The organism is Bradyrhizobium shewense (assembly GCF_900094605.1).
Taxonomy (GTDB): domain Bacteria; phylum Pseudomonadota; class Alphaproteobacteria; order Rhizobiales; family Xanthobacteraceae; genus Bradyrhizobium; species Bradyrhizobium shewense.
The window spans coordinates 1-106419 of sequence record NZ_FMAI01000025.1; the positions used below are offsets into that span (position 1 = coordinate 1).

Genomic DNA, 106419 nt, shown 5'->3' on the forward strand with positions numbered 1-106419 from the left:
CGCACGCGGTTACGGACTCACAGGGACTACCCGCCCTGCCCGCACCTCTCATGCCGACGCTGCCGCGTCCACCGCAAGCCCGGCTCGCGACAGTGACGACACATGATCGCCCCTCTTGGATGAGCCGGGATGCGCAAGACATACGCCGAAACCGAATTTCGGTAAAGTGGAATATTTTCGGCGACGAGGATTGACAGACGGCGACACAGGCTCGGTCGCGTAGCCCGGATGGAGCGCCAGCGTAATCCGGGACAGTGCAAAATGCCGGGCAAGCGGCCCGGATTACGCATTCGCTCCATCCGGGCTACGAGCGCCGCTCAGGCCGACATCGCTCGGTTGCGTCCGAACGGGTCGACCACACGCACGATCTCACAGATCGCGACGAGGCCGGCGAGCCAGACCGCGCTGGTCAGTCCAATGCGCGTCACGATCGCGGCGGTGAAGGCGCCCTCGCCGCCGAGGAGCGGCGTCGCGGCGAGCAGCGCGAGCTCGTAAATGCCGTAGGCGGCGATGAGCGTGATCGCCAGCGCCAGCGGCGTGCGGCCCTGCGGCAGCAGGCCGAGCACCACCGACGAGGCCGCGGTCGCCAGAAGCGCGGCCGCGCCGATCACGAAGCCCCAGGCAATGGTGCTGGCGTCAACGGGATAATGCAGCACGCCGAAACCGATGGTCTGGTTGACGAGCCAGGCACCGGTGACGACGAGCAGCGCCGGACGCTGCGGCACCATCGCCGCGGCAATGACGGCGAAGGCCGCGAACGGCGTGGCGCACGCGAACGCAAAACTTGCGAGCGCGCATGAGGCCGTCAGCAGCGCAAAGCAGAACATCGGCGCAAGGCGCGGCGCGACCGGGTGAAGCCGGAAGCGATCGTCGCCAGACGGCAGGATGCTGAGAGCCATGGGTAAATCTCCTTCTTTCGAATTCTAGTCCATTTAGGGGCGCGTGACGAAAATCAGAACGTTGCGCCGGCCTTGAGCAGATAGGTGCGGCCGGGCAGCGGATAGGCGCTGAAGCGGCCGTCCGTGAAGGTGCTCGCGATGGCATAGTCGTAGTAGAGCGCGTTCAGCACGTTGTTGACGCTGAGGGACCAGAAGTAGCGCTCAACCTGGCCGCTGAGCTTGAGATCGATCGTGCCGTTGGCGGGGATCGGCTTCTGGGTGCCCGCCTGGTCGTTGTCCATGCGACGCTCGCTCCAGAAGCGCGCGGTGGCATCGAGCACCACGTAATTCTGCCAGATGTTCCAGGTGACGCCCGCACTCGCCGTGTAGCGCGAGACCAGCGGCACGTCGTTGCCGGCCCAGATGCCTTCGCGGAAGACCGCGCTTGTATAGGCCACGCCGGAGCGCAGCAGCAGGGCGTCGTTGACGCGATAGGATAGACTGGTCTCAGAGCCGTAGCGGCGGGTCGGATCAAGATTGGTGTTGTAGAACAGGACCGGATTGAAATGGACCTCGTTGGTGAGATCCATCAGATAGACACTGCTCTGCAGCTGCAACCCGCCGCCCTTGATGCGAACACCGCCCTCAATGTCCTGCGAGGTCTGGGTCCTGAGCTGGAACGTTTGCGGGATCGCAGCGAAGGTAAAGGGATCGAACGAAGGCCCTGAGGACAGGCGCTCGTCGACATCAGGCGTGCGGAACGCGCGCGCAACGCGGCCGAACAGCGAGACCTGGTCGTTGAGGCGATGCTCGGCGCCGAGATGCAGCGCATATTGGGTCTCGTTGCTCGTCAGCGGCAGCGCGCCGATGTCGGCGTTGAACGGAGCTGCCGGGTCGAAATTGTCGCGTGCCGCAAGCCTGACGTACTGCACACGCGCGCCGTAGGAGATGTCCGTCGTGGGCGCGATTCCGAATGTGTGCTGGAAATAACCCGCAACCGTCTGCTGCCTGAGGTCGTAATTGTGCCATGGGGAGAGCCCCTGCCCGGCGCCGCGGTTCTGCTCAAATCTCGCATCGTAATAGTCGATGCCGGTCAGGAGCTGCGACGGCATGCCGAGCAGCAGGCTCTTCACGCTGAGCCGCGGCGTGATCGACCATGTCGTCAGATGGGAACCGACATAGGTCGACGTGAAGAACGCCGGAACCGGCGTCGGGGTGGAGAAGAAAGCACTCTGCTGCTTCTTGTCGCGCACGCCGCCGTCGACGATGAGATCGACGCCGTTGACCAGGGTCTTGGTGAAACCCGCAGTCGCGCCAAAACCCTGCTGGTTGGCGTAGTTGAAGGGCGTGCTGGTCCCTCGCCGGTTGGCCCTGAGCTCGTCGAGGCCGATGGAGGGATCGACGGTGCGGCCGCCCGGCAGTCGCAGCTCCTGATTGTCGCCAGTGACGGTGAGAAAAGCGGTCAGGCCGGGCGTGGTGTAATTGAGATTGCCGACGCCATTCTGCTGGGAATAGCGGTTGTTGTCGCGATAGCCATCGGTCCTGACCGTATTGCCGTAGAACGAGGTCGACCACGGACCGGAATTGAGCGAGGTCGACACGTTGCCGAGCCTGGTGTTGAACGAGCCGAAGCCAGCCTCGATGCGCGCGGTCACGGGCGGTCCGCCAACGCCATTTTTGGTAACGATGTTGATCACACCGCCGACCGCGTTGTCGCCGTAGAGCACCGCGCCGGAATTGCCCCGCGTGATCTCAATGCGTTCGATCGAATTGAGCGGGATGGTGGAGAGGTCCACCTGCGCCATGTCGATGTCGTTCAACCGCCGGCCGTTGACCAGCACCAGCGTGTTGGCGGTGGCAAAGGCGCCGAAGCCACGCAGGTCCACGCTGGTCTTGGCGCCGATCTGGCCGCCATAGAGCGTCGTGATCTGGGCCCCCGGCGTCTGCGTCGCGATGATCTCAGCAAGCGTCTGCGATGGCGAATGCGCGATATCCTCGGCCGTGATAACGGTCGTGGCGGCCCCGACGATGCCGCCGCTGCCGGCGGCAGCCTTACCGCCGGAGCCGGATGAGCCGGCGCCATTGCCTGCCGGCGCGTCATTCGTCCTCACCCGCTGCCGCGTCGCCTCGCCGTCACCGATCGCCCTGGCGCGCGTGCGGTTCTGATCGTCGGGCCTGGTCACTACGATCGGCGGCAATTGCTCGGCAAGCGCCTGCTGGGCGAAGGCGGAGGACAGATCGAGCGAATGGAGGGAAACGGATGCGAGCAGGCCGGCGCTGAGGCGCCTGGCAGCAGGGACAAGACGGGACACAATTGTAACCTCGGTATGACGTCAGTGGCACGTCACAGCGAACGAGGTTTCACGGCAGAGCGATGGATGCTCCGGTGAAGCTAATGTCTGTACTCCCCGACCGACATCTTCGCGTGTGACCACGGCTGACGGCAGGTCTCCTGGCTCGCGGGTCGTGACCTTTCGTCGCCTTCCCAGGACCGAGATTCCCAGTGGCATGAGACGAAAGATTCACCGCTTACAGTTGCGGGGGCAGCCGTGGCGTTGAGACAAATCCCTGCGTTGGGACAATCCCGCACCACATTCCCTTTTGATCTCCGTGAGGAGAACCGTCGCCGATCATTTACGAGCCGTTGGCCGCGGGAGTCAATCGACCGGTGCATGCCGGGCGCTCAGGTCCGCCCTCGCACCCGTTGCGCCTGGGCCCAGGCGACAGCGACGTCGCGCGGCGGAACATCGACGCGCTTGATCGGGGTCAATTCGCCGGAGGCCGAGACGATGGCGGTCTCCTCGCGGCGACAGCGCGTGCAGACAAAGCGCACCTCGTGCGGAGACGCCGACCAGCTCGACCGCTTCACATTGGCCGCCATCGGCCAGGCATCACAATGCGAGCACGACACCAGAAATCGACCGGGATCGAGCATACCCATTTCCATCGGACTCCACGTCCTGCCCACTTGCTTCAATGATTAACCCAAGTGAATCGTTCCGGTGTCCCAGCACCGCCGCTGGGTGCGCTGCGAGAAAGCGGTGGCCTCAGCGCGCGCCCCTGAGGGTGCAGGAGGTGGTGCAGGTTACCGTGGTGCCGCGATCGCATGATTTGCAGGCACTGACGCACTGGTTCATGTCGCGGGGATTGTAGCTGTAGTTCCGCATCGGGCAGGTCGGCGTCGAGCCGGTGATATCCTGCTCCTGGTCGCAGGCCGCCGTCATGAGCGCGAATAGGATCACGGCAACGAGGCGCATGTGATTGCCCTGTCAAACATGGCAAATGACACTCGCGAGGTGCGCTGCATTGCAGCGAACCCCGGCCTTTCCACCACGAGCGATCGCTCGCGAGGTCAAGGATGCGCGCCAAACCTTAAGAACGGATTGCAGCCGGCGTCAGGCAGCAGCCTTGGTCGCGATCGCCTGCCGCATGTCCACCGCCAGCTGACGGTACTGTTCCGAGAGTTTCAGATAGAACTCGCGCTTGGTGCTGTCGGTGGCGAGCTTGGCGATCAGCTCGCATTCGGCGGTGAGCGTCTCGAACCGTTCCAGCCTGTCCTGAAGTTCCGTCATCGGCGTGTCCCCGTCAAACGCCTCAAGGACATCCAACCTAAGCCCGGGAAATAGGTCACGGCGAACATCGTTATCGAGTAGAAACGTTTTTTCCGGACAGGGCGGGCTGGGTCAACAAAAACGGCTATTTCTGCTCCAGCCGCCAGGCACCGTCCCACCCCTCTTCCGGCGGCTTGGCCTCGAATTGCGCGATGCGGCCGAGCATCGTGCGCGAGGGGCCGTCACCGGGGACGGCTTCGAGCGCGGCGTTGAAGGCGGCGCGCGCCTCGTCGAAGCGGCGGGCCCGATAGGCAGCGAGCGCTTCGGCATAATGCGCGCGCAGGCTGTCCTGCGCGCCGGTGAGTGCGCCCGCCCGCGCCATCACCTCGAAGATCGGCTGCGGCGCGCTCTGGCCGGCGACCGCCAGATGATCGATCTCGCGCAGCTCGAGCCGCGCTCCGATCGCGTCAGCAGTTGCCTGCGAGATCAGGATGCGGGTGCCGTAGACCTTGTTGACGGCCTCCAACCGCGAGGCCAGGTTCACGGCGTCGCCCATCACGGTGAAGCTCATCATCAGCTCGGAGCCGATGCTGCCGGTCAGGACCTCGCCGGTGGCGATGCCGATCCGCAGGTCACACGGCGCCGGCATGGCGCGGATGCCGAGCAGGTCGGGCAGCTGCTTCTGCAGCGCGGGCACCTGGTCGACCATCTCGGTTGCGGCGATGCCGGCCAGGAGCGCCTGCTCGTCCTCCTCGATGAAGGGCGGGCCCCAATAGGACATGATGGCGTCGCCGATATATTTGTCGATGATGCCGCGATTGCCCCTGATCGGTCCGGACATCACCGTGAAATAGTGGTTCATCACCCTGACGAGGCCGCGCGGGGTCATGCCCTCGCTCATCGAGGTGAAGCCGCTCATGTCGCAGAACATGATGGTCATGACCCGGCGCTCGCCGTCGATCGCGACTTCGGGCCGGTCGATCAGCCCCTGCACCACCTTGGGATCGATGTAGCGGCCAAAGGTCTCGCGGATGCGCTCGTTGTGCCTGAGCTGCTCGGTCATGCGGTTGAAGGCCGCGGCGAGCTCGCCGATCTCGTCCTGCGTGGAGACGGTGATGGTCTTGTCGAAGCGGCCGGCCTCGACTTCGCGGGTGCCGGCGAGCAGCAGCCGCACCGGGCGCGTGATGCCGCTGGACACCAGGAGCGCAAAGGCAAAGCCGACGATCGCCGCGAGCACAGTCACAATGGCGGAGATGACGATCGCCTGATGCTGACGGCCGATCACTGTCCTTGTCGAGGCAAAGACCTGCTTCAACATGTCCGCGCGGATGGTGTCGATCCTCTGATTGAACTGATCGCGCAGTGTATCGAGATGCTCCAGCGTGCCACGCACCTCGGTCATCTGCTTGTCATCGACCTGCTTGAGCAGCTTGGCATGATCCTCATTCATTGCCTGCCGAAGTTCGGTGAGCGCGGTTTCGATGCGCGTCTCGATCCGCGCCAGCCCGGCATTGTCGGACGGCGTTCTGGAATCGTCGATGATCGCGTTGATGAGCGTGCGTGCGGCCTCCGCCTCGTCGTCGATCTTGCGATCGGCCTCCTCAAACTCTCGCAAGCGCGCCGCGTAGGCTTCCTCCTCCGACGGCGCCTGCATTTTCATCATCACCATTCGCCGCAGCGCCACCGACCGCTCCAGCGAGCGAATGTTGGCACGCGCCAGATGTCCATAGGCCGGGATGTAGCGGTTGGTCAGCTCGTCGAGGAGGATTCCGACCTGGCTCGACATCACCATCGACAGGATCGAGGTGACCAGCATCAGGACGATCAATCCGAGGGCGATACCGACGATCTTGCGCCTGATCGACTGGTTGAAAATCGGCATAGAAGGACAAAAGCCAAAGGGACGGAGCGAGGGAACTCCATACACCGGATCTGGCTGCGGGAACACGCGCAATCTGGGCTTGTGACGCCCAGAACCAAGCCAAGCCGTCGCGCGGGCCCGGATCGTTAACAAAGGTTAACCGAACTGACCTTTGCTCCCGAGCCGAAGTTCCCTCGTCACATCCGTATTTTGCCGCATTGTTGCGACAGCGTGGGGAATGCGAAACGATGCCGTAGCATCGTTTTCGATGTCGTTGATTCTCAAGCCGCATGTCGTCGCGGACCTTGGTTTGTAGTGGTTCGCAGGGGGACCATGGGATGAACCAGTGCCTACGCTCGCTCGCGTGTCTCGTTGCCGTGGCCGCAATGGCCCTCCTTCCCACCGAGCTGGCGGCCAAAAGCAGCCACAAATCGTCCGCACCGAAAAAATCGCATGAGGCGAAAGCCGGCAAGCAACGTCATGCGGTGGCCAAGTCCCGTCACGGCAGGCATGCCGAGGCCAAGCGCAAGTCGAAGAAGACCGGCGACGAGCCGTCAGAGAAGCCGGCCGCCCCGCCCCTCACCGGCGACCTCGCCGCGCTGAAGGATGCGATCGACCTCGCGCGCAAGGGCAAGACGGATGATGCGAGCGCGGCGCGCGACCGCATCACTGATCCCGCCGGACAGAAGCTCGCCGACTGGTTCATGCTGCGCCATTCCGAGAGCACCGCCAATTTCAAGCGTTATGCCGCCTTCCTTGCCGCCAATCCGGGTTGGCCGAGCAGCGCCCTGCTCCGCCGCCGCGCCGAGGCGCGGCTGTGGCAGGAGAAGGCCGACGCGGCCACCGTGCACAAATTCACCATGGACCGCCCGACCAGCGCCAAGGGCAAGTTCGCCCTCGCCCGCGTGCTGCTCACTGAAGGCGACGCCGACAGGGCTGCCCGCCTCGTGCGCGAGGCCTGGCGCACCGACGAATTGTCCGAGCGCAGCGAGGAGGATTCCTACGAGGCGTTCCGCGATCTGCTCAACTCCGAGGATCATCGCGCCCGCATGGACAAGCGGCTCGGCGCCAAGGACTATGCCGGTGCGCGGCGCGCGGCAAAACGGCTCGGCGAGGATGCGCTGGCGATCGTCAAGGCCTGCGCCGCCGTCACCGGCAAGGCCAGCAAGGCCAACTATTATCTCGAGGACGTACCGACTGAAGCGCGCCGCGATCTCGGCTATGTGCTGTGCCGCGCCCAATGGCACCTCCAGAAGGACCGCATCGACGATGCCGCCGAGGTGATCCTGGCCGCCGCGCCCGACACCATGGCCGCGCAGGACACCGACGCCTGGTGGCGCGAGCGTCGCCTGCTCGCGCGCAAGCTGCTCGACCAGGGCAAGTTCAAAACGGCGTATGATGTGGTGCGCACGGCCGCGGTGCCCGAGAAGGAAGTCTACCGCGTCGACTATCATTTCATGTGCGGCTGGATCGCGCTGCGCTTCCTGAGCGATCCCCAGGCGGCCATGGTGCACTTCGCCGCCATCGACGCAGGCTCGGCCAATCCGATCGCGCTGTCGCGTGCCCATTACTGGCGCGGCCGTGCCGCCGAGGCGATGGGCGCGACGGCCGATGCGCGCATGAGCTACCGGGCGGCCGCGCGCTATCCGACCGCCTATTACGGCCAGCTTGCGCGCGCAAAGCTCGGCCTCGATCGCATCGAGCTGCGACCGCCCTCGCCCGTGCTGGCCGCGCTCGACACTCCGCCCGCAGACGAGCGCGTGCGCGCCGCCGACATGCTATACGGCATCGGCGAGCGCGACACGGTGTTTTATTACGCCGAGGATTACGCCAAGGAGAGCACCGACGTCGCGGCCCTCGAGGGCCTCGGCGAACTCGCCGGACAACACCGCGACGCGCGCGTGATGCTTGAGGTCGGCAAGTCGGCGCTGGCGCGCGGACTCGCGCTCGACCATTACGCTTTTCCGACCATCGGCATCCCCGAGCACCAGCAGGTCGCGCCCGCGATCGAGACCAGCGTGATCTATTCGGTGGCGCGCACCGAAAGCTCGTTCGACCAGCGCGACAAGTCGCCGGCCAATGCGGTCGGGCTGATGCAGGTGACACCTGAAGCCGGCCGCGACACCGCCAAGCGCTTCGGCCTGACTTACGACTGGGACAAGATGGTCTCCGATCCCGTCTACAACACGCAAATGGGCGCGGCCGAGCTCAGCGCGCTGCTGTCGGAATATCGCGGCAACCAGATCATGACCTTTGCCGGCTACAATGCCGGCCGCGGCCGCGTGCGCGAATGGGTGCAGGCCCGCGGCGACCCCAGGGATCCCAAGGTCGATCCGGTCGACTGGGTCGAGCGCATCCCGCTGTCGGAGACGCGCAACTACGTCCAGCGCGTGATCGAGAACGTGCTGGTGTACCGCGCCAGGTTCGAGGGCAGCAGCATGGTCGCCGGCAAGTCCGACCAGCGCGTCACGACGCAGGAAGTGAGCGCGGCACCAACGGGATCGGCCGCAGCCCCCTCACCCTAGCCTCGCCACCGCCGGGGCTGGACGCGGCGCGGGCTGGACGCGGGACTGCGGCCGACTGTTCTGCGCGGCCGTCATCGAGTTAGCCGTCACCTCCTTCCATGGTCAGAAGGTCGTACTCGCGCAGATATGCCTCGGCCAATGAGCGCGACAGCGCGCCCATCTGAATCATCCAGGCCCAGCTCGAGATCGCCGTCAGCACCGCGATCGCCTCGAACGGGATGCGGGGCCACAGCATGTCCATGGCCGTCTGCTGACGGTAGCAACCGTAGTCGCAATACCGCTCTTGCTTGGACACATGCCGGACGTAACTCGCACCCAGCGGCCGCGCGCATGCGCTGCAGACGCCGCCGTGGCAGGGATGTTCCCGATTGACGAGCATGAATCTCAATGCCGTGTCCTCTCCTGCCGAATGCGTCCTGCCAGCCTGACGGCTCAAGATGCCGCGCGCGTACGTCCCTCGATCAACGGCGCGGCCTCGTGATGAAGCGCGTAGCAATCGTAGCCGCAGTAGCGCAGCAGCGTCCTGGCATCGCGCAGATAGCCACCATCGATCTCCTCGCAGCACCAAAGGCACGACGTCTTGCGGAACGGGGTTCTGCCGTTCACCAATATGAATCTCACGTGGCACCTCCCAACGCGAAACAGTAGACCAAGTCGACCAGAGAGGCGGACGGCGGTGGCGCGCAGATATGGTTGCGGCCGTCGGGATTGTCTCTGTTCCGCTCGACCTTCTGGGACGGGATCAGGATGTATTTGCCGTCTTCCCGGCGCCGCGCGTAGATCCTGCCGTCGACGTAGCGAATCTCGGTCGGGTAGCAATCGGCATTGTTGCAGCAGCTCAGAACCGGATTGTCCGGCATGTGCCAGCTCGAATAGAACTTCTCGTGCAGCAGTTGATCCTGAGCCGGATGGTGACGATGTGAACCATCCTGTCCGACTTCGTCGGCCTCCACGCCCGTCACCAGCGGAAGCGGCAGCGCGATCGCCAACAGGAGCTTGCAGGTACGGTTCAACGCAGCCTCCCGACGAAGAAATTGCCTGAGGTGGCAGACGCGGCGGCTGGTCCTCAGGCCGCCTGATATCGGAACAACCAGCGGCGGTCGCGCTCGCGGCGCGCCCTGAACCGGTCGAGACATTTCCTCGAGCAGAGCGGCGTCCGCCAGGAATAGTATCGGATCAGGCCAAACTTCGCCGCGCAGACAGCACAGCCTTTGGTCTCAGGACGGCGCTCGGAGTAGTCGGGGCTATCGCACATCATCCTCTCCTCTTGACCTCTTAGGGGTCCCGGCTTCCTTGTGCGCAAGCACGGGTCGCCACGGTCGTCACGGAAAATGCGGCTTCTCAATCGTGACCGCCAATTCATCCGGCAAGTCAGGGGGCGGATGCAGAGCCTGGCTCGTTGGGGGCAACACCGCCGAGCCTTCAGCAATTTGTGCTCCGCAATCGTCTCCTCTTGATTGGCTGCAAAACTAGGCCGACTGCAACGCATCGCTCAATTGTACGGAGGTAAATGCACGCTAGAACTAGGGTTGTGCGAGCTATACGTAGGTTTGGCCGTAGTTTTGCGGACCTCTGCCCGCCTGCGCAACGACACGGCGCAACGCGCGCAAGCTGCACGGCAACCGGGAGTTTTGCCGAGAATCCGACTTTGGTCGGGGGCAATTGCCCCTGTTCTGGCAAAGTGCTCTACTCGCCTTGACGCTAGCGCGCCGGGACGCTTGCGATGATGCCTGGCCAAATCACGAAAATCGGGACTTCGGCCGCACAATTCCTGCTCGGCGGCCTTGCGGCGCTTCGATCATTCGGCAACGGCGAGAAGGACCGGTCCGCGGTCGCTGACGCCTCGCGGCAGAACACCGATCTGCGTGACGCCATGAAGCAATGGCGCGAGGTGTTCGAGCACAATCCGGTCATGTACTTCATGGTCGATCCGTCCGGAACGGTGCTCAACGTGAATACGTTTGGCGCCGCACAACTGGGCTACACGACGGCCGAGCTGATCGGCCAATCCGTGCTGAACGTCTTCTTCGAGGAAGACCACGACTTCGTTCGTCAATGCGTCGCTTTGTGCCTCACGACCGTGGACCAGTCGCATACCTGGGAGATTCGCAAGTTCCGGAAGGACGGGTCGGTGCTCTGGGTCCGCGAAAACGCCAAGGCGATGCTGCGCGGCGACGGCACGCCGATCCTGCTGGTCGCTTGCGAGAACATCACCCAGCGCAAGGAGACCGAGGATGCGCTGCGACAGAGCGAGGCCTATCTCGCCCAGGCCCAGGAATTGAGCCACACCGGCAGCTTCGGCTTGAACCTCGCCACCGGCGAGGCGGTCTGGTCGAGGGAGACCTTCCGCATCTTCCGATGCGATCCTGCGACGAAGCCGACCCTGAACTTCGCCTTTCAGCGCATCCATCCGGAAGATCGCGACATAGTCCGCAGCACCCTCGATCGGGCCTACCGGCTGGCGGAGGATTTCGATCACGAATACCGCCTGCTGATGCCCGACGGATCGATCAAATATCTCCATTCCGTGGCGCGCGCCGTGCGGCACCCATCCGGGCGCATCGAGTTCGTCGGAGCGGTGACCGATGTCACGATTGCGAAGGAAGCGGAACAGAGGCTGCGTCGCAGCGAAGCCTATCTGGCCGAAGCCCAACGCCTCAGCCAGACGAGCAGCTGGGCCTGGGACGTTCATCGTCAGGAGTTCGCCTACCGGTCGGCTGAACTGTACCGACTGTTCGGGTTTGAGCCGGACCAGACCGATCTCCCGGCCCGGGCTTTTCAGCAACGTATCCTGCCGGAGGACTTTCGGCGGATTGTCGAGGTGGAACGTGAAGCTGTCAGGCAAAAGCAGCCCTTCCAGATCGACTTCCGGATTGCGCGCCCCGACGGTTCGATCAGACGCGTCCACAGCGAGGGACATCCTGTGATCGGCCGCGACGGCGAGGTGATGGAAATCATCGGCACGCACGTGGACGTCACCGAGCAGTTCGCGGCGAAAGATGCGCTGCATAAGGCGTTCGACGAGCTCAAGACATCCGAACAGCGCTTCCGCGACTATGCCGAAACCGCATCGGATTGGTTCTGGGAGACCGGGCCGGACCACCGCATTACCAGGATATCGGAGCATGCCGAAACCTCCAGCGCGGCGCCGAAGGGCCTGATCGGCCTGACCCGCTGGGACATTCCGCCCGACGCCGAGTTCGAGCCGGAGAAATGGGAGCAGCATCGCGTGGCGCTCGATGCCCACGTTGCGTTCCGCGATCTGATCTACCGCAGCAGGGATGGTAACGGATCTCCAATCTACGTGCGAACCAGCGGCAAGCCGTTCCATGATGCGACAGGCAATTTTCTCGGCTATCGCGGCGTCAGCAGCGACGTCACGGCGGCGATCCGCGTCGAGCAGGCGGAAGAGGCGCTGCGCAAGGCGCAAGGCGAGCTCGCCCACGTCACCCGCGTCACGACGCTCGGCGAACTGACCACCTCGATCGCCCACGAAATCACACAGCCCCTTGCCGCGGTGATCTCCAATGCGGACGCTTGCATCGCTTGGCTTGACCGCGACCCCGCCGACCTGAAGGCCGCGCGCCGTTCCGCAGAATGGATTGTCGAGGACGCCAATCGGGCAAGCGAGGTGATCCGCCGGATCAGGGCGCTTGCGAAAAAGACCGAGATCGAGATGGCTCCACTCGACATCAACCAGGTCGTCAGGGAGGCAGTGGCGCTGGTTCGGCGCGAGCTGGCGATCCATGCGGTGTCGGTGCGAATGGAGTTGGCGTCCGACCTGCCCAGGATTTGCGGCGACCGGATCCAGCTTCAGCAGGTGCTGATCAACCTGGTGGTGAACGGCATCGATGCCATGCATGCCAATGTCGACCGCCCGCGCGAGTTGGCGATCCGCTCGAGCCGGACGGACGACGACCGCCTGCTCCTCACCGTGACGGACAGCGGTGTCGGCCTTGGCAAAGACGTCAAGGAACGCATCTTCACTCCCTTCTTCACGACCAAATCGGGCGGTCTGGGAATGGGACTCTCGATCTGCCGATCGATCATCGAGGCTCATGCGGGCCGGCTTTCGGCCATTCAAAATGAAGGGAGTGGTGCAACATTCCAGATCGCCCTGCCCTTGCCAAACAAGGACACGTCGTGACTGATCATGCCAAGCAGGCCCAGGCGAGCGCCGGTGATCCGATCGTCCTGATCGTCGATGATGATCCGTCGATGCGCCGTGCGCTCACCAATCTCTTTCAATCGGTCGGCCTTAAGGTCGAAGCCTTCAGTTCGGCGGCGGAAATCATGGAGGCGAAACCGCCTGCAGTCCCCAGTTGCCTCGTGCTCGACATCCGCCTGCCCGGCTTGAGTGGCCTCGACCTCCAGGCGGACCTCGCCAAAGCCAATATTCACACGCCCATTATCTTCATCACCGGTCACGGCGATATTCCCATGACCGTAAGAGCCATGAAAAGCGGTGCCGTCGATTTTCTGACCAAGCCGGTGCGCGACCAGGACATGCTGGATGCGGTGCAGGCGGCGATCGAACGCGATCGCAAGCGGCGCGATGCCGAGCAGTCGATCTCAGGCGTGAGATCCCGTTACGAGGGGCTGACGGCGCGCGAACGCGACGTCCTCGCCCTGGTTGCGTCCGGCCTGATGAACAAGCAGGTCGCCGCCGAGCTTGGATTGGCCGAAATCACCGTGAAGATCTATCGCGGCCAGATCATGCGGAAAATGGCGGCGAAGTCGTTGGCCGACCTCGTCAGAATGACCGACGCGCTCGGAATCCCGCGCAACAGGGGTCATCTGCAAACCTAAGTATGCTTTCCAATCTCGCTCCGGTGGCCCACCTTGCCTCGAGCGGCTGAATCGTGGCCGGCGGCTCCCCGTGCAGGAGCGATTATATTGTCAGCGTCTTCGATCGTTTCCGTCATTGATGATGATGCCTCCGTTCGCCTTGCGACGAACAACCTGCTGACGTCGCGCGGGTACACGGTCTACACCTTTGGTTCGGCTCACGAATTTCTCCAATCCGCCGAACTGGAGACGACCTGCTGCGTGATCACGGACGTGCAGATGGCGGTCATGAGCGGCGTCGAGCTGCTGACGCATATGCGCGGCCTCGGGCGCATCACGCCCTTCATTTTCATGACGGCTTTTCCGGACGAGGCCGTGCGCGAGCGGGCACTGAGGGCCGGCGCGATCTGCTTTCTCGCCAAGCCGTTTTCAACGCCGGCCCTGATCCAGTGCCTGGAGACCGCACTGTCGGACCCCGGCGACGCCACGATGTGAAGCGACGGCGCCCCGTCCCGCCGGGTCCCCAGACCAGGACACGCCTGCGGCCATGCGTCGTGCTCAATCCACCTTGATGTTGGCCGCCTTGATCATTGGCCACCATTTGGCGATCTCGGCCTTCTGACGGGTGCCGAGCGCTTCGGGCGTGAGCTGGTCCTTGGGCGTCATCTCCAACCCCTGGCTTTCGAGCTGCTTCTTCACCGCCGGATCGTTCAGCGCCTCCACCGCCGCAGCATTGAGTTTGGCAACGATCTCCTTTGGCGTGCCCTTCGGCACCCACATGCCCGACCACAGCGTCATGTTGAAACCCTTCAAGCCCGCCTCCTCCGCGGTCGGAATCTCAGGCGCCGAGGACAGGCGCTTGCTGTCGGTGATGGCGTAGGCGCGGATGGTGCCGGCGCGGACCTGCGCGATGGAGTTGGAGGTCTGGTCGATGATGACGTCGATCTGGCCGGCGATGAGATCGTTCAGCGCGGGCGCGGTGCCGCGATACGGCACGTATTGCAGCTTGATGCCGGAGACGCTCTCGAAATAGACGCCGGCGATGTGGCTGCCGGAGCCGGCGCCGGCGGTGCCCGCTGTCGGCGGCGACGGCCGGGACTTCAGCCATTCGATCAGCTCTTTCAACGAGGTCGCGGGCACCGCGTTCTTGCTGACGACGATCATCGGATTGCTCGGCAGCAGCACCACCGGCTCGAGGTCGGCAACGAGGTCGTATTTGAGCTTGTAGACGGCCCCGTTGGCGACGTGAGTGCCGAGATGGCCGAAGGAGATCGTGTAGCCGTCCGGCGGCGATTGCACGGCGCGGCCGACGCCGATCGACCCGCCCGCACCGGTGACGTTCTCGACCACGAGGGGCTGGCCGAGCGCAGTGCGCATCCGCTCGGCGAGCACACGCGCCATCGCATCCGACGGGCCGCCGGCCGAGAAGGGCACGATGATGGTGATGGGACGGGAGGGATAGTCATCGGCGCGCGCGGCGCCGGTCACAGCGAGAATAGCAAACAGCGCAGCCCAGACGGCTTTCGTCATTGTCTTCTCCCCAGCGATGTCGTTCTTGTTTTTGTCTCTTCCCGCGTACGGGAAGAGGGATCGTTCGTGAAGAGACGAAATGACGCGCTAGAACTGCGTGTAGTCGATCGGCTTGTGACGGTCGAGCGTGCGGGTGACCGGCGGCAGCGGATATTTCAGGCCGGTCGCGCAGTTGAACAGCATGACGCGGTCACCCTTCGAGACGCGGCCGTCGGCGAGGCTGTCCTTGTAGGCAGCGTAGGTGGCGGCGCCCTCGGGGCACAGCAGCAGCCCCTCCTCGCGCGCGACCTCGTTCAGCGCCGACGAGATCTTGTCGTCGTCGACCGCGATGGCAAAGCCCTTGCTCTCGCGCACCGCGCGCAAGATGAGGAAGTCGCCGATCGCCTGCGGCACGCGGATGCCCGAGGCGATGGTGTGGGCGTCCTCCCAGCGTGTCGCATGCTCGGTGCCGGCGTCATAGGCCCGCACCATCGGCGCGCAGCCGGAGGCCTGTACCGCGACCATGCGCGGGCGCTTCGAACCGATGAAGCCGATCTTCTCGAGCTCGTCGAAGGCCTTCCACATGCCGATCAGGCCGGTACCGCCGCCGGTCGGATAGAAGATCACATCGGGCACGTCCCAGCCGAGCTGCTCGGCGAGCTCGAGGCCCATCGTCTTCTTGCCTTCGATGCGGTACGGCTCCTTCAGCGTCGAGGTGTCGAACCAGCCGACTTTGGCCTTGCCCTCGCCGACGATCTTGCCGCAATCGTCGATATAGCCGTTGACGCGGTAGACGGTCGCGCCCTGCAGCTCGATCTCGCTGACATTCACCTCGGGCGTATCGGCCGGGCAGAAGATCGTGGTCTTGATGCCGCAGGACGTGGCGTAGGCCGCCAGCGCAGCGCCCGCGTTGCCGTTGGTCGGCATCGCCATGTGCTTGATGCCGAGCGCCTTGCCCATCGACACCGCCATCACGAGGCCGCGCGCCTTGAACGAGCCGGTCGGCAAACGGCCCTCGTCCTTGACGATGATCTCGCCGCCGCCGAACTTCTTGCCGAGCTTCGGCAGCCGGATCAGCGGCGTGGTGACCTCGCCGAGCGAGACGATGTCCTTGCATTTGCGCACCGGCAGCAGCTCGCGGTAGCGCCACATGTCACCGGGCCGCTGCGCAAGTGCGTCTTTGGTCAGCGCCTTCTTCACGCCGGCGAGGTCGTAGCGCACCAAGAGCGGCTTGCCCGCCTTGGAGAGGTTGTGGACCTGGTCGGCGGCGTAATGGTCGCCCTCCATCGCGCATTCGAGATGGGTGACGAAGGTCGGGCGTTCGATGGTGAGGTTGTCGTTGTCGTGCATGGGTTCTTCTTCCCTTTTCTTGTTCTCGTATTTCGCTATCAGACCCGTCACCCAGGTGCGCTTCATGCGGCGCATCGCGCCGGATGAAGAGCCTCGAAGGGCGACGAGCCCGGGTGCTGCATCTCGGCCGTTCATCCTTCGAGGCTCACTCGGCGGCGCGGTGCGCCGCCGAACTCGCACCTCAGGATGACGGAACTGATGGCAGCGCGCTGTGCCGCAGCCCTCGTTCCATCAAATATTCAACACCCTTCCATACGCATCCAGCACGGCTTCCTTCATCATCTCCGACAGGGTCGGATGCGGGAAGACCGTGTGCATCAGCTCTTCTTCCGTCGTCTCCAGGTTCATGGCGACGACGTAGCCCTGGATCAGCTCGGTGACTTCAGCGCCGACCATGTGGGCGCCAAGGAGCTGGCCGGTCTTCTTGTCGAAGATGACCTTGACCAGGCCCTGGTCCTCACCGAGCGCGATCGCCTTGCCGTTACCGACGAAGGGGAAGCGGCCGACGCGAATCTCCCGGCCGCTCTCCTTGGCCTTGGCTTCCGTCAAACCAACGGACGCGACCTGCGGGTTGCAATAGGTGCAGCCCGGGATCAGGTTCTTGTCCATGGGATGCGGATGCAGGCCCTTGATCGCCTCGACGCAGATCACGCCCTCATGCTCGGCCTTGTGGGCGAGCATCGGGGGCCCCGCGACGTCGCCGATGGCGTAGATGCCGGGGACGTTGGTCTTGCCGTAGCCGTCGACCACGATGATGCCGCGGTCGGTCTTCACGCCGGCTTTTTCCAGGCCGAGATTCTCGATATTGCCGACGACGCCGACGGCCGAGATCACGCGCTCGAACTCGGTGGTCACAGGCTTGCCCTTGCCGTCGTCGATGGTGGCGACGACGCTGTCGGCCTTCTTCTCGAGCTTGGTCACCTTGGTCGAGGACATGATCTTGAGGCCCTGCTTCTCCAGGCGCTTGCGCGCGAGGCCCGCGATCTCGGCGTCTTCGACGGGCAAGATCTGCGGCAGCACCTCGACCACCGTCACGTCCGAGCCCATGGTGTGGAAGAACGAGGCGAACTCGATGCCGATCGCACCGGAGCCGACCACCAGCAGCGACTTCGGCATCCGCTCCGGAACCATGGCCTCGAAGTAGGTCCAGACCAGCTTCTTGTCGGGCTCGAGCCCCGGCAGCACGCGCGGCCGCGCGCCGGTCGCGATGATGATGTGCTTGGCCTGATAGGTCCCCTCGCCCAGCGCGCCCTTCGGGCCCTCGACGTCGGACTTCTTCACGGTGACCTTGCCGGGTGCGTCGATCGATGCCGCGCCCCAGATCACGCTCACCTTGTTCTTCTTCATCAGGAAGCCGACGCCGTCGTTCAGCCGCTTGGAGACGCCGCGCGAGCGCTGCACCACGGCCTTCGGGTCGAACGAGACCTTCTCCGCCGAGAGGCCGTAGTCCTTGGCGTGCTGCATGTAGTGATAGATCTCGGCCGAGCGCAGCAGCGCCTTGGTCGGGATGCAGCCCCAGTTCAGGCAGATGCCGCCGAGATACGACTTCTCGACGATCGCGACCTTGAAGCCGAGCTGGGCGGCGCGGATGGCGGTGACATAGCCGCCGGGACCGGAGCCGATGATGATGACGTCGAAGGATGTATCGGCCATGGCGGCTCCCGTTCAACTCAAGAGGCGCCGCGGGCGCGGCGCTTGACCAGAAAAGACCTCACCAGCCATTCGAGCATCACCGCCAGGACCATGACGGCCAGAGCGATGAGCACGATGGGCTGGGCGATGTTCCGTGCCAGTTGCTCACCGGCAAAGAACGCAGAGTGCAGAAAATCGAGCCCGATCGGGTTGAGCGCGACCGCGGCTCCGAGCAGCAGCGATATCCATGGCCAGCGGGTACGGACATGCAAAATTGCGCCCTCTGCCGCCGCGTCAGACCATCATCATGACGGGGTTTTCGATCAGTTGCTTGAAGGCGCCGATCAATTCGGCCCCGAGCGCACCGTCGATGGCACGGTGGTCGCAGGACAAGGTCACGCTCATCATGTGCGCGATCTCGATCTTGCCGCCGCGCACGACGGGCCGCTCCTCGCTGGTGCCGACCGCGAGGATGGTCGCATGCGGCGGGTTGATCACGGCGGTGAAGTGGCTGATGCCGTACATGCCGAGGTTGGAGACCGCCGTGGTGCCGCCCTGGTATTCGTCGGGCTTCAATTTGCGGGAACGTGCGCGGGCGGCAAAATCCTTCATCTCGTTGGAGATGGTCGAGAGCGTCTTGGTCTCGGCCTTGCGGATGATCGGCGTGATCAGGCCGCCGGGCATCGCCACGGCGACGCCGACGTCGGAATGGTGGTGCTTGACCATGCCGCTTTCGGTCCAGCTGACGTTGCAGTTCGGAATCTTCTGCAGCGCCACCGCCATCGCCTTGATGACGAAATCGTTGACCGAGATCTTGTAGAGCGGCTTCTTCTCCTTGTCCTTCGGCGCGGCAGCGTTGATCTCCTCGCGCGCAGCGAGCAGCTTGCCGATGTCGCAGTCGATGGTCAGGTAGAAGTGCGGGACGTTCTGGATCGACGCGGTCAGGCGCTGCGCAATGGTGCGGCGCATGCCGTCATGCGGGACGATGTCGTAGGAGCCGGGCTCGAACAGCGACAGGATCTGCTTGTCCGACATGGTGGGCGCGATCGAGGGCGCACCGGACGGTGCCGCGGCAGGCGCCTTGAGGCCCTTGCCCGACTTGGCCTGCTCGACGTCGCGCGCGACCACACGGCCGTGCGGGCCGGTGCCTGTTACCATCGACACGTCGATGCCGGCGTCCTTGGCGAGACGCCGCGCCAGCGGCGAGGAGAACACGCGACCACCTTGGCCGTTGCTCTGCGCGGCCGGAGTTGGGGCCTGCGGCGCAGGTGCAGCAGCCGGCGGCGGCGCGGCTTTGGGAGCGGCAGGCGCAGCTGCGGGAGCAGGCGCGGCAGCAGGAGCCTCGGCAGCTTTCGGAGGTGCGGCCGAAGCGCTGGGCTTGGCGGCACCCGCCGCCTTCACGTCCTCGCCTTCGCCGGCGAGCACCGCGATCACGTCGTTGACCGGGACGTCCTGGGTGCCCTCAGGCACCAGGATCTTGGCGATCGTGCCCTCGTCGATGGCCTCGACCTCCATCGTCGCCTTGTCGGTTTCGATCTCGGCGATGACATCGCCGGATTTGACCTTGTCGCCTTCCTTCTTCAGCCACTTGGCGAGGTTGCCCTTCTCCATCGTCGGCGAGAGAGCGGGCATCAGGATGTTGATGGGCATGCTGACCTCAAGAAGAACTTTGCAAAAATCCGTCTCCGACAGCGGAGACGAACAGACCAGGTTTAGTTGCCGATGTCGCCCTGCCACAGGCGCTCATTGGCAGGGATGGAACGCCAATTCTTCATCATGGTGATCGAGCGGTCGTCGGCAAGATCGATCCAGGGGATGCCGAACTTGTCGAGAATGTCCTTGGATCCCTCGAAGGTGACGGACTCTCCGATCACCACGAGCTTGACCTTGAACAGCCCCAGCGCGCCGGCGCACATCGAACATGGCGAGAGCGTGGTGTACATGACGGTATCGTGAAACGAGATCGCGCCGGCTTCGCGCAGGCAGCTCATCTCGCCATGCAGGATCGGATTGTTCTCCTGCACGCGGTTGTTGTGGCCGCGGGCGATGATTTTGTTGTCGCGCGTCAGCACGGCGCCGATCGGCAGGCCGCCCTGCGCGATCGAGGCCTCCGCCTCGCGGATCGCCTCCAGCATGAAATCGAAATGATGAGCTTCGATCGCCACGGTCAGTGTCCCTTGCCGCGCGGCGTCGTGGTGCCGGTGTCCGTGGGACGCTCGATCTCGGCCTGGAACATCTCCAGGATCCGGTTCAGCGCGTCCTCTTCGGTATATTCGCTCTCGCGCGCATAGGCGCGCGCGGCGTGGCGGGCGAGATCGACGAGCAGCAAGCCCCACATGTCGGGCTCCTCGAAGGCGCGTTGGAACGCCATCGACAGCCCGCCGTCCAGCACGAATACGCGCAGGATCTCGACCGCGTCGTCGCGGGTCATGACGTCGGGCGGAAGTGGCTGCTCCTTCGGGCCCGCCATGATCTACCTGTAGCAGACGGCTTTGGCGGCCTCGACGACTTCTGCCGCCGACGGCAGCGCGAGCTTCTCCAGGTTCGCGGCATAGGGCATCGGCACGTCCTTGCCGGAGACGCGCGTCACAGGCGCGTCCAGATAATCGAAGGCATTCTCCATGATGCGCGCGGCAATCTCGGCGCCGACGCCGCTCTGGGCCCAGCCCTCTTCCACCGTGACGGCGCGCCCCGTCTTCTTGACGGAGTTGATGATGGTCTCGGTGTCCATCGGCCGCAGCGTGCGCAGATCGATCACCTCGGCCTCGATGCCCTCCTTGGCAAGCTCATCGGCCGCTTTCAGCGCATAGGTCATGCCGTTCGACCAGGAGATGATCGAGACATGGCTGCCGGAACGCACGATGCGGGCCTTGCCGATCGGGATCACGAAGTCGTCGAGCTTCGGCACCTCGCCGGTGTGGCCGTAGAGCACCTCGTTCTCGAGGAAGATCACCGGATTGGGATCGCGAATCGCGGCCTTCAGAAGCCCCTTGTAGTCGGCGGCCGAGAACGGCGCGACGACCTTCAGGCCGGGGACGTTCGAGTACCAGGCCGAATAATCCTGGCTGTGCTGGGCGGCGACGCGCGCAGCCGCGCCGTTCGGTCCGCGGAACACGATCGAGCAGCCCATCTGCCCGCCGGACATATAGAGCGTCTTGGCCGCGGAGTTGATGATCTGGTCGATCGCCTGCATGGCGAAGTTGAAGGTCATGAACTCGACGATGGGCTTGAGGCCCGTCATCGCGGCACCGACGCCGACACCGGCAAAACCGTGCTCGGTGATCGGGGTGTCGATGACGCGCTTGGCGCCGAACTCCTGGAGCAGGCCCTGCGTCACCTTGTAGGCGCCCTGATATTCGGCGACCTCTTCGCCCATCACGAAGACGTCGGCGTCGCGGCGCATCTCTTCGGCCATGGCATCGCGCAAGGCTTCGCGGATGGTCTGCGTGATCATCTCGGTGCCGGCGGGCACTTCCGGATCGGGCTCGGCGACGGCCTGCGGCGCCGGCGCCGCCTTGGGCGCGGCCGCCTCAGCCTTTGCGGCGGCAGGCGGTGCGGATTCGGCAGCCTTCTGCGCGGGTGCCGGCGTCTTGGCCAAATCAGCCGCGCTTTCGCCGTCGGCAAGGATGGTCGCGATCGGCGTGTTCACCGCGACGTCGGCGGTGCCCTCGGGGATCAGGATCTTGCCGAGCGTCCCCTCGTCGGTCGCTTCGACCTCCATGGTCGCCTTATCGGTCTCGATCTCGGCGATGACATCGCCGGACTTGATCGTCTCGCCCTCTTTCTTCAGCCATTTGGCGAGGTTGCCCTTCTCCATCGTGGGCGACAACGCGGGCATCAGCACTTGAATTGGCATAGCGACTCCAAAAGAAAGCTTGCGCGCGTTCAGCGGTAAACGTCGGTCCAGAGCTCGGCGGCATCCGGCTCGGGATCATGTTGGGCGAAATCGGCGGACGCGTTGACGATGTCGCGCACCTCGGCGTCGATCGCCTTGAGATCGGCCTCGCTGACCTTGGCAGCCAAGAGGCGGTTGCGCACCTGCTCGATCGGGTCCTGGTCGTGGCGGACCTTCTCGACCTCCTCGCGCGTGCGATATTTTGCAGGGTCGGACATCGAGTGGCCGCGATAGCGGTAGGTCTGCATCTCCAGGATGAAGGGACCCTTGCCGGCGCGGCACCAGGCGGCGGCTTCGTCGCCGGCGGCCTTGACGGCGCGGACGTCCATGCCGTCGACCTGCTTGCCGGGGATGTTGAAGGACGCACCGCGCTTGGAGAAATCCTGCTGTGCCGAGGCGCGCGAGACCGAGGTGCCCATGGCGTAGCGGTTGTTCTCGATGACGAAGATCACCGGCAGCTTCCAGAGCTCCGCCATGTTGAAGCTCTCATAGACCTGGCCCTGGTTGGCCGCGCCGTCGCCGAAATAGGTGACGCTGACATTGTCGTTGCCGCGATAGTGGTTGGCGAAGGCCAGACCCGTGCCGAGCGAGACCTGGGCGCCGACGATGCCGTGGCCGCCGTAAAAGTGCTTCTCCTTGCTGAACATGTGCATGGAGCCGCCCTTGCCCTTGGAATAGCCGCCGCGGCGACCGGTGAGCTCGGCCATGACGCCGTTGGCATCCATGCCGGTGGCAAGCATGTGGCCGTGATCGCGATAGCCGGTAATGACCTGATCGCCCTGCTTCAGGGCCATCTGCATGCCGACCACCACGGCCTCCTGGCCGATATAGAGGTGACAGAAGCCGCCGATCGCGCCCATGCCATAGAGCTGGCCGGCCTTTTCCTCGAACCGCCGGATCAGGAGCATGTCGCGGAGCGCCTTGAGCTCCTGCTCCCTCGTGAATTCCGGGGGCGAACCGCCGTCGGTCTTGTCCTGTGGAGTGCTTGCGGCGGCTTTCTTGGGTGCGGCCATGGGAATTCCGGGTCAGAGAAAACTTTCGTCCTCTCTAACCCAACTCAAACGCCCTTGGAAAGCACCGCAGCGGCATGGCACGACTTTCATTATGCCGCAGTGCAACGTGGCCGAAATATTGGAAAATCTTTGGCGCTGATCGGGCAACAAATCTACGCGCGTCACGGCTCACGCAGATTCGTGGCCGGATCAAGAACTATGGACCATGCCGATCCGGGCCTTCGGAGAGGACGGCGCCAAGATGGCGCCGCCCTCTCCGCACCTCGATCAGAAGAAGCCGAGCTTCTTCGGGCTGTAGCTGACCAGGAGATTCTTGGTCTGCTGATAATGATCGAGCATCATCTTGTGGGTCTCGCGACCGACGCCCGACTGCTTGTAGCCGCCGAACGCCGCATGGGCGGGATAGGCGTGGTAGCAGTTGGTCCAGACCCGGCCGGCCTGGATGGCCCGGCCGAAGCGGTAGCAGCGGTTGGCATCGCGGCTCCAGACGCCGGCCCCGAGGCCGTAGAGCGTATCGTTGGCGATCTCGAGCGCCTCGTCGTCGGTCTTGAAGGTCGTGACCGAGACCACGGGGCCGAAGATCTCCTCCTGGAAGATTCGCATCTTGTTGTGGCCCTCGAACACGGTCGGCTTGACGTAGAAGCCGCCGGCGAGATCGCCGCCGAGCTCGGCACGTCCGCCGCCGGCCAGCACCTTGGCCCCCTCTTGCTTGCCAATGTCGATGTAGGACAGGATTTTTGCGAGCTGCTCGCCGGATGCCTGGGCGCCGATCATGGTGGCGGCATCGCGCGGGTCGCCCTGCTTGATCGCCGCGACGCGCTTCAGAGCCCGCTCCATGAAGCGGTCATAGATGTCGGCATGGACCAGCGCGCGGCTCGGACAGGTGCAGACCTCGCCCTGGTTCAGCGCGAACATGACGAAGCCTTCGATCGCCTTGTCGAAGTAATCGTCGTCCTCGGCGGTGACGTCGTTGAAGAAGATGTTCGGCGACTTGCCACCGAGCTCCAGCGTGACCGGAATGAGATTCTGGCTGGCGTACTGCATGATCAGCCGGCCCGTCGAGGTCTCGCCGGTGAAGGCGATCTTCGCGATCCGCGGGCTGGAGGCCAGCGGCTTGCCGGCTTCCAGACCAAAGCCGTTGACGATGTTGAGGACGCCGGGCGGCAGCAGGTCGCCGATGATTTCGGCCCAGACCATGATCGAGGCCGGGGTCTGCTCGGCAGGCTTCAGCACGACGCAATTGCCGGCGGCGAGAGCGGGGGCGAGCTTCCAACAGGCCATCAGCAGCGGGAAGTTCCAGGGGATGATCTGGCCAACCACACCGAGCGGCTCGTGGAAATGATAGGCGATGGTGTCGTGGTCGATCTCGCCGATCGAGCCCTCCTGGGCCCGCACCACGCCGGCGAAGTAACGGAAGTGATCAATGGCGAGCGGGATGTCGGCGGCGCGGGTCTCGCGGATCGGCTTGCCGTTGTCCCAGGTCTCGGCAATGGCGAGACGCTCGAGATTTTCTTCCATGCGGTCGGCGATCCGGTTCAGGACCGCGGCGCGCTCGGCGACGCTGGTACGGCCCCAGGCACCCTTGGCGGCATGCGCCGCGTCGAGGGCCAGCTCGACGTCCTGCGCGTCCGAGCGCGCGATCTTGCAGACGATCTGGCCGTTCACCGGCGAGGCGTTGTCGAAATATTTGCCGGAGATCGGCGCGACGAATTTGCCGCCGATGAAATTGTCATAGCGTTCGGCGAAGGGAACTTTGGTGACGCTGAGGAATTCCACCTTGTTCATTGATCACTCCCGATGTTTGCTGTTTGCGCAATTCGTCGCGTGGTCGCGACTTGCGCAGACGATGTCGCGGGAGGTGTTTTCTGTCAGCCCCGATGGGAGCGATGGCGGCGCCGACCTGTCGCAGTTCTGCGACAGTCGTGGGTGAGGCCGGTGCAAGACGAAGCGCTCGCGGCCTCTACATCGTCATTGCGAGCGCAGCGAAGCAATCCAGAGTCCCTCCGCGGAAAGATCCTGGATTGCTTCGCTGCGCTCGCAATGACGACTGAGGAAACTGCGGCTCAGTGGTTCAGCTCGAACCGCTTGAGCTTTCTGTGCAGCGTGGCGCGGCTGACGCCGAGGGCCTTGGCGGCCGCCGAGACATTGCCGCCGGCGCGGAGCAGCGCGCGCTGCACCACCGCGCGCTGGCCGCCGGCAAGATGATCGCGCGCGGGTTCGCCGCCGAGCAGATCGGCTGCGGGCACCGGCTGCAATGCCCGGCCCGGGGCAATTCCCAACGCCGCCCGGGCGGAGCGGGTTGCGCCGATCACGAGATCGTCCGCATCGACCGCAATGAGGCCGCCGCATTGACCGTCCGCAGCTTGCGTCAAGACGATGCGGGCATGGCTGAACGCCCTGCGGAACAGATCGGCCTCGATACGCCTGGCCGCCTCGCCCGTCGCAAGCGCGATCAGGCTGGAAAACGCGTCGGTGCGATCGGCGCGGCAGGAGGAGACGTCGAGCACGCCCGCGAGTGACGCCTCATGGTCGTAGATCGGAACGGCGGTGCAGCTCAGAAGCGTGTTGCGGGTGAAGAAATGCTGGTCGCGGTCGATCGTCAGCGGACGCTGCTCGACGAGGCAGGTGCCGATGCCGTTGGTGCCTTCGTGCTCCTCGCTCCAGAGCGCACCGGTCCACAGGCCCCAGGATTGAAACGTCGCATCGTCCGCCGCCGTGCCGCGACGATCGACCGGCACGCCCTCGCCGTCGGCGAGTAGCACGCAGCAGCCGCTCGCGCCGACGGCCTGATAGAGCCGGTCCATCGCGCCTTGCGCCGCGGCCAGGAGCGGCGCGATGCGCTCGCGCGCCTCGTGCAGCTCGGCTTCGGTCAGCCGCATCGGCGAGGTGCGGCCGCCGGGATCGAGGTGATGCAATCTGGACGAACGGCGCCACGAGGCCACAAGCGCGGATCGTGCCGCCTGGCCTGACGCGATGGCGGCCTCGACGCGAGCCGCGTGATGCCGGGGCATTGACCCATTCATCACTGTTTCCTCCGGATGATAGACTAGATCGTGCCGGCGCCACCCGTTTGATCTGCGTCAACTTCGGAAGAGCGCCACAGAAGCCATGACCCCGCTGCGGCACTGCCGTCAAGGCGGCCGCCCGGTTCCGGACTTACGACCTTCGCAGGAGGAAAGGCACTGTGGTCGGATTTTGGCGGCGGCTTTCGCTGTCGGTTTCGAAAGCTGCGGAAAGCGCTAGTGCGCCGGGATCATCCGAACGAGATCGCGCGGATTGACGTAGTCGAGCTGGAAGCGCGCCCGCTCGTCCAGCATGTCGGGGTCGATCCGCTCGGACCGCAGCAGCGACACCCGCTGCTCGCTCCTGGCGCGCTCACGCTTGAGCTGGGCCAGTTCGCTGGTCAGCGCGATGATCTCCTGGTCGAGCTCCTGGCGGGCATTGAGGCCGTATTTGCCGGTATAGGCGTTGACGCCGAAATAGCCGACGATGGCGGCCGCCATCGCGTAGAGGGCAAGACCGGTCAGGATCGATTTCAGGCGCGCGCGGGAGACCATCTTGGGAAGATGAGACAGGTTGGTTAAGGGGGTGTTAATTGCCCCTGCCGCCAATCCTCATGCCTGGGCTTTGTCCCGCCTGCGCGCCCGAAGCCGCTTCGGCGCGGCGAAGGCCCGAGCATCCACGTTCTTGGTATCCGCAAAGACGTGGATGGCCGGGACGAGCCCGGCCATGACGAAGCGTGTTTCGCCTCAGCCGTGGTGCTTACCCACATGAGCGGCGAAGGCGTCGATATAGGCCTGGAGCACGGGCTTCAGCGAGTCCTTGGTGAGGTTACCTTCGGCGTCGAAGGCGTCGCCGACCGCATTCAGATAGATCTCCGGCTGCTGCATGATCGGGCCCGCAATGCCCGGCAGGATGTTCTGAAGCGTCTTTGCGGCGCTGACGCCGCCGAGCGGACCAGGCGAGTTCGAAACGATGCCGACCGGCTTGCCGTTGAACGAGCTCTTGCCGTAGGGCCGCGAGGCAACGTCGATGGCATTCTTCAGCACGCCCGGGATCGCGCGATTGTATTCGGGGGTGACGAAGATGACGCCGTCCGACTTCTGGAGCTTGTCGCGGAAGGCCAGCCAGTCCGCGGGCGGCGCGCCCTCGAGGTCCTGGTTGAAGAACGAGATGCCCGCCGGCGTGACGACCTCGAGCTTGAGCGTATCAGGCGCAAGCTTGGCCAGTGCATTGGCGATCTTCAACGAAAAGCTGTCCTTGCGCAGGCTGCCGGCGATCGTGACGATGTTGTAGGCCATGAGGTGTCCTTGAGAGCTTGAGCTGGAGTGCCGGGCGGCACTTAAGCGATCCGGATCATTTAATGCAAGTGCATGAACCGGCCCGATTTGGAAACGCTGTGTTTCGCGAAAGCAGATGGTTCTCGCCAGTAGCCCGGATGGAGCGTAGCGCAATCCGGGACCGGCGCAGCTTGGGGCAAGACCCCGGATTACGCTGCGCTCCATCCGGGCTACGATCTCAACGCAATCAGGCCGCCCAAAGGCGGCCTGACGTTTCACACAATCGAACCAACTCAGATCGTCGGATTCCACGCCGACGGGACCAGTCGGTATTTGGCGCCGTCCTTCACGACATGACCGACCGACGGGAACGTGAAGTGGAAGCCGACCACGGTCGCTTTCTCCGCCGCCGCCATGTCGTAGAACTTGTGGCGCGTCGCCTGCGCCATCCCTGCATCCATGTCGAAAATCACGTGCCAGTCGGGATTGCGCAGGAAGAATTCCGGGATGTTAGTGACGTCGGATTGGATCAGCACCTTGGCATCGCCCGATGCGACCGCGAACGAGGTGTGGCCCGGCGCGTGACCCGGAGTTGCGATCGAGGTGATGCCCGGCGCGACCTCCTTGCCCCACTCGTACTTCGTCACCTTGGACTCGAGGCCAGCGAAGATCTTCTTCACGTTGGCGAAATTGTTCTTCAGCGCCTGATTGGACTCGGCCTTGGCAGCGTTCTCCTCACTGGCCCAGAACTCCCACTCCTTGCCGGGCACCATGATCTCCGCATTCGGAAAGGCCAACGCGCCGTCGGCCAGGCGAATGCCGTTGATGTGGTCGCCATGCATATGCGACAGCAGCACAACGTCGACGTTCTTGGGGTCGACGCCAGCAGCCTGGAGGTTCTGCAATGTGCGGCCGACAGCGCCTTTGCTCGCCTCGAGATTGGCAATGCCGTTTCCCGTGTCGATCAGGACGAGCTTCGAGCCAGTATTGATGAGCTGCGGGTTGAACGGAATCGTGACCATGCCCTTCGGCATGTAAGCCGCCTCACCCGCCGCCAGCGCCTCGTCCTTCGGTATGTTGGCGACGAACTTATCCGGCATCGGGAAGGTGCGCGCACCGTCATTGATCGAGGTGCACTCGTAGCTGCCGACCTTGTAGCGATAGAAGCCCGGCGCTTGCGTGCCGGTCGGCGGCACTGAGGCATTGGCCGCGGTCGGCCCGAAGCCGGATACGGCAGCCGCACCGAGGGCAGCGGCGCCTGTGAGCAAATGACGGCGATTGAGATCAGTCATGGAGAGGTCCCCTTCTGAGCGCCCCGCGGTTTTTTCCGCGTTCAAATGGCGGCGGAATAATCTCCGGCTTCGCTCAGAAGGCAAGACCTTCCTTCGGTGACCTGCCGTCGCAGATCACGATTGTTTATTTGGGTTGATGAGGAATTTTTCGCCGGTGGCGCGTTTGGCGTACACCGCGATGTTGGCGGGATCGAGCACCTCGGTCAGCGACACCACCTTGGTGTAGTGACTGGCGAAGGTGGTCTTGAGCTCGGACGCGACGCGCTGACGCAGACGGCCGATCTCGGCCGGACCGATGTTCTGGAGGAACGGCGTCAGCAGCCAGCCGCCGACGCCCCAGGTCAAACCGAACGACCGGCTCAATTCGGTCGGACGGTTGTCGAGGCTGCCGTAAATATAGATCTGCTTGTACACGTTGGAGCCGTAGCGGCTGTATTCCTTCGCCGTCTTGTTGGCGGCAACTTCCATGGCGGTCAGAATCTGGCTCGCCAGCTTGCCGCCGCCGATCGCATCGAAGGCGATCGTGGCGCCGGTCTCGACCAGCGCATTGGTGAGATCGTCCGTGAAACCAGGCGCGCTGGAATCCACGACGTGCTTGGCGCCGATCTTGTGCAGGATGTCGGCCTGCTCCTTGCTCCTGACGATGTTGACGAGGCCGATGCCGTCCTTGATGCAGATCTTGTTGAGCATCTGGCCGAGATTGGACGCCGCTGCGGTGTGCACGAGCGCCTTGTGGCCCTCCCGCCGCATCGTCTCGGTCATGCCGAGCGCGGTCAGCGGATTGACGAACCAGGATGCGCCGTCGGCGGCCGTGGTGCCCGCCGGCAGCTCCATGACGTCGCGGACCTTCAGCACGCGGTACTGCGTGTACATCGCGCCGCCGATCATCGACACGGTCTTGCCCATCAGCGCCTTCGCAGCGTCCGACGATCCGGCCGCGATCACCGTGCCGGCGCCCTCGTTGCCCACCGGCAACGACTGATCGAGCCGGGCTCCCATCATCCGCATCGCAGCCTCCGGCATCGTCGCGGTGATGACCGGCATCTCCTTCGCGCCGGAGACCTTGGCGGCCGACATATCGGCGGGCCCGATCAGGAGGCCGAGATCGGACGGGTTGATCGGTGTCGCCTCGACGCGAACCACGACCTCATCATCGGCCGGCTCCGGGGTCGGGACATTCACGAGGGACAATTCCAGCTCGCCGCTCTTCTTCAGCAGCGAACGCAGTTGCAGTCCGGTCTTGCCGTCGCTCATGTCGATCCTCCCCTATCCGTCTTTTCTCGAGTCGAAGCGCTGGCTTATGCCAGCGCTTTCAGTACGGCCTTGCCACCGTACAGCGCCTGCTTGCCGAGCTGCTGCTCGATGCGCAGGAGCTGATTGTATTTGGCGGTGCGATCGGAACGTGCAAGGGAGCCGGTCTTGATCTGACCGCAATTGGTGGCGACCGCGAGGTCGGCGATGGTGGAATCCTCGGTCTCGCCGGAGCGGTGCGACATCACCGAGGTGTAGCCGGCCTTGTGCGCCATCTCGACGGCGGCGAGCGTCTCGGTCAGCGTACCGATCTGGTTGACCTTGATCAGGATCGAGTTGGCGCGGCCGGTCTTGATGCCGTCGGCGAGGCGCTTGACGTTGGTGACGAAGAGGTCGTCGCCGACGAGCTGGCACTTCTTGCCGATCAGATCGGTGAGCTCCTTCCAGCCGTCCATGTCGTCTTCCGACATGCCGTCTTCGATGGTCACGATGGGATAACGGCCGACGAGGTCCGCAAGGTACTTGGCCTGCTCCGAGATCGAGCGGGTCTTGCCCTCGCCTTCATAGACGTACTTGCCCCCCTTGAAGAACTCGGTCGAGGCGCAATCGAGGCCGAGCACGATGTCGGTCCCTGCCTTGAAGCCGGCCTTGCCGATCGCGTTCATCACGAATTCCAGCGCGGCGTCGGCCGACGGCAGGTTCGGGGCAAAGCCGCCCTCGTCGCCGACGTTGGTGTTGTGGCCGGCCTTCTTCAGCTCCGACTTCAGCGTGTGGAAGACCTCGGCGCCGTAGCGCAGGCCTTCGGCGAAGGAGGACGCGCCGACCGGCAGGATCATGAACTCCTGGAAGTCGATCGGGTTGTCGGCGTGCACGCCGCCATTGATGATGTTCATCATCGGCACCGGCAAGAGGCGCGCGGAGGTGCCGCCGACATACCGATAGAGCGGCATGTCGAGCGAATTCGCGGCAGCCTTGGCGCAGGCGAGCGAGACGCCGAGGATGGCGTTGGCGCCGAGCCGGCTCTTGTTCGCGGTGCCGTCGAGGTCGATCATGATCTGGTCGATCTGGGCCTGCTGCTCGGCATCGAGGCCGCTCAAGGCCTCGAAGATCTCGCCGTTGACGGCACCGACCGCCTTGCTGACACCCTTGCCGAGATAGCGGGCCTTGTCGCCGTCGCGCAGCTCCACCGCCTCATGGGCACCGGTTGAGGCGCCGGACGGCACCGCGGCGCGGCCGAGCGCGCCATCCTCCAGCACGACATCGACCTCGACGGTGGGATTGCCCCGGCTATCGAGGATTTCGCGGCCGATGATGTCAATGATGGCGGTCATGATGTGCACTTCCGTTCGTTGGAGCTGATCGGTTCGCCGCGGGTCTTACACGGGCCGCAAGCAAATGTGAACGCTTGAGGGTGGCACGTCGACTGACGCGTGAAGGCGCCGGGATTAAGGTCGAGAGCATCGGGTCTGTGCGTGCATCCTCAATCCCAAGCAGTCGGGGTAACGCCATGAATCGCCGCCAGTTTCTTGCTTCCAGCACCACCCTGTTCGTGGCGCGCCCAAGTTTTGCCCAAGAGGGCCCGTTCCGGACAAAATACTTCCCGATCAGTGCCGGCATCGGCCTGCACGATCTGACGCCCGCCCCTGACGGTTCGGTCTGGTTCACGGCGCAGGGCAAGGGCCTGCTCGGCAGGCTTGATCCCCGGGATGGCCGTTTCAAGACGGTCAGCCTCGGTCAGGGCGCGGCGCCGCATGGTGTCACCATCGGCCCCGATGGCGCGCCCTGGATCACCGAGGGCGGCCAGAACGCGATCGCCCGGGTCGATCCCGGCGATCTCAAGGTCACGCTGTTCCGCCTGCCGGAAAAGTTCGCCTCCGCCAATCTCAACACCGGTGTGTTCGACAAGGAAGGCACCTACTGGTTCACCGGCCAGTCCGGCTATTACGGCCGCCTCGCGCCTAAGTCCGGCGAAATGAATGTGTTCAAGGCGCCCAAGGGCGTCGGCCCCTATGGCATCACGGTGACGCCCAAGGGCGAGGTCTGGTACGCCTCGCTTGCCGGCAGCTATATCGCGAAGATCGACCCGGCAAGCGGCAATGCCGCCGTGGTCACGCCACCGACGCCGAACCAGGGATCGCGGCGCGTCTGGTCGGATTCGAAGAGCCGGATCTGGGTCAGCGAATGGAACAGCGGCCATGTCTCGGTGCACGATCCCGCCGATGGATCGTGGAAGAGCTGGAAGCTGCCGGGCGAGCGTCCCCGCGCCTACGCTGTCTTCGTCGACGACAAGGACAAGGTCTGGCTGACCGATTTCTCCGCCAACGCGATTGTCCGCTTCGATCCCGCCACTGAGACGTTCAACGTCTTCCCGAGCGACAGGGCCAACGCCAATGTACGCCAGCTCGACGGCCGACCGGGCGAACTCTGGGGCTGCGAGTCCGGCAACGATCGCATCGTCATGATCCAGACGATCGCGGCCGGTTGACGGCAGCGGCATTTGCGTCCATCCCGGCATCCGAAACAGGATGTGACGACGATGGCGAAGAAATCCCTCCAGCTCGGCCGCGCGGTCGAATGGCCGCACACACCGGAAGACGCCCAGCTGGACCGCGTGCCCAATCCGCAAAAGGGCACCGACTATCTGGTGCGTTTCACCGTGCCGGAATTCACTTCGCTCTGCCCGGTTACGGGCCAGCCGGATTTCGCGCATCTGATGATCGACTACGCGCCTGGTCCGTGGCTGCTGGAATCGAAATCGCTCAAACTCTACATCGCGAGCTTCCGCAACCACGGCGCCTTCCACGAGGACTGCACCGTGATGATCGGCAAGCGCATTGCGAGCGAGATCAAGCCGAAATGGCTTCGGATCGGCGGCTATTGGTATCCGCGCGGCGGCATCCCGATCGACGTGTTCTGGCAGACCGGCCGCGTGCCGAAGGGCCTGTGGGTGCCCGAGCAAGGCGTCGCGCCGTATCGCGGGCGGGGCTAGCCTCAGCGCGCGTCGGACGGTGCCCGCGCCTTGAGCAATTGAGCGCAGACGAAGCCCAGCACGACCATGATCGCTGCGCTCGCGAACAGGGTCGGCATCTTGCCGGCATGCTGGAGCCCGAAGCCATAGGCGAGCGGTCCCACGGTCTGCCCCATGAAGAAAAAGAACGAATGCAGCGACAACGCGGTGGCGCGCGCCTCGACCGAGAGCTCGCTGGCGAACACCTGCAGACAGCCATGGGCGATGTAGAAGCCCCATCCCATCACGATGAGATTCAGCGCCTGCACTTCCCAGCGCGGACCGAACGCGACGGCGACGAGTTGCGAGGCGACCAGCGTCATGCCTGCGATCATCATGCCCTTGACGCCGAGCCACGGCAGCAGACGCGACACCGTCAGCGTGTAGAACAGGCCGCCGACAGCAAAGCCCGCGATGACCATGCCGGCGATCGACAGCGAGGTCTGCCCCAGCTCGAACAGGAACGAGGCGATGTAGGGAAACAGGCCGAGCACGCAGCAGCCTTCGATGAACACCGCCGAATAGCAGACATAGGCGTTCGGATTGGTGAAGATGGTGCGATAGCCCGCTTTCAGCGCCGACAGGCTCGTCTTCGGCGGGTGCTTGACCTTGGCGCCGCGAAAGCCGGCGGCAACCGCAATCGACGCCACGATCACGAGCGCGCCGAGCACCGCGAGCACGCCGCGCCAGCCGAGGAAATCGCCTATCAGGCCGGAGGCCGAGGCACCGAGCAGATTGCCGGTCATGGCGCCGGCAAGCGTGCGGCTGATCGCGACCTGACGTTTCTCGGGCCCGACGAGATCGCTGGTCAGGCTCAGCGCCACCGGAAACACGCCGCCGGAGCCGATGCCGGCGAGGATGCGGGTCGCAAACAGAACCGAGAACGAGGACGAGAGTGCGCCCAGGATGTTGGCAAGGCCGAGCAGCGCGAGGCAGCCGATCATCAGCCGCGTCTTGCCGAACAGATCGGCGGCGGCGCCGACTATCGGCTGGATGATCGAGAAGGTGAAGGCGAACACCGCGGCAAAGCCCGCGGCGGTGGCAATGCTGACGCCGAAATCCTCGGCGACGTGCGGCAACACCGGGTCGAGTGCGCGCGCCGAAAGCGCCGCGGCGAAGCTAGCTCCTGATATGACGTAGAGGGCGGCCGGCAGGCCGTGATCGTGCGGCCGCGCCTCGCCTTGCTGCATCAGCGCGGGTTCTTTGCCAGCGCGTCGAACGCCATCAACCTGGCGATCAGCCCCTCGAACTCGCGCAGCGGCACCATGTTGGGTCCATCGGACGGCGCACTGTCGGGGTCGGGATGGGTCTCGATGAAGACGCCGGCGACGCCGACCGCCACGGCCGCGCGCGCCAGCACCGGCACGAACTCGCGCTCACCGCCCGACGAGGTCCCCTTCCCGCCCGGCTGCTGCACCGAATGGGTGGCGTCGAAGATGACGGGCGCGCCGGTGGTGCGCGCCAGGATCGGCAGCGCGCGCATGTCGGAGACCAGTGTGTTGTAGCCGAAGGAGGCGCCGCGCTCGGTGACGAGCACGTTGGGATTATCCGCGCTGGTGATCTTCGTGACGACATTTGCCATGTCCCACGGCGCGAGGAATTGCCCCTTCTTGACGTTGACGACCTTGCCGGTCGCCGCCGCCGCGAGCAGCAGATCAGTCTGCCGGCAGAGGAAAGCGGGGATCTGCAGGATGTCCACGGCTTGCGCCACCTCGGCGCATTGCGTGGCCTCGTGCACGTCGGTCAGGACAGGCAGGCCGAGCGAGGAACGGATTTCGGCGAAGATCGGCAGCGACTGCGCGAGGCCCAGCCCGCGCGCCGCCGACGCGCTGGTGCGGTTGGCCTTGTCGAACGAGGTCTTGTAGACGAGGCCGATGTTCAGCCGTGCCGCGATCTCCCTCAGCGCGGAGGCGACCTCCAGCGCATGCTGACGGCTTTCGAGCTGGCAGGGTCCTGCAATGATCGAGATCGGCAGATCGTTGCCGAATTTGACCCTGCCAATGGTGACGACCGGCGCCGCTGAATGCGAAGAGCTCAAGGCAAATCCCTCGTTTCGGCGCGACCATAGCCGCGATGAGGGTCGGATCAACCCTATTCGGGCCGGGCTGCTTGAATAACAGGGTTGCGCCGGGCCTCCCCGGCGCCTCCCTTGCAGGAGCTGCTACTTGACCGAGGAGAAGGCGGTCGGCGTCAGGATCTGGCTGACGATGTTGGCGACGATCTGGCCGTCGGCTTCGCTCTCGGTGCGCGCTTTCGTCCAGTCGGGATCGGTCACGAACTTGCCCCACTTCGTCTCGCGCTCGCCGAGCGAGTCCCAGGCGAGGAAATAGGTCAGATCCTGGTTGGATTCACCGATCACGGTCGTAAAGAACCCGGCCTGCTTGATGCCGTGCTTCTCCCAGATCTTCAGCGTTGCGGTCTCGAACCGCTTCAAGAGCGCCGGCAGCCGACCCGGCACGCAACGATAGACGCGCATTTCGTAGATCATTGGAGTTCACTCCTGCATTGTTGTTCTTGCTGGGAGCTTGTCGCAACAAAACGCGCAATCGTCAAAGGGAGAGCGTGCGCTACACCAGCCGGCTCTGCACCATCGCCGCCCGAATGAAGGACGCGAACAGCGGATGCGGCTCGAACGGCCGCGACTTCAGCTCGGGATGGAACTGGACGCCGATGAACCAGGGGTGATCCTCGTACTCGACGATTTCAGGCAGCACGCCGTCCGGAGACAAGCCTGAGAATTTCAGGCCGTGCTGCTCAAGGCGGGCCTTGTAGGCGGTGTTGACCTCGTAGCGGTGGCGGTGGCGCTCGGAAATCTCGGTTGCGCCGCCATAGACCTGCGAGACGCGGCTGCCGCGGTTGAGCGCGGCGGGGTAAGCGCCAAGCCGCATGGTGCCGCCGAGGTCGCCGGCATTCGAGCGCTTCTCGAGCTCGTTGCCGCGCAGCCATTCCGTCATCAGGCCGACCAGCGGCTCCTTGGTCGGGCCGAACTCGGTGGAGTTGGCGTCCTCGATGCCGACGAGATTTCGCGCCGCCTCGATCACCGCCATCTGCATGCCGAAGCAGATGCCGAAATACGGCACGTCGCGTTCGCGCGCGAACTGCGCCGCGCGGATCTTGCCTTCCGCACCGCGCTGACCGAATCCGCCGGGCACCAGGATGCCGTTGACGTGCTCGAGGAACGGCGCGGGATCTTCCTTCTCGAAGATCTCGCTCTCGATCCAGTCGAGGTTGACCTTGACCTTGTTGGCGATGCCGCCATGCGAGAGCGCCTCGATCAGCGACTTATACGCATCCTTCATGCCGGTATATTTGCCGACGATGGCGATGGTGACGTCGCCCTCGGGATTGCGGATGCGTTCGTTGATCTGGTGCCAGCTCTTGAGCACCGGCGGGATGCGCGATTCGATACCGAAGGCGGCGAGCACTTCGTCGTCGAGGCCCGCAGCGTGATAGGCTTCGGGCACGGCGTAGATGCTGTCGGCGTCACGCGCCTCGATCACGGCGCTTTCACGCACGTTACAGAACAGGCCCAGCTTGCGCCGCTCTTCCTTCGGAATCTCGCGGTCGGTGCGGCAGAGCAGGATGTCCGGCTGGATGCCGATCGAGCGCAGCTCCTTCACGGAGTGCTGCGTCGGCTTGGTCTTCAACTCACCAGCGCTCGGAATGTAAGGCAGGAGCGTGAGGTGGATGTAGATGGCGTGATCGCGCGGCAGCTCGTTCTTGAGCTGGCGGATCGCCTCGAAGAACGGCAGGCCCTCGATGTCGCCGACGGTGCCGCCGATCTCGACCAGCACGAAGTCGTAATCGTCATTGCCGGAGAGGACGAATTCCTTGATGGCGTTGGTGACGTGCGGAACCACCTGGATGGTCGCGCCGAGATAATCGCCGCGGCGCTCCTTGGAGATGATGTCCTGGTAGATACGTCCCGTGGTGATGTTGTCCTGCTTGGTCGCGGGACGGCCGGTGAAGCGCTCGTAGTGACCGAGATCGAGATCGGTCTCCGCGCCGTCATCGGTCACGAACACTTCGCCGTGCTGATACGGCGACATCGTTCCGGGATCGAGGTTGAGATAGGGGTCGAGCTTGCGGAGGCGGACCTTGTAGCCCCGGGCTTGCAACAGCGCACCGAGTGCCGCTGAAGCCAGACCCTTGCCGAGCGAAGAAACCACGCCGCCGGTGATGAAAATGTACCGCGCCATGGGACTTAACCTCTAATCCCTCGAATTCGATTCGCCAAAGCGATTCGTATTCCGCCCCAAAGATTTTGCGGGCCTGTGGGTGAGCCAAAACTAAGAGTGGTGACAGTGCCTTGATGGGGATTGTTGATGCAGGACGGTAGCCACCGCCCTGCATGGCCCCCCTGCTTTATTGCGAACGAGGCACCTGCGGGCCGCTCGGAGCCGGCGCCTGCTGCTGCTCGTCGGCCTTCTTCAGCGAATCCAGGATGCCGCCAGAGGTCGGCGGCGCGATCGGCGATCCGCCGGCCGGCTGGCCCTGCGACGCCGGCGTGCCGATGATCGACGACGGCGCGCGGCTGTAGCCCGCATGCCAGGACAGGAACATGCTGGTGAGGAAGAAGCCGGCGGCAAGAATCGCGGTGGTCCGCGTCAAGAGGTTCGCGGTGCCGCGGCTCGACATGAAGCCTGCGCCGCCGCCCATGCCGAGGCCGCCGCCTTCCGACTTCTGCAGCAGGACGGCGCCGATCATGACGGCGACGATCATGAGGTGGATGACGATGACAACGGTCTGCATAGTATCCTTCCGTCACAAGCGGGCGGCGCCTGACGGCGGCCGATCGCGCTTCGCGGGTTTTCCTGAAGTTGCGCGGTGTTACACGATCAGAGGGGCCATTGCCACCCCCGATCGGGTCCGGATCAGCCGCTTTGGGGTTAGCTAGGGGCACCCCTTCGCGATCGCAAGGAAATCGGCCGCCTTCAGGCTGGCGCCGCCAACCAGCGCCCCGTTGACGTTCTTGACCGCCATCAGCTCGGCCGCATTCGAGGGCTTGACCGAGCCACCATAGAGGATGCGCATCTTCGCCCCGTCGGTCTTGAACCGGGAGGTCAGGACCTCCCGGATAAACCCATGAATCTGCTCGACATCCTTGGCCGTGGGGGTGAGCCCGGTGCCGATTGCCCAGACCGGCTCATAGGCCACGATGAGATTCGCGGCCGTCGAGCCATCAGGCAGGGAGCCGGCGAGCTGCCCGCGCAGGATGTCCAGAGTCTGGCCGGCGTCGCGCTGGGCCTGAGTCTCGCCGATGCAGACAATCGCCGTCGCACCGGCGCGCCAGGCGGCCTCGGCCTTCTGCCGGATCAGGGCATCGCCCTCACCGTGGTCGGCGCGGCGCTCGGAATGGCCGACGATGATGGCCGTTGCCCCGGCATCAGCCAGCATTTCGGCGGCGATATCGCCGGTATGGGCACCGGAGGCCTTGGGGTGGCAATCCTGGGCGCCGACCCCGACTTTCTTGCCGCGCGCCTTGTCGGCGAAGGTGGCAATCAGGGTCGCAGGCGGGCAGACCAGCAGATCGGCCTTGCTGCTCACCTCGGCCGCACCGTCGAGCATGGCGTCGAACTCGGCAGCCTGGGCCTTCAGGCCGTTCATTTTCCAATTGCCGGCGATCAGGGGGTGGATGGCGTCGGTCATGTCAATTTCCAGCAAAATGAGGTTTGTGCATGCGCTAGCAGAGGACCTGCTGCAGTTCCAGAGACCAGAGGCTTTTAACCGCAGCCGCAAACGGTCGCCGGACCCGAGGTTGCGGGGGGAAAGCCACCACTTTATGATGATTGATCAATTTGGTGACGCGCTTTTGCTGAATCTGCATTAAGACGCGATCCCGTTCCCCTCCTGCTCAAACAAGTTGGACCAAATGCTTCGAGGAATGCGCAAGGCCTCATCAAACTGGCTCGGCAAGACGATTATGGCCGTGGTGATGGGCGTGTTGATCGTCAGTTTCGGCATTTGGGGCATCGCCGACATCTTCAAGGGCTTCGGGCAGTCCACGGTGGCCAAGGTGGGCAGCACCGAGATTTCGCTGAACGAGTTCCGCCAGATCTACACGGACCGCCTGCAACAGATCAGCCGCCAGTTCGGCCGTCCGCTGACGCCCGACCAGGCGCGTGCCTTCGGCCTCGACCGCCAGGTGCTGCAGCAGACGATCGCCGAAGCCGCCCTCGACGAAGAGGCGCGCCGGCTCGGGCTCGGCCAGTCCGACGACCAGATCCGCCAAGTCATCATGAACGACCCCAACTTCAAGGGCGTCGGTGGCAGCTTCGACGCGAACCGCTTCCAGGCCGTGATCCGCAATTTCGGCTATACCGAGCAGCGCTACGTCGCCGAGCAGCGCAAGGTGTCGCTGCGCCGGCAGATCACCGGCACGATCGGCGCCGGCCTCGAGCCGCCGAAGGCCATGATCGACGTGCTGACCCGCTTCCAGAACGAGCAGCGCGCCATCGAATTCGTCAGGCTCGATGCCGCCCAGGCCGGCCAGATCGACGCGCCCTCGCCCGAAGCGCTCGCCGCCTATTTCGAGGACCACAAGGTCCAGTTCCGCGCGCCCGAATACCGCAAGATCTCCTTCGTCGTGGTCTCGCCGGAAGAAATCGGCAAGTGGAGCGAGGTCTCCGACGAGGACGCCAAGAAGGTGTTCGAGCAGCGCAAGGACCGGCTCGGCACGCCTGAGAAGCGCCAGATCCAGCAGATCGTGTTTCCCAACGTGACCGACGCGCAGGCCGCACGCGAGCGCCTCGTCGGCGGAATGTCGTTCGAGGATCTCGGCAAGGAGCGCGGGCTGAGCGCCTCCGACGTCGACCTCGGCCTCGTGACCAAGTCTTCGCTCGCTGCCGCCGTCGGCGATGCCGCCTTCGCGCTTCCCGCCGGCGAGATCAGCCAGCCGATCCAGGGCGGGCTTGGCGTCGCGATCGTCAGGGTCGACAAGATCGAGCCGGGCAAAGAGGCGGACTACGCCAGCCTTGCCGGCGACATCAAGCGCGAGATCGCCACCGAGCGTGCGCGCGTCAAGGTCGCCGATCTCCGCGACAAGATGGAAGACGAGCGCGGCGGCGGCGCCAGCGTGATCGACGCGGCGCAGAAGCTCGGCCTCACCGCCGTGACCATCGACGCGGTCGATCGTTCCGGCCGCGCCCCCAACGGCCAGCCGGTCGCCAACATTCCGCAGGGCCTCGACGTGGTGTCGCAGGCCTTCAACACCGATGTCGGCGTCGACAACGACTCGATCTCGTTCAAGGGCGGCTATGTCTGGTACGACGTGCTCGCCATCACGCCGTCGCGCGACCGCAATCTGGACGAGGTCCGCGACCAGGTCGAGGCGCGCTGGCGCCAGGACCAGATCGCCACTAAGCTCAAGGCCAAGGCGACCGAGATGGTGCAGAAGCTCGAAGCAGGCGGCAAGCTCGCCGATGAAGCCGCAGCGATCGGCGCCAAGGTCGAGACAGCAACCGGCTTCAAGCGCGACGATACGCCCGCCAGCGTGCCCGCAGCCGTCGTATCGGCCGCCTTCCGCACCGCCAAGGACGGCGTCGGACAGACGCCGGTGACCGGCGGCACCGAGGTGATCGTCTTCCGCGTCACCGACATCGTCGAACCCGCGGTCGACGCCGCCTCCGACGCGGTCAAGAAGCTGAAGGAAAGCCTCGACCGTGCCCAGACCGAGGAGCAGGTTGCTTCCTACGTCAACAAGCTTGAAACCGACATCGGGACCACCATTAATCAGGCCGCCTTCGCGCAGGTGACCGGCGCGAACCAGCAGTAAGTTGAAAGCACGCGATGGACGACCTGAAATCGATCATTGGAAAAGTGGCGACCGGCGCCAGCCTGTCGCGTGAGGAAGCGGCTTCCGCCTTCGACGCCATGATGTCGGGCGAGGCCACGCCCTCGCAGATGGGCGGCCTGTTGATGGCGCTGCGGGTACGCGGCGAGACCGTGGACGAGATCACCGGCGCTGTTACGGCGATGCGCTCCAAGATGCTGAGCGTGACGGCACCGCCTGAAGCCGTCGACATCGTCGGCACCGGCGGCGACGGCTCCGGCTCGGTCAACGTCTCGACCTGCGCCTCCTTCATTGTGTCGGGCGCCGGCGTGCCGGTGGCCAAGCACGGCAACCGCGCGCTGTCGTCGCGCTCGGGCGCGGCCGACGTGCTGGCCTCGCTCGGGGTGAAGATCGACCTCAGGCCCGAACAGGTCGGCCATTGCGTGCGCGAATGTGGCATCGGCTTCATGTTCGCTCCCGCTCATCACCCGGCCATGAAGAATGTCGGCCCGACCCGGGTCGAGCTTGCGACACGCACGATCTTCAATCTGCTCGGCCCCCTGTCCAACCCGGCTGGCGTGAAGCGGCAGATGGTCGGCGTGTTCTCGCGGCAATGGGTGCAGCCGCTGGCGCAGGTGCTGAAGAACCTCGGCTCCGAATCCGCCTGGGTCGTCCACGGCTCCGACGGCCTCGACGAGATCACCCTCACCGGCCCGACCTTCGTCTCAGCGCTCCACAACGGCGAGATCCGCAATTTCGAGGTGACGCCGGAGGATGCCGGCCTGCCGCGCTGCGAGGCCGGCGCGCTCAAAGGCGGTGACGCCGACGCCAATGCAATCGCCCTGCAGAGCGTGCTCGACGGCAAGCCGAGCGCCTACCGCGACGTCGCGCTGATGAACGCCGCCGCCGCGCTGGTCGTGGCCGGACGCGCCAAGGACCTCAAGGAGGGCGTCGCGATCGGCATGAAGTCGATCGACAGCGGCGCCGCCAAAGCGAAGCTGAAGCACCTGATCGCGATCTCGAACGGCCAAGCCTGACATGTCGGACATCCTGACCAAGATCGAAGCCTATAAGCGCGAAGAGATCGCAGCCGCCAAGCGCGCCGAGCCGCTCTCGGCGGTCGAGGCGAAGGCCAAGGCGCAAGCCGCACCGCGCGGCTTCGTGCAGGCGATCAAGGCCAAGCACGCCAATGGCGACTACGCGCTGATCGCGGAGGTGAAGAAAGCGTCGCCGTCGAAGGGGCTGATCCGCGCCGATTTCGATCCGCCCGCGCTCGCGAAAGCCTATGAAGCCGGCGGCGCGGCCTGCCTGTCGGTGCTGACCGACAGGCCCTCGTTCCAGGGCCATCTCGACTTCATGGTGGCGGCGCGTGCGGCGACGGCATTGCCGGTGCTGCGCAAGGATTTCATGTTCGACACCTACCAGGTGGCCGAAGCGCGCGCGCATGGCGCCGACTGCATCCTGATCATCATGGCCGCGCTCGATGATGCCACGGCAAAAGACCTCGAAGACGCCGCGCTCGCCTACGGCATGGATGTGCTGATCGAGATCCACGACCGCGCCGAGCTCGACCGCGCGCTCAAGCTCCGCTCGCCGATGATCGGGGTCAACAACCGCAATCTTCGCACCTTCGAGACCACGCTCGCGACCAGCGAAACACTGGCGCCGCTGATCCCCGGGGATCGGCTGATGGTCGGCGAAAGCGGCATCTTCACGCCCGCCGATCTCGCCCGGCTCGAGCGCGTCGGCATGTCGACCTTCCTGGTCGGCGAAAGCCTGATGCGGCAGGCCGACGTCACCGCCGCGACGCGCACGCTGCTCGCGCGCGAGAGTGCGGTGCGCGCGACGGGCACGCGCTGACATGGCGCGCAAGCCGTCCAAGAAAGCCGTCCCCGCCCTCACCCATATCGGCACCTCCGGCGAGGCGCGGATGGTCGACGTGTCCGACAAGCCGGCGACCGAGCGGCTTGCGGTCGCGGAAGGCCGGGTCGTCATGACCAAGGCGACGCTCGATCTGATCGTATCCGGCAACGCCAAGAAAGGCGACGTGCTCGGCACGGCCCGCATCGCCGGCATCATGGCCGCCAAGCGCACCTCGGAGCTGATTCCGCTCTGCCATCCGCTGGCGCTGTCGAAAGTGACGCTCGACATCGAGCCCGACGTGAAACTGCCGGGCTGCCTCGTCCGCGCCAGCGTCAAGGTAACGGGTCCGACCGGCGTCGAGATGGAGGCCCTCACGGCCGTCTCGGTCGCCTGCCTCACCATCTACGACATGATCAAGGCGGTGGAGCGCGGCGTGCGCATCGAGGGCATCCATCTGGTCGAGAAGCTCGGCGGCAAGTCCGGCCACTACCGCGCCTGACTGCGCAATCCGCTCTATTTCGCCTCGCGCTGCCGCTCGCGATAAGCGCGCGTCTTCATCCGGTTACCGCATAGCGTCGACATGCACCACCGCCGCGTCGATGGTTTCGACCGGTCGAAGAACACCCGGCGACAATCCTCCGACGCGCACATCTTCAGCCGGTCCAGCGTTCCCACGAGGGTTGCGTCATGAAGCTCGATCGCGATGGCCGACAGGCCGGCGAGCGCATCCTCGCGCGCCGCTGACAGCGTTGCGCCACGGCCTGCGTGCGCCTCGACCCGCAACGGAAACGGCGCCAGCGCGTCATTGAGCGTGCCGAGAACGCTCTTGTTCCGGAGCCGCTCGCTCGGCTCACACTGCAGATAGGCACGCAAGGCCTCGCGTATCCTCAGCGCAGTCTCGAACATTGCAGGCGTGACATGGCCGCGCTTGGCGCCAAGGCCGCGTTCCCGCATCCAGTCCGCCAGGTCCTTCGGGCCGCCAAGCGCATCGCTCTCCGGGTGCTCCACGCCGAAATGCGTGAAGTGGCGAACATCGAGCGTGTTGGCGAAATCGTAGAGGTTCGCCAACACGTCGGGAACCTGGAATTTGCGCGACTCTTTCGACATCGGAACACCAAAGATTTGAACACCAGTAAAACAGATTTACTGGTTGACGGCAAGCGACACCTGTATCTTCTTTATACAGGTGTCGAACGATCCTTCGGGGTCGAGCGCCTCTGCAATCACCGGAATGGAGAATCGAGCCGTGGCCGACGCCCTGCACTATCTCGAACTCACCACGCTCGCGGCACGCCTCAAGGCCCGCGAAATCTCGGCGCAGGAGGTGACGCGCGCGCAACTCGACAGGATCGCCTCCGTCGACCGCGATCTCGGCAGCTACGTTCACGTGATGGCGGAAACAGCCATGGCCGAGGCGGAAGCCGCGGACGCCGACATCGCGCAGGGCAGGTATCGGGGCCCCCTGCATGGCATGCCGATTGCGCTCAAGGACCTGTTCTGGACCGAAGGCGTTCCGACGGCGGCAGGCACCACGCTTCATCGTGACTTTCGTCCCAGTGAAGACGCAACCGTCGTGCGCCGGCTCAAGAACGCGGGCGCCGTGATCCTCGGCAAGGTGCAACTCACCGAGGGCGCCTATGCCGATCACCATCCGCTGGTGAAACCGCCGAAGAATCCGTGGAATGCGAGCTACTGGCCAGGTATCTCGTCCAGCGGCTCGGCGGTCGCGACGGCTGCCGGACTTTGCTTCGGCTCGCTCGGCTCCGACACCGGCGGTTCGATCCGCTGGCCCTGCGCCGCCAACGGCCTGACCGGATTGAAGCCGAGCTGGGGCCGCGTCAGCCGCCACGGCACCTTCGAGCTTGCCGCGTCACTCGACCATGTCGGACCGATCGGCCGCAGCGCGGCCGACGCCGGTGCGCTGCTCGGCGTCATCGCCGGACACGATCCGAACGACCCGACATCGCTGATCGATCCGGTGCCCGACTATCCGGCCGCCGCCGCACAGGACGTGCGGGGCTTGCGGATCGGCGTCGATCCTGCCTGGAACAGCGACGACGTGGACGTTGCGACCCAGCGCGTGCTGGCGGACGCCATCGATGCTTTCCGCGCTCTTGGCGCCGACACCGTCAATGTCCGATTTCCCGACGTCACGCAGGCGATCGCCGACTGGACGCCGAACTGTGCGGTGGAAGCTGCGGTCGCTCATGAGGCGACCTATCCCGCCCGCAAGGATGATTATGGTCCGATCCTCGCCTCCGTGATCGAGACCGGCCGCGCTCTCTCTGCTCTCGACTATCAGAAGATCCTGCTGCGGCGGCTGGCGCTACGCGGCCAGGTGACTGCGCTGTTCGAGACCATCGACCTGCTGCTGATCCCGGTGCACCCGTTCCCGCCAGTGACGCTTGCCATGATCCAGACGCTCGGCGAACAGCCGGATCTGATCGCGAAGCTGCAGCGCTACACCTGCCCGTTCGACATGACCGGTCATCCCACCATCACGCTGCCAGGTGGTGCGTCCGCGGACGGGCTGCCGATCGCGTTCCAACTCGTCACCGCCCATCTGGACGAGGCCACGCTCGTACGCGCCGGCGCGGCCTTCCAGCGGGCCACGTCCTGGCATCGTCGCCATCCTTCCCTCACCTCGCGGAGGCAGCATTGACCATTCAACCCACGCTCGCTCAGCGAAGCATTTTCCATGGCTGGTTCGTCGTCGCGGCGGCGTTTGCCGTCATGTTCGTCGGCTTCGGCTCCGCCTACACGTTCAGCGCATTCCTCGAGCCGCTCCAGCGCGATTTCGGCGCCTCGCGCGGTTCGATCTCGCTGGTGTTTTCGATCGCGGGCTTTCTGTACTTCGCGCTCGGCCTCGTCAGCGGTCCCCTCGCCGACCGGTTTGGCTCGCGTCCGCTGGCCGTCGCCGGCATGATCCTGGTCGCGGTCGGACTTGCGGCCGCGAGCGCTGCCCGGTCCGTCGTCGAGGTCTATCTCGCCTACGGGCTTGGCGTCGGCCTCGGCGTCGGCTGCGCCTATGTTCCGGCCATCGGCGCGGTGCAACGCTGGTTCGTCAGGCGCCGCGGCTTTGCCTCCGGGCTCGCGGTGAGCGGCATCGGGCTCGGTACACTGGCGATGCCGCCGCTCGCCTCATTGCTGATCGCCTCGGTGGGCTGGCGCGGAGCCTATCTGGTGCTGGGCGCGATTGCGCTGGTGCTGGGCGGCGGGATGTCGCTGCTCATCGAGAACGATCCGAAGCACCGCGGCCTCGGACCCGATGGCGATCCGCCTCGCGATGCCGCGGGCGCCAACAACGCCGGCGGCGCATCCGTGCGCGAGGCCATCCGGTCGACGCGGTTTGTCGCCCTCTACCTATCGTGTCTGGTCTGCTCGTTCGGAGCCTTCGTCCCGTTCGTCCATCTCGTGCCCTACGCGCGCGATCACGGGGTCGCGGCGTCCTCTGCCGTGCTGCTGCTCGGCGTGATCGGGGCCGGCAGCACCGCAGGCCGCTTCTTTCTCGGCGCACTCGCCGACCGGATGGGCCGCGACCGCTCGCTGATCATGGTCCTGACCGGAATGGCGCTCGCGATGGCGATCTGGGCCATTGCCGCTGATGTCTGGACCCTCGCCGCTTTTGCCTTCGTCTACGGCGTGTTCTACGGCGGCTGGGTCGCGGTGCTGCCCTCTGTGGTCATGGACTATTTCGGCGGACGCAATGTCAGCGGAATCATCGGCATTCTCTACACCAGCGTGGCGTTCGGCACGCTGATTGGCCCGAGTGCGGCCGGCTTCGCCTACGACGTCAACCACAGCTACACGATGCCGATCCTGATCAGTGCCGCCGCGAACATCGTCGCGGCGCTGATGGTGGTGGCGATACTGGCGCGCAGCGGAACCCGCGCGATCAGCGCAGCGACGCGCTGATCGCGGTGAATTTGCTGTTGAGCTTGGAGCCCATGCCATTCACGACAGTGATGATGGCCAGCGCGATGCCGGCCGCGATCAGGCCGTACTCGATCGCGGTTGCCCCACGCTCGTCGGCAAGGAAGTTCTTCAAGGTGTTTTTCATCGTTGCGTCCTCTCTGTGTCGTCAGCAGGCATCTCGCAAATCACGTGCCAATCCCGACGCGAGGATCTACAACACGTTAGATGGTTAGGCCTTGGTTGATTGTGGCGTGGCCGGCAGGAATTGACCGGCGCCCTCGAATGCCTTCGGCAATTCCTGCCCGCTGTATCGCGCACCTCGGTTGCATTTGCGCGCGGCCGTTCACACAGCGTTAACCGCGCTTCCTAACTTCGCCTCCACACCGTTCCCGTAAACCAACGGGTGTCTTCGGGGCCAAGAATTGATCCTGACGTGTGCACGGCAATGATCCAGCATGATGACGAGATTCGGCAGTCGCCTCTTTGACCACGCCTTCGTGCGCAGCGGACCGATCCGCTGGCTGGTGGTGGGCGGCGCCCTGCTGATCGCGGCCATCGCCATTGGCTCGGTCCTGATGGCGCAGAACTTCCGCGAGCGGACGCTGCGCAACTCCAGCCGCGAGCTGGAAAACACCGTGCTGCTGCTCGCCCATCATTTCGATCAGCAATTGCAGGATTTCGCGGTCATCCAGAAGGACTTCGTCGATCACGTCCGCACGACCGGAATCAGGACCGTGGAGGACTATCGCAAGCGCCTCGCCGGCGAGGACGTCCACCGGATGTTGCGCTCGAAGATCGAAGCGCTGCCCTACATCGGCGGCGTCAACATCATCGATGCCGAAGGCAATCTGATCAATTCGTCGACGGCATGGCCGGCTCCGAAAGTGAACGTTGCCGACCGCGCCTATTTTCGCACTTTCAAATACGATCCCTATTCGCCTGATATCCTGATCGAGCCGTTGCACAGTCGCATCTCCGGCGCCTGGACCGTCCTGATCGTGCGCAGGATCGTCGGGCCGAACGGCGAGTTCCTGGGTGTTGTCGGGCGCGGCATCGAGCCCGCCAATTTCGAGAAGTTCTTCGCCTCCGTCGTGCTCGGCGAAGGCGCGACGATCTCGATGCTGCATCGGGACGGCACGCTGCTCGCCCGCTATCCCCATTCCAGCGAATTGATGGGGCGGAATTTCAAGTCCGGCACGACCGCGCAGCAGAGAGTCTTCGACCTCGATCACTTCGCCGGACGATTCATGAGCCCCGTCGACGGCGAAGACAGGCTGATCTCCTCGCGCGCCCTGCCCCACTTCCCGATCCTGATGATGGCCACCACGACGCGCGCCTCCGCCTTGACGGACTGGCGCGAGCAGATCGGCATCCTGATCTCGGTGGCCGCCTCTTCCGCGCTCGCCATCGCAGGCGTGCTGATCGCGGTCGTGCGCAAGCTTCTGGAGCAGCACCGCCTCTCGCGGGAACGGCTGACGCTGGAAAAGCAGCGGCTCGATCGCGCCGTCAACAACATGACGCAGGGCCTCTTGCTGTTCGACGCCGAGCAGCGGCTGGTGGTCTGCAATCAGCGCTATCTCGAAATGTACGGACTGTCGGCCGAGATCGTGAAGCCCGGCTCGAGCTTCCACGACATCATCGCCCATCGCAAGGCGACCGGCTCGTTCACGGGCGACATCGACGACTATGTCGTGCGCGTGCTGAAGGGCGTCCATACGCGCAATTCCATGGTGGTCGACACCTCCGACGGCCGCTCGATCCACATCCTCAACGAGCCGCTCACGGACGGCGGCTGGGTGGCGACCCATGAGGACATCACCGAGCGCCGCCGGATCGAGGAGCGCATCACCCACCTCGCCCATTACGACGCGCTGACCGACCTGCCCAACCGCACCATGTTCCACGAGCATCTGCGCGAAGAGCTGGCCGCAGTCGGCAACGACGAACAGATCGCGGTGCATTACATCGACATCGACGAGTTCAAGGGCGTCAACGACGCGCTCGGCCATCTCGTCGGCGACGAGCTGTTGAAATCGATTGCCGCAAGCCTGCGCCGCTGTGCCGGCCCGGCGGATTTCGTGGCGCGGCTCGGCGGCGACGAATTCGCGATCATCCAGAGCGCGGTGGCGTCGCTCGACCAGGTCAACGAGCTCGTCGCACGGGTCTTTACCGCCATCCGCGCGCCGTTCGACTGCATGGGCCACCATCTCACCACCGACGCCAGCATCGGCATTGCGCTCGCGCCGGAACACGGCACGGCGCTCGACCAGGTCCTCAAGAACGCGGACATGGCGATGTACGCCGCCAAGTCCGCCGGGCGCCGCACCTATCGCTTCTTCGAGCCGGAGATGGATGCCAAGGTCCGCGAGCGCCGGCAGCTCGAGGGCGACCTGCGCCACGCCATCGCCCAAGGGGGGCGCGATGGCGGCCTCGAGGTCTATTACCAACCCTGCCTCAGCCTGAAGGATGATCGCATCACCGGCTGCGAGGCATTGGTGCGCTGGCGTCATCCCGCGCGCGGCATGGTCTCGCCGGCGGAGTTCATCCCGATCGCCGAAGATACCGGCCTGATCAACGAGATCGGCGAATGGGTGCTGGCGACCGCCTGCCGGGACGCTGCGAACTGGCCCGACGACATCCGCCTCGCCGTCAACGTCTCGCCGGTGCAGTTCAAGAGCGGCACGCTGGCGCTGAAGATCATGGCGGCGCTCGCTGCTTCCAACCTGCCGGCGAGCCGGCTCGAGCTCGAGATCACCGAGGCGGTGCTGATCCGCGACGACGACACGGCGCTGGCGATCCTGCACCAGCTCCGCGCCATCGGCGTGCGCATCGCGCTCGACGATTTCGGCACCGGCTACTCGTCGCTGAGCTATTTGCACCGCTTCCCGTTCGACAAGATCAAGATCGACCGCTGCTTCGTCGACGACATCGGCGGCCCCGACGGCTCGGCCAGCATCGTCCAGGCCGTCGTCAATCTGGCGGCCGCGCGCCGCATGACCACCACGGCCGAGGGCGTCGAGACGGAGGAGCAGCAGCGTCTGCTCCGCGCGCTCGGCTGCTCCGAGATGCAGGGCTATCTGTTCAGCGCCGCGAAGCCCGCCGACAAGGTGCAGGAGCTGTTCGCGCTGCATCGCAGCCGGCTCGCCCAGCGCGGCGGCGCGAAAGCCCGCCGCCGCGAGGCGAGTTAGGCTCGCCGCCCTCACCTCGGACTTGACGATCACGGGCGCCCAAAGTATCTACGCACCCGTAGCTCCGTGTCAGACGGCGCTGCCGTAGGCGTTACCGTCATCCAACGCGTCCTTTGTCGAGAGGATCCCAGCAGGGAGTTCTCGATTCACAAGACGCCACGGTATGCCATTTCCCCTGCTTGCGGACCCCATTCAAGACGTTGATTCACCGCGGCCCATCGGCGCCGCGATGGGGCTGTCTTGTCGGATTGTTCGTCGTCGGGAGTCCAGGAGTTGCCGTGGCCTTCACCTCAGTCGAAAGGCAGCAACATGAAAATGACTGGCAACACGATCCTCGTCACTGGCGGCACCAGCGGCATCGGCCGCGCGCTCGCTGAAGCCTTCCACGACCGCGACAACCGCGTCATCGTCACCGGAAGACGGCAGGCCCTGCTCGATCGGATCACGGCCGAACGTCCCGGCCTGATCGGCCTACCGCTCGACCTTGACGATCCCTCGGCATTGCCACGCTTGTCGGCCGAGGTGCGTTCGAGTTTCCCCGAGCTCAACGTGGTGATCGCCAATGCCGGCATCTCGCGTCCGGAGGACATGAGCGCGGATTGGAATGTTCTGGACGCACAAGCCATCGTCGAGACCAACATCATGGGCGTGCTGCGCGTGACGGCAGCATGTCTGCCGTTGCTGAAGAGGCAATCCAACGCGACCATCATCGCGACCAGCTCGAACCTCGCCTTCGTGCCGCGTGCCGACTTCCCGACCTACTGCGCCAGCAAGGCGTTCCTGCATTCCTGGCTGCAGTCGCTGCGGCATCAGCTCCGCAAGATCCCGGTCGAGGTGCTGGAGCTTGCGCCGCCCTATGTGCAGACCGAGCTCACCGGCACGCAGCAGGCGAGCGATGCACGCGCCATGCCGCTTGCTGCCTATGTCGCGGAAGTCATGCAATTGCTCGAGCTGCGGGTGCATCCCCGCGATGAAGTGCTGGTCGAACGCGACCGCGCACGGCGATGGGCCGAGCGCGACGGCCGCTACGAGGCGACCTTTGCCGCCCTGAACCCGAGCTGAGGCGAGGCCCAAAACAGAATCGCCCGGGAGTGGACATCCACTCCCGGGCGATCGATGTCTGGGGAACGTAAGATCTAGTTCGGCACCGCGGCCTTCGACGCGGGCTTTGCGGCCACCGCATTGGCGGTGACGCCGTGCAGGAAGTCGAAGGCCGCATGCAGGGCCTTGTCGTCCTCCTCCTTCGGCGGAACATAGGACTGCGATCCGGTCTGCTCGCCACCCTCGCCGGCTGAGAGATGCCCGCGCATCTGGGACTCCGCCATGGTGTCCATCCGGCCCTTCAGCTCCGGCGGCACGTCCTGCAGGATCTCGATGTCGGGGGCGATGCCCTGGGCCTGGATCGAGCGGCCGGACGGCGTGTAGTAGCGCGCGGTGGTCAGCGCCAGCGCGCCATTGCCGGCACCGAGCGGAATGACCGTCTGCACCGAACCCTTGCCGAACGAGCGCGTGCCGATGATGGTCGCACGCTTGTGATCGTGCAGCGCGCCGGCCACGATCTCGGAAGCCGAGGCCGAGCCGCCATTGACCAGGACCACCAGCGGCTTGCCCCTGGTGAGGTCGCCGCCATGCGCGGTGAAGCGCTGGGTCTCTTCCGGACTGCGGCCGCGGGTCGAGACGACCTCGCCGCGCTGGAGGAAGGCGCTCGACACCGAGACGGCCTGGTCGAGCAGACCGCCCGGATTGTTGCGCAGGTCCATCACGTAGCCGGTGAGCTTCTCCTGCGGCACCTGCTTGGAGATCGCGGCGATCGCCTTCTTCAGGCCGTCGGTGGTCTGCTCATTGAACGAGGTGACGCGGATATAGCCGATGTCGCCGTTCTCGACGTGGAAGCGCACCGGGCGCACATGGATGATCTCGCGCGTGATCGCGACGTCGAGCGGCGCGTCCGCGCCCTTGCGCACGATGGTGAGCTTGGTCTTGGTATCGACCGGGCCCTTCATCTTGTTGACGGCCTGCTCGAGCGTCATGCCCTGCACGGCCTCTCCGTCGATCTTGCTGATGAGGTCGCCGGACATCAGGCCGGCCTTCGAGGCGGGGGTATCGTCGATCGGGGAAACGACCTTGACGAGACCGTCTTCCATCGTGACCTCGATGCCGAGGCCGCCGAACTCGCCGGAGGTGGTCTCCTGCATCTCGGTCCAGGCCTTCGCGTTCATGTAGCGCGAATGCGGATCGAGCGAGGTCACCATGCCCGTGATCGCGCCTTCGATCATCTTGGCGTTGTCGGGTTTCTCGACATAGCTCGCCTTGACGCGCTCGAACACCGTGCCGAACAGGTTGAGCTGGGAATAGGCATCGTCCGCGCTCGCTGCCGCCCGTGCCGCCCATACACCACCGTGCGGGCTGGCGACCAGAAGGGTGAGACACGCTCCGGTGAGCGCGCCCAGAGGGAACAGCAGGGTTTTCCGCATGGGTGGGCTTGCCTTTTTGCTTGGCGGTTCGCTTGAGCTTGCCTGGGCTCGTCTCTCGAGACTTGGGAAGCAGACTTGGGACGCGCCATGCAATTGGCGATCCAGTCCACTTCTCACAATACCATTCTGGTTTCTTCAAGGCCGGGACGCACCGCCGACCGGTACACCGCAAAAATCGCTTCGTTCGGGCCTAAACTTTTGGCAACGTTGCAGGACTGGCCCGCCCCAAGGGGGAATCGGTGCGACCATCCACGCCGCGCAGCCATGCCATTTTAGGATGGTTTTGGAGCGCTGGACGGGTTAGGCGATGACACAAGGCTTCAAATTCTCGGGAGGATAACAATGAACGAAGCACCCCGGATCCGGCCGGAACGGAACGTCGAGCTCGGCGCCAGCAACGAGCCGTTCCAGAACCTGCACGAATTCATTCGGAAAGCACGGGCCAACCTCAACCAGAACGCCTGGGACTACATCGTCGGCGCCGCCGAGACCGAAACCACGATGCGCCGCAACCGCATGGCGCTGGACGAGATCGCCTTCCGCCCACGCGTGCTGCGCGACGTCCGAAAGGTTGACGGCTCGGTTCAGCAGTTCGGCCGCAAGATGCGCCTGCCGGTGGTACTCGCCCCCGTCGGCGCGCTCGAGATCTTCGATCCGGATGGCGCGGCGAGCGTCGCGCGCGCTGCCGGCACCTTCGGTGCGGCGCACATGCTGAGCTCGGTGTCCGAGCCCGGCCTGGAGCAGACCGCCGAAGCCGCGCCGGATGCGCTGCGGCTCTATCAGCTCTATGTCCGCGGCGACGACGCCTTTGTCGCCGATGTCGTCAGCCGGGCCGAGAAGAGCGCCTATGCCGGCTTCTGCCTGACCGTCGACACTGCCCATTACAGCCGTCGTGAGCGTGACATCGCCAAACGCTACGTCCGTGAGAGCCGCCTGCGTGCCACCGGGGGCGATTTCCAGAAGGGCCTGGAGTGGCGGACCGTGAAGATGATCAAGGACAAGTTCAGGATTCCGCTGATCCTGAAGGGCATCGCCACCGCCGAGGACGCCCAGATCGCGGTCGATCACGGTGTCGAATGGATCTACGTCTCCAACCATGGCGGCCGCCAGCTCGACCACGGCCGCGGCGCCATGCATGTGCTGCCCGAGATCGTCGAGGCCGTGAAGGGCCGCGCCAAGATCATGGTCGACGGCGGCATCTGTCGCGGCACCGACATCGTCAAGGCGATCGCGGCGGGCGCGGACATGGTCGGGATCGGCCGGCTGCAATGCTGGGCGCTGGCGGCGGCCGGCGAGGCCGGCGTCGCGCGGATGCTGGAGCTGCTGGAGGACGAGGTGCTGCGCTGCCTCGGCCTTTTGGGCGCCACGTCATTTGCCGAGGTCGACAAATCCTGCCTGCATCCGGCGACCGCCACCAACGCGCCGAGCGTGTTCAGCGCATTCCCGCTGTTCGACCATGATCCCTATCGATACTGAGTGAAAGGATGCAGGTGACATCGCTCTCTCCCGGCAGCGCGGATGCGCTGCTGTTCGATCTCGGGCGCGTGGTGCTCGACATCGACTTCTCCAAGGCGATCGCCTGCTGGGCGGGCCATGCCGGCTGCCAGCCCGAGGCCATCGTCGCGCGCTATGTGCGTGACGAGGCCTACCGGCTGCACGAGGTCGGCAAGATCAGCGACGAGGATTATTTCGCCTCGCTGCGTGCATCGCTCGGCATCGGCATTTCGGACGCGCAATTCCTGGAAGGCTGGAACGCGATCTTCGCCGGCGAGATGCCTGATATCGCCGAGCTGCTGCCGCGCGCGGCGAAACAGATGCCGCTCTACGCCTTCTCCAACACCAACCGGCCGCATGTCGACTATTTCTCGAAGGAATACGGCGAACTGCTCGGCCATTTCCGCGCGCTGTATCTGTCGTCAAGCATCGGCCTGCGCAAACCGGACGCGGAAGCCTTCGACCATGTCGTCGCCGCGATCGGCGTGCCGGCAGGGCGCATCGTGTTCTTCGACGATCTCGCCGAGAACATCGAGGGCGCGCGGTCGCGCGGGCTGACGGCGGTGCATGTGACGTCGCCGCGCGACGTCGGGAACGCCTTGAAGGCATTGGGCATCTGACGATCTCCGCTCAGCGGGAGGCGCCAACGTCGGGCAGTCTTCCGGAACCAATTTTGCCCAAAATGAGGAACCAGAGCGCTTTGTGCATTTTTGTACGGAGTTCCGGGAACGGAATGGCCCCTTCCGGACTCTTGAGTCCGTTGGGACTTCTACACCGGACTTATGGACGTGCTGGGCAAAACCTATCTCACCAAGCAAGCCTCTCTCCTGCTTGAATTCGCAAGAACCACCTCGGATTCGGACCTTTCCGCCAAGCTGATCAGCAAGGCCGCCGACCTGAAATCCCAGGCCGATCCGCTGCCCGACAAGGATCAAGGCCCGAAGGCTCCCGACGTCGCGCTGGACGACGGGCCGGACCGGCCGAGCGGGAGTTGAGCGATGCTGGCCGTGGCACTCGTCATTCTCGTCCTCGCCATGGCCACCCTCCTGCCGATCGGTCTCGCTCTCTGGATCATGCCACGCCAGGCCTGAGCCCGCTTTCCGTACTGCCGGAAGCGGCAGGATAAATCGTGCCCGCTCCGCATTTTTGCCTCTGCTCCCGCGCTCGGCTAGAAGACTGTCGGAACATTTCGTCCGAACGTGCCGAGCAGGAGTTTCGCCGTGGCCTTGATGCCGGTTTCCGACGCCCTTGCTGCGGTGCTGGCGGGTGCAGCGCCGCTGCCTGCAGAGATGGTTTCACTCGACGAAGCGCACCATCGCGTGCTCGCCCATGACGTCGCTGCGCGGCGCACCCAACCGCCCCAGGCGATGTCGGCGATGGACGGCTATGCCGTGCGCGCGGCCGATGCGGCAACAATCGATTCAAGGCTGACGATGATCGGTGAGGTCGCAGCGGGCCGTCCGTTCACGGGAAGGGTCGGCGCCGGCGAAGCCGTGCGGATCTTCACCGGCGGCGTCGTTCCCGACGGCGCGGACGCAGTCGTGATCCAGGAGGACACGATCGCCGAGGGCAAGCAAATAACGATCAAGGAAGCCGCGATCGTGGGTCGGCACATCCGCCCCGCCGGGGTCGATTTCCGCGAGGGCGACGTCCTCCTGCGCAAGGGAACCCGTCTGACGGAGCGCGATCTCGCCGTCGCCGCTGGAATGAATCACCCGCATCTCGCCGTCTGCCGCCGCCCGAAGGTCGCGATCCTCGCCACCGGCGATGAACTGGTGATGCCGGGCTCAACGCCCGGGCACGGCCAGATCGTCTATTCCAACGGCTACGCCCTGCACGCGCTCGCCCGCAGCGAGGGCGCCGAGACCATCGACCTCGGTGTCGCCGCCGATACGCTGGAGGCCACCACCGCCGGCATCCGCCGCGCGCGCGAAAGCGGCGCCGACGTCCTGGTCACGACCGGGGGCGCATCGGTCGGCGACCACGATCTGGTCCAGCAGGCGCTGAAGGACGAAGGCATCGCGATGGCGTTCTGGAAGATCGCGATGCGGCCCGGCAAGCCGATGATGCACGGACGCTTAGGGACGATGGGCGTCATCGGCCTGCCCGGCAACCCCGTGTCGTCCTACGTCTGCGCCTTCCTGTTCATGGTGCCGCTGATTCGCGCGCTGTCGGGCCGTTCGGTGATTCATCACCGTCGCGAGCGCGCCGTGCTGGGCCGCGATCTCGGCGCCAATGACCAGCGCGAGGATTATCTGCGCGCGCGCCTGGAGCTGCGCGACGACGGCACGCTCGTCGCCCTTCCCGTCAGCCATCAGGACTCCTCTCTGCTTGCGAATCTTGCTGCAGCACAGGTACTTCTCGTGCGCGCACCGTTTGCGCCGAAGGCCGAGGCCGGCAGCCCTTGCGAGGTGCTGCGGCTCCCCGTCTGACCTGCGCGGCCACACGCATTCCGCGCGCTTCGTTCTGTTCACGCTAAATTAAGCAGTTGCGGAACATGTATCGAACATATAGTGTCCGTTCATGATTTGTTTCGAGGATGTAGCGGCTTATCGCTGAATTCATCGTCTCGGAATCGAACGACATCAACCGGGGGACTTTGGTCGAGATGTTAACGCGCAAACAATACGAGCTTCTGCGGTTCATCAGCGAACGCTTGAAGGAAAGCGGCGTGCCGCCGTCCTTCGACGAGATGAAGGATGCACTCGACCTGCGCTCGAAGTCAGGCATCCACCGCCTGATCACCGCGCTCGAAGAGCGCGGCTTCATCCGCCGCCTGCCCAACCGCGCCCGGGCCATCGAAGTGATCAAGCTGCCGGAGCTCCAGGCTGCCGCCGGCAACCGACGCGGCTTCACGCCAAGCGTCATCGAGGGCAATCTCGGCAAGGTGCGCGCGAGCTCCAGCCCGTCCGCAGACGAGGGCGAGCGACCCGTTGCGGTGCCGGTGATGGGCCGCATCGCGGCCGGCACCCCGATCGAGGCATTGCAGACCCGCAGCCACACCATCAGCGTGCCGCCCGACATGCTCGGCTCCGGCGAGCATTACGCGCTCGAAGTGCGCGGCGATTCCATGGTCGAGGCCGGCATCCTCGACGGCGACATGGCGTTGATCCAGCGCAACGAGAGCGCCGATACCGGCGACATCGTGGTGGCGCTGATCGACGACGAGGAAGCCACGCTCAAGCGCTTCCGCCGCCGCGGCGCCTCGATCGCGCTGGAGCCTGCCAATGCCGCTTACGAGGTGCGCATCCTGCCGCCGAACCGCGTGAAGATTCAGGGCAAGCTGATCGGGCTTTACCGCAAGTACTGATACCGGAAGTAGTCAGCGCCTGGCGCGCGCCTTCGATCGGCATCGCCGATCAGAGATTGGAGCGGATGATGGTCCGCTCCGGCTGGATAGTCTTTCTGGTACTGCACAGATTGTCCGGCCCCTCCTCCTTTCGCGAACATCCTCGGCAGGCCGCGCGAAGCAACATCGCTTCGCGGCCTTTCGAGTTCGAGGGGGACAGCCCAAATGCGGCAGATCGTTTGAGCGCAGCCGCAGCGACGCTGGTTGCATCATCATGTCGGCCAGGACACGGCCGTGATCTAGAAAATCCGCAACGACCGCGATGCAGCGCGTACACAGCCGAGCTCACGATACTCGGGCTGGCTGGTTTCGCCGGTCGTTGACGCGCGCCTGCCAAATGCACGGAAGCCGACTTTGTTCCTATCGAATTCGGAAAAGATGGAAAAGATAATGTGATCGGGGCTCGCGGATCCCAGCCGTAGATTTGCCTACAACCAAGCAGACCGTCACGTGCTTCCACTCTGGTAGGGGCCTGCGCCTCCGAAAGAGGTGCGGGTCGCTATCTCTGCATTGAGGAGCACCCGATGTGTGACTACAGCCTGCATGCCGTCGCGACGCGCCCCGCAGAAGTCGGCGAGACGATCGTCACGACAACATTCCGCGGCACCTCGACGCGCGGCTTCGCCTCCGAAGCCGATCTCTCCGTCGCGGTCTGCCTGCTGCCGGGAACGGAGCTCGCTTTCGCCGACAACGTCCGTTACGACAACCGCTGGATCTGGACGCGCACCGTCAACTCCCGCGTCGGCAAGTTCGGCAAGATCGATCCGCACATTCCCGATCGCCATCATGATGCGATTGAATTCCCGGACGGCAAATCCGTGCTGGTGACGCAGCTCGTCGAAGGCCAGCGCGCAACCGTGCTGCAACTGCCCGTGACCCAGCCGATCGGCGAGCGCGAGCACAAGCCACAGATCATCGCCGACAGTCGCCCGACGGTCACGCGACTGCCGATCGGCTGACGCCCCGGCCGACAGGTCGAGGGCCAGGATTGAAATGCCGTCGCCGGCCGAGGCCGGCGAGCCCGGTGGGTTTTTGTTTCACGACATTCGAGCGGCGAACCTCGTCGCCGCACGAAGTTTGGGCCGTCCTGCCTGAATTTTGAACCTCCGCTCCGCAGCCAAATGACCGATGCTGTCGTGATCTGAGGCGGCGGACACGCTCGATGAAAACCTTCATTCGCGTCGTTGAACTCTGGGTGCCTGACCGGACGCGCATGCGGCTGGAATTCGGCGGCGGCCTCTACGATGAAGGGCTGTCCGCGTTCAAGGCCGTCAGCGAAGAGCTGCACTTCGGATATGACGAGGGGCTTCCAGGCAAGGCCTGGGCCTGCGGCCATCCCGTCATCCTCACGAAATTCGCCAACTCCTATTTCAAGCGGACTGATCAGGCCGTCGCGGCCGGCCTCACTTGCGGCGTGGCGGTGCCGGTGTTCGCGGGCGAATTCCTGCAAGCGGTGATGGTGCTGTTCTGCGGCGACGACGAGGCGCATGTCGGCGCGATCGAACTCTGGCGCAACGATCCTGATCTCTCCCACGAGATGGGCCTCGTCGACGGCTATTACGGCGCAGCTGACATGTTCGAATTCAACTCCCGCCACACCAGATTTCCTCGCGGCTTCGGACTGCCCGGACGCACCTGGAAGGCTGGCCTGCCGCTGATCATCAAGGACCTGCACGACGCCAAGAGCTTCCTGCGCTGGGAGGACGCAGCCAAGGTCGGGATCAATCTCGGCGTCGGCGTGCCCTACCGAACCGGCACCGACCAGACCTGGGTCCTGACATTCCTCTCCGCGCAGGCAACGCCGATTGCGCGACGCTTCGAGATCTGGGTCCCTAACGAGGCCCGTTCGGCGCTGGTCTTTCGCGCCGGCGATTGCAGCGCGCACACCGACCTTGACGCGCTCTATGCGACCAGATTCATCGCCCGAGGACAAGGCAGCATCGGCGGCGCCTGGGCCACCGGCATGCCGGCGCTCAACGACGATCTCACCCACGACGGCTCGGTCGCCGGCTCGGACGCCTGCGCAGCGGGGTTGAGGCGGATGGTGGCCCTGCCAGTCATCGGCAACGCAAGGCTCGAGGCCGTGCTGGCCTGGTATCTGTAATCGATCGCGTCAATCGTCGGCCTGCAAGTCGGTCTCCGATGGCGTTGCGTCGCGGCTGCGGGGAGCCGCCTTCGGCGCAAGGCTGCCGTCGAAATCACCTTCGCCGGCACCGGCCGGTAACCACGGGCGGTTCGTGCCTCTTGTCCTCACCGCCTGAACCGAAAAGCCGTCGCCACGCTGGGTCAATGCCAGCGCGCCCTGGCGAGCGAGCCGCGGCCGATCCACCACCATCGCCGCACAATCGGGCGGCGCGGGCCGTGACGTCACCACCAGCGCGGCCCGGCTGCAATCGTCCGCCAATGCGTCGATGCGCGAAGCCAGCGCGACCAGCCGTCCGTCGGCGAGCGGCGTCACGCAGCCGGACTCGTCGCACGATATGCCGCTCGCCAGCGCGCTACTGCCGGCATCGCGCGGATCGGCGTCGGCGGCCAACCACTCCTTGAGCAGGAAATTGTCCTTGCCCGCCCTGATCAGATGCAAACGCCCGTCTCCGCCGCGCACCGCGACGCTCGCGCCGTCCCCTGCGATTAGGATATCGGGCTGCCGCACCGACAGCCCCCAGCCGATGGAAACGAGCAGCACCATGGCACCGCACCAGCGCAAGGGCGTGCGCAACAGGCTCATCACGATGATCCCCAGGCTCGCGGCGATCAGCGGCGCGATGCCAAAAGCCGGGATGCGGCCGACCGCGCCCGGCAATGCCGCCACCCAGCGCGAGACCGCGACCATCCAGTCGATCCCGATCCCCATCAGCCACCAGAACATGCCGTCGAGCCCGAACGGCGCCGCGAGCAGGCCCAGCAGCCCCGCCGGCATCACCAGCGCAGAGACCACCGGCATCGCGCCGAGATTGGCGAGCACGCCGTAGGGCGTGACGCGGTGGAAGTGGAAGGCGGCGTAGGGCGTGGTCGCAAGCCCGGCGATCAGCGAGGCCAGGAACAGCATCGCGATCTCGCGGCCGCCCCACATCGCGACGCGCGCGGTCGCCGAATGATCGGGTGAGGCAAACAGGTTCGGCATGCCGATCTGTACCAGCGCGACGAGACCCAGCGTCGCGGCAAAGGACATCTGGAAACTCGGATGCACAAGCGCTTCCGGCGCGACCGCGAGCACGATCAGCGCCGCCACCGCGAGCGTACGGAAGGTGATGGCGCGGCGATCGACCATCACGGCGATCAGCACCACCGCCGTCATGAAGAACGAACGTTGCGTCGCGACCTCCGCGCCAGACAAGAGCAGATAGAACGCTGCCGCCACCAGCGCCGCGGCCGCCGACCAATTCTTGATGGCAAAGCCGGCCGCCAGTCCCGGGATCAAGGCCAGCAGTGCGCGCACCGCGAAGAAGACGACGCCCGCGACCACCGCCATGTGATAGCCGGAGATCGACAACACGTGCCCGAGCCCCGAGATGAACATCGCGTCGTTCACGGGCGTGGAAATCGCATCGCGCCGTCCGGTGAGCAGCGCTGTCGCGATCGCGCGGTTGTCCCCCTCGAGCGTGGCGCGGATGCGGGCGTCGATCGCATCGCGCAGGCCCTGCATGAAGGCGGCGTAACGCAGCCGCAGGCCGCCGGCATCGGGCGGGATTGAAGCCGTGATCGCGCCCATCACGAAGCCGGAGGCGCCGATGCCCTGGAAGAACATGTCGCGCGAGAAATCGTAGCTGCCCGGGCGCACCGGCGAGAGCGGCGGCATCAGCCGCGCCTTCAATTGAACGAAGCTGCCGACCTCGGGCGCAGTGCCCTTGCGCACCGACAGGCGGACGCGTTCCAGCTTGACCTCGCTGCGCTGCGCCTCCATCGCGGTGACGCGCAGCACGAAACGATCGGTGCGCTCGCGGATATCGCGGGCCTCGACGAAGCCCGACAGCGACACCGAATAGAGCGGCTTGGCCAGCACGGGGTGGGCGATGCGCGCCGTCTTCCAGGTCGCCACGGCAAAGCCGGAAGCGACCGCCGCAATCATGATCGAAGGCGCTAACAGCCGGCTCCGCCGCAACAGGATCGCGCCGAGCAGGAGTACGGCCGCCGTTGCCGCGACGACCCATAACACCGGCTCGTGATCAGCAGCGAAGTAGAGCGCGATGCCGCCGCCAAAGGCCACCGGCACCCACGGCAGCAGGCGCCCGGGGCCGGCCTCGGCACGGGCCCATTCGCCTAGCGTTTCGACGATTACGGGCCAGATGCCAAAGCCCGCGGGGGCAAAGCCGCCGGCCGGGCTAGCGCGGCCGACCGGCCACGTCCCGGCAACTCCCTGGGACCGCACTGGCCGGCCCGGCTCCGCCATGTCCCTGCACCTTACGCGACGCGACTGGCACTGAGGCTACCGGAACGTGCGACCGCGCGAATAGCGGTACAGATCAGGAACGCGAGCAGGCGCCCCCTACTTTTCCTCTTCCATGGTCACGGCGACCGAGGCCTTGGCAGACAGCCGCACCTTGTTGCCTTCGACGTCGGCAACGAGGCCCTTGTCGATGAAATGATGGTGGCCCTTGTGGCTGCCCTCGCCGCTGTCCTTCTTGGTCAGCTTGATGCGGTTGCCTTCGACGCGATCGACCGTGCCGATATGGACGCCGTCGGCGCCGATGACTTCCATATGCTCTGCGATGTTCTGCATGGTGGGTTCCTTTTCCGGCCCCCTCACAACGCCTGAGACGCCTTTCCGTTCGCTGATTACGAGACGTCGCGGACAATTCGAGTCCTTGCGATCTCTGTCGCAAAAGCGCCCCGTGTCAGATCGATTGAGCCGAAAGTCTCATAAGTTGGCAGCCCGTGGTGGGATTACACTACGGTTCCCCGCCTCCCCGACAGACGGGCAGGCCAGTGGTGGCTCGCGGCTCTAAGGCCGCCGGAGCTCTTCTCAGGTGGCGCCAAACGCGCCTGAGGTCAGACGTTGCCGACGCAACTCTTTGAATTGGCGCCTGCAACGCCGCGCATCACGCTCTCCGCGAGAAGATCGACGCTGAATCAAGCGAGGAGACGTTTTGAAACCATAGGAGGCACACATGCAGGTACCGAGCGATTTTCGCCGCGTGATCATCGCTGCGTCGGTAGGAAACATCATCGAATGGTATGATTTCTATATCTTTGGCAGCCTGGCCGCAGTTCTATCGGTCAAGTTCTTTGAGCAGTCCCACCCCATCGCCGCCCTGCTCAGCACGATCGCGCTGTTCACGGCAGGATTTCTGATCCGTCCGGTGGGAGCATTCCTGTTCGGATGGATGGGTGACCGGGTCGGCCGCAAATATACGTTTCTCGTCACGCTCACCGGAATGGGACTGGGCACGGGAGCGATCGGATTGATCCCAACCTACCAGTCGATCGGGCTGACGGCTGCGATCCTTCTCTTCGGCTTGCGCATGATCCAGGGGCTGTGCCTGGGCGGCGAATATGGTGGCGCCATCACCTATGTTGCCGAGCATGTGCCTGACGACAAGCGCGGCTACTACACCGGCTGGCTACAGACCTCTCCGACTCTCGGGATCGTGGTATCGCTGGCAGTCATCATCCTGACCCGAACCTATGCCGGCAATCAGGCCTTCGATGAATGGGCGTGGCGCATTCCGTTCCTGGTGTCCTTCCTGCTGGTGGCCATCGCGATCTATATTCGCCTCCAGCTCCAGGAGACGCCGATCTTCCAGGAGATCAAGGCCCGCGGACAGATGACGAGGAATCCGTGGAAGGAGGCCTTCCTCAGTTCGAACGTCAAATACATCGGGATCGCCATTGTGGTCCTGATCGGACAGGGCGTGGTCTGGTACAGTGGTCAATTCTGGGCGCTATACTTTCTGCAGCAGGTCTCCAAGGTGGACCCGCTGACCTCGGCCTACATCGTGGGAGCAGCATTGCTCATTGCAACGCCGAGCCTGATCTTCTTTGGCTGGCTGTCGGATCAGATCGGCCGCAAGCCGGTGATCCTCGGAGGCATGCTGCTCGCCGCGATCACGTACTATCCGCTGTATCTGTGGCTGGGATCGGTCACGCAGCCCGGAAACATCAACTATCCGACCGCTATCTTCATCATCTTCATCCTCGTTTGCTACGTCGGGATGGTGTACGGGCCGGTCGGCGCATTTCTGGCAGAATTCTTCCCCGCCAGGATCAGGTACACGTCGGTCTCCGTGCCGTACCACATCGGCAACGGCTGGGGTGGCGGATTGGTGCCGTTCATCACCTCGGCGGCATTCGCCGCGACCGGCAGCATCGGCTACGCACTGATCTACCCGATCGTGGTCCCCGCGGTGTGCTTCGTGCTCGCTGTCTTCCTGATGCCGGAGACGCGCAAGATCAGCATCTGGCAACCGATCGAGCCCAGAGCCGCATTGTGATGGCTTGTGATGGGATGACCTGGTGCAGGACCGCGAGGCCCTGCACCGCACATTTCCTTCGGAATGCCGGAGCCAAATCCCCCCTCTCCGACCGTCAGTGGATAGAGGTCGGCGAAGTTCGGCTAACCGCTCTTGTCAGCCGGCTGGATGATGCCAGCGATCGTGCCACCAGGCGGTGAAGTCACGATCGGTCATCAGTTCCCAGCCGCCGAGCAAGATCACCAATATGCCCGACAATACGCTGCTCACCGTGGCTGATGCTGACTCATAGCCAATGGTCCAAGGCGCCAGCACAAGAGCCAGACCCAGCAGCATTTCTCCCCACTCTTCCAGATATGACGGGATGACAAACGCTTCTACGGCAAAGAGCACGACGCCGAGCCCGAGCGCGATGGTGATCCAGACAGCCGCCCCGGACAAGCCAAGGACGAAGGACGACAGGACCAGCCATACGCCGACCAACAGGCTGGCAGCATCTTGCCAATGTTGGATGCGCATAATGCTCACCTCCCCTCTTCCAATTAGATGGGGCGCACCGATGAAAATGCATCCATCCAACCTGCGTTATGTTGCCGCTGCGCTGATCCGGGGCGCCCATCCTGACACGTATGTCGCTGGAAAGGGCCCCAGCAACCGCCTTGCGTCAGGACGCAGGACGTTCCGCTGCCGCTAGATCAGCGATATCCGCGACGAGGCGTGGTGATTGACGATCTTCCAACCGCCGTCTTCGCGGATGATCACCCAGCTCATCTTGACGATGAGATCGTCCCGCTCGCCCGCGAGATCGAACGAGATTGTCGCGGCCATGTTGATCAGATCAGGGCCGGCCTGCGCTGCGTTCACGTCGGAGAACACGGCACTCGGCTTGCGCCAGCGCGGCAGGCCGTTGAAATAATCGGCGACGCCGTCCCTGCCCCGATAGAGTTTTGGGTTGGAGCCGAAGAAGAACGCGCTTTTCGAATAGAGCGACGACAGCGCGGCCGCATCGAGCGTCGCGAAGCCGGCGCACCATTTCGCGATGATGGCGGAAACGATGGCGTCGGCCTCTTTGCTCATGTGCGCCTCAACCTTTCGCGACTTCCTTCGCGAAAGTGTCGCGCAGGCCGATGGTGCGCGAGAACACCGGCTTGCCGGGCGTCGAGTCCTTGTCGCGCACGAAATAGCCCTGGCGCTCGAACTGCATCGGCTCGGTCGCATTGCTCTCCGCCACCGATGCCTCGATCCGCGCGTCCGCGAGGATCTCCAGCGACTGCGGATTGAGATCGGCCGCGAAGTTCGAGGCGTCCGGGCTCGGATTGGCGAACAACTGGTTGTAGATGCGGATCTCCGCGGGCACCGAATTCGCCGCGGGCAGCCAGTGCATGGTCGCCTTGACCTTGCGGCCGTCGGGCGCGTTGCCGCCCTTGGTCGCGGGATCGTAAGTGCAGCGCAGCTCCACCACCTCGCCGGCGTCGTTTTTGATCACGCCGGTGCATTTGACGAAATAGGCGTAGCGCAGCCGCACCTCGTTGCCCGGCGACAGGCGGAAGAACTTCTTCGGCGGGCTCTCCATGAAGTCGTCCTGCTCGATATAGAGCTCGCGGCCGAACGTGATTTTCCGCGTGCCCGCCGAGGGATCGTCCGGGTGGTTGATCGCCTCGAGCTCCTCGGTCTGCCCTTCCGGATAGTTCTCGATCACGACCTTGAGCGGGCGCAGCACGCCCATGCGCCGCTGCGACGTGCGGTTGAGCTCCTCGCGGATGCAGAACTCGAGCATGCCGACGTCGACCACGCTATTGGCCTTGGCGACGCCGATGCGCTTGATGAATTCGCGCAAGGCGGCTGGCGGCACGCCGCGGCGGCGCATCCCCGCCATGGTCGGCATCCGCGGATCGTCCCAGCCGGCGACATGGCCGTCGCGGACGAGCTGAGTCAGCACGCGCTTGGACAGCAGCGTATAGGTGATATTGAGCCGCGCCATTTCGTACTGATGCGGCCGCGAGGGTACCGGCAGCTTCTCGATGAACCAGTCGTAGAGCGGCCGGTGGTCCTCGAACTCCAGCGTGCAGATCGAATGCGTGATGCCTTCAATGGCGTCCGACTGGCCGTGGGCGTAATCGTAGCTCGGATAGATGTGCCACTTGGTGCCGGTGCGCGGATGGTGCGCATGCAGGATACGGTACAGCACGGGGTCGCGCAGATTGATGTTGCCCGCGGCCATGTCGATCTTGGCTCGCAGCACCCGCGTGCCGTTCGGGAATTCACCGGCCTTCATGCGGCGGAACAGGTCCAGGTTTTCGTCCACACTGCGGTCGCGGAACGGCGAGTGCTTGCCGGGCTCGGTCAGCGTGCCGCGCGAGAGGCGGATCTCCTCCTGGGTCTGGTCGTCGACATAGGCGAGGCCGTCGCGGATCAGCTGCTCCGCCCATTCGTACAGGCGGTCGAAATAGTCCGAGGCAAAGAACAGGTTCTTGCCCCAGTCGAAGCCGAGCCAGCGCACATCGGCCTGGATGGAATCGATATATTCCTGCTCTTCCTTGACCGGATTGGTGTCGTCGAAACGCAGATGGCAGCGGCCCGGAAACTCCTGGGCGATGCCGAAATTGAGCGCGATCGACTTGGCATGGCCGATATGCAGATAGCCGTTCGGCTCCGGCGGGAACCGGGTCACGATCTCCCTGTATTTGCCCTGGTCGAGGTCGGCCTGGATGATGTCACGAATGAAATCGCGCGCAACCTCAGCTGCCACCGGTTCTGTCATTACGAAAATCCTGTCGAGAAATCAGCGGTTCTTCTGCCAAATTCGGAAGGCTGAGCCAAGAGCTTAAGCAAGGCCTTGAGCGGGGCCCGGCAGGTCCGCCGACAGGCTTTGTTTATGTCCCGTTCCTGCTATACACCACCGCCTCCAAAGCATAGGCCCTGCCAAGAATGACCGATTCCGTCGTCACACGCTTCGCTCCCTCGCCGACCGGCTTCCTCCATATCGGGGGCGCCCGCACCGCGCTGTTCAATTGGCTGTACGCGAAGAAGCACGGTGGCAAGATGCTGCTCCGGATCGAGGACACCGACCGGGAGCGTTCCACGGAGGCTGCGATCGGCGCCATTCTCGACGGCCTGAAATGGCTGGAGCTCGGCTGGGACGGCGAGGTCATCTACCAGTTCAGCCGCGCCGCGCGCCACCGCGAAGTCGCCGAGCAGCTGCTCGCCGTCGGCAAGGCCTATCGCTGCTACGCGACCGCCGAGGAACTGACCGTCATGCGCGAGAAGGCGCGCGCGGAAGGGCGCACCCGCCTCTATGACGGGATGTGGCGCGATCGCGATGCCGCGACGGCCCCGTCCGACGTCAAGCCGACGATCCGGCTGCGCGCGCCGCAGACCGGCGAGACCGTGATCGAGGACCAGGTCCAGGGCCGCGTGGTCTGGCAGAACGAGAACCTCGACGACCTCGTGCTTTTGCGCGGCGATGGCAACCCGACCTACATGCTCGCTGTGGTGGTCGACGACCACGACATGGGCGTGACCCATGTGATCCGCGGCGACGATCATCTGATCAACGCCGCGCGCCAGAAGCAGATCTACGATGCGATGGGATGGGCTCTGCCGAGCATGTCCCACATCCCCCTGATCCACGGCCCGGACGGCTCGAAGCTCTCCAAGCGCCATGGCGCGCTCGGCGTCGATGCCTACCGCGCCATGGGATATTTGCCGGCCGCGCTACGCAATTACCTCGTCCGGCTCGGCTGGAGCCATGGCGACCAGGAGATCTTCTCGACCGAGGAGATGATCGCGGCGTTCGACCTCGCCAGCGTCGGCCGTGCCGCCGCCCGCTTCGATTTCGCCAAGCTGGAAAACCTCAACGGCCACTACATCCGCCACGCCGACGATCAATCACTCGTGAAGATGTTCGAGGACGTGCTCGACCATCTCGTGCCCGCACGCGACGAGCTCAAGGCCAAGTTAAACGACACCACGCGCGCCCAGCTTCTCAAGGCCATGCCGGCCCTGAAGGAGCGCGCCAAGACGCTGATCGAGCTGATCGACAGCGCTTATTTCATCTTCGCCGACCGGCCGCTGGAGCTCGATCCCAAGGCACAAGCGCTGCTGACGCCAGAGAACCGCAAGCTGATCGGCCAGCTTCATTCCGCGCTGGAGAAAGTCGAGACGTGGAGCGGCGCGACCACTGAAGCTGCGCTGCGCACTTTTGCCGAGGAAAATAGTCTCAAGCTCGGCGCGGTCGCCCAACCCTTGCGGGCCGCGCTGACCGGGCGGACGACATCGCCTGGTATATTTGAGGTTTTGGACGTCCTGGGACGCCAGGAAAGCCTCGGCCGGCTTAAAGATCAGTCTACGACGTAAGTCGAGCATGCGTGCGGTGATCTTGCAGCGCACACAGCAATAATATACCCATCTCCCCCGTACCTTCTGGAACATCCGGCCTGCCCCGTCATCTCGCAAAGGGGGCCTCCGGCTCCGGCCCGTTTCACCATACATCGGGGACCTCTGATGGACGCAAAACCGAGCAATAAGACCGCTACGCTGACGGTCGGAAACAAGAACTACGATCTCCCGATCCACAGCGGCAGCGTCGGGCCTGATGTCATCGATATCGGCAAGCTCTACGGCCAGTCCGGCCTGTTCACCTACGATCCCGGCTTCACCTCCACAGCGAGCTGCCAGTCCAAGATCACCTATATCGACGGCGACGCGGGCGTGCTGGAATACCGCGGCTACCCGATCGAGCAGCTCGCCGAGAACGGCGATTTCCTCGAGACCTGCTATCTCCTGCTGTTCGGGGATCTGCCGACCGCCGCGCAGAAGAAGGATTTCGACGACCGCGTGACCCATCACACGATGGTGCACGAGCAGATGGCCCGTTTCTTCCAGGGCTTCCGCCGCGACGCCCATCCGATGGCGATCATGGTGGCTGCGGTCGGCGCGCTCGCCGCGTTTTATCACGACTCCACCGACATCAACGATCCGAAGCAGCGCATGATCGCTTCCATGCGCATGATCGCCAAGATCCCGACCCTGGCGGCGATGGCCTACAAGTACACGATCGGCCAGCCCTTCGTGTACCCGAAGAACTCGCTCAAGTTCGCCGAGAACTTCCTGCACATGTGCTTCGCCGTGCCGTGCGAGGACTACAAGATCAACCCGGTGCTCGCTGACGCGCTGGACAAGATCTTCATCCTGCACGCCGACCACGAGCAGAACGCCTCGACCTCGACGGTGCGCATCGCCGGCTCGTCCGGCGCCAACCCGTTCGCCTGCATCGCCGCCGGCATCGCCTGCCTGTGGGGTCCGGCGCATGGCGGCGCCAACGAAGCCGCCCTCGCGATGCTCGCCGAGATCGGCTCCGTGGACAAGATTCCCGAATTCATCGCCAAGGTGAAGGACAAGAACTCCGAAGTCCGCCTGATGGGCTTCGGTCATCGCGTCTACAAGAACTACGATCCGCGCGCCAAGATCATGCAGAAGATGTGTCACGCCGTGCTCAAGGAGACCGGCCATGGCGACGATCCGATGCTGAAGGTGGCGCTCGAGCTCGAGAAGATCGCGCTCAGCGACCAGTACTTCATCGACCGCAAGCTCTACCCGAACGTCGACTTCTATTCGGGCATCACGCTGAAGGCGATGGGCTTCCCGGTCTCGATGTTCACCGTGCTGTTCGCGGTCGCCCGCACCGTCGGCTGGATCAGCCAGTGGAGCGAGATGATCGAGGACCCGCAGCAGAAGATCGGCCGTCCGCGCCAGCTCTACACCGGCGTCACCCGCCGCGATTACGTCGCGATCAAGGATCGCAAGTAAGCTCCAAGCCGTTACGGCTTTTGAAGCGGCGCCATCGCAAGATGGCGCCGCTTTTGTTTGCGAAACCGGGTCGAACAACTCCCATTCTTGCTGCCGCGCACAACAACAAGTCCACGCCTGCGGCCGCAAACGCCTTGACAGTCAGAGTGCTCCGCGCGCAAATTCTTACACTAAGTAAGAATGACGACAGGGATGGAAATGCCGGAGCAGCCGAGAAGTCGGCGGCAGACGCGCGCTGCCATTTTGACTCACCTGCTTCAGTCGGGCGGCTCGTTTCGTCCGCCACTGGCCAAGGCCGTGCGCCTGTCGGAAGCGAGCCTGTCGCGCATCCTGCTTGACCTGAAGGCCGAAGGCCTGATCGAGGAAGTGCGGCGCCCTGCCCCTTACGTCGGCGGCCCGACCGGCCTCGTGTCGCTCGATGGCGCGGTCGCCCTCGCAGCCTTCGAGCTGACTGCTCAGCACCTCAGCGTCGGCGTCGGCGGCCTGTCGGGTGAGCTCAACTACACCGAGCGTGTGCCGCTGCCGAAGACGCCGACGGTCGAGACCGTCGGCCGGGCGTTTCGCGAAGCGATGACATTGTTGCGCGACTGGACGCGGCGCCGCCGCGTCGTCCTTTCGCAAGTCGGCGTCTCCATTCCGGGCCTCGGCCGGCTCAGCGCCGCGGGCAACCCCATCATTCCCTGTGACGTCGGGCGCATCAGCGACATGCTCGGCGAGATGTTCGCCGACGTGCCCGTCGAGTTCACCAATTCGGTCGTGGCGCACGCCACATTCCATCGCTGTCGCACCGAAAACTATCCATTCAATGACACGCACCTGTTCGTCTTTGTCAGCCATGGCGTTGCCGGCGCCTGGATGGATGATCCCGTCGAGACCGACGCGCTCCAGCCGATCGAGCTCGGTCACATGGTGTTTGGCGAAGGCGGGCCACGCTGTCGCTGCGGCCACCTCGGCTGCGTCGAGGCCTATACGTCGCTTCCGGCGCTGGCCGAGCTTCTCGGCGTGCCCGAGCCGGAGTTGCTCCAGCTTGGCAGCGATTGGGTCAGCGCGATCCCGATCTCCTCGCGCGTGCGTCAGGAGCTGCGGCATCGCCTGTATCGCCTCGGGCTCGCGATCGGCAACACGCTGAACGTCAAGCCCTGTCACGGCGTCGCCATCTCCGGCTGGCCTTCGCTCCTTGCGGAAGGCGATCGGAAAGCGCTGGTCGACGGCGTCGATGCCTGCCTGCTCGGCGGCCGCAAGCATGCGCAGGTGTCGCTGGCTTTCGTGCCGCCGTCGAACGGCAATGATCCCAGGGCCGCGCTGGCCTTCGCCGCGTTCTGCCTCGCCTGTCGCGGCGGCATGCCGGCCGCGTCGACGGAGGCCGCCTGAGATGGCCTGAAGCTGCGCGGCTCGCGCGCAAGAGAGTTCACACCGGGAGGAACTGCCATGCCGATCACGACAACAAGGCGCCGTCTGCTCGCTGGATCTGCTGCCGCGCTCGCACTGCCCGCCTTTGCCCGCGCGCAAGGCGCGGTCAAGCCGCGCCTGACCGCGATCTCACAATGGTCTGCGGGCAGCGATGGGGCGGCCATCACCGCGCTCGGCAAGAAGTTCGAGGAGAAAGGCGGTGTCTGGCAGCACTCGCCGGTCCCTGGGTTCACCACCGAGATGATGAACAAGCTGCGCGCTCAGATCATGGCCGGCGATCCACCGGCCTGCTCGCAGCTCAAGGGTCCCGAGATTGCGGCCTGGTCGAAGATTGCCCCGACCGTCGATCTCGACGCCGTCGTCGCTGCCGCCGGTTACGAAAAGGTGGTCGCGCCAGACCTGGCGAAACTGCACAAGCCGGGCGGCAAATGGATCGCACTGCCGTTGCAGATCTACAGCACCAACATGCTGTTCTTGTCCAAGCGCGCGATGGACAAGGCCAAGGCCGACAAGGTCCCCGTCACATGGGCTGACTTCAACGACCTCGCCGACAAGATGAAAGCGGGCGGCGTCCCCTATCCCGTCGCCAACGGCGGCACCCGCCCCGACGACGGGCAAAAATTCGAGGCTGCCTTGGCCGGCATCAGTCCCCTCGCATACCGCGCAGCCATCATGAAGCTCGAGAAGAAGGCCCTGGAGGGTCCTGAGATCAAGGCTGCGTTCGCGCAGGTGCGCAAGATCGCCGACTGGATGGACCCCAATGTCGGCGCCCAGCACTTCTCGACCAATTTGAAGCGCTTCGTCGACGGCGACATGGGCATGATGATCATGGGCGGCTGGGCGCAGGGCGTGTTGCGCAATGCCGGCTTCAAGTTCGAGGACTTCATAATTGCGCCAGGCCCCAGCGACAATAGCAAGCCGGTGTTCCTGTTGAACGCGGATGCCTTCATCTTCTGGCAGCGCAAGGAGCCCGATCTGCAGGCCGGCCAGACGCTGATGGCCCAGCTCGTCATGGATCCGGCGATCCAGACCATGTATTCGCAGATCACGGGATCGATCCCCGTGCGTACCGACGTCGATCTGTCCGGCGAAGGCTGGTCGGACGGTCAGCGGCGGACCGCGGCAGCCCTGAAGGACGCCATCGCCAGCAACCAGGCGGTCCTGAGCCTCGCGCACAACATGGCGCAGGAAAACGGCATGACCGCCGCGATGATCGACGTGATCACAGAGTACGTGAAGAACAAGACGATCAAGCCCGAGCAAGCGGCCACCCGCCTCGCCGAGGCCGTCGAGGGCGCACGTTGAGCAATGCCGCCGCGATAAGACCGGGCCGGCCGGCGCTTCCTGAATGGGTGCGCCGGCTGCCCGAATATCTGATGATCTGGGTGCCGCTGCTGCTGTCCGCCGCGCACCTCGTCTCGTTCTCGCTGTGGACGATCTGGATCTCGTTCACACCATCGACGCTGATCCCCGTCTCGGGCTGGGTAGGGCTGCGCAACTACTCGGCGGTCGCGGCATCGCGGAATTGGCAGATCGCCTTCGACAATCTGCTGTTGTTCGGCAGCGCTTTCGTGCTGCTGAGTTTGGTGACCGGCCTCGCCCTTGCGATCCTGCTTGACCAGCGCATCCGCGGCGAGAACGTGCTGCGGTCCGTCTTCCTCTACCCCCTTGCGGTGTCGTTCGTGGTCACCGGCACGGTCTGGAGTTGGCTGCTCAATCCTGGCCTCGGAATCCAGAAGCTCGTCCACGATCTCGGCTGGACCTCCTTCAAGTTCGACTGGCTGATCGATCGCGACATGGCGATCTGGACCATCGTGATCGCCGCGATCTGGCAATCCTCGGGCTTCGCCATGGCGCTGTTCCTTGCCGGCCTCCGCTCCGTCGACACCGACATCATCAAGGCCGCGCAGATCGACGGCGCGGGACCGATCCGAATCTACCGGCGCATCATTCTGCCGTCGCTTTGGCCGATCACCATCACCGTCGTCGTGATCCAGTTGCAGTTCGCGATTTCGACGTTCGACCTCGTGCGCGCGCTGACCAATGGAGGACCGGGAATCGCGACCCAGCTGCCGGCACTCGTCGTCTACGACCTGATGTTCCAGCGCAGCCTGCTCGGCCGGGGCGCGGCGGCGGCGGTGCTCATGTTGCTCATTCTTCTCGCGGTGCTGCTGCCGTATGCGGCGTGGCGATATGTTCAGCGACGGCGGGCCGCCCATGCGTGAGCGAACCTTCGCACCAAGCCGGATCTTGATCTACCTCATCGTCCTGCTGATCGCTGCGGCATGGCTCGCGCCATTGGCTGTTGTCGTGCTGAACTCGCTCCGCAGCAACGAGGAGATCGCGCAGGGCTCGATGATCGGCTGGCCGCAGCACTGGGCCTGGAGCAACTACGTGGCTGCCTGGAGCGGCTTCTGCGTTGCCGAGACCTGCGCCGGCATCCGGCCGTACATGCTGAACTCCGCCCTCGTCACGATTCCTGCGACGATCTTCTCGACCCTGCTCGGTGCCGTCGCCGGCTACGCCGTATCGCTCTGGCGTTTTCGCGGCGACACCTGGATCTACGGCATCGTGACCCTCGGCCTCTTCCTGCCCCAGCAGATGCGCCTGCTTCCCTGGACCATCGTGCTGCGCGACATCGGTCTCATCAACACGCTGGCGGGCCTCGTGCTGATTCACACCATCCAGGGACTCTCCTTCACCACGCTGTTCTGCCGCAACTATTATGTCGCCATTCCCCATGAATTGATCAGGGCCGCGCGCATCGACGGCGCCGGTTTCTTCCGCATCTTCTGGCGCATCATCCTGCCGCTCTCGCCACCGATCCTGATCGTCACGGTGATCTGGCAATTCACGCATATCTGGAACGAGTTCCTCTACGGCGTGACATTCACGAGCGGCCAGCAGCAACCTGTCACCGCCGCTCTCATCGCGCTGTCCGCTGCAGTCGCAGACATCCCGCAGCACGGCGTGCAGAGCGCCGCGGTGATCATCGCGGCGCTCCCGACGCTGTTGATCTATCTCCTCGGTGGCAAATACTTCGTCCGCGGCCTGACTGCCGGGGCCGTGAAATGATGGAGTTGTCATGGCAGCACTGAGCATTCGAACCCTGTCGAAGCGCTACGCCAATCTGGAGGTGCTGAAGGGCGTGGATCTCGACATCGAAAGCGGCGAGTTCACGGTGCTGGTCGGGCCATCCGGCTGCGGCAAGTCCACGCTGCTCAACATCGTCGCCGGGCTCGATCATCCGAGCGCAGGGACCGTGGAAATTGGCGGACGCGTGGTCAATGACGTCCCACCCAAGGACCGCGACATCGCCATGGTGTTCCAGTCCTATGCGCTCTACCCGTCGATGACGGTACGCCAGAACATCACCTTCGGCATGGAATGCCGTCACGTACCCAAAGCGGAGCAAGACGCTGCGGTCGCGAATGTCGCGAAACTGCTCCAGATCGAGGCCCTGCTCGGCCGCAAGCCGTCGCAGCTCTCCGGCGGCCAGCGCCAGCGCGTGGCGATGGGCCGTGCGCTGGTGCGCGATCCCCTGCTCTTCCTGTTCGACGAGCCGCTGTCCAATCTCGACGCAAAACTGCGCGTCGAGATGCGGATGGAGATCAAGCGGCTGCACCAGCGCATCGGCGCGACCATCATCTATGTCACCCACGATCAGATCGAGGCGATGACGATGGCGACGCGGATCGCCGTGATGCATCGCGGCGTGGTGCAGCAGTTTGCCGATCCTGACACCGTGTACCGCTATCCCGCCAATCTGTTCGTCGCACGCTTCATGGGCTCCCCGCCGATGAACACCATGCCGGCGCGGCTCGAGGCCGACGCCGGCGGTCCCGTGGTCGTGATCGGCGCGGGTCGGCCGGACGAAGTTCGCCTCCGCCTGCAGGGATACGATGCCGCGGCACCCTATCTTGGCCGCGAGGTGGTGTTCGGGATCAGGCCGGAATGCATCGCGGAGGGCAACCGCGTGTTCTCCGGCGATGCCCCCATCGTCGTCCACGCGCCGGTGGAGATGGTCGAGCCCACCGGCGCCGAAACCATCGTGCTGCTGCGGCTCGGCGGCGAGTCCGCGCTGGCGCGCATCACGCCGGATATCCGTCCCCCGCCGGGGACGGCAGCCCCCTTCGCGCTCGACACGCGCCGCATCTGCCTGTTCGACCCCGAGACGGAGCGACTGATCGCATGACAAAGACGAGCTATGCCGGACTTGCGAACCGCGTCGTCCTGATCACCGGCGGCGCCAGCGGCATCGGGGCCGCCTTCGTGCGCGCCTTCGCGGCCCAGGGAGCGCGCGTTGCGTTCCTCGATGTGGATGAAGAAGCCGGCGGGACGCTGGTCGCGAAGGTGAGCGCTGCGTCCGAAACCGCGCCCTTGTTCGTGCCCTGCGACCTCCTGGACATCGAGGCCTTGCGCGCGGCCATGGCACAGGTGCAGCGATCGCTCGGTGATGCCGCAGTGCTCGTCAACAATGCCGCCAATGATCAACGCCAGTTGCTGGCCGAGGTGACGCCAGCAGAGTTCGATTGGATGATCGGCGTCAATCTCAAGCACGTCATCTTTGCTGCGCAAGCGGTGGTGCCGCAGATGCAGGCGCGCGGCGGCGGCTCGATCATCAACATGTCGTCGATCGCCTGGATGCGCGGTGCACCGGCGCTGCCGGTCTACGCCGGGGCAAAGGCGGCGATCGTCGGTTTCACCAACTCGCTGGCCCGGCTGGTCGGCCCCGACCGCATCCGCGTCAACGCGATTGCGCCGGGCATGGTGATCACCGAACGTCAACGCCGGCTGTGGTATCCGGACGAGCAGGTCATCACCGAAATGCGCTCGCGCCAAGCCGTTCCGGATGCAGTGACGCCCGAGGACATCGCCAACATGGCGCTATTCCTCGCCTCCGACGAAAGCCAGCGCATCACCAGCCAGTGTTTTCGCGTCGATGGCGGCTTAGCCTAATCCCATAGTGCCGTAGGGTGGGCAAAGCGAAGCGTGCCCACCGTCTCTCCGCGACCGAGCAAGACATGGTGGACACGCTTTCGCTTTGCCCACCCTACGAGACCTCCGTTACCGCCTGCCCTTGCGCATCGTTGCCAGCACGATGTCGGCGGCGAGCACGCTTGGCGATTTGTTGCCGGTCGACATGATCTGATCGAGCTGGGCAAAGGCCTCGACCTGCTGCTTGCGCAGCGGCGAATCCGTCAGCACCTCGGCGAGTGCCGGCGCCAGTTTCTCCGGCGTGCACTCCTCCTGCAGGTACTCCGGAATGACATCCTTGCCGATCACGAGATTGGCGAGGATCACCGAGGAGACGCGGATCGCGCGGCGCAGGATGAAGGCCTCGATCGCACCGACGCGATAGGCCGTCACCATTGGAATACCCGACAGTGCGAGCTCCAGCGTCACCGTACCGGATTTGGCCAGCGCCGCACGAGCGATCCGGAACACGGCGCGCTTCTCGTTTTCGCCGGTCACGACCCTTGGCTTGACCGGCCAGCTCGCGATGCCTTCGCGGATGGTGGCCTCGAGATGCGGCATGGTCGGCAGTATCAGTTCGAAGGCGTGGCCTTCCGCCTGCAAGCGGCTGAGCACCCCGCCAAACACGTCGAGATGGTGCCTGACCTCGCTGCGGCGGCTGCCGGGCAGCACCAAAAGCACCGGTGGCTCGCCGTCGCGACGTGCCTGCTCCTCCGCGTTCGGCCGCAGCGAGGGCAATTGCTCGATGAGGGGATGGCCGACATAGCTGCATGGCGGTCCGCCGAGCTTGCGGTATTCCTCGGGCTCGAACGGCAGCAGACCGAGCACATGGTCGACATAACCGAGCATGGTCCGCGCCCGCCCCGGCCGCCACGCCCAGAGCTGCGGCGAGACGTAATCGACGACCGGGATCGCCGGATTCTTCGCGCGCACGCGGCGGGCGACGCGATGGGTGAAGTCGGGGCTGTCGATGATGACGAGCGCGTCCGGCGCGGCCTCGGCCACGGCGTCGCCCGTCTCGCGGATCAGCCGCAGGATTTTCGGCAATTGCTGCACCACCGCGGCAAATCCGACGATCGACAGCTCCTCGATCGGAAACAGCGATTCGAGCCCCTCGCGCGCCATGGTACGGCCGCCGACGCCGACGAACTGCACGCCGTCGCCGAGGCGCTGGCGCAGCACCTTCATCAAGGCGCTGCCGAGCCGGTCGCCGGATTCCTCCGTGGCGATCAGGAAAATCTTGCGTTTGGGATCGCGCGACTGCATCACGCCGGCAGACCGATGACGAAGAGATATTTGGCGTCCGCGAGGCCGATCATCGCCTGCGGCTCGGCGGCGATGGTGTTGCCGGCGATGACAGCGAGGCCCGCAAGGCCGGCCGCCGCGACGCCCTCGATGGTACGCGGGCCGATCGTCGGCAGGTCGAAGCGCAGATCCTGGCCGCTCTTCGGCGCCTTCACCAGAACGCCGCGGCCGGCGGCCGCGCGAATGCGTCCCTCCTCGCGCAGCCGCGCGACGCGCGCGAGCAGCGCGTCGGTGCCCTCGATGTCCTCGACCGCCACCACATGGCCGTCGATGACCACCGCAGCCTGGCCGATGTCGAACGGGCCGAGTGCGGTCAGCACCGCGCGGCCGCGCGCGATGTCAGTCTTGCTGGTGTCGCTGGGCCAGGCGCGACTGATGCAGCCCTCGGGCATCAGGAGATCGGGTGCGAGGTCCTTGATGCCGACCATGCGAAAGCCGTCCTGCTCGAGGATGCGGCCGACGCCGGACAAGAGATGATCGTCGCCACCGCGAAAGGCGCGGATGACATTGCCGAGCAGACGCATCGTCTTGACGTCGAACCGGATCTCCGAGAGCGAGGGCCGTACCAAGGTGCCGATGAAGATCAGGTCGCGGCAACCCTCCTCGCGGAACAGCCGCATTGCGCGACCGAGCTGGCCGACAGAGATCCAGCGATGGCGGAATTTCTCCACCCGCGCGGGATCGCAGGCCCCGCGCAGCGGAAACAGCACCGGCGTGATGCCGCGGGCGGCAAGCGAGTCGGCGACCGCAAACGGCATCGCACCGCCGCCGGCGACGATGCCGACCGGCGATGAGATGTCCGACGCCGCCAATGTCATGTCCGCGGCCATCCCGAAATCACTTCGCAATGGCGGGAAGACAGAGCGGGCGCTTGCCCTTGCCGATGAAGTCGAGGATTTCGGCGATCGCCGGATCTTCGCCCGCAAGCGGCCTGGACGCCTCTAACCGCTCGGCGAATGTGCCTGGGCCATGGAAGAGCTTTTGGTAGAACCCGCGCACCGTCGCCAGTCGCCGCTTGTTGAATTTGCGCCGCTTCATGCCGATCAGGTTGAGGCCTTCCAGCGCCGCATATTGGCCGTTGACCAACCCGAACGGGATGATGTCGTCGCGCACGCCGCACACGCCGCCAACCATGACCTGCGGCCCGATGCGGGTAAACTGGTGCACTGCGGACAGACCACCGATGAAGACGAAGTCGCCGATTTCGCAATGACCGCCGAGCGTCGCCGAGGTCGCGAAGATCACGTCGTTGCCGACATGGCAGTCATGGCCGACGTGGCTGCAATTCATGAAGTAGCCGCGATCGCCGACCGTGGTGATGCCACCGCCGGCGACCGTGCCGGCGTTCATCGTCACGGACTCCCGGATGGTGCAGCCAGATCCGATCTGGAGCTTCGTCAGCTCGCCCCGGTAGCTGAGCGACTGCGGTGGCGTGCCCAGCGAGGCAAAAGGATAGATGACGCAATCGTCGCCGATGGTCGTCTGCGCGGTGATGTGCACATGCCCGATCAGCTTGCAGTTCGCGCCGATCACGACATTCGGGCCGATGATGCAATAGGGGCCGATCTCGGTGCCCTCGCCGATCACGGCGCCGTCCGCGACCCGAGCGGTGGGATCAATCTTGCTCATCAAGCAATGTTACTCGTCAAGAAGGTCTGGTTATGCGTTGAAGTCGCTCAGTTTTCCGGTGGTTAGCGCGACTATGCCCGATCTGTCCAGTGACGTATCATCTCGGCCTGTTTCAAGTACCGGATGAGGCGGTCGTCCCGGCTCCTCAACAACTTCATGCGGAGCTTCAGCTTTCATGGTCAGGGCCCTGGCACTTCTGCTCGCACAGCTCGCGGCCGCACCGATCGTGTCCGAAGCGGTCGAGACCGGCGAACGCCACCCTATCGACCTCGCGACATTCGAATGCCGCGACATCAGCCGCAGCACGGTGCTTCAGCGTGTCTGTTACGACCGCGCGCAGCGCGACCTCGTCGTCGCGACTGGCGGCAGCTATGCGCGCTATTGCGGCGTCGCGGCCGAGACCGCCGACCGTCTCCTGGGCGCGCCGTCCATGGGCCAGTTCTTCAGCCAGAACATCAAGCGCGAGGCCCGCGGCGGCCGCTACGATTGCGGCGCGTAAAGAACCCGCCCAGCGCGACCCGAGTGCCGCTCAGTCCGTCAGCATGGCGCCGACGTCGGCTTCCGCAACCACCTGCCCGTTGACCTTGGCGTCGCCGTGAAACCACCACATGGCCTTGCGACGGCCGACCGAGCGCATGTGATACTCGATGGTATCGCCCGGCAGCACGGGCTTGCGGAATTTGCACTTGTCGATGGTGAGGAAATAGACCGCCCGCGGCTTCTCGGTGCCTTCGACCGACTTGATGCCGATCACGCCCGCGGTCTGCGCCATCGCTTCGATCATCATGACGCCGGGATAGACCGGTCGCTCCGGGAAATGCCCCTGGAAGGCCGGCTCGTTGAAGGTGACGTTCTTGATGCCGATGCCGCTATAGTCGGCGCGGATGTTGATCACGCGGTCGATCAGCAGCATCGGAAAGCGGTGCGGCAGCGTCTGGAGGATGGCATTGATGTCCACCAGCTCGAACTTAACAGGTGATTCCTCCGTCATTCCCGTCCCTCGTCCTTCGGATCAGCCCTGCTGTCGCGTACCAGGCGCTCCACCGCGATAATTTCCTTGAACCACTGCTTGGTCGGTTTGGCAAAGAAGCCACCCCAGCGTCCGCCCGGCGGGATGTCGTCCTTGACGCCGCTCATTGCGGTCACCTGGGCACCATCCCCGATCTTGAGGTGGTTGTTGATGCCAACCTTCGCTCCGAGTGCCACGTTGTCGCCGATCGTCAGGCTGCCGGCGAGCCCGATCTGGGCAGCCAGCAGGCAGTGCCGGCCGATCGTGACATTGTGACCGATCTGGACCTGATTGTCGATTTTCGTACCCTCGCCGATCACGGTGTCGCGCAAGCTGCCGCGGTCGATCGTGGTCCCGGCGCCGACCTCGACGTCGTTCTGGATCAGCACTCGCCCGGTCTGGGGCACCTTCAGATGGCCCTCGGGGCCGAAGAAGATGAAGCCGTAGCCGTCCTGGCCGATCGAGCAGCCGGGATGGATCAGCACGTTGTTGCCGATCAGGGCGCACTGGATCGCGGTGCGCGCGCCGACATTGCAATCCCGACCGATCTTGACGCCGGGCCCGATCACCGCCCCGACGCCGACCACCGTGCCGCTGCCGATCTCGACATCCGGGCCGATCACGGCCAGGGGATCGACGATCACGCCGTCCTCGAGCCGGGCCGAGGGATCGATGATCGCCGACGGCGCGATGCCCTCATTGCCGACCCAGGATTGGGGCCTCAGCGCTTCGCCGTGCCATTCCCGCGCGATCCTGACGAAGGCCCGGAACGGCTGCGCCACCCGCAGCACGGCCACGTGCGCGGGCACCTGGGGCTCGAAGCGCGGGCTCACCAGGCAAGCGCCGGCCTTGGTCGCCTTGAGTTCGTCGGCGTATTTGAGGTTGTCGAAGAACGCCAGATGCATCGGGCCCGCTTCGTCAAGCGAAGCAAGGCCCGTGATGATGTGGCCGCCCCTGGCGGGATCGACCAGCTGCGCCTTGGTCAGCGTGGCAATGTCAGCCAACGTTGAGGCAGGCGGCTTTGTGAAGAAGGTCGGCTGCGCCATTCCACCCCGTCGCGGTCCGGCTTCGGCATGAAGCGGTCGAGCCGCATCATGCTCCATCTCTTGGATCGGCACGATCCCTTTCGGAAACCAGTTCCAGTGATCCGGATCGTGCCGTGCTGATCGAATTAGAACGTGGTGCCGCCGCCGAACCGGAACTCCTGCGTGCGATCGTACTTGCCCTTGCTGAGCGGCACGGCGTAGTCGAAGCGCAGCGGACCGAACGGTGACTGCCAGATCAGACCGACACCAACCGACGAGCGGATCACCTTGCTGTCGTCATAGACGAGGCCGGTACAGGTTCCCGCGGTCGGCGGATTGATGGTCGACGGGATACAGCCCGAATTGCCCGGCGTCGTCAGTTCGTTGGTCACCGACCACGTCGTCGGTCCCTTGTAGTCATACAGGCCGCCGGCATCGGCATAGACCGCGCCCTTCAGACCCACTTCCTTCGGCAGGAACCAGAACGGCATCTGCAGTTCGAGCGAAGCGCCCCAGTATTTGGTGCCACCAAGCGCGTCCTGTGTACCGAAGGGGTTCAAATCGCGCGGGCCGATGCCATTCGGGGCGAAGCCGCGGACGAGGTTCGAGCCCATCTGGAAGTGATCCAGCATGCGCAGATCGTTGCCGATCTTGTTCAGCATGCCGCTCTGCAAGCGGACCAGACCGACGATGTCAGACACCAGCGGAGTGTAGTACTTCGCATCGATGACCGACTTCAGGTAGGAGACGTCGCCGCCGACGCCGGCGAAATCCTGACGGAAGTCGACGAGCAGACCGTCGGACGGGTTCTTGTTGTTGTCCAGCGTGTTGTAGGTCAGCGAGTAGCCGAGCGCCGAGGTCAGAGTCTTGCCGTTGGCGAGCTCCTTGCGCACCGGCAGCGAAGCTTCGCCGTCGCTGTAGCAGCCGAGACCGTTGGTCGAGGTCAGATCCGGAACGCCGCCATTGGCATTGACGAAGGCCGGGCTCGGGTTGAACGCCGAGGTGCCCAGATTGTTGTTACAGTTCGCCAGATAGTACGGCAGCGAGATTTCCTGCTGATAGACCGAGTAGCGCAGCTGGAGCGCCAGATCTTCACGCAAGGAGAAGCCGAGGCGCGGCGAGAAGCCGAGCGTCTTGGTGCCGTAGGAGATGTAGCTGTTGGACAGCTGCTGGCGCTGATAGAGGTCGAGGCCGAGCGCGACGCGGTAGTCGAGCAGATACGGCTCGACGAACGACAGCGAGTAGCCGCGTGCGTATTGGCCATAGGTCACCGACGCCTTGGCGAACAGACCGCGGCCAAGCAGGTTGCGCTCGGAGATCGAGACTTCGGCCAGCGCGCCGTCGGTGGTGGAGTAACCGCCCGAGATCGAGAAGTCGCCGGTTGATTTCTCTTCCATGTCGACGATCAGGACCACGCGATCGCTCGACGAGCCGGGCTCCGTCGTGATCTTCACGCTCTTGAAGTAGTCGAGATTCTTCAGGCGCCGCTCGGCACGGTCGACCAGGGCGCGGTTGTAGGCGTCGCCCTCGGAGATGTCGAACTCGCGGCGGATCACGTAATCGCGGGTCCGCGTGTTGCCGCGCAAGTTGATGCGCTCGATATAGGTGCGCGGACCTTCGTCGATGTTGAACACCACGGAGACGGTGTGCGCCTCGAAATTGCGGTCGCCGCCGGGCCGGACCACGGCGAAGGCGTAGCCGCGGCGCGAGGCCTCGATCTGCATCTCCTCGACCGACTTCTCGACCGATTCGACGTTGTAGAGCGAGCCCACATTGACGCGCGAATAAGCGCGCATCGACGAGGGATCGAAGTTCGGAATGCTGGAGCGGAAGTCGAGCGCGCCGACCCGGTACTGCGATCCTTCCTCGATCTTGAAGGTGACGTTGAAGCCCTTCTTCTCCGGATCGTATTCGGTGAGCGCGGCCACCACCTGGACGTCGGCGAAGCCGTTCTTGAGATAGAAGCGGCGGATCAGGTCGCGGTCGGCTTCGACGCGGTCGGGATCATAGATGTCACCGCTGGCCAGGAAGCTCAGCAGGTTCGATTCGCGGGTCTTGATGACGTCCCTGAGGCGATAGGACGAGAATGCGACATTGCCGACGAACTCGATCGACTTGACGCCGGTCTTGGCGCCCTCCTCGATCGTAAAGATGAGGTCGACGCGGTTGTTCGGCTGCTCGATGACCTCGGGCGTGACGCGCACGTCATAGCGGCCGGACCGGCGATAGATTTCAGCGATTCGTAGCGTGTCGGACTGCACCATGGCGCGGGAGAAGGTGCCGCGCGCCTTGGACTGGACTTCAGTGGTGAGCTGCTCGTCCTTAATCTTCTTGTTGCCCTCGAAGGCGATCCGGCCGATCACCGGGTTTTCCACCACGGAGACGACGATCTGGCCGCCGCCGCCGCGGTTGATTCTCACGTCCTGGAACAGGCCGGTCTCGATCAAGGCCTTGAGGCCGTCGTCGATGGCGCCTTGATCCAGGCGCCCGCCCGGACCCGGCTTGAAATAGGAGCGGATCGTCTCCACCTCGACCCGGCGATTTCCTTCGACGGAAATCGACTGCACGGTCTGAGCGAGCGCAGACGAAGACACAAAAACAGCCCCGACCGGGGCAATCACCGGCGCGCCGAACATGATCAGGGTTGCGAGCAAGCCCCCCCGGAGTCGCAGTCCAAACTTCATCGCGCAACGCGCCCTTATCATTCCGAGCCAGACCCAACCCCAACGCCGGTCTGGAAGATTCCCCAAGTTCAGGCCGCTTGTAGCCAATTTCACCGACGCCGCAAACGGCCGAAAGCGCCGTGATTTCAATTTCATTCCAAGACGTTGCTCATCAGCAACGCCACAAAAAAGCCTCCATCAAGATGCCGCCATCCGCAGGATGTCGTTATAGGTCGCAAACACCATCAACATCAGCACCAAACCGAGCCCGATTCGGAACCCCATCTCCTGAGTCCGCTCGGACAGGGGCCGGCCGCGGACGACCTCCGCCGCATAGAACATCAGGTGGCCGCCATCGAGCAGCGGGATCGGGAACAGGTTCAGCAGGCCGATCGACACCGACAGCACCGCGCAGAGATTGATCACGAACTGGAACCCGGCGCTGGCCGCCTGCCCGGACATCTTCGCGATGCCCAGAACGCCGCTGACCTCGTTCGGATTGCCGTTTCCGACGAACAGCGAGCCCAGGAACTTGAAGGTGCTGGTGATGATGAACCAGACCTGCTCGACCCCGATCTTGAGCGCCTCGCCGACGCCCACCGGGGCGGTCGAGGCCTCGCCGGCCTGAGATTTATGCTCGACGCCGAGCACGCCGAGACGGTGGCTGTTGCCGAACGGATCCTTGCGCTCGAGCAGGGCCGGCGTTGCGGTCAGCGAGACGATGGCGCCGTCCCGCTTCACCTGGAAGGCAAGGGCCGAACCCGCATTCATCGCAACGATTCGCTGCATGTCGGCAAAGCTCTCGATCGGCTTGCCGTCGATCTGGACGACGACGTCCCCGATCTTGAAGCCGGCCGCAGCTGCGGCGCCATCGGCAACGACGCCATCGACGCGCGCGATCGTGCTCGGCTTGCCGTAATACAGCGCCATGCCCGCGAAGATCAGCGCGCCCAGGATGAAATTGGCAATGGGTCCGGCCGCGACGATGGCGGCGCGCGGGCCGACCTTCTTGTGGTGGAAGCTGCCGGCGCGCTCCTCGGTCGTCATGGCCGCGAGCGTCTGGGCCGAGGGGGTCGAGGCCTCGCTCTCGTCGCCGAAGAACTTGACGTAGCCGCCGAGCGGGATGGCCGAGATCTTCCAGCGGGTGCCGTGGCGGTCATTGAAACCGACCAGCTCAGGTCCGAAACCGAGCGAGAAGGTCAACACCCGAACGCCCGCCCAGCGCGCGACCAGGAAATGGCCGAGTTCGTGGAAGAACACGACGATCGTCAGGACGAACAAGAAGGGAACCGCGTAGCCGAGGAGCCCATGGCTCAACGTATTGAAACTATGGACAAAAAAGTCGATCATCGAATTCCCTCATCCAGCGCCGCAAGGCCCTGGCCCCGAACCATCTAGGATGCCTTTAAGGCAATTTGAGGCAATAGGGCGGCAGCTCTATTTCGAGCAACATGGTCAACAGAGATCGCATCATCGGCGGACGTCAGGGGCGCCTGGTTCCCGCCGCGGATCCAGTCGTCCAATGTTGCCTCCACCAGCCGGGCAATCGCGCCGAACCGGATCTTGCCGGCAATGAAGGCGGCGACCGCGACCTCATTGGCCGCGTTGTAGACGGTGGTCGCCCCCTTCCCGGTCCGGAGCGAATCGAAAGCCAGCCGTAATCCGGGGAAGCGCTCGAAGTCCGGTGCCTCGAAGGTCAGCTGGCCGATCTTGGCGAGGTCCAGCTTGGCCGCCGGCCCCTTGATCCGGTCGGGCCAGCCGAGGCAATGCGCGATGGGGGTGCGCATGTCGGGCGCGCCGAGCTGGGCCATCACCGAACGGTCGGAGAACTCGACCATGCCGTGGATGATCGACTGCGGATGCACGAGGACGTCGATCTCGTCAGGCGACAGGGCGAACAGATAGGACGCCTCGATCACCTCGAGGCCCTTGTTCATCATCGACGCCGAATCGATCGTGATCTTCTGGCCCATGCTCCAGTTCGGGTGCTTCAGGGCCTGCTCGAGCGTGGCCTGCTCGATGTCGGCCGGCTTCCAGGTGCGGAACGGGCCGCCCGACGCGGTGATGATGACGCGGACGAGTTCGTCCCGATTGCCCGAGGCGAGCGCCTGAAACAGCGCATTGTGCTCGGAATCGGCCGGCAGGATGCAGGCGCCGGCCTTGGCCGCACGCTGCATGAAGAAATCGCCGGCGCAGACCAGACATTCCTTGTTGGCCAACGCCACATGCGCGCCGCGATCGACCGCCGCCAGCGCCGGCTTCAATCCGGCAGCGCCGCTCACGGCCGCCATCACCCAATCGGCCGGACGCGCGCCGGCTTCGATCACCGCGCTTTCGCCGGCGCCGCATTCGGTGCTGGTCCCGGCCAACGCGGCCTTGAGCTCGGCGAGCTTGGAGGTGTCGGCGATCGCGACGAAGCGCGCGGAAAATTCCTTCGCGAGCTTTGCCAGCGCTTCGACATTGCCGTTCGCCGTCAACGCCTCGACGCGGTAGCGCTCGGGCGAAGCGCGCAGCAGATCCATCGTGCTGTCGCCGATCGAGCCGGTGGCGCCGAGAACCGTGACGCTGCGGACGCTGGACGCCGCAGCCTTGTTATTACGCAATGGGACCGCGCTCATATCCTCACCAAACCATAAGACCGCTTCCGGCGCTATGCACACCATGGCGGAGAAAGCCGATAATCCATGCCGCCAGGATGGCGGCGACAAAACCGTCCAGGCGGTCCATAAGCCCGCCATGGCCGGGAATTAAGTGACTGGAATCCTTGACACCGAAGCGCCGCTTCACCGCGGATTCGAACAGATCGCCCAGTGCCGACACCACCGAAAGGATGGCACTGACCAGCAGCAATGGTCCCATCTTTCCGAACCCGCAAGCCGCAAAGCCCACCGCAACCAGAAGGCTTGCGACGAAGCCGCCCAACGCCCCGGACCAGGTCTTTTTCGGGCTCACGCGCGGCCAGAGCTTCGGCCCGCCGATGCTGCGGCCGGCAAAATAACCGCCGATATCGGTCGCCCACACCACCAGCAGCACGAACATCAGCGCGGAGAAGCCGTTGACGAGATCCTTCCGCACCAGGATCGAGGCCAGCAACGCTGCCGCTGCATAAGCGAATCCCGTCGCAGCCCAGATGAACTTGCCGCGCGCGATCAGCGTCACGATCGCGCCGCCGACGAGGCCGACGATGACGGAGGTCTTGAGCCCTCCAAAAGCAACCGCGGCCCCCATCATCGCGATGACGATCGTCCCAGCCCCGGTCAGCGCCGCCGAGCCCGCGCCGACGACCGTCAGCCATTCCGCGAACAGCCCGATCGACACCAGGGTGACGAGCAGCGCCCACAACCAGCCACCGGCATAAGCGACCGCGATGGTCAGCGGCGCCAGCACCAGCGCTGCGAGGACCCGCATCACCAGATTGTTCGGGGCAGGCTTGGCGCCCGCCGGTGCGGCGTCTTGTTCGCTCACGAGGCGGTTTTCGCGACCAGGCCGCCGAAACGGCGCTCGCGCCTGGCGAATTCGGCGATCGCGCTTTCCAGCGCCGCCTTGTCGAAATCGGGCCAGTGGATCGGCACGAACACGAGCTCGCTATAGGCGGCCTGCCACATCAGGAAGTTGGACAGGCGCTGCTCGCCGCTGGTGCGGATGATGAGATCGGGATCGGGAATGTCGGGCGCATCGAGATGCGCTCCCAGCGTCTCGGCGTCGATCGTATCGGAATCGCGCTTACCTTCCGCGACCTCGCGCGCGAGCTTCTGCGCCGCCTTCGCGATCTCCTGCCGCGAGCCGTAATTGAAGGCGACGACGAGCGTGAGGCGCGTGTTGTCGCGCGTCAGCTCCTCGGCCTCGTTGAGCAGCGCGCAGATGTCGCCCTCGAGCCCGTCGCGCTCGCCGATGATGCGGACCTTGACCCCGTCGCGATGCAGGCTGGCGAGATCGTTGCGGATGAAGCGACGGAGCAGACCGAAGAGATCGCCGATCTCGCTCGCCGGGCGCGACCAGTTCTCCGACGAGAAGGAGAAGATGGTAAGGTAGCGGATGCCGAGCTCGTGCGAGGCGCGCACCACGCGGCGCAACGCCTCGACGCCGCGGCGATGCCCCTCCGCACGCGGCAGACCGCGCGCGGCCGCCCAGCGCCCATTGCCATCCATGATGATGGCGACATGCGCGGGCGCCTCGGACCGATCGGGTCCTTCCGTTGCAGGCGCGGCGGCGTTGGACATCGAAGGTGGCCTTAAACAGTGAGGATTTCTTTTTCCTTGGCGGCCAGCAGCTGGTCGATTTCGGAGATCGTACCGTCGGTCGCCTTCTGCACTTCGTCGGCGTGGCGCTTCTGGTCGTCCTCGGACATCTCGTGGTTCTTCTCGAGCTTCTTGAGCACGTCGAGGCCATCGCGGCGGACGTGGCGCGCGGCGACCTTGGCGGCTTCCGCATATTTATGCGCGACCTTCACCAGTTCCTTGCGCCGTTCCTCGTTCAGCTCGGGGATGCGCAGGCGCAGCACCTGGCCTTCGGTCGCGGGCGACAGGCCGAGGTTGGAATCGACGATCGCCTTCTCCACCGCCTTGACCATCGACTTGTCCCAGACCTGCACCGAGATCAGGCGCGGCTCCGGCACGCTGACGGTGGCGAGCTGGTTGAGCGGCATGTGGCTGCCATAGGCGTCGACCTGCACCGGATCGAGCATCGAGGCGGAGGCGCGCCCCGTCCGCAGGCCGCCGAGCTCGTGCTTGAGGGACTGGACGGCGCCCTGCATGCGACGCTTCACTTCGTTGAGGTCGAAAGTACCCGTGGACATCACGTTTCTCCTTCAAGATCCCGGCGACCGCTCCCGCGACCTTCCCTAAAGGCGCGCGACAGATGAGCGGTCAGCCGGCGACAATGGTTCCGTGGCCGACGCCACGTAGAATCGCGCCGATCGAACCCGGCTCCGCGATCGAGAATACGATGATAGGCAGAGACGTCTCGCGAGCAAGCGCGAAGGCGGTCGCATCCATCACCTTGTAGCCGCCCTCGATCGCCTGCGAATGGGTCAGCCGGTCAAACCGCGTGGCGGCCGGATCCTTCTTCGGATCGGCCGAGTAGACGCCGTCGACATTGGTGGCCTTCAGGACCACCTGGGCGCCAATCTCGGCGGCCCGCAGCACTGCGGTCGTATCTGTCGTGAAGAACGGATTTCCGGTCCCGCCGCCAAGCAGCACGATCCGGCCCTCGGCGAGATATTTGTGCGCCGCAGTACGGGTGAACAGCTCGGAAATCTCGGGCATGACGAAGGCCGACAGCGTGCGCGCCGGCGTGCCCTTGCGCTCGATCGCCGATTCCAGCGCGAGGCAGTTCATCATGGTGGCGAGCATGCCCATGGTGTCGCCGGTCGGGCGCGACACACCGCGGGCGGAGACCTCGACGCCGCGCACGATGTTGCCGCCGCCGATCACGACCGCAACCTCGGTACCGAGCTTGCGGGCCGCGATCAGATCGTCCGCAACCCGGTCGACGGTCGGCTGATCGATGCCAAAGCCTTGCTGTCCCGCGAGATATTCGCCGGACAGCTTGATCACGACGCGACGATAGACCGGATCAGACATGAGCACTTTCCTTGTCCGAGCGCCGCTTCCGGCGGCACGCCGGAAGGAACGTTCCGGCGCTTACTTCTTGCCGCTGGCCGCAGCGACCTCGGCCGCGAAGTCGCTTTCCTGCTTCTCGATTCCCTCACCGAGAGCATAGCGCACAAAGCCGGCGATCTTCAGGGCTCCGCCGACCTTGCCTTCGGCTTCCTTCAACGCCTGCGCCACCGACTTGCCGGTGTCGTGGATGAAGGCCTGCTCGAGCAAGCAGACTTCCTTGTAGTAGGTCTTGAGGCCGGACTCGACGATCTTCTCGATCACGTTCTCCGGCTTGCCCTGCTGGCGATATTTGTCGGCGAGCACGTCCTTCTCGCGCTTGACGACCGCCGGATCGAGGCCGGACGGATCGAGCGCCAGCGGATTCGCGGCGGCAATGTGCATCGCGATCTGGCGGCCGAGCGCTGCGAGCTCATCGGCCTTGCCGGGCGATTCCAACGCCACGATCACGCCCATCTTGCCGGCGCCCTCGACGACGGCACCGTGGACGTAGTTCGACACCACGCCCTGGCTCACTTCGAGCGAAGCTGCGCGGCGCAGCGTCATGTTCTCGCCGATGGTGGCGATCGCATCATTGATGGCGGCTTCGACCGTGACGTCGCCGACCTTGGCGGCCTTGATCTTCTCGACATCGGAGCCGGCGTCGAATGCGACCTGGGCGACCATCTTGACGAGGCCCTGGAACTGGCCGTTGCGCGCGACGAAGTCGGTCTCGGAGTTGACCTCGACCACGACACCCTTGGTGCCCTTGGTCAGGGCGCCGATCAGACCCTCGGCCGCAACGCGGCCCGACTTCTTGGCAGCCTTGGACAGGCCCTTCTTGCGCAGCCAATCCTGCGCCGCTTCCATGTTACCGTCGTTTTCGGTCAGCGCGGCCTTGCAGTCCATCATGCCCGCGCCGGTCGACTCGCGCAGGTCCTTGACCATCGCAGCTGTGATCGTTGCCATCGTTGAAAATCCTTTGTGCCTGCTGGTTCGCCGCGGCGTGGCATCGAAGCGCCCCGCCGCGGTCCATCTCAGGGATTCGCGTCAACTGAATGAAATGGAGGCCGGATCTTGTCCGGCCAACCCATCGCTCTCTTGACTATTCCGCTTCCGCGGTCAGCGCCTTGGCCTTGGCCACCCAGGCATCCGCGCGGCTCGGCAGACCGACTTCTTCGCCGATCTTGTGCGCGGTGTCGTGATCGAGCTCGGCGAGCTGCCAGAAGTGGAAGATGCCGAGGTCGTTGAACTTCTTCTCGATCGCACCCGACACGCCCGGGAGCTTCTTGAGGTCGTCGGCAGTGCCGCGCGGGCCGGCAAGGCCCTGGAAACCGCTCGTCGAGGCGGCGGGCAGCTCTTCGGCGACCGGGCGAACCGAGGCACCGACGTCGATGCCGGAATCGCCCTGGGCGCGCCCAATGCCGTCGATCGCGGCGCGCGCGATCAGGTCGCAATAAAGCGCGATCGCACGGCCGGCGTCGTCATTGCCCGGCACCACATAGGTGATGCCCTTCGGGTCCGAATTGGTGTCGACGATCGCGGCGACCGGGATGTTGAGCCGCTGGGCTTCCTGGATCGCGATGTCTTCCTTGTTGGTGTCGATCACGAAGATCAGGTCGGGCAGACCGCCCATGTCCTTGATGCCGCCGAGCGAGCGGTCGAGCTTATCGCGCTCGCGCTGAAGCGTCAGGCGCTCCTTCTTGGTGTAGGAGCTGGCATCGCCGCCCGCCAGCACGTCGTCGAGATGACGCAGGCGCTTGATCGAGGCCGAGATCGTCTTCCAGTTGGTCAGCGTGCCGCCGAGCCAGCGCGAATTGACGAAATACTGCGCGCAGCGCTTGGCAGCGTCCGCGACGCCGTCCTGCGCCTGGCGCTTGGTGCCGACGAACAGGATGCGGCCGCCCTTGGCGACGGTGTCGCTGACCGCCTGCAAGGCGTTGTGCAGCAACGGCACGGTCTGCGCGAGATCGACGATGTGGATGTTATTGCGGGCACCGAAAATGAACGGCGCCATTTTCGGATTCCAGCGGTGAGACTGGTGACCAAAGTGCACGCCGGCTTCGAGCAGCTGACGCATAGTGAAATCGGGTAGTGCCATCGTTCTAATTCTCCGGTTGGTTCCTCCGGAAGCGTGTGAGCAAAACGGAGCGTTGTCGCCCCGGCTGCCACCGGACGGCCTTGTGAGCCATGCTTCCGTGTGAGATGCGGCGCTGTATAGCGCCATTTCGGCCAGAAGCAAGGAAATAAGGGCCTTTCGGGGGCGGATTTCGCCCGCGAGAGGCCCCTTCCCTGAAGACCGGGCCGCTCCCTAGCGCCCCGACCAGCACTTGACTGGCACCTGACTAGCACCTGGGCTGGTTCGGCGGGCACTTCTTGGCCGCCGGCGGCGGGGGTGCGGGACGCGGCGGAGGCGCGGCCGGGCGCGGCGGCGGTGGTGGCGCAACGGCCATACGCGGCGGCGGCGGGGGTGCCGGTCGAGCCACCGGCGGCGGTGGAGCGGGCCGCGCCATGGGCGGAGGCGCCGGCCGCGCGACGGCAACCGGAGGAGCCGGGCGTGGCGGCGGAGGTGCGGCCATCCGCGGCGGCGGTGCCGTCACCCGTGGCGGGGGTGGCGGCGTGGGCCGCGCCACAGCCTGGGGCCGCGGCGGCGGTGCAGCCGGTCTGGCCGCCTGCGGCGGGGCTGCCGATGGCAGATGCTGGGGCCTGATCGGCTCACGTGCCGCCGAAGGCGGCGGCACGATCGGCCTCCCGGCCACGGCCGGAGGCGTCGCCGGGGCGCCCGCAGCGGCGGGCGGCGAGCCAGCAGGCTCACGTGTCGCGGACTTGGGGTGATCCGCAGGCCCGGTGCCGGGCGGCGTCTGTGCCACCGGCGGCTTGGGGGGCTGACCGGGCACAGCAGTCGGATTTGTCACGGTGGGCGCAGCCGTTGCCGGCGCGGCAGCCGTTGGCGCATTGGAATGGGCAGGCAGCGTTGTGCCGGGAGCAGCCGTTGTGCCGGGAGCAGCCGTGGTCGGCGCCCCCGGACGAGCCGGCGGTGTCGCACCGGGTGCGGTCGCCGTCGGCGGCACGGGCCTTCCGCCCGGCAAAGGCCCCGCCCCCGCCGGCGGCGCCGGCGGCCCGCCATGGGCACCAGGAACCGGCAGCGTGTTGGCCTGGGGCAGCCTGGTCTGCGGGGCAAGTGTTGGCGCCGTCTGTGGCGCGATGGATGGCGCCGCCGTCGGCGCGACTGCCGTCGGCGTCGCCGGAGGCGTCCCGGGCCTCGCCGTCGGCTGGATCGTCGCGCTCGGCGGCATCGGCGCCTTGCCCTGCTGGATCAGCGCGGCGCGCTGCACGACCGCCTGCGGCACGGCAGGTCCGGCCGGGTTGGCACGGCCGGCGATCGCTGGCGCCAGATTGCCCGGTCCTGCCCCTGCCCCCGCAGCGGGTGCTGGTGCAGGCGGGCGGTTGATCACGGTGTTGATCACCGTCGTATTATGGATGTTCTGGTAGATGATGTTGTTCGGCGGCGGCGCGACATAGACCGGCGGCCTGACGAACACCGGGATCGGCACGAACACCGGCTGCGGCAGCACGAACAGGCCGACCACGGGCAGCGGCGGCGGCAGCACGACGAAATCCGGCGGCGGCGGCGGCAGATAATAGACCGGCGGCGGCGGAGGCGGTGCGAAGCCGAAGTCGGGATCGCTGAAATACAGCACCGGACGGTCGACATAGACCACCTCCTCCGGCGGCGGTGGCGGCACGTCGTAGTCGATCATCGCAAAGCTCGGCGGCGGCTCGGCCGGCGCGGTGAGGATCGCGAGGCGCCGGCGCGCGTCCGCCGCGTGCGGCCCGCGCGGATAGCGGCGCAGATACGACCAATAAGCTTCCGGCGTGTCGTTCCGGAAGGTGCGCCGCCAGGTGATCGCCTCGCGGCGCGCCGCGACGATCGCCATCACGCGCTTGGCCATGGGATCGCCGGGATAGGCCGCAAGAAACTCCTCATAGGCCGGCAGCGTGTCGCGCTCGAGTGCGGCGGCATAGGCATCCCGCACGCCGAGATCGCGGATCGGCTTGCTCCGGATCGCGGCGACCTGGTCGGGCGCGGACTCCGGCGGCGGCGCGTCGGGCCCGCGCTCGAAGAACGAGAATGGTGCCGAGATCTTCTGCTCGTTCCAGGGCACTTGCGCGCCCTTAGAGGCCTCGTTGACGCGCAGGCGAACGCGGTCGAACACCTCAGGCAGCGGCAGGCCGCCGGTCCGAATCATCTCGGCCAGCGACTGGGCGTAGATGCCGTAAGGCCCCGCCTCCTCCGGCGCGACCGTGCCGGGTGCGGCGTTGAAGGCGATCAGCATGTTCGGCTCGGGCTCGACCAGCGCCAGACCGCTCGCGATCGGCTGGCCGCCCTCGATGAAGGGCTGCGCGCGAGCTGCGTCGAGCACGACGATGTTGGCCTTGAGCGGGATCGAAGCGAGCTGGCGCACATAATCGCTGATCCGCAAGGCCTCGGTCGGAACGTCGGTGTCGCGGGTGATGTTGGAATCGACCGGGATGAAATAGTTCTCGCCGGCCAGCTGCACGCCGTAGCCGCCGAGATAGATCATCGCGACCGTGCCCGGCCCCGAGGCCTGGGCCTTCTGGATGAAGTCGCGAAAACTCTTGCGCAGCGTGTCGCCGTCGAGATCGCGGGCACCGACGACGTCGAAGCCGGCCGCCTGCAGCGTCTGCGCGATCAGGCCGGCGTCGTTCGCAGTCGTTGCCAGCGGCGACTTGGCATAGGCGCCGTTGCCGACCACGAGCGCGATGCGCTTCTCCTGCTGCTGCGCGTTTGCTGCGCCCGGCGTACCGGCGGCAAGGGCCACGATCGGCAGGAGAAGGCAAATGAAGACTCGGAACGTCCCACGCATGGCTTGCTTGCCCGCTACTGTAGTTGAGGTGCCACCACGCATGAGGCGCGCAGCCGGCTGAACGGCGGTTGAACGAAAAGCTCGGATTGAGGCAGTGGCGTGGCCACGCCGCTGCAGGCGTCAGCTTCAGGTCAGCCTCAAGTCAGCCTCAAAGTCAGCCTCACCTTACTCCACAGCTTGCAGCTCGGCGAGCTTCGTTCGCGCGGTCGCCTCGTCCAGTGCAACCAGTTCGGCCGGCCCGGGATTCGCCTCTCCTGCCGTCGCGATGGAAACGGCTGCAAGCCCGACCAGGCCGCCGAGGACCGCGCCGCCCGTCGCGGCATCGTGCTGGCGGGGCCCCAGCGTCGGAGTTGCTGCACACGACGCCCGATGCTCCAAACGCCGGGCTTTAGCCCTGGGCGATCAACTCGACGGTCCCCGTGCTCAGCCGGTAGATGCCGCCGACCACCTTGAGCTTGCCCTGTTCGACCGCTGCGTTGAGAAGCGGGGCGGCCGATTTCAGCTTGGCAACGTTGTCGATAACGTTCTGGCGAATGGCGTTGTCGAGCGCGTTCCCGCTCTGCTTGGCCGCCGTCTTCACCGAAGGTGCGATCGCGGAGACCAGTGTGGGGATGTGTCCCGGCAGCGGCTTGTCGTCCTTCAGCGACTTGATGGTCGCATCGACCGCGCCGCAATTGTCATGGCCGAGCACCAGGATGAGGGGTGTGCCGAGCACGGCAACGGTATATTCCATGCTCGCGACCGTCTCGTCGCCGGCAAAGTTTCCGGCGACGCGGCACACGAACAGATCGCCGCGTCCGCTGTCGAAGGCATATTCGGGCGCGATGCGCGAATCGGCGCAGCTCAAGACCGCCGCGTAGGGATTCTGGCCGCTGACCAGAGCCTCGCGCTCATGCTTGAAATCGTGGCGGCGCGACACACCCGACACGTAGCGCGAATTGCCCTCCATCAGCCGCTTGAGCGCAGCATCGGGTGACAGCACGTTCTGGGGTTTGGGTGGCGCCTTCGCCTCCTTGGCCCACGCGGTCCCGCCAAACGCCGCCGCCCCGAGCGCCGAGGCGGCAAGAAGCATCATTGAGCGCCGGGAGGGAGCAACCGATTGATGCAGATTTTCAGAGCATTTGTCGCACATGGCTGTCTCCTGGCTTCCCGCCGAACGAGATTGTCGAAACAACAACTTATAGCTGCGTGCCAGTGACTTCGAAACCGCGCGCGGGCCAAATAGTTAAGCTTTGGTTTGCGGCGGTGCCGACAGTATCAGAGCTGCTGCACGTCCACCACGCCCGCGACCGCCTTGATCGCGCCGGCAATCTGCGGCGAAACCTTGAAACGACCGGGCAGCTTCATCTCCACCTCGGTCTCGAGGTCAAGCATCATCACCAGCGAGACCTCGCCGTCGCCGTTGGAGCGGGGTGCGATGCCCGGACTGCCGACCTTCGGCGCAGCGCCATTCGAGGCGGCCATATCGGGCCCGGCCAAACGCTTGGCTATCGAGTCCAGCGGCTTGGTATCGCGCACGAAGATGCGCAGGCCCTTCTGCGTCTTGGCGGCGGCGTCATCCAGCGGCTCGGCATGCAGCACGCGGGCGCGAACGTCCTCGCCCTGCAGCTCGGCGCCGAGCTGCAGCAGCACGGCAGCGCCCGGCTCCAGCACGTCGCGATATTGCGCGAGGCCTTCGGAGAACAGCACTGCCTCGAAGTGGCCCGTGGGATCGGAGAGCCCCATGATGCCCATCTTGTTGCCGGTCTTGGTGCGCCGCTCCATGCGCGAGACCACGGTGGCCGCGACCTTGCCGGCGGTGGCGCCGGTCTTCACCGCGCGCGAGAATTCCGCCCAGCTCTGCACCCGCAGCCGCTTCAGCACGGTGGCGTAATCGTCGAGCGGATGGCCCGACAGGAAGAAGCCGACGGCGTCGTATTCGCGGCGGAGCTTCTCGGCCGGCAGCCAGGGCTCGATCTGCGGCAGCATGATGGTCGGCGCATCCGCCGACATCCCGAACATGTCGTTCTGACCGATGGTCTCGGCCTGATGCGCGCGCTGGCAGGCGGCCAGGATCGAATCCGCGCCGGCGAAGACACGGGCGCGGTTCGGCTCCAGCGTGTCGAAGGCGCCGGCGGCCGCGAGACTTTCGATGATGCGCTTGTTGATCGCGCGCGGATTGACCCGCGCGGCGAAGTCGGCGAGCGAGGTGAACAGCCCGCGCTTGGTCCGCTCCTCGATGATCTGCTCGATCGCCTGGATGCCGACGCCCTTGAGCGCTGCGAGCGCGTAGTAAATGACCTTGTCGCCGACCTCGAAGGTCGCGCCGGAACGGTTGATGTTCGGCGGTTCGACCTTGATGCCGAGGCGCTGCGCCTCGGAGCGGAATTCGGAGAGCTTGTCGGTGTTGTTCAGATCGAGGGTCATCGACGCCGCGATGAACTCCACCGGATAGTGCGCCTTCATATAGGCGGTGTGATAGGACACCAGCGCATAAGCCGCCGCGTGGCTCTTGTTGAAGCCGTAGTCGGCGAACTTCGCCAAGAGCTCGAAGATGGTCTCGGCCTGCGCCTTCGGCACGCCGTTCTTCACCGCGCCCGCGACGAAAATGTCGCGCTGCTTGTCCATCTCGGCGCGGATCTTCTTGCCCATGGCGCGGCGCAGCAGGTCGGCGTCGCCGAGCGAATAGCCCGACATCACCTGCGCGATCTGCATCACCTGTTCCTGGTAGATGATGACGCCGAAGGTCTCCTTCAGGATCGGCTCCAGCACGGGATGCAGATATTCCGGCTCCTCGTCGCCGTGCTTGCGCGCGCAATAGGTCGGGATGTTCGCCATCGGACCCGGGCGATACAGCGCCACCAGCGCGATGATGTCCTCGAAACGGTCGGGGCGCATGTCGACCAGCGCGCGCCGCATGCCCTGGCTTTCAACCTGGAACACGCCGACCACCTCGCCGCGCGCCAGCATCTGGTAGCTCTCGGCATCGTCGATCGGCAGCGTCGCGAGATCGACGTCGATGTTGCGCGGTTTGAGCAGCTTACAGGCGACATCGAGCACGGTCAGCGTCTTCAGGCCGAGAAAGTCGAACTTCACGAGGCCCGCCGGCTCGACCCATTTCATGTTGAACTGGGTCACCGGCATGTCGGATTTGGGATCGCGGTAGAGCGGCACGAGCTCGCTCAAGGGACGATCGCCGATCACGATGCCGGCAGCATGGGTCGAGGCGTGGCGGGTCAGGCCTTCCAAGCGCTGGGCGATGTCGAAGGCACGCGCCACGATCGGATCTTCGTCGCGGAACGCCTGGAGTTTTGGCTCGCTCTCGATTGCGGCCGCGAGCGTGACGGGCGCGGCCGGATTCTGCGGCACCAGCTTGGTCAGCTTGTCGACCTGGCCATAGGGCATCTGCAGCACGCGGCCGACGTCGCGCAGCACGCCGCGCGCCTGCAGCGTTCCGAAGGTGATGATCTGCGCGACCTGGTCGCGGCCGTAGCGCTCCTGGACGTACCTGATCACCTCGCCGCGGCGGTCCTGGCAGAAGTCGATGTCGAAGTCCGGCATCGAGACACGTTCGGGATTGAGGAAGCGCTCGAACAGCAGGCCGAACTTGATCGGGTCGAGATCGGTGATGGTCAGAGCCCACGCCACCAGCGAGCCAGCGCCGGAGCCGCGGCCCGGCCCGACCGGAATGCCCTGGCCCTTCGCCCATTTGATGAAGTCGGACACGATCAGGAAGTAGCCCGCGTATTTCATGCGCATGATGACGTCGAGCTCGAACGCCAGGCGCTTGCTGTAATCCTCGTCCGTCATGCCCTGCGACAGGCCGTGGACCCGCAGGCGATTGGCGAGCCCCTCCTCCGCCTGGCGCTTCAGTTCGGCCGCCTCGACCGCGGCGGCGTCCGAGCTCGACGCGGCGCCGACGGTGAAGAACGGCAGGATCGGCTTGCGCGTCATCGGGCGGAACGAGCAGCGCTCGGCGATCTCCACCGTCGAGGCCAGCGCCTCCGGAATGTCGGCGAACAGCACCGCCATCTCGGCGCGCGTCTTGAAGCGATGATCCGGCGTCAGCTGCTCGCGCTCGGTCTCGGCGATCAGCCGCCCGCCGGCGATGCACAGCAGCGCGTCATGCGCTTCGTAATCGTCGGTCGCAGCGAAATACGGCTCGTTGGTCGCGACCAGCGGCAGTCCCTTGGCGTAGGCGAGGTCGATCAGGCCGCTTTCGACCCGCCGCTCCTTCTCGGTGTTGTGACGCTGCAATTCGATGTAGAGGCGGTCGCCGAACAGGCCGGCCAGACGCTCGCAGCGCAGGGCGGCGAGCTCGGCATGACCGCCGGCAAGCGCCAGCGAGATCGGCCCGTCGGGTCCGCCCGTCAGTGCGATCAGCCCGTCGGTCTCGCCCTCGAACCAGTCGAACTTGACGAACGGAGCGTGGCTATCCGGCGATTCGAGGAAGGCGCGCGAGTTGAGCCGCATCAGGCTGCGATAGCCGCGCTCCTGCGCGGCCAGCAGCACCACGCGCGACGGCCCCATCGCGTTGCGCACATTCGGGTCCTGGTCGCCGAAATCGATCGCCAGCTCGCAGCCGACAATCGGCTGGATACCGGAGCCCGCCATCTTGTCCGAAAACTCCAGCGCACCGAACAGATTGTCGGTGTCGGTCAGCGCCAGCGCCGGCTGGTGGTCCTTCTTGGCAAGCTCGGCGAGCTTGGCGATCTTGATCGAGCCCTTGAGCAGCGAATAGGCCGAGTGAACGTGAAGGTGGACAAATCCGGCGCTCGGCATGGTCGCGTGACGGCCTCTTGTAGATGGAATGGAGCGGTCGCCGGCTCCTCAAGGCATCACTCGCCGTTTGCCTTCGTTTGCCGACTCGCCTCGCAATGGTGAGGTGTCGCAGCTTCAGAGTCCACGCCGGAGCGGCCAATTGGCCGCGTCGTCCTGCTTTTCCCCAAGGGGGTACCGGTAAAGGGGAGCAGCGGTTTACAAAACCGCTGCCCCTAGAGCTGCGGTATGACCTGCGCCCAGATCGCGATCATCCCGACGAACAGCGTGATCGACGCCAGTGCGGCGGCCTCTTCCACGAAAACCCTGAACATGGCTTGCTCCCTTGTTGGAACGTATGAAGAACATTGTTCTCATTTCGTTCTCAAGAGTCAAGCGTGGCGGACGACCTCCAGAAGCAATGGTTAACTCACTGAATTCACGCAACAAAAAAGCCCCGGCCTAAGCCGGGGCTTTTCGAGGATCGCTCGATGACGAGCGATCAGTCTCAGTAACGGCCGAGGATCGGGCCGCCGAACTTGTAGTTCAGGCGGACGAGACCCATGTCGACGTCCTGCTTGACGCGCTCGACAGCGCCGCTGGCAAAGGTGATGTCGTGGTCGCCGAGGAAGATGTGATTGTACTCGACGCCGACCGTCCAGTTCGGAGCAAAGCCATACTCCAGGCCCGCGCCAACCGTGGCACCCCAGCGGGTCTCGTCAGCCCGGTCGAGGTTTGCACCCGTGACAGTGCTGTAGACGTCGTACTTGTTGCTGACGACAGCCGCACCGCCCTTTGCGTAGAGCAGGACGTTGTTCCAGGCGTAGCCAACCTGGCCGGTGATCAGACCGAACGAGTCGACGCGCGTGCGATTCCGGAATCCGGTGATGCCGCTGATGTTGTCACCCGAGAAGTCGGCCCAGTTGCCCTGGCCTTCGATGCCGAACACGAACTGGCCGGACTGCAAACGATAACCGACCTGACCACCGACCGTGCCGCCGGTCGAGTTGTGCGAGCCTTCCGCACCGAAGCCGACCAGGTTCCACGACGTGTCCGCCGAACCGCCGCCGCCGTTGACGCCGATATAGAAGCCGCTCCAGTCATAGACCGCGGCGATCGCCGCCGGCGGCGCCTTGGTGTACGGCCGAGCTGCGAGGTCGGCAGCCAGCGCCGGCGCAGTCGCGCTCAGCGCGACAAGGCTCACAGCGGCAAGCAACAAATTCTTCTTCATTTGAGTCCCGTTCCAGTTTCGTCGTTAGGCCCCCTGGCCGCAGCGTGGTGATAACAGTGATCGACGGAATTGCTGTAACCTCGACGCAACAGTTCGCTCCAAAGGCCCGCGCTTCATTAATGAAGATTTATCAGCGCGTTCTGGAAACCCTTTGAAATAAGTGTTTTCTGTAGTTCCATTGTCGGCGACACGAGATAAATTGCATGCGCGCGTAACAACGTCGCGCGCACATTCGCGTGATGGAGAATTGAAGATGCCCAGACGAATTGTCCTCCCCATTGTCGCCACACTTTCGCTCGCACTCGCCACATTTGCACTCGTGTCGAGCGCATCAATACCCGCACGCGCGTTCGGCACGCATCATCCATTCTGCCTCACCGGCGATGAATGGCCGGGCCTGAGCAATTGCAGGTTCGACACCTACGCGCAGTGTCAGGCGAGCGCGTCGGGACGCGCGCTGACCTGCATCGCCAATCCGTATTTCGCCGGCCAAAGCGACGACCCCTACGCCTATCAGAATCGTCCGCGCGCGCAGACGCCGGGCTATTCGCCCGGGTACTTCCTGCGCTGAGATGCGCCGCGCTCGCCTCGCGCTCGCCGCGATCGGCCTGCTTCTCGCGGGCGGATCCGCACGCGCGCAGACCTACGATCCGAGCTATCCCGTGTGCATGCAGATCTACGGCCCCGTCGGCTATTTCGACTGCCGCTACGGCTCGCTCGAGCAGTGCCGATATCTCGCGGTCGGGCGTTCGGCGAGTTGCGTGGTGAACCCGTATTTTCCGCTGAAGAAACCAACGCGCCCTCGCCGCTCGAGCGCACCGCACCGCTCCGGATCCTAACCGTTCAGTTTCCGTCGGAGATAGCGCGGCGTAGGCGTGCGGCGAATGCCGTCATCGGCTCAGCTCTGCCAGGGCGTGCTGCGGATGCGCGTGCACGCATTCGGCTTGCGGAAGCTGGGATCGTGATCCTCGATGTAGTCGAAATTGACCGTCCCGAACGTCGTCTGCGGCTTCTTCAGCGCCGAGCAGGTCTGCACCTTCAGGAACTCGTTCTTGAAGTCACCGCGCGGAAACGCCGAGATCACCTGGTCGCGCTGCTCCGGCGTGTAGTCGTCATACCCAATGCCCACGACGTCCACCAGGACACCCGCGTTGGTGAGCGCGATTTCCGGCCGCATGAATTGCGGAATGCCGGGCGTGGTGTGCAGCGCGATTGCCTCCCACACCAGATCGGCCAGCGGCTCGGCGATGCCGCGCGCCCGCAAGAACTCACGCGCAGCATCGGCTCCGTCAACCTCAAATCGCTTTGTCTGCGTGTGGTAATGGTCGACGAGGCCGAGATCGTGAAACAACGCCGCGACGTAGAGAAGTTCGGGATCGAATTTCAGCTGCTGACGCAACCCCTTCATGGCGCCGAAGACGTAGACCCGGACGGAATGGTTGAAAAGCATGTCGTCTTCGTAGCTGCGCACCAGTTCAGCCGCCTCGCGCGCCAGCTTGCTGTCGGGGATTTTGACGCCGGAAATCACGCTCATCATCTTCAAGCTCCTCCTTTGCATTTCGGCTGATGCCGCGCGATCCGTCAGGCCGCCTTCTCGAGCGCGGCCTGCGGGGTATTTCGGAAGCTGATCGACATGCGATTGTACGCATTCATCAGGCTGATTGCGATCGTGAGATCGACAAGCTCGCGCTCGCTGAAGACCTTGCGGGCGGCTTGATAGGCTTCATCGGGCACGTTGGTCTCGGCGACGCGGGTGACAGTCTCGGCCCAGGCGAGGGCCGCGCGCTCGCGTTCGTCGAAGAGATCGCCGGCCTCGGCCCAAGCCTGCAGCAGCGCGAGCTTTTCGACCTTCACACCGCCCTTCAGCAGATCCCGCGTGTGCATGTCGAGGCAGTAGGCGCAGTTGTTGATCTGCGAGACGCGCAGGTAAGCGAGGGTCACCAGCGTCGCGGGAAGCCCGCTCTGCATGACGTAGCCATAGACGCCGCCCAGTGCCTTCGCGCCTGCCGGTGCAATGTGGTTGTAGTTGAGACGTTCACTCATCCGCTTTCTCCTTGATGATCGAGGGAGCCCCTCTTTCCTCCCTCAGATGCCCCTGCCGTGGTCTATAAAAAAGGACCAAGAACGCGGGAAAATCGTGTACCAAGGATCATGACCAGATCGCTGCGGCTGAAGCTCGACCGGTCGGCGAAGACGCCGCTGGCGGAGCAAATCCACAGGGGGATCAGGGCCGCCATCGAGCGCGGCGTGCTCGCCCCGGGCGCGCGCCTGCCCTCATGGCAGGATTTGGCGGCCCAGCTTGGCGTCGCGCGCGGCACCGTGCGCTCAGCCTATGAAAAGCTCTCATCGGCCCAACTGATCATCGCGGCCCGCGCGACAGGCACGCATGTCGCCGACCGACCATCCATTCCCGTGCGTCGGGACAAGGCGCCGGACCCCGGCTCGTTCATGGAGATGTACCAGGAGCTCACGGCGGGGCCGGCGATCTTCCAGATGGGCGTGCCTTCGCAGGAGACCTTTCCTGCGACGCTGCTGGCGCGAATGCGCGCACGGGCGGTTCGCGTCGAGATGAGCGCACCTGCGATCTACCCCGACCCGCGCGGCGAGCTGGGCTTGCGACGCGAGATCGCGGCCTACCTTGCGCTGGCGCGCGGGATCGAATGCGCACCGTCCCAGATCATCATCACCAGCGGCTTCAGCGGCGGCCTTGGCCTGGCGCTCCGTGTCCTCGACCTCGGGCAAAGGAAGAAAGTCTGGATGGAGGATCCCGGCTTTCCCTTCACCCGGCACGGCCTCGAACTTGCGGGATTGTCGATCGTGCCGATCACGGTTGACGCGGATGGGATCGATGTCGATGACGGCCTGCAACAAGCGCCCGACGCCGCGCTGGTTGTCGTGACACCGGGGCAGCAGGCGCCGCTCGGATCCACGCTGTCACTGGCACGTCGATCGCGCCTGCTCGACTGGGCGAACCAAAACAACGCGTGGGTGATCGAGGATGACTATCTCAGCGAACTTCAGCTCAAGGGCCGGGCCACGCCGGCACTCGCCTCGCTCGATCGCGCCGGCCGCGTCATTCACATTGGCTCCTTCAGCAAGACCGTAACCCCTGCCCTACGGCTCGGCTTTGTCGTTGCACCGGCCGCTCTGGCGTCGCGATTTGCCGAGACCGCAGCGTGCCTCGCGCCGGCACCCGGACCCGCGGTGCAGCTCGCCACGGCAGACTTCATCCGCGAGGGCCATTATCTGCGGCATCTGCGACGCACCAAGCGCGCCTACACCGCGCAAGGCGATGCATTGCTGAAGCAGCTTCGAACGCGCACCACAAACGTTGCGATTGCAGGACTGGCCGCGGTCCTGCGCTTGCCGGACGGAGCGCCTGATCTTGCCATCGCCAGGCAAGCTGCATCGTTCGGACTGGCGCCCACGCCGCTCTCGCTCTGGTATGCCTCGAAGGCTTCGGCGCGCCCGGGACTGTTGCTGGGCGTCGCGACGTCTCCACTCAAAAGGATCGAGGCATCCTGCGACCGGCTCCTTCAGATCATCGACCGCCTGACGTGATCCGGCTCCCGCGTCGGCGGCCTTAACCCGCCAGCGTCACGATCAAAGGTCCGTTGCGGGTGGCGATCACGGTGTGCTCGTATTGAACGGTCGGCGCCTCGGGACTGCTGTAGAGCGTCCATGGGTCGTCGCCATTCTCCGCCCATTCGGCACCCATGGAGAGGAACGGCTCGACGGTGAACACGAGGCCATCGTTCATGATGCGGCGTTCGGAGCGGTCGGGCCAGGTTGCAATCTCCGTCGGCTCCTCATGGAGCGACAGGCCGACGCCGTGACTGGCCAGATTCCTGACCAGGCTGTAGCCTTTCTTCCGCGCAAAGGTCCCGATCGCCTGGCCGATCCCGGCAATCGGCTTGCCGGCGCCGACCTGCTGCAGGCCTGTCCACATCGCCCGCCGGCCATCCCGGCAAAGACGTTCGATCGCGCGGTTTACGGGGGGAACGGCGAACGAGGCTCCCGTATCGGCAAAGAAGCCGTTCTTCTCGGCTGACACGTCGATGTTCACGAGGTCGCCGCGCGCGATCCGCCTCTCGCCCGGGATGCCGTGAGCGATCTCCTCGTTCACGCTGATGCAGGTCGCCCCGGGAAAATCGTAGGCCAGCTCCGGGGCCGAACGCGCGCCGGCAGCCTCCAGCAGCTTTCGCCCGATCTGATCGAGCTCGGAGGTGCTCATGCCCGGCTCAATCGCCTTCCCCATCGCCTCCAGCGTATTAGCGACGATGCGACTGATCTCTTTCAGGCGCGTCAGGTCGTTGTCGTCGGAGATTGTCATGTCAGGGCTCTTGTCCTGGAGGCCCGGACATAGCCCCTGCGAGGTCGGCTTGCAAACGCAGCGTGCGCGCCGAAATCGTTCGCGCAGCCGAGTAGCGTTCCGCCAACGCAGGATCGCAAGTCCTGCCAAGTCTACATGAAGCCCGGATTACGCGGGAGGTAACTAACCCAATCTCCGAACTGTCGATTGGACATCAGCAGCATCGGCAACGTCAGATGCATGCCGTGGTCGATCGCCACCTTGAGCGCCGGCTCGCTCGCGCCCGGCACGAAGGCCGAGATGGTTGGAGCATCGCTCCGTGCCGCGAGCGACAGCGCAGCCGCCAAGGCGGGGCCAACCAGATCCGGCCGGCGGACCGCGAGCGGACCAATGTGCCCATCCGAAATATAGACATACCCGACGCACTCACGGCCGGCGTGAATGGTGAACCCGTTCGTCGTGCTGTCGCCCAGGAGATATCGGTGATGCTTCGCTCTGGAAACGCCGAGAGCGCTGACATCAATAGGCACCAGGTCCTCGAACCGGGCCGTCGCGGCGGCAAGAGGTTCAAGACGGAGCAGCGGCTCAGCCAACCGTGACGCCAGGCGGTCACTGGGCACGCTGACCATGTAGATCGGACAGCGCGGGAATAGTCCGTGACGGATGTAGAGGCCTTGCGACACGTTGTTGAAGGTGAAGGTGATCAACGCTTTGACGGATGCTCCGCGCGTTGCCGCGTGAGCGAATGACTTGCCGAGCAATTGATTGCCAATGCCGTCGCTCTGGCGATCAGGCGCCACGAACAGCTGCGCCAGAAACCAAAGCTCGCCACACACCCAACTCCACGCGAAGCCGACAATTTCTCCGTCGTCATCGGCAACCCATAGACCTTCAGGATCATCCGTGAGCGAGAAGGCCTGAAAATGCTGCGGGCGGGAGGATGCTATCTTGCCGAACCCCCGTCGTTCCGTGAGTTCGTTGATGCTGGCGACCACGATCTCCTCGGCTCTCGCCAAATCTTCGCTACAAGCGGGTCGGCACACGACAGCCATTCTCGAATTCTCCCGAAGACGGCCATGGGAGCGACGAAATCCTCAACCGGCAATCAGGCCAGGGGCCGGATGTTCTGGTTCATGCGGAAGAAGTTGGTCGGGTCGTATTTCGCCTTGATCCGCTGCAGGCGCCGGTAGTTCGGTCCATAGGCCGCCGCGACAGGATCGCCCGTCTCGTCATCGTCGAGATAATTGACATAGCGGCCGGAGGCGAAGAAAGGCCGCATCCTTTCGTAGGTGTCGCGCGCCCAGGACATGCAGCGGCTGGTATCGCTGGCCTGCATCCACTGCGCGAGAATCAGGAAATTATAGCCCTCCTGCCGATGCGGGAATGCCGTATCCCCGGCATCGACGCGGGCCGCCGCGCCGTGGACGTGTTCGACCAGAAACTGCCCCATGGGAGTCGGGCAGCGCGCGAAACATTCGATCATGGTCGCAATCGCGCCATCACTGAGCTCCGCGAGGAAGTTCGATTTCCAATAGTTGAAGGCGCCTTTCGGATAGTTGGCGTCGAGCATGCGGTTGAGGTCGCAATAGGGAATCGGCCCGACTGCATCCAGGATCGGAGTTCCGAACTGTTTCAGCGGCCGCACCGCTCGTTCGGCATCCGCCAACGGTCCGCAGTGACTGGTGACCAGGACCGCGACCTCCGTGCCCGAGCCGTCCGGCGCATGCGTCAGGGATGCGAACAGCATGTGCTCGTCCGCGAGCGACCGCGTGCTGGTCCGGAAGAATTCGAGCACCTCACGGGAGCGTTCGATGGGATGGACGATCGGACCGCCGGTAATGATCGGTCCGACCGTATGAAGTTCGTATTCGAGACTGGTGGCGATCCCGAAGTTTCCGCCGCCGCCGCGGAGGGCCCAGAACAGATCGGGCTCCTCTTGCCTGCTGGCGCGCAAAACCTTGCCATCGGCGGTGACGAGTTCGACGGCCCGCAGATTATCCAGTGCCAGACCGTACTTGCCCATCAGCCAGCCCAGTCCTCCGCCGAGGGTGAGGCCGGCAATCCCGGTGGTCGAGACCACGCCGCCTGTGACCGCAAGTCCGTGAAGTTGCGTTTCGCGATTGAGCTCACCCCAGGTGGCCCCGCCCTGCGCCCAGACGGTCTTGCCGACCGGGTCGACCCGGACGCCCTTCATGGGCCTGTTGCGTTATCGGCTTTTGAAGTTGAGGACGGCAGGAGAAGGGCCGTGGTTACGGCAATTGCCAGCCAAGTCTGTAGTGGTCGCCCTCGGCGGGCGGCTCAGGTCGCGATCGTGGCCCACCGCCTCATGTTGAAGGCGATCGAGGCGAGCAGGACCTGCCCGCTTGCCTTCATCAGACCAACGTAGCGGATGCAAGTCAGTCGCATGCGGCGTTTGAGAGTGGCGAAGGTGGTCTCAACCTGGGCTCGTCGGCGCGCGATGAGGCGGTTGTAGCGTTTGAGCCTTGGCGGCAGTTCCGGATGATGTCTGTTGGGACGGAACGCGATGCGGG

General features: G+C 64.8%; 97 protein-coding genes and 1 riboswitch. Of the genes, 34 read left to right on the forward strand and 63 right to left on the reverse strand.

The window, feature by feature from the left end:
• Positions 1-317: 317 nt before the first annotated feature.
• The 6 genes from GA0061098_RS33595 to GA0061098_RS33615 all read right to left on the reverse strand — a co-directional run bounded on the left by GA0061098_RS33595 (position 318) and on the right by GA0061098_RS33615 (position 6311).
• Positions 318-899, reverse strand: a complete 582-nt coding sequence (locus tag GA0061098_RS33595) for a hypothetical protein (RefSeq protein WP_091965715.1) — start codon at positions 897-899, stop codon at positions 318-320.
• Between the two features lie 53 nt (positions 900-952).
• Complete coding sequence (locus tag GA0061098_RS33600; RefSeq protein WP_091965716.1) at positions 953-3190, reverse strand: TonB-dependent receptor; 2238 nt, start codon at positions 3188-3190, stop codon at positions 953-955.
• Between the two features lie 113 nt (positions 3191-3303).
• Positions 3304-3518: riboswitch (cobalamin riboswitch) on the reverse strand.
• A 43-nt stretch (positions 3519-3561) separates the two neighbouring features.
• Positions 3562-3813, reverse strand: coding sequence for a hypothetical protein (locus tag GA0061098_RS33605; RefSeq protein WP_245323774.1), 252 nt, complete (start codon positions 3811-3813; stop codon positions 3562-3564).
• Between the two features lie 112 nt (positions 3814-3925).
• On the reverse strand, positions 3926-4135 hold the full coding sequence (locus GA0061098_RS33610; RefSeq protein WP_091965718.1) for a hypothetical protein: 210 nt from the start codon (positions 4133-4135) through the stop codon (positions 3926-3928).
• A 138-nt stretch (positions 4136-4273) separates the two neighbouring features.
• Complete coding sequence (locus GA0061098_RS45305) at positions 4274-4450, reverse strand: hypothetical protein (RefSeq protein ID WP_018320305.1); 177 nt, start codon at positions 4448-4450, stop codon at positions 4274-4276.
• 124 nt (positions 4451-4574) lie between these two features.
• Positions 4575-6311, reverse strand: coding sequence for an adenylate/guanylate cyclase domain-containing protein (locus tag GA0061098_RS33615; RefSeq protein WP_091965719.1), 1737 nt, complete (start codon positions 6309-6311; stop codon positions 4575-4577).
• 317 nt (positions 6312-6628) lie between these two features.
• Here GA0061098_RS33615 and GA0061098_RS33620 point away from each other — a divergent pair, with 317 nt between their 5' ends.
• Positions 6629-8815: a transglycosylase SLT domain-containing protein gene (locus GA0061098_RS33620; protein ID WP_091965720.1), complete on the forward strand. Its 2187-nt coding sequence runs from the start codon at positions 6629-6631 to the stop codon at positions 8813-8815.
• Positions 8816-8894: 79 nt separating this feature from the next.
• On the opposite strand, the gene GA0061098_RS46410 is transcribed toward GA0061098_RS33620, so the two are convergent.
• From GA0061098_RS46410 to GA0061098_RS33630, 3 genes are all read right to left on the reverse strand, one after another.
• Positions 8895-9056 (reverse strand): hypothetical protein, encoded by a 162-nt coding sequence (locus GA0061098_RS46410; RefSeq protein WP_245323777.1) that lies wholly within the window; start codon positions 9054-9056, stop codon positions 8895-8897.
• A gap of 191 nt (positions 9057-9247) precedes the next feature.
• Positions 9248-9436 carry a hypothetical protein gene (locus GA0061098_RS45315; protein WP_165637762.1) on the reverse strand — a complete coding sequence of 63 codons (189 nt, stop codon included), beginning with the start codon at positions 9434-9436 and terminating at the stop codon, positions 9248-9250.
• A complete protein-coding gene (locus tag GA0061098_RS33630) occupies positions 9433-9828 on the reverse strand; it encodes a hypothetical protein (protein WP_091965722.1) in 396 nt (131 codons plus the stop codon). Before GA0061098_RS33630 ends, GA0061098_RS45315 begins: the two co-directional genes overlap by 4 nt.
• A gap of 710 nt (positions 9829-10538) precedes the next feature.
• Between GA0061098_RS33630 and GA0061098_RS33640 the strand changes: the two genes are divergently transcribed.
• The 3 genes from GA0061098_RS33640 to GA0061098_RS33650 all read left to right on the forward strand — a co-directional run bounded on the left by GA0061098_RS33640 (position 10539) and on the right by GA0061098_RS33650 (position 14098).
• A complete protein-coding gene (locus GA0061098_RS33640) occupies positions 10539-12962 on the forward strand; it encodes a PAS domain-containing sensor histidine kinase (RefSeq protein ID WP_091965723.1) in 2424 nt (807 codons plus the stop codon).
• Positions 12959-13624, forward strand: coding sequence for a response regulator transcription factor (locus tag GA0061098_RS33645; protein WP_018320299.1), 666 nt, complete (start codon positions 12959-12961; stop codon positions 13622-13624). Before GA0061098_RS33640 ends, GA0061098_RS33645 begins: the two co-directional genes overlap by 4 nt.
• Positions 13625-13711: 87 nt before the next feature.
• The gene (locus tag GA0061098_RS33650) at positions 13712-14098 is read left to right on the forward strand and encodes a response regulator transcription factor (protein WP_091965724.1); all 387 of its coding nucleotides are present in this window, start codon (positions 13712-13714) and stop codon (positions 14096-14098) included.
• 63 nt (positions 14099-14161) lie between these two features.
• Here the strand turns inward: GA0061098_RS33650 and GA0061098_RS33655 are convergent, their stop codons facing one another.
• The 16 genes from GA0061098_RS33655 to eno form a co-directional block, all read right to left on the reverse strand.
• The gene (locus tag GA0061098_RS33655) at positions 14162-15133 is read right to left on the reverse strand and encodes a tripartite tricarboxylate transporter substrate binding protein BugD (protein ID WP_091965725.1); all 972 of its coding nucleotides are present in this window, start codon (positions 15131-15133) and stop codon (positions 14162-14164) included.
• A gap of 87 nt (positions 15134-15220) precedes the next feature.
• Positions 15221-16462, reverse strand: coding sequence for a threonine synthase (locus GA0061098_RS33660; protein WP_091965795.1), 1242 nt, complete (start codon positions 16460-16462; stop codon positions 15221-15223).
• 231 nt (positions 16463-16693) lie between these two features.
• Positions 16694-18115 carry a dihydrolipoyl dehydrogenase gene (gene lpdA / locus GA0061098_RS33665; RefSeq protein ID WP_091965726.1) on the reverse strand — a complete coding sequence of 474 codons (1422 nt, stop codon included), beginning with the start codon at positions 18113-18115 and terminating at the stop codon, positions 16694-16696.
• Positions 18116-18132: 17 nt separating this feature from the next.
• Positions 18133-18366 (reverse strand): hypothetical protein, encoded by a 234-nt coding sequence (locus tag GA0061098_RS33670; RefSeq protein ID WP_091965727.1) that lies wholly within the window; start codon positions 18364-18366, stop codon positions 18133-18135.
• Positions 18367-18388: 22 nt separating this feature from the next.
• Entirely contained in the window at positions 18389-19744 is a 1356-nt protein-coding gene (locus GA0061098_RS33675; protein WP_091965728.1) for a pyruvate dehydrogenase complex dihydrolipoamide acetyltransferase, read from the reverse strand.
• A gap of 62 nt (positions 19745-19806) precedes the next feature.
• Positions 19807-20259 (reverse strand): nucleoside deaminase, encoded by a 453-nt coding sequence (locus tag GA0061098_RS33680; protein WP_028141599.1) that lies wholly within the window; start codon positions 20257-20259, stop codon positions 19807-19809.
• Positions 20260-20261: 2 nt separating this feature from the next.
• Positions 20262-20564, reverse strand: coding sequence for a DUF5076 domain-containing protein (locus GA0061098_RS33685; RefSeq protein ID WP_018320291.1), 303 nt, complete (start codon positions 20562-20564; stop codon positions 20262-20264).
• A gap of 3 nt (positions 20565-20567) precedes the next feature.
• Complete coding sequence (locus GA0061098_RS33690; RefSeq protein ID WP_091965729.1) at positions 20568-21950, reverse strand: pyruvate dehydrogenase complex E1 component subunit beta; 1383 nt, start codon at positions 21948-21950, stop codon at positions 20568-20570.
• Positions 21951-21979: 29 nt separating this feature from the next.
• A complete protein-coding gene (pdhA, locus tag GA0061098_RS33695) occupies positions 21980-23002 on the reverse strand; it encodes a pyruvate dehydrogenase (acetyl-transferring) E1 component subunit alpha (protein ID WP_091965730.1) in 1023 nt (340 codons plus the stop codon).
• Positions 23003-23269: 267 nt separating this feature from the next.
• Complete coding sequence (gene adh / locus GA0061098_RS33700) at positions 23270-24787, reverse strand: aldehyde dehydrogenase (protein WP_091965731.1); 1518 nt, start codon at positions 24785-24787, stop codon at positions 23270-23272.
• A 278-nt stretch (positions 24788-25065) separates the two neighbouring features.
• On the reverse strand, positions 25066-26025 hold the full coding sequence (locus GA0061098_RS33705; protein ID WP_165637763.1) for a helix-turn-helix domain-containing protein: 960 nt from the start codon (positions 26023-26025) through the stop codon (positions 25066-25068).
• A gap of 216 nt (positions 26026-26241) precedes the next feature.
• Positions 26242-26559, reverse strand: a complete 318-nt coding sequence (locus GA0061098_RS33710) for an FtsB family cell division protein (RefSeq protein WP_018320286.1) — start codon at positions 26557-26559, stop codon at positions 26242-26244.
• Between the two features lie 192 nt (positions 26560-26751).
• Positions 26752-27303, reverse strand: a complete 552-nt coding sequence (locus GA0061098_RS33715; RefSeq protein ID WP_091965733.1) for an NADPH-dependent FMN reductase — start codon at positions 27301-27303, stop codon at positions 26752-26754.
• Positions 27304-27575: 272 nt separating this feature from the next.
• Complete coding sequence (locus GA0061098_RS33720; RefSeq protein WP_091965734.1) at positions 27576-28574, reverse strand: MBL fold metallo-hydrolase; 999 nt, start codon at positions 28572-28574, stop codon at positions 27576-27578.
• A gap of 114 nt (positions 28575-28688) precedes the next feature.
• Positions 28689-29828, reverse strand: coding sequence for a zinc-binding dehydrogenase (locus GA0061098_RS33725; RefSeq protein WP_091965735.1), 1140 nt, complete (start codon positions 29826-29828; stop codon positions 28689-28691).
• A 44-nt stretch (positions 29829-29872) separates the two neighbouring features.
• The gene (gene eno, locus GA0061098_RS33730; protein WP_091965736.1) at positions 29873-31156 is read right to left on the reverse strand and encodes a phosphopyruvate hydratase; all 1284 of its coding nucleotides are present in this window, start codon (positions 31154-31156) and stop codon (positions 29873-29875) included.
• Between the two features lie 176 nt (positions 31157-31332).
• On the opposite strand from eno, the gene GA0061098_RS33735 reads away from it, so the two are divergent.
• Together GA0061098_RS33735 and queF are read left to right on the forward strand one after the other, a co-directional pair.
• Positions 31333-32310 (forward strand): Vgb family protein, encoded by a 978-nt coding sequence (locus tag GA0061098_RS33735; protein WP_091965737.1) that lies wholly within the window; start codon positions 31333-31335, stop codon positions 32308-32310.
• A 51-nt stretch (positions 32311-32361) separates the two neighbouring features.
• Entirely contained in the window at positions 32362-32814 is a 453-nt protein-coding gene (gene queF, locus GA0061098_RS33740) for a preQ(1) synthase (protein WP_165637764.1), read from the forward strand.
• A gap of 2 nt (positions 32815-32816) precedes the next feature.
• On the opposite strand, the gene GA0061098_RS33745 is transcribed toward queF, so the two are convergent.
• The 6 genes from GA0061098_RS33745 to tpiA all read right to left on the reverse strand — a co-directional run bounded on the left by GA0061098_RS33745 (position 32817) and on the right by tpiA (position 38481).
• A complete protein-coding gene (locus tag GA0061098_RS33745; protein WP_091965739.1) occupies positions 32817-34022 on the reverse strand; it encodes an MFS transporter in 1206 nt (401 codons plus the stop codon).
• Positions 34022-34870, reverse strand: a complete 849-nt coding sequence (gene kdsA, locus GA0061098_RS33750; protein WP_091965740.1) for a 3-deoxy-8-phosphooctulonate synthase — start codon at positions 34868-34870, stop codon at positions 34022-34024. Before kdsA ends, GA0061098_RS33745 begins: the two co-directional genes overlap by 1 nt.
• Positions 34871-34993: 123 nt before the next feature.
• On the reverse strand, positions 34994-35320 hold the full coding sequence (locus GA0061098_RS33755) for an NIPSNAP family protein (RefSeq protein ID WP_091965741.1): 327 nt from the start codon (positions 35318-35320) through the stop codon (positions 34994-34996).
• 79 nt (positions 35321-35399) lie between these two features.
• Positions 35400-37031, reverse strand: coding sequence for a CTP synthase (pyrG, locus tag GA0061098_RS33760; RefSeq protein WP_091965742.1), 1632 nt, complete (start codon positions 37029-37031; stop codon positions 35400-35402).
• A 166-nt stretch (positions 37032-37197) separates the two neighbouring features.
• The gene (gene secG / locus GA0061098_RS33765; RefSeq protein ID WP_018320274.1) at positions 37198-37584 is read right to left on the reverse strand and encodes a preprotein translocase subunit SecG; all 387 of its coding nucleotides are present in this window, start codon (positions 37582-37584) and stop codon (positions 37198-37200) included.
• Between the two features lie 141 nt (positions 37585-37725).
• Entirely contained in the window at positions 37726-38481 is a 756-nt protein-coding gene (gene tpiA / locus GA0061098_RS33770) for a triose-phosphate isomerase (RefSeq protein ID WP_091965743.1), read from the reverse strand.
• 223 nt (positions 38482-38704) lie between these two features.
• On the opposite strand from tpiA, the gene GA0061098_RS33780 reads away from it, so the two are divergent.
• Genes GA0061098_RS33780 through moaC form a run of 4 tightly spaced genes read left to right on the forward strand, consistent with a single transcriptional unit; the run spans position 38705 to position 42965 of the window.
• On the forward strand, positions 38705-40606 hold the full coding sequence (locus GA0061098_RS33780) for a SurA N-terminal domain-containing protein (protein ID WP_091965744.1): 1902 nt from the start codon (positions 38705-38707) through the stop codon (positions 40604-40606).
• Positions 40607-40620: 14 nt separating this feature from the next.
• Positions 40621-41640 (forward strand): anthranilate phosphoribosyltransferase, encoded by a 1020-nt coding sequence (gene trpD, locus GA0061098_RS33785; RefSeq protein WP_091965745.1) that lies wholly within the window; start codon positions 40621-40623, stop codon positions 41638-41640.
• A 1-nt stretch (position 41641) separates the two neighbouring features.
• A complete protein-coding gene (gene trpC, locus GA0061098_RS33790; RefSeq protein WP_091965746.1) occupies positions 41642-42463 on the forward strand; it encodes an indole-3-glycerol phosphate synthase TrpC in 822 nt (273 codons plus the stop codon).
• Between the two features lies 1 nt (position 42464).
• The gene (moaC, locus tag GA0061098_RS33795) at positions 42465-42965 is read left to right on the forward strand and encodes a cyclic pyranopterin monophosphate synthase MoaC (RefSeq protein WP_091965747.1); all 501 of its coding nucleotides are present in this window, start codon (positions 42465-42467) and stop codon (positions 42963-42965) included.
• A gap of 14 nt (positions 42966-42979) precedes the next feature.
• Here moaC and GA0061098_RS33800 read toward each other — a convergent pair whose 3' ends face one another.
• On the reverse strand, positions 42980-43573 hold the full coding sequence (locus GA0061098_RS33800; protein WP_091965748.1) for a CGNR zinc finger domain-containing protein: 594 nt from the start codon (positions 43571-43573) through the stop codon (positions 42980-42982).
• A 139-nt stretch (positions 43574-43712) separates the two neighbouring features.
• Here GA0061098_RS33800 and GA0061098_RS33805 point away from each other — a divergent pair, with 139 nt between their 5' ends.
• Positions 43713-45128: an amidase gene (locus tag GA0061098_RS33805; protein WP_091965796.1), complete on the forward strand. Its 1416-nt coding sequence runs from the start codon at positions 43713-43715 to the stop codon at positions 45126-45128.
• Positions 45125-46381 carry an MFS transporter gene (locus GA0061098_RS33810; RefSeq protein WP_091965749.1) on the forward strand — a complete coding sequence of 419 codons (1257 nt, stop codon included), beginning with the start codon at positions 45125-45127 and terminating at the stop codon, positions 46379-46381. Before GA0061098_RS33805 ends, GA0061098_RS33810 begins: the two co-directional genes overlap by 4 nt.
• On the opposite strand, the gene GA0061098_RS33815 is transcribed toward GA0061098_RS33810, so the two are convergent.
• Positions 46362-46526, reverse strand: a complete 165-nt coding sequence (locus GA0061098_RS33815) for a Flp family type IVb pilin (protein ID WP_091965750.1) — start codon at positions 46524-46526, stop codon at positions 46362-46364. The genes GA0061098_RS33810 and GA0061098_RS33815 overlap by 20 nt on opposite strands.
• A 310-nt stretch (positions 46527-46836) precedes the next feature.
• Here GA0061098_RS33815 and GA0061098_RS33820 point away from each other — a divergent pair, with 310 nt between their 5' ends.
• Positions 46837-49569 carry a bifunctional diguanylate cyclase/phosphodiesterase gene (locus tag GA0061098_RS33820; RefSeq protein WP_091965751.1) on the forward strand — a complete coding sequence of 911 codons (2733 nt, stop codon included), beginning with the start codon at positions 46837-46839 and terminating at the stop codon, positions 49567-49569.
• A 309-nt stretch (positions 49570-49878) separates the two neighbouring features.
• On the forward strand, positions 49879-50631 hold the full coding sequence (locus tag GA0061098_RS33825) for an SDR family oxidoreductase (protein ID WP_091965752.1): 753 nt from the start codon (positions 49879-49881) through the stop codon (positions 50629-50631).
• A 74-nt stretch (positions 50632-50705) separates the two neighbouring features.
• Here the strand turns inward: GA0061098_RS33825 and GA0061098_RS33830 are convergent, their stop codons facing one another.
• Positions 50706-52043: a S41 family peptidase gene (locus GA0061098_RS33830; RefSeq protein ID WP_091965753.1), complete on the reverse strand. Its 1338-nt coding sequence runs from the start codon at positions 52041-52043 to the stop codon at positions 50706-50708.
• A 342-nt stretch (positions 52044-52385) separates the two neighbouring features.
• Between GA0061098_RS33830 and GA0061098_RS33835 the strand changes: the two genes are divergently transcribed.
• The 7 genes from GA0061098_RS33835 (at position 52386) to GA0061098_RS33865 (ending at position 58990) form a co-directional block, all read left to right on the forward strand.
• Positions 52386-53519, forward strand: a complete 1134-nt coding sequence (locus tag GA0061098_RS33835) for an alpha-hydroxy acid oxidase (RefSeq protein ID WP_091965754.1) — start codon at positions 52386-52388, stop codon at positions 53517-53519.
• Positions 53520-53527: 8 nt separating this feature from the next.
• Positions 53528-54157, forward strand: a complete 630-nt coding sequence (locus tag GA0061098_RS33840) for an HAD-IA family hydrolase (protein WP_165637766.1) — start codon at positions 53528-53530, stop codon at positions 54155-54157.
• A gap of 168 nt (positions 54158-54325) precedes the next feature.
• On the forward strand, positions 54326-54532 hold the full coding sequence (locus tag GA0061098_RS33845; RefSeq protein ID WP_091965798.1) for a hypothetical protein: 207 nt from the start codon (positions 54326-54328) through the stop codon (positions 54530-54532).
• 225 nt (positions 54533-54757) lie between these two features.
• The gene (locus GA0061098_RS33850) at positions 54758-55969 is read left to right on the forward strand and encodes a molybdopterin molybdotransferase MoeA (protein ID WP_091965755.1); all 1212 of its coding nucleotides are present in this window, start codon (positions 54758-54760) and stop codon (positions 55967-55969) included.
• A 176-nt stretch (positions 55970-56145) separates the two neighbouring features.
• Positions 56146-56847 (forward strand): transcriptional repressor LexA, encoded by a 702-nt coding sequence (lexA, locus tag GA0061098_RS33855; RefSeq protein ID WP_091965799.1) that lies wholly within the window; start codon positions 56146-56148, stop codon positions 56845-56847.
• A gap of 563 nt (positions 56848-57410) precedes the next feature.
• Complete coding sequence (locus GA0061098_RS33860; protein WP_028141557.1) at positions 57411-57845, forward strand: hypothetical protein; 435 nt, start codon at positions 57411-57413, stop codon at positions 57843-57845.
• Between the two features lie 203 nt (positions 57846-58048).
• A complete protein-coding gene (locus tag GA0061098_RS33865) occupies positions 58049-58990 on the forward strand; it encodes a GAF domain-containing protein (RefSeq protein ID WP_091965756.1) in 942 nt (313 codons plus the stop codon).
• 9 nt (positions 58991-58999) lie between these two features.
• Here GA0061098_RS33865 and GA0061098_RS33870 read toward each other — a convergent pair whose 3' ends face one another.
• Positions 59000-61276 (reverse strand): ComEC/Rec2 family competence protein, encoded by a 2277-nt coding sequence (locus tag GA0061098_RS33870; protein ID WP_091965757.1) that lies wholly within the window; start codon positions 61274-61276, stop codon positions 59000-59002.
• Positions 61277-61372: 96 nt separating this feature from the next.
• Positions 61373-61606, reverse strand: coding sequence for a DUF2171 domain-containing protein (locus GA0061098_RS33875; protein WP_091965758.1), 234 nt, complete (start codon positions 61604-61606; stop codon positions 61373-61375).
• A 388-nt stretch (positions 61607-61994) separates the two neighbouring features.
• On the opposite strand from GA0061098_RS33875, the gene GA0061098_RS33880 reads away from it, so the two are divergent.
• Positions 61995-63317: an MFS transporter gene (locus tag GA0061098_RS33880; protein ID WP_091965759.1), complete on the forward strand. Its 1323-nt coding sequence runs from the start codon at positions 61995-61997 to the stop codon at positions 63315-63317.
• A 135-nt stretch (positions 63318-63452) separates the two neighbouring features.
• On the opposite strand, the gene GA0061098_RS33885 is transcribed toward GA0061098_RS33880, so the two are convergent.
• From GA0061098_RS33885 to GA0061098_RS33895, 3 genes are all read right to left on the reverse strand, one after another.
• Complete coding sequence (locus GA0061098_RS33885) at positions 63453-63815, reverse strand: SPW repeat protein (RefSeq protein WP_165637767.1); 363 nt, start codon at positions 63813-63815, stop codon at positions 63453-63455.
• Between the two features lie 171 nt (positions 63816-63986).
• Entirely contained in the window at positions 63987-64373 is a 387-nt protein-coding gene (locus tag GA0061098_RS33890) for a nuclear transport factor 2 family protein (RefSeq protein WP_091965761.1), read from the reverse strand.
• Positions 64374-64380: 7 nt separating this feature from the next.
• Complete coding sequence (locus tag GA0061098_RS33895; protein WP_091965762.1) at positions 64381-66057, reverse strand: glutamine--tRNA ligase/YqeY domain fusion protein; 1677 nt, start codon at positions 66055-66057, stop codon at positions 64381-64383.
• Between the two features lie 167 nt (positions 66058-66224).
• On the opposite strand from GA0061098_RS33895, the gene gltX reads away from it, so the two are divergent.
• From gltX to GA0061098_RS33935, 8 genes are all read left to right on the forward strand, one after another.
• Complete coding sequence (gene gltX / locus GA0061098_RS33900) at positions 66225-67652, forward strand: glutamate--tRNA ligase (RefSeq protein ID WP_091965763.1); 1428 nt, start codon at positions 66225-66227, stop codon at positions 67650-67652.
• A gap of 147 nt (positions 67653-67799) precedes the next feature.
• Positions 67800-69104, forward strand: coding sequence for a citrate synthase (gene gltA / locus GA0061098_RS33905; RefSeq protein ID WP_091965764.1), 1305 nt, complete (start codon positions 67800-67802; stop codon positions 69102-69104).
• A 192-nt stretch (positions 69105-69296) separates the two neighbouring features.
• Positions 69297-70475 carry an ROK family transcriptional regulator gene (locus tag GA0061098_RS33910; protein WP_208610707.1) on the forward strand — a complete coding sequence of 393 codons (1179 nt, stop codon included), beginning with the start codon at positions 69297-69299 and terminating at the stop codon, positions 70473-70475.
• 57 nt (positions 70476-70532) lie between these two features.
• The gene (locus GA0061098_RS33915) at positions 70533-71819 is read left to right on the forward strand and encodes an ABC transporter substrate-binding protein (RefSeq protein WP_091965766.1); all 1287 of its coding nucleotides are present in this window, start codon (positions 70533-70535) and stop codon (positions 71817-71819) included.
• On the forward strand, positions 71816-72739 hold the full coding sequence (locus GA0061098_RS33920) for a carbohydrate ABC transporter permease (protein ID WP_165637768.1): 924 nt from the start codon (positions 71816-71818) through the stop codon (positions 72737-72739). Before GA0061098_RS33915 ends, GA0061098_RS33920 begins: the two co-directional genes overlap by 4 nt.
• Positions 72732-73589: a carbohydrate ABC transporter permease gene (locus GA0061098_RS33925; RefSeq protein WP_165637769.1), complete on the forward strand. Its 858-nt coding sequence runs from the start codon at positions 72732-72734 to the stop codon at positions 73587-73589. Before GA0061098_RS33920 ends, GA0061098_RS33925 begins: the two co-directional genes overlap by 8 nt.
• 10 nt (positions 73590-73599) lie before the next feature.
• Complete coding sequence (locus GA0061098_RS33930) at positions 73600-74709, forward strand: ABC transporter ATP-binding protein (protein WP_091965768.1); 1110 nt, start codon at positions 73600-73602, stop codon at positions 74707-74709.
• Positions 74706-75473, forward strand: a complete 768-nt coding sequence (locus GA0061098_RS33935) for an SDR family NAD(P)-dependent oxidoreductase (RefSeq protein ID WP_091965769.1) — start codon at positions 74706-74708, stop codon at positions 75471-75473. The genes GA0061098_RS33930 and GA0061098_RS33935 overlap by 4 nt, the downstream gene beginning before the upstream one ends.
• A gap of 108 nt (positions 75474-75581) precedes the next feature.
• On the opposite strand, the gene lpxB is transcribed toward GA0061098_RS33935, so the two are convergent.
• Genes lpxB through lpxA form a run of 3 tightly spaced genes read right to left on the reverse strand, consistent with a single transcriptional unit; the run spans position 75582 to position 78425 of the window.
• On the reverse strand, positions 75582-76760 hold the full coding sequence (gene lpxB, locus GA0061098_RS33940; RefSeq protein ID WP_091965770.1) for a lipid-A-disaccharide synthase: 1179 nt from the start codon (positions 76758-76760) through the stop codon (positions 75582-75584).
• Positions 76757-77614: an LpxI family protein gene (locus GA0061098_RS33945; RefSeq protein WP_165637773.1), complete on the reverse strand. Its 858-nt coding sequence runs from the start codon at positions 77612-77614 to the stop codon at positions 76757-76759. Before GA0061098_RS33945 ends, lpxB begins: the two co-directional genes overlap by 4 nt.
• Before the next feature lie 19 nt (positions 77615-77633).
• Positions 77634-78425, reverse strand: a complete 792-nt coding sequence (gene lpxA, locus GA0061098_RS33950; RefSeq protein ID WP_091965772.1) for an acyl-ACP--UDP-N-acetylglucosamine O-acyltransferase — start codon at positions 78423-78425, stop codon at positions 77634-77636.
• Positions 78426-78600: 175 nt separating this feature from the next.
• On the opposite strand from lpxA, the gene GA0061098_RS33955 reads away from it, so the two are divergent.
• On the forward strand, positions 78601-78924 hold the full coding sequence (locus tag GA0061098_RS33955; RefSeq protein ID WP_091965773.1) for a KTSC domain-containing protein: 324 nt from the start codon (positions 78601-78603) through the stop codon (positions 78922-78924).
• Positions 78925-78954: 30 nt separating this feature from the next.
• Here the strand turns inward: GA0061098_RS33955 and fabZ are convergent, their stop codons facing one another.
• From fabZ to GA0061098_RS34035, 15 genes are all read right to left on the reverse strand, one after another.
• On the reverse strand, positions 78955-79416 hold the full coding sequence (fabZ, locus tag GA0061098_RS33960; RefSeq protein ID WP_091965774.1) for a 3-hydroxyacyl-ACP dehydratase FabZ: 462 nt from the start codon (positions 79414-79416) through the stop codon (positions 78955-78957).
• Positions 79413-80480: a UDP-3-O-(3-hydroxymyristoyl)glucosamine N-acyltransferase gene (gene lpxD / locus GA0061098_RS33965; RefSeq protein WP_091965775.1), complete on the reverse strand. Its 1068-nt coding sequence runs from the start codon at positions 80478-80480 to the stop codon at positions 79413-79415. The genes fabZ and lpxD overlap by 4 nt, the downstream gene beginning before the upstream one ends.
• 125 nt (positions 80481-80605) lie before the next feature.
• Positions 80606-83143: an outer membrane protein assembly factor BamA gene (gene bamA, locus GA0061098_RS33970; protein WP_091965776.1), complete on the reverse strand. Its 2538-nt coding sequence runs from the start codon at positions 83141-83143 to the stop codon at positions 80606-80608.
• A gap of 177 nt (positions 83144-83320) precedes the next feature.
• Positions 83321-84472 carry an RIP metalloprotease RseP gene (gene rseP, locus GA0061098_RS33975; RefSeq protein ID WP_091965777.1) on the reverse strand — a complete coding sequence of 384 codons (1152 nt, stop codon included), beginning with the start codon at positions 84470-84472 and terminating at the stop codon, positions 83321-83323.
• A gap of 44 nt (positions 84473-84516) precedes the next feature.
• Positions 84517-85740, reverse strand: coding sequence for a 1-deoxy-D-xylulose-5-phosphate reductoisomerase (gene dxr / locus GA0061098_RS33980; RefSeq protein ID WP_091965778.1), 1224 nt, complete (start codon positions 85738-85740; stop codon positions 84517-84519).
• A gap of 4 nt (positions 85741-85744) precedes the next feature.
• Positions 85745-86587, reverse strand: a complete 843-nt coding sequence (locus tag GA0061098_RS33985) for a phosphatidate cytidylyltransferase (protein ID WP_091965779.1) — start codon at positions 86585-86587, stop codon at positions 85745-85747.
• Positions 86584-87342, reverse strand: a complete 759-nt coding sequence (locus GA0061098_RS33990; protein WP_091965780.1) for an isoprenyl transferase — start codon at positions 87340-87342, stop codon at positions 86584-86586. The genes GA0061098_RS33985 and GA0061098_RS33990 overlap by 4 nt, the downstream gene beginning before the upstream one ends.
• Before the next feature lie 11 nt (positions 87343-87353).
• The gene (frr, locus tag GA0061098_RS33995) at positions 87354-87917 is read right to left on the reverse strand and encodes a ribosome recycling factor (RefSeq protein WP_091965781.1); all 564 of its coding nucleotides are present in this window, start codon (positions 87915-87917) and stop codon (positions 87354-87356) included.
• A 70-nt stretch (positions 87918-87987) separates the two neighbouring features.
• On the reverse strand, positions 87988-88704 hold the full coding sequence (pyrH, locus tag GA0061098_RS34000) for a UMP kinase (RefSeq protein ID WP_091965782.1): 717 nt from the start codon (positions 88702-88704) through the stop codon (positions 87988-87990).
• Between the two features lie 60 nt (positions 88705-88764).
• Positions 88765-89688 carry a translation elongation factor Ts gene (gene tsf, locus GA0061098_RS34005; RefSeq protein WP_091965783.1) on the reverse strand — a complete coding sequence of 308 codons (924 nt, stop codon included), beginning with the start codon at positions 89686-89688 and terminating at the stop codon, positions 88765-88767.
• A 136-nt stretch (positions 89689-89824) separates the two neighbouring features.
• On the reverse strand, positions 89825-90820 hold the full coding sequence (locus GA0061098_RS34010; RefSeq protein ID WP_091965784.1) for a 30S ribosomal protein S2: 996 nt from the start codon (positions 90818-90820) through the stop codon (positions 89825-89827).
• Positions 90821-91064: 244 nt separating this feature from the next.
• Positions 91065-93608, reverse strand: coding sequence for a caspase family protein (locus GA0061098_RS34015; RefSeq protein WP_091965785.1), 2544 nt, complete (start codon positions 93606-93608; stop codon positions 91065-91067).
• 388 nt (positions 93609-93996) lie between these two features.
• The gene (locus GA0061098_RS34025) at positions 93997-94740 is read right to left on the reverse strand and encodes a carbonic anhydrase (protein ID WP_091965786.1); all 744 of its coding nucleotides are present in this window, start codon (positions 94738-94740) and stop codon (positions 93997-93999) included.
• A 125-nt stretch (positions 94741-94865) separates the two neighbouring features.
• Positions 94866-98369: a DNA polymerase III subunit alpha gene (dnaE, locus tag GA0061098_RS34030; RefSeq protein ID WP_091965787.1), complete on the reverse strand. Its 3504-nt coding sequence runs from the start codon at positions 98367-98369 to the stop codon at positions 94866-94868.
• Between the two features lie 484 nt (positions 98370-98853).
• On the reverse strand, positions 98854-99576 hold the full coding sequence (locus GA0061098_RS34035) for an outer membrane protein (RefSeq protein WP_091965788.1): 723 nt from the start codon (positions 99574-99576) through the stop codon (positions 98854-98856).
• Positions 99577-99829: 253 nt separating this feature from the next.
• Here GA0061098_RS34035 and GA0061098_RS34040 point away from each other — a divergent pair, with 253 nt between their 5' ends.
• The gene (locus GA0061098_RS34040) at positions 99830-100147 is read left to right on the forward strand and encodes a DUF3551 domain-containing protein (protein ID WP_091965801.1); all 318 of its coding nucleotides are present in this window, start codon (positions 99830-99832) and stop codon (positions 100145-100147) included.
• A gap of 1 nt (position 100148) precedes the next feature.
• Positions 100149-100415 (forward strand): DUF3551 domain-containing protein, encoded by a 267-nt coding sequence (locus tag GA0061098_RS34045; protein WP_091965789.1) that lies wholly within the window; start codon positions 100149-100151, stop codon positions 100413-100415.
• Between the two features lie 59 nt (positions 100416-100474).
• Here GA0061098_RS34045 and GA0061098_RS34050 read toward each other — a convergent pair whose 3' ends face one another.
• Both GA0061098_RS34050 and GA0061098_RS34055 read right to left on the reverse strand, forming a co-directional pair.
• Positions 100475-101113 carry an HD domain-containing protein gene (locus GA0061098_RS34050; RefSeq protein WP_091965802.1) on the reverse strand — a complete coding sequence of 213 codons (639 nt, stop codon included), beginning with the start codon at positions 101111-101113 and terminating at the stop codon, positions 100475-100477.
• 44 nt (positions 101114-101157) lie between these two features.
• A complete protein-coding gene (locus tag GA0061098_RS34055; RefSeq protein WP_091965790.1) occupies positions 101158-101619 on the reverse strand; it encodes a carboxymuconolactone decarboxylase family protein in 462 nt (153 codons plus the stop codon).
• A 108-nt stretch (positions 101620-101727) separates the two neighbouring features.
• Here GA0061098_RS34055 and pdxR point away from each other — a divergent pair, with 108 nt between their 5' ends.
• Entirely contained in the window at positions 101728-103137 is a 1410-nt protein-coding gene (gene pdxR, locus GA0061098_RS34060) for a MocR-like pyridoxine biosynthesis transcription factor PdxR (protein WP_091965791.1), read from the forward strand.
• Positions 103138-103159: 22 nt separating this feature from the next.
• On the opposite strand, the gene map is transcribed toward pdxR, so the two are convergent.
• The 4 genes from map to GA0061098_RS34080 all read right to left on the reverse strand — a co-directional run.
• Entirely contained in the window at positions 103160-103909 is a 750-nt protein-coding gene (gene map / locus GA0061098_RS34065) for a type I methionyl aminopeptidase (RefSeq protein ID WP_091965792.1), read from the reverse strand.
• A gap of 131 nt (positions 103910-104040) precedes the next feature.
• Complete coding sequence (locus GA0061098_RS34070; protein ID WP_091965803.1) at positions 104041-104883, reverse strand: GNAT family N-acetyltransferase; 843 nt, start codon at positions 104881-104883, stop codon at positions 104041-104043.
• 110 nt (positions 104884-104993) lie between these two features.
• Positions 104994-106082: an FAD-binding oxidoreductase gene (locus GA0061098_RS34075; protein WP_091965793.1), complete on the reverse strand. Its 1089-nt coding sequence runs from the start codon at positions 106080-106082 to the stop codon at positions 104994-104996.
• Between the two features lie 104 nt (positions 106083-106186).
• A partial coding sequence (locus GA0061098_RS34080) for a transposase (protein WP_165637771.1) occupies positions 106187-106419 on the reverse strand: 233 nt, incomplete at its 5' end.

Coding starts and splice junctions, on each gene's coding strand:
- GA0061098_RS33595 (WP_091965715.1), bottom strand. CDS start 899: ATGGCTCTCAGCATCCTGCCGTCTGGCGACGATCGCTTCCGGCTTCAC.
- GA0061098_RS33605 (WP_245323774.1), bottom strand. CDS start 3,813: ATGCTCGATCCCGGTCGATTTCTGGTGTCGTGCTCGCATTGTGATGCC.
- GA0061098_RS33610 (WP_091965718.1), bottom strand. CDS start 4,135: ATGCGCCTCGTTGCCGTGATCCTATTCGCGCTCATGACGGCGGCCTGC.
- GA0061098_RS45305 (WP_018320305.1), bottom strand. CDS start 4,450: ATGACGGAACTTCAGGACAGGCTGGAACGGTTCGAGACGCTCACCGCC.
- GA0061098_RS33615 (WP_091965719.1), bottom strand. CDS start 6,311: ATGCCGATTTTCAACCAGTCGATCAGGCGCAAGATCGTCGGTATCGCC.
- GA0061098_RS33620 (WP_091965720.1), top strand. CDS start 6,629: ATGAACCAGTGCCTACGCTCGCTCGCGTGTCTCGTTGCCGTGGCCGCA.
- GA0061098_RS46410 (WP_245323777.1), bottom strand. CDS start 9,056: ATGGACATGCTGTGGCCCCGCATCCCGTTCGAGGCGATCGCGGTGCTG.
- GA0061098_RS33640 (WP_091965723.1), top strand. CDS start 10,539: ATGATGCCTGGCCAAATCACGAAAATCGGGACTTCGGCCGCACAATTC.
- GA0061098_RS33655 (WP_091965725.1), bottom strand. CDS start 15,133: ATGACGAAAGCCGTCTGGGCTGCGCTGTTTGCTATTCTCGCTGTGACC.
- GA0061098_RS33660 (WP_091965795.1), bottom strand. CDS start 16,462: ATGCACGACAACGACAACCTCACCATCGAACGCCCGACCTTCGTCACC.
- lpdA (WP_091965726.1), bottom strand. CDS start 18,115: ATGGCCGATACATCCTTCGACGTCATCATCATCGGCTCCGGTCCCGGC.
- GA0061098_RS33675 (WP_091965728.1), bottom strand. CDS start 19,744: ATGCCCATCAACATCCTGATGCCCGCTCTCTCGCCGACGATGGAGAAG.
- GA0061098_RS33685 (WP_018320291.1), bottom strand. CDS start 20,564: ATGGCGGGCCCGAAGGAGCAGCCACTTCCGCCCGACGTCATGACCCGC.
- GA0061098_RS33690 (WP_091965729.1), bottom strand. CDS start 21,950: ATGCCAATTCAAGTGCTGATGCCCGCGTTGTCGCCCACGATGGAGAAG.
- pdhA (WP_091965730.1), bottom strand. CDS start 23,002: ATGGCCGCACCCAAGAAAGCCGCCGCAAGCACTCCACAGGACAAGACC.
- adh (WP_091965731.1), bottom strand. CDS start 24,787: ATGAACAAGGTGGAATTCCTCAGCGTCACCAAAGTTCCCTTCGCCGAA.
- GA0061098_RS33705 (WP_165637763.1), bottom strand. CDS start 26,025: ATGAATGGGTCAATGCCCCGGCATCACGCGGCTCGCGTCGAGGCCGCC.
- GA0061098_RS33710 (WP_018320286.1), bottom strand. CDS start 26,559: ATGGTCTCCCGCGCGCGCCTGAAATCGATCCTGACCGGTCTTGCCCTC.
- GA0061098_RS33715 (WP_091965733.1), bottom strand. CDS start 27,303: ATGGCCTACAACATCGTCACGATCGCCGGCAGCCTGCGCAAGGACAGC.
- GA0061098_RS33720 (WP_091965734.1), bottom strand. CDS start 28,574: ATGACTGATCTCAATCGCCGTCATTTGCTCACAGGCGCCGCTGCCCTC.
- GA0061098_RS33725 (WP_091965735.1), bottom strand. CDS start 29,828: ATGAGCGACGGCAAGACCGGACTGCAACTGCGTTCGCTGCTGAAGAAG.
- eno (WP_091965736.1), bottom strand. CDS start 31,156: ATGACCGCCATCATTGACATCATCGGCCGCGAAATCCTCGATAGCCGG.
- GA0061098_RS33735 (WP_091965737.1), top strand. CDS start 31,333: ATGAATCGCCGCCAGTTTCTTGCTTCCAGCACCACCCTGTTCGTGGCG.
- queF (WP_165637764.1), top strand. CDS start 32,362: ATGGCGAAGAAATCCCTCCAGCTCGGCCGCGCGGTCGAATGGCCGCAC.
- GA0061098_RS33745 (WP_091965739.1), bottom strand. CDS start 34,022: ATGCAGCAAGGCGAGGCGCGGCCGCACGATCACGGCCTGCCGGCCGCC.
- GA0061098_RS33755 (WP_091965741.1), bottom strand. CDS start 35,320: ATGATCTACGAAATGCGCGTCTATCGTTGCGTGCCGGGTCGGCTGCCG.
- pyrG (WP_091965742.1), bottom strand. CDS start 37,031: ATGGCGCGGTACATTTTCATCACCGGCGGCGTGGTTTCTTCGCTCGGC.
- secG (WP_018320274.1), bottom strand. CDS start 37,584: ATGCAGACCGTTGTCATCGTCATCCACCTCATGATCGTCGCCGTCATG.
- tpiA (WP_091965743.1), bottom strand. CDS start 38,481: ATGACCGACGCCATCCACCCCCTGATCGCCGGCAATTGGAAAATGAAC.
- GA0061098_RS33780 (WP_091965744.1), top strand. CDS start 38,705: ATGCTTCGAGGAATGCGCAAGGCCTCATCAAACTGGCTCGGCAAGACG.
- trpD (WP_091965745.1), top strand. CDS start 40,621: ATGGACGACCTGAAATCGATCATTGGAAAAGTGGCGACCGGCGCCAGC.
- trpC (WP_091965746.1), top strand. CDS start 41,642: ATGTCGGACATCCTGACCAAGATCGAAGCCTATAAGCGCGAAGAGATC.
- moaC (WP_091965747.1), top strand. CDS start 42,465: ATGGCGCGCAAGCCGTCCAAGAAAGCCGTCCCCGCCCTCACCCATATC.
- GA0061098_RS33800 (WP_091965748.1), bottom strand. CDS start 43,573: ATGTCGAAAGAGTCGCGCAAATTCCAGGTTCCCGACGTGTTGGCGAAC.
- GA0061098_RS33815 (WP_091965750.1), bottom strand. CDS start 46,526: ATGAAAAACACCTTGAAGAACTTCCTTGCCGACGAGCGTGGGGCAACC.
- GA0061098_RS33820 (WP_091965751.1), top strand. CDS start 46,837: ATGATGACGAGATTCGGCAGTCGCCTCTTTGACCACGCCTTCGTGCGC.
- GA0061098_RS33825 (WP_091965752.1), top strand. CDS start 49,879: ATGAAAATGACTGGCAACACGATCCTCGTCACTGGCGGCACCAGCGGC.
- GA0061098_RS33830 (WP_091965753.1), bottom strand. CDS start 52,043: ATGCGGAAAACCCTGCTGTTCCCTCTGGGCGCGCTCACCGGAGCGTGT.
- GA0061098_RS33835 (WP_091965754.1), top strand. CDS start 52,386: ATGAACGAAGCACCCCGGATCCGGCCGGAACGGAACGTCGAGCTCGGC.
- GA0061098_RS33840 (WP_165637766.1), top strand. CDS start 53,528: ATGCAGGTGACATCGCTCTCTCCCGGCAGCGCGGATGCGCTGCTGTTC.
- lexA (WP_091965799.1), top strand. CDS start 56,146: ATGTTAACGCGCAAACAATACGAGCTTCTGCGGTTCATCAGCGAACGC.
- GA0061098_RS33860 (WP_028141557.1), top strand. CDS start 57,411: ATGTGTGACTACAGCCTGCATGCCGTCGCGACGCGCCCCGCAGAAGTC.
- GA0061098_RS33865 (WP_091965756.1), top strand. CDS start 58,049: ATGAAAACCTTCATTCGCGTCGTTGAACTCTGGGTGCCTGACCGGACG.
- GA0061098_RS33870 (WP_091965757.1), bottom strand. CDS start 61,276: ATGGCGGAGCCGGGCCGGCCAGTGCGGTCCCAGGGAGTTGCCGGGACG.
- GA0061098_RS33875 (WP_091965758.1), bottom strand. CDS start 61,606: ATGCAGAACATCGCAGAGCATATGGAAGTCATCGGCGCCGACGGCGTC.
- GA0061098_RS33880 (WP_091965759.1), top strand. CDS start 61,995: ATGCAGGTACCGAGCGATTTTCGCCGCGTGATCATCGCTGCGTCGGTA.
- GA0061098_RS33885 (WP_165637767.1), bottom strand. CDS start 63,815: ATGCGCATCCAACATTGGCAAGATGCTGCCAGCCTGTTGGTCGGCGTA.
- GA0061098_RS33890 (WP_091965761.1), bottom strand. CDS start 64,373: ATGAGCAAAGAGGCCGACGCCATCGTTTCCGCCATCATCGCGAAATGG.
- GA0061098_RS33895 (WP_091965762.1), bottom strand. CDS start 66,057: ATGACAGAACCGGTGGCAGCTGAGGTTGCGCGCGATTTCATTCGTGAC.
- gltX (WP_091965763.1), top strand. CDS start 66,225: ATGACCGATTCCGTCGTCACACGCTTCGCTCCCTCGCCGACCGGCTTC.
- gltA (WP_091965764.1), top strand. CDS start 67,800: ATGGACGCAAAACCGAGCAATAAGACCGCTACGCTGACGGTCGGAAAC.
- GA0061098_RS33910 (WP_208610707.1), top strand. CDS start 69,297: ATGGAAATGCCGGAGCAGCCGAGAAGTCGGCGGCAGACGCGCGCTGCC.
- GA0061098_RS33915 (WP_091965766.1), top strand. CDS start 70,533: ATGCCGATCACGACAACAAGGCGCCGTCTGCTCGCTGGATCTGCTGCC.
- GA0061098_RS33925 (WP_165637769.1), top strand. CDS start 72,732: ATGCGTGAGCGAACCTTCGCACCAAGCCGGATCTTGATCTACCTCATC.
- GA0061098_RS33930 (WP_091965768.1), top strand. CDS start 73,600: ATGGCAGCACTGAGCATTCGAACCCTGTCGAAGCGCTACGCCAATCTG.
- GA0061098_RS33935 (WP_091965769.1), top strand. CDS start 74,706: ATGACAAAGACGAGCTATGCCGGACTTGCGAACCGCGTCGTCCTGATC.
- GA0061098_RS33945 (WP_165637773.1), bottom strand. CDS start 77,614: ATGACATTGGCGGCGTCGGACATCTCATCGCCGGTCGGCATCGTCGCC.
- lpxA (WP_091965772.1), bottom strand. CDS start 78,425: ATGAGCAAGATTGATCCCACCGCTCGGGTCGCGGACGGCGCCGTGATC.
- GA0061098_RS33955 (WP_091965773.1), top strand. CDS start 78,601: ATGGTCAGGGCCCTGGCACTTCTGCTCGCACAGCTCGCGGCCGCACCG.
- fabZ (WP_091965774.1), bottom strand. CDS start 79,416: ATGACGGAGGAATCACCTGTTAAGTTCGAGCTGGTGGACATCAATGCC.
- lpxD (WP_091965775.1), bottom strand. CDS start 80,480: ATGGCGCAGCCGACCTTCTTCACAAAGCCGCCTGCCTCAACGTTGGCT.
- bamA (WP_091965776.1), bottom strand. CDS start 83,143: ATGAAGTTTGGACTGCGACTCCGGGGGGGCTTGCTCGCAACCCTGATC.
- rseP (WP_091965777.1), bottom strand. CDS start 84,472: ATGATCGACTTTTTTGTCCATAGTTTCAATACGTTGAGCCATGGGCTC.
- dxr (WP_091965778.1), bottom strand. CDS start 85,740: ATGAGCGCGGTCCCATTGCGTAATAACAAGGCTGCGGCGTCCAGCGTC.
- GA0061098_RS33990 (WP_091965780.1), bottom strand. CDS start 87,342: ATGTCCAACGCCGCCGCGCCTGCAACGGAAGGACCCGATCGGTCCGAG.
- frr (WP_091965781.1), bottom strand. CDS start 87,917: ATGTCCACGGGTACTTTCGACCTCAACGAAGTGAAGCGTCGCATGCAG.
- pyrH (WP_091965782.1), bottom strand. CDS start 88,704: ATGTCTGATCCGGTCTATCGTCGCGTCGTGATCAAGCTGTCCGGCGAA.
- tsf (WP_091965783.1), bottom strand. CDS start 89,688: ATGGCAACGATCACAGCTGCGATGGTCAAGGACCTGCGCGAGTCGACC.
- GA0061098_RS34010 (WP_091965784.1), bottom strand. CDS start 90,820: ATGGCACTACCCGATTTCACTATGCGTCAGCTGCTCGAAGCCGGCGTG.
- GA0061098_RS34015 (WP_091965785.1), bottom strand. CDS start 93,608: ATGCGTGGGACGTTCCGAGTCTTCATTTGCCTTCTCCTGCCGATCGTG.
- GA0061098_RS34025 (WP_091965786.1), bottom strand. CDS start 94,740: ATGTGCGACAAATGCTCTGAAAATCTGCATCAATCGGTTGCTCCCTCC.
- dnaE (WP_091965787.1), bottom strand. CDS start 98,369: ATGCCGAGCGCCGGATTTGTCCACCTTCACGTTCACTCGGCCTATTCG.
- GA0061098_RS34035 (WP_091965788.1), bottom strand. CDS start 99,576: ATGAAGAAGAATTTGTTGCTTGCCGCTGTGAGCCTTGTCGCGCTGAGC.
- GA0061098_RS34040 (WP_091965801.1), top strand. CDS start 99,830: ATGCCCAGACGAATTGTCCTCCCCATTGTCGCCACACTTTCGCTCGCA.
- GA0061098_RS34045 (WP_091965789.1), top strand. CDS start 100,149: ATGCGCCGCGCTCGCCTCGCGCTCGCCGCGATCGGCCTGCTTCTCGCG.
- GA0061098_RS34050 (WP_091965802.1), bottom strand. CDS start 101,113: ATGATGAGCGTGATTTCCGGCGTCAAAATCCCCGACAGCAAGCTGGCG.
- GA0061098_RS34055 (WP_091965790.1), bottom strand. CDS start 101,619: ATGAGTGAACGTCTCAACTACAACCACATTGCACCGGCAGGCGCGAAG.
- pdxR (WP_091965791.1), top strand. CDS start 101,728: ATGACCAGATCGCTGCGGCTGAAGCTCGACCGGTCGGCGAAGACGCCG.
- map (WP_091965792.1), bottom strand. CDS start 103,909: ATGACAATCTCCGACGACAACGACCTGACGCGCCTGAAAGAGATCAGT.
- GA0061098_RS34075 (WP_091965793.1), bottom strand. CDS start 106,082: ATGAAGGGCGTCCGGGTCGACCCGGTCGGCAAGACCGTCTGGGCGCAG.